Annotated in this window: 111 protein-coding genes, 1 other RNA gene and 1 pseudogene (2 of these 113 running past the window's edge); 46 read left to right on the top strand and 67 right to left on the bottom strand. The window is 56.9% G+C overall.

The window, feature by feature from the left end; translation table 11 throughout:
• From QMG15_RS02025 to rodA, 3 genes are all read right to left on the bottom strand, one after another.
• Positions 1–877: the 5' portion of a 3-deoxy-7-phosphoheptulonate synthase gene (locus QMG15_RS02025; protein WP_281789254.1), read on the bottom strand. Its footprint begins 233 nt before the window's first position; 877 of the gene's 1110 nt are visible here — the first part of the coding sequence; the start codon lies at positions 875–877; the stop codon falls past the left edge of the window.
• Positions 878–1115: 238 nt separating this feature from the next.
• Positions 1116–2576 carry a metalloprotease TldD gene (gene tldD, locus QMG15_RS02020; protein WP_281789253.1) on the bottom strand — a complete coding sequence of 487 codons (1461 nt, stop codon included), beginning with the start codon at positions 2574–2576 and terminating at the stop codon, positions 1116–1118.
• A 7-nt stretch (positions 2577–2583) separates the two neighbouring features.
• Complete coding sequence (gene rodA, locus QMG15_RS02015) at positions 2584–3738, bottom strand: rod shape-determining protein RodA (protein WP_281789252.1); 1155 nt, start codon at positions 3736–3738, stop codon at positions 2584–2586.
• Positions 3739–3794: 56 nt separating this feature from the next.
• On the opposite strand from rodA, the gene QMG15_RS02010 reads away from it, so the two are divergent.
• Genes QMG15_RS02010 through ruvC form a run of 5 tightly spaced genes read left to right on the top strand, consistent with a single transcriptional unit; the run spans position 3795 to position 8679 of the window.
• Positions 3795–4421, top strand: a complete 627-nt coding sequence (locus QMG15_RS02010) for a YqiA/YcfP family alpha/beta fold hydrolase (RefSeq protein ID WP_281789251.1) — start codon at positions 3795–3797, stop codon at positions 4419–4421.
• A gap of 24 nt (positions 4422–4445) precedes the next feature.
• Positions 4446–6512 carry an RNB domain-containing ribonuclease gene (locus QMG15_RS02005; protein ID WP_281789250.1) on the top strand — a complete coding sequence of 689 codons (2067 nt, stop codon included), beginning with the start codon at positions 4446–4448 and terminating at the stop codon, positions 6510–6512.
• Positions 6512–7384, top strand: coding sequence for a TonB family protein (locus QMG15_RS02000; RefSeq protein WP_281789249.1), 873 nt, complete (start codon positions 6512–6514; stop codon positions 7382–7384). Before QMG15_RS02005 ends, QMG15_RS02000 begins: the two co-directional genes overlap by 1 nt.
• 6 nt (positions 7385–7390) lie before the next feature.
• Complete coding sequence (gene mtgA / locus QMG15_RS01995; protein WP_281789248.1) at positions 7391–8125, top strand: monofunctional biosynthetic peptidoglycan transglycosylase; 735 nt, start codon at positions 7391–7393, stop codon at positions 8123–8125.
• A 5-nt stretch (positions 8126–8130) separates the two neighbouring features.
• Positions 8131–8679 (top strand): crossover junction endodeoxyribonuclease RuvC, encoded by a 549-nt coding sequence (ruvC, locus tag QMG15_RS01990; protein ID WP_281789247.1) that lies wholly within the window; start codon positions 8131–8133, stop codon positions 8677–8679.
• A gap of 11 nt (positions 8680–8690) precedes the next feature.
• On the opposite strand, the gene QMG15_RS01985 is transcribed toward ruvC, so the two are convergent.
• From QMG15_RS01985 to dapF, 23 genes are all read right to left on the bottom strand, one after another.
• A complete protein-coding gene (locus tag QMG15_RS01985) occupies positions 8691–10094 on the bottom strand; it encodes an ATP-binding protein (RefSeq protein WP_281789246.1) in 1404 nt (467 codons plus the stop codon).
• 42 nt (positions 10095–10136) lie between these two features.
• Positions 10137–11060, bottom strand: coding sequence for a UDP-3-O-acyl-N-acetylglucosamine deacetylase (lpxC, locus tag QMG15_RS01980; RefSeq protein WP_281789245.1), 924 nt, complete (start codon positions 11058–11060; stop codon positions 10137–10139).
• A gap of 19 nt (positions 11061–11079) precedes the next feature.
• Positions 11080–12342 (bottom strand): cell division protein FtsZ, encoded by a 1263-nt coding sequence (gene ftsZ, locus QMG15_RS01975; protein ID WP_108359761.1) that lies wholly within the window; start codon positions 12340–12342, stop codon positions 11080–11082.
• A 179-nt stretch (positions 12343–12521) separates the two neighbouring features.
• A complete protein-coding gene (gene ftsA, locus QMG15_RS01970; protein ID WP_108359762.1) occupies positions 12522–13751 on the bottom strand; it encodes a cell division protein FtsA in 1230 nt (409 codons plus the stop codon).
• A 38-nt stretch (positions 13752–13789) separates the two neighbouring features.
• Positions 13790–14611, bottom strand: coding sequence for a cell division protein FtsQ/DivIB (locus tag QMG15_RS01965; RefSeq protein WP_348773322.1), 822 nt, complete (start codon positions 14609–14611; stop codon positions 13790–13792).
• Complete coding sequence (locus tag QMG15_RS01960) at positions 14608–15579, bottom strand: D-alanine--D-alanine ligase (RefSeq protein ID WP_281789244.1); 972 nt, start codon at positions 15577–15579, stop codon at positions 14608–14610. Before QMG15_RS01960 ends, QMG15_RS01965 begins: the two co-directional genes overlap by 4 nt.
• A 15-nt stretch (positions 15580–15594) precedes the next feature.
• Entirely contained in the window at positions 15595–17004 is a 1410-nt protein-coding gene (gene murC, locus QMG15_RS01955; RefSeq protein WP_281789243.1) for a UDP-N-acetylmuramate--L-alanine ligase, read from the bottom strand.
• Positions 17004–18083, bottom strand: coding sequence for an undecaprenyldiphospho-muramoylpentapeptide beta-N-acetylglucosaminyltransferase (gene murG, locus QMG15_RS01950; RefSeq protein ID WP_281789242.1), 1080 nt, complete (start codon positions 18081–18083; stop codon positions 17004–17006). Before murG ends, murC begins: the two co-directional genes overlap by 1 nt.
• Positions 18080–19339 carry a putative lipid II flippase FtsW gene (gene ftsW, locus QMG15_RS01945; protein WP_281790059.1) on the bottom strand — a complete coding sequence of 420 codons (1260 nt, stop codon included), beginning with the start codon at positions 19337–19339 and terminating at the stop codon, positions 18080–18082. The genes murG and ftsW overlap by 4 nt, the downstream gene beginning before the upstream one ends.
• A gap of 32 nt (positions 19340–19371) precedes the next feature.
• A complete protein-coding gene (murD, locus tag QMG15_RS01940; protein WP_281789241.1) occupies positions 19372–21207 on the bottom strand; it encodes a UDP-N-acetylmuramoyl-L-alanine--D-glutamate ligase in 1836 nt (611 codons plus the stop codon).
• A gap of 4 nt (positions 21208–21211) precedes the next feature.
• On the bottom strand, positions 21212–22390 hold the full coding sequence (gene mraY, locus QMG15_RS01935) for a phospho-N-acetylmuramoyl-pentapeptide-transferase (protein WP_281789240.1): 1179 nt from the start codon (positions 22388–22390) through the stop codon (positions 21212–21214).
• Entirely contained in the window at positions 22381–23802 is a 1422-nt protein-coding gene (gene murF / locus QMG15_RS01930) for a UDP-N-acetylmuramoyl-tripeptide--D-alanyl-D-alanine ligase (protein WP_281789238.1), read from the bottom strand. Before murF ends, mraY begins: the two co-directional genes overlap by 10 nt.
• The gene (locus QMG15_RS01925; RefSeq protein WP_281789237.1) at positions 23795–25291 is read right to left on the bottom strand and encodes a UDP-N-acetylmuramoyl-L-alanyl-D-glutamate--2,6-diaminopimelate ligase; all 1497 of its coding nucleotides are present in this window, start codon (positions 25289–25291) and stop codon (positions 23795–23797) included. The genes murF and QMG15_RS01925 overlap by 8 nt, the downstream gene beginning before the upstream one ends.
• A complete protein-coding gene (locus QMG15_RS01920; RefSeq protein ID WP_281789236.1) occupies positions 25291–27030 on the bottom strand; it encodes a penicillin-binding protein 2 in 1740 nt (579 codons plus the stop codon). The genes QMG15_RS01925 and QMG15_RS01920 overlap by 1 nt, the downstream gene beginning before the upstream one ends.
• On the bottom strand, positions 27027–27317 hold the full coding sequence (ftsL, locus tag QMG15_RS01915; protein WP_108402280.1) for a cell division protein FtsL: 291 nt from the start codon (positions 27315–27317) through the stop codon (positions 27027–27029). Before ftsL ends, QMG15_RS01920 begins: the two co-directional genes overlap by 4 nt.
• Entirely contained in the window at positions 27314–28231 is a 918-nt protein-coding gene (gene rsmH / locus QMG15_RS01910; RefSeq protein ID WP_281789235.1) for a 16S rRNA (cytosine(1402)-N(4))-methyltransferase RsmH, read from the bottom strand. The genes ftsL and rsmH overlap by 4 nt, the downstream gene beginning before the upstream one ends.
• 9 nt (positions 28232–28240) lie before the next feature.
• The gene (mraZ, locus tag QMG15_RS01905) at positions 28241–28669 is read right to left on the bottom strand and encodes a division/cell wall cluster transcriptional repressor MraZ (RefSeq protein ID WP_108359773.1); all 429 of its coding nucleotides are present in this window, start codon (positions 28667–28669) and stop codon (positions 28241–28243) included.
• Between the two features lie 305 nt (positions 28670–28974).
• Positions 28975–29841 carry an RNA polymerase-binding protein DksA gene (gene dksA / locus QMG15_RS01900; protein ID WP_348773328.1) on the bottom strand — a complete coding sequence of 289 codons (867 nt, stop codon included), beginning with the start codon at positions 29839–29841 and terminating at the stop codon, positions 28975–28977.
• A gap of 504 nt (positions 29842–30345) precedes the next feature.
• Positions 30346–31455, bottom strand: a complete 1110-nt coding sequence (locus tag QMG15_RS01895) for a GTP-binding protein (protein ID WP_281789234.1) — start codon at positions 31453–31455, stop codon at positions 30346–30348.
• 31 nt (positions 31456–31486) lie between these two features.
• A complete protein-coding gene (locus QMG15_RS01890) occupies positions 31487–32710 on the bottom strand; it encodes a class I SAM-dependent methyltransferase (RefSeq protein ID WP_281789233.1) in 1224 nt (407 codons plus the stop codon).
• Between the two features lie 128 nt (positions 32711–32838).
• Positions 32839–33765 carry a tyrosine recombinase XerC gene (locus tag QMG15_RS01885; RefSeq protein ID WP_281789232.1) on the bottom strand — a complete coding sequence of 309 codons (927 nt, stop codon included), beginning with the start codon at positions 33763–33765 and terminating at the stop codon, positions 32839–32841.
• 6 nt (positions 33766–33771) lie between these two features.
• A complete protein-coding gene (locus tag QMG15_RS01880) occupies positions 33772–34476 on the bottom strand; it encodes a DUF484 family protein (RefSeq protein ID WP_281789231.1) in 705 nt (234 codons plus the stop codon).
• Positions 34473–35330 (bottom strand): diaminopimelate epimerase, encoded by an 858-nt coding sequence (gene dapF / locus QMG15_RS01875; RefSeq protein ID WP_281789230.1) that lies wholly within the window; start codon positions 35328–35330, stop codon positions 34473–34475. The genes QMG15_RS01880 and dapF overlap by 4 nt, the downstream gene beginning before the upstream one ends.
• Positions 35331–35457: 127 nt before the next feature.
• On the opposite strand from dapF, the gene QMG15_RS01870 reads away from it, so the two are divergent.
• Complete coding sequence (locus QMG15_RS01870) at positions 35458–36015, top strand: carboxymuconolactone decarboxylase family protein (protein WP_281789229.1); 558 nt, start codon at positions 35458–35460, stop codon at positions 36013–36015.
• A gap of 77 nt (positions 36016–36092) precedes the next feature.
• On the opposite strand, the gene QMG15_RS01865 is transcribed toward QMG15_RS01870, so the two are convergent.
• Positions 36093–37073, bottom strand: a complete 981-nt coding sequence (locus tag QMG15_RS01865) for a tripartite tricarboxylate transporter substrate binding protein (RefSeq protein WP_281789228.1) — start codon at positions 37071–37073, stop codon at positions 36093–36095.
• 128 nt (positions 37074–37201) lie between these two features.
• On the opposite strand from QMG15_RS01865, the gene QMG15_RS01860 reads away from it, so the two are divergent.
• Positions 37202–38866 carry an MBL fold metallo-hydrolase gene (locus tag QMG15_RS01860; RefSeq protein ID WP_281789227.1) on the top strand — a complete coding sequence of 555 codons (1665 nt, stop codon included), beginning with the start codon at positions 37202–37204 and terminating at the stop codon, positions 38864–38866.
• Between the two features lie 8 nt (positions 38867–38874).
• Here QMG15_RS01860 and QMG15_RS01855 read toward each other — a convergent pair whose 3' ends face one another.
• The gene (locus QMG15_RS01855; RefSeq protein ID WP_281789226.1) at positions 38875–40173 is read right to left on the bottom strand and encodes a phage integrase SAM-like domain-containing protein; all 1299 of its coding nucleotides are present in this window, start codon (positions 40171–40173) and stop codon (positions 38875–38877) included.
• A gap of 125 nt (positions 40174–40298) precedes the next feature.
• On the opposite strand from QMG15_RS01855, the gene QMG15_RS01850 reads away from it, so the two are divergent.
• Together QMG15_RS01850 and QMG15_RS01845 are read left to right on the top strand one after the other, a co-directional pair.
• A complete protein-coding gene (locus tag QMG15_RS01850; RefSeq protein WP_281789225.1) occupies positions 40299–41540 on the top strand; it encodes a porin in 1242 nt (413 codons plus the stop codon).
• A gap of 165 nt (positions 41541–41705) precedes the next feature.
• Positions 41706–42242 (top strand): hypothetical protein, encoded by a 537-nt coding sequence (locus tag QMG15_RS01845; protein ID WP_281789224.1) that lies wholly within the window; start codon positions 41706–41708, stop codon positions 42240–42242.
• Here QMG15_RS01845 and QMG15_RS01840 read toward each other — a convergent pair.
• Together QMG15_RS01840 and rnpB are read right to left on the bottom strand one after the other, a co-directional pair.
• Entirely contained in the window at positions 42239–42997 is a 759-nt protein-coding gene (locus tag QMG15_RS01840; RefSeq protein ID WP_281789223.1) for a fused MFS/spermidine synthase, read from the bottom strand. The two genes, QMG15_RS01845 and QMG15_RS01840, sit on opposite strands and share 4 nt — an antisense overlap.
• Positions 42998–43063: 66 nt before the next feature.
• An RNA gene (gene rnpB, locus QMG15_RS01835) (RNase P RNA component class A) lies at positions 43064–43414 on the bottom strand.
• Positions 43415–43485: 71 nt separating this feature from the next.
• On the opposite strand from rnpB, the gene QMG15_RS01830 reads away from it, so the two are divergent.
• Complete coding sequence (locus QMG15_RS01830; protein ID WP_281789222.1) at positions 43486–45309, top strand: FAD-dependent protein; 1824 nt, start codon at positions 43486–43488, stop codon at positions 45307–45309.
• On the top strand, positions 45306–46223 hold the full coding sequence (gene cysK, locus QMG15_RS01825; RefSeq protein WP_281789221.1) for a cysteine synthase A: 918 nt from the start codon (positions 45306–45308) through the stop codon (positions 46221–46223). Before QMG15_RS01830 ends, cysK begins: the two co-directional genes overlap by 4 nt.
• A gap of 62 nt (positions 46224–46285) precedes the next feature.
• Here the strand turns inward: cysK and QMG15_RS01820 are convergent, their stop codons facing one another.
• The 13 genes from QMG15_RS01820 to QMG15_RS01760 form a co-directional block, all read right to left on the bottom strand.
• Complete coding sequence (locus QMG15_RS01820; protein WP_281789220.1) at positions 46286–47440, bottom strand: hypothetical protein; 1155 nt, start codon at positions 47438–47440, stop codon at positions 46286–46288.
• A gap of 57 nt (positions 47441–47497) precedes the next feature.
• Positions 47498–48373 (bottom strand): protease HtpX, encoded by an 876-nt coding sequence (gene htpX / locus QMG15_RS01815; protein ID WP_281789219.1) that lies wholly within the window; start codon positions 48371–48373, stop codon positions 47498–47500.
• Positions 48374–48501: 128 nt separating this feature from the next.
• On the bottom strand, positions 48502–49482 hold the full coding sequence (locus tag QMG15_RS01810; RefSeq protein WP_348773321.1) for a DUF3025 domain-containing protein: 981 nt from the start codon (positions 49480–49482) through the stop codon (positions 48502–48504).
• Positions 49467–50498 carry a dihydroorotase gene (pyrC, locus tag QMG15_RS01805; protein ID WP_281789218.1) on the bottom strand — a complete coding sequence of 344 codons (1032 nt, stop codon included), beginning with the start codon at positions 50496–50498 and terminating at the stop codon, positions 49467–49469. The genes QMG15_RS01810 and pyrC overlap by 16 nt, the downstream gene beginning before the upstream one ends.
• A 439-nt stretch (positions 50499–50937) precedes the next feature.
• The gene (locus tag QMG15_RS01800; protein WP_281789217.1) at positions 50938–51675 is read right to left on the bottom strand and encodes an amino acid ABC transporter ATP-binding protein; all 738 of its coding nucleotides are present in this window, start codon (positions 51673–51675) and stop codon (positions 50938–50940) included.
• 44 nt (positions 51676–51719) lie between these two features.
• Positions 51720–52388: an amino acid ABC transporter permease gene (locus QMG15_RS01795; protein ID WP_199220219.1), complete on the bottom strand. Its 669-nt coding sequence runs from the start codon at positions 52386–52388 to the stop codon at positions 51720–51722.
• Positions 52389–52390: 2 nt separating this feature from the next.
• On the bottom strand, positions 52391–53125 hold the full coding sequence (locus QMG15_RS01790; RefSeq protein WP_281789216.1) for an amino acid ABC transporter permease: 735 nt from the start codon (positions 53123–53125) through the stop codon (positions 52391–52393).
• 29 nt (positions 53126–53154) lie between these two features.
• Positions 53155–54054, bottom strand: a complete 900-nt coding sequence (locus tag QMG15_RS01785; RefSeq protein WP_281789215.1) for an amino acid ABC transporter substrate-binding protein — start codon at positions 54052–54054, stop codon at positions 53155–53157.
• Positions 54055–54149: 95 nt separating this feature from the next.
• Positions 54150–54854 carry a class II aldolase/adducin family protein gene (locus QMG15_RS01780; protein ID WP_281789214.1) on the bottom strand — a complete coding sequence of 235 codons (705 nt, stop codon included), beginning with the start codon at positions 54852–54854 and terminating at the stop codon, positions 54150–54152.
• Positions 54855–54864: 10 nt separating this feature from the next.
• Positions 54865–55836, bottom strand: a complete 972-nt coding sequence (locus QMG15_RS01775; protein WP_281789213.1) for a tripartite tricarboxylate transporter substrate binding protein — start codon at positions 55834–55836, stop codon at positions 54865–54867.
• A gap of 21 nt (positions 55837–55857) precedes the next feature.
• Positions 55858–56850: a 4,5-dihydroxyphthalate decarboxylase gene (locus QMG15_RS01770; protein ID WP_108359800.1), complete on the bottom strand. Its 993-nt coding sequence runs from the start codon at positions 56848–56850 to the stop codon at positions 55858–55860.
• A gap of 3 nt (positions 56851–56853) precedes the next feature.
• Positions 56854–57846 carry a tripartite tricarboxylate transporter substrate binding protein gene (locus QMG15_RS01765; protein ID WP_281789212.1) on the bottom strand — a complete coding sequence of 331 codons (993 nt, stop codon included), beginning with the start codon at positions 57844–57846 and terminating at the stop codon, positions 56854–56856.
• A gap of 21 nt (positions 57847–57867) precedes the next feature.
• Entirely contained in the window at positions 57868–59133 is a 1266-nt protein-coding gene (locus QMG15_RS01760; RefSeq protein WP_281789211.1) for a Rieske 2Fe-2S domain-containing protein, read from the bottom strand.
• Between the two features lie 104 nt (positions 59134–59237).
• On the opposite strand from QMG15_RS01760, the gene QMG15_RS01755 reads away from it, so the two are divergent.
• The 8 genes from QMG15_RS01755 to QMG15_RS01720 are packed head-to-tail and all read left to right on the top strand — an operon-like array spanning position 59238 to position 66331.
• Positions 59238–60191 carry a PDR/VanB family oxidoreductase gene (locus tag QMG15_RS01755; RefSeq protein WP_281789210.1) on the top strand — a complete coding sequence of 318 codons (954 nt, stop codon included), beginning with the start codon at positions 59238–59240 and terminating at the stop codon, positions 60189–60191.
• Positions 60188–61381: a Gfo/Idh/MocA family oxidoreductase gene (locus tag QMG15_RS01750; RefSeq protein WP_281789209.1), complete on the top strand. Its 1194-nt coding sequence runs from the start codon at positions 60188–60190 to the stop codon at positions 61379–61381. Before QMG15_RS01755 ends, QMG15_RS01750 begins: the two co-directional genes overlap by 4 nt.
• Positions 61382–61870 (top strand): MarR family transcriptional regulator, encoded by a 489-nt coding sequence (locus QMG15_RS01745; RefSeq protein ID WP_281789208.1) that lies wholly within the window; start codon positions 61382–61384, stop codon positions 61868–61870. It abuts the gene before it with no gap.
• 49 nt (positions 61871–61919) lie between these two features.
• Positions 61920–62621 carry an ABC transporter ATP-binding protein gene (locus QMG15_RS01740; protein WP_281789207.1) on the top strand — a complete coding sequence of 234 codons (702 nt, stop codon included), beginning with the start codon at positions 61920–61922 and terminating at the stop codon, positions 62619–62621.
• A 4-nt stretch (positions 62622–62625) separates the two neighbouring features.
• A complete protein-coding gene (locus tag QMG15_RS01735; RefSeq protein WP_281789206.1) occupies positions 62626–63219 on the top strand; it encodes a CbiQ family ECF transporter T component in 594 nt (197 codons plus the stop codon).
• Positions 63220–63241: 22 nt separating this feature from the next.
• Entirely contained in the window at positions 63242–63802 is a 561-nt protein-coding gene (locus tag QMG15_RS01730) for a biotin transporter BioY (protein WP_108359793.1), read from the top strand.
• Positions 63771–65180: an AMP-binding protein gene (locus tag QMG15_RS01725; protein ID WP_281789205.1), complete on the top strand. Its 1410-nt coding sequence runs from the start codon at positions 63771–63773 to the stop codon at positions 65178–65180. Before QMG15_RS01730 ends, QMG15_RS01725 begins: the two co-directional genes overlap by 32 nt.
• On the top strand, positions 65159–66331 hold the full coding sequence (locus QMG15_RS01720) for a thiolase family protein (protein ID WP_281789204.1): 1173 nt from the start codon (positions 65159–65161) through the stop codon (positions 66329–66331). Before QMG15_RS01725 ends, QMG15_RS01720 begins: the two co-directional genes overlap by 22 nt.
• 14 nt (positions 66332–66345) lie before the next feature.
• On the opposite strand, the gene QMG15_RS01715 is transcribed toward QMG15_RS01720, so the two are convergent.
• The 5 genes from QMG15_RS01715 to QMG15_RS01695 form a co-directional block, all read right to left on the bottom strand.
• Positions 66346–67023, bottom strand: coding sequence for a nitroreductase (locus tag QMG15_RS01715; protein ID WP_281789203.1), 678 nt, complete (start codon positions 67021–67023; stop codon positions 66346–66348).
• Between the two features lie 85 nt (positions 67024–67108).
• A complete protein-coding gene (locus QMG15_RS01710; protein ID WP_281789202.1) occupies positions 67109–67696 on the bottom strand; it encodes an OmpW family outer membrane protein in 588 nt (195 codons plus the stop codon).
• Between the two features lie 203 nt (positions 67697–67899).
• On the bottom strand, positions 67900–69111 hold the full coding sequence (locus tag QMG15_RS01705; protein ID WP_281789201.1) for a hypothetical protein: 1212 nt from the start codon (positions 69109–69111) through the stop codon (positions 67900–67902).
• Between the two features lie 240 nt (positions 69112–69351).
• Positions 69352–70074: an OmpW family outer membrane protein gene (locus tag QMG15_RS01700; RefSeq protein WP_281789200.1), complete on the bottom strand. Its 723-nt coding sequence runs from the start codon at positions 70072–70074 to the stop codon at positions 69352–69354.
• A 103-nt stretch (positions 70075–70177) separates the two neighbouring features.
• Positions 70178–71557: a porin gene (locus QMG15_RS01695; protein ID WP_281789199.1), complete on the bottom strand. Its 1380-nt coding sequence runs from the start codon at positions 71555–71557 to the stop codon at positions 70178–70180.
• A gap of 73 nt (positions 71558–71630) precedes the next feature.
• Here QMG15_RS01695 and coq7 point away from each other — a divergent pair, with 73 nt between their 5' ends.
• Complete coding sequence (coq7, locus tag QMG15_RS01690; RefSeq protein WP_281789198.1) at positions 71631–72260, top strand: 2-polyprenyl-3-methyl-6-methoxy-1,4-benzoquinone monooxygenase; 630 nt, start codon at positions 71631–71633, stop codon at positions 72258–72260.
• Positions 72261–72269: 9 nt separating this feature from the next.
• On the opposite strand, the gene QMG15_RS01685 is transcribed toward coq7, so the two are convergent.
• From QMG15_RS01685 to QMG15_RS01675, 3 genes are all read right to left on the bottom strand, one after another.
• Positions 72270–72719 carry an OsmC family protein gene (locus tag QMG15_RS01685; RefSeq protein WP_281789197.1) on the bottom strand — a complete coding sequence of 150 codons (450 nt, stop codon included), beginning with the start codon at positions 72717–72719 and terminating at the stop codon, positions 72270–72272.
• Between the two features lie 147 nt (positions 72720–72866).
• Positions 72867–73190, bottom strand: a complete 324-nt coding sequence (locus QMG15_RS01680) for a helix-turn-helix transcriptional regulator (protein ID WP_281789196.1) — start codon at positions 73188–73190, stop codon at positions 72867–72869.
• The gene (locus tag QMG15_RS01675; RefSeq protein ID WP_281789195.1) at positions 73183–73467 is read right to left on the bottom strand and encodes a type II toxin-antitoxin system RelE/ParE family toxin; all 285 of its coding nucleotides are present in this window, start codon (positions 73465–73467) and stop codon (positions 73183–73185) included. The genes QMG15_RS01680 and QMG15_RS01675 overlap by 8 nt, the downstream gene beginning before the upstream one ends.
• A gap of 170 nt (positions 73468–73637) precedes the next feature.
• Here QMG15_RS01675 and ilvA point away from each other — a divergent pair, with 170 nt between their 5' ends.
• A complete protein-coding gene (gene ilvA / locus QMG15_RS01670) occupies positions 73638–75215 on the top strand; it encodes a threonine ammonia-lyase, biosynthetic (RefSeq protein ID WP_281789193.1) in 1578 nt (525 codons plus the stop codon).
• A gap of 44 nt (positions 75216–75259) precedes the next feature.
• Here ilvA and QMG15_RS01665 read toward each other — a convergent pair whose 3' ends face one another.
• Complete coding sequence (locus tag QMG15_RS01665) at positions 75260–75745, bottom strand: type II secretion system protein N (protein ID WP_281789192.1); 486 nt, start codon at positions 75743–75745, stop codon at positions 75260–75262.
• A 3-nt stretch (positions 75746–75748) separates the two neighbouring features.
• Here QMG15_RS01665 and gspG point away from each other — a divergent pair, with 3 nt between their 5' ends.
• Genes gspG through QMG15_RS01600 form a run of 13 tightly spaced genes read left to right on the top strand, consistent with a single transcriptional unit; the run spans position 75749 to position 88851 of the window.
• A complete protein-coding gene (gspG, locus tag QMG15_RS01660; protein ID WP_281789190.1) occupies positions 75749–76189 on the top strand; it encodes a type II secretion system major pseudopilin GspG in 441 nt (146 codons plus the stop codon).
• 19 nt (positions 76190–76208) lie between these two features.
• Positions 76209–76640 (top strand): prepilin-type N-terminal cleavage/methylation domain-containing protein, encoded by a 432-nt coding sequence (locus QMG15_RS01655; protein ID WP_281789189.1) that lies wholly within the window; start codon positions 76209–76211, stop codon positions 76638–76640.
• A complete protein-coding gene (gene gspI / locus QMG15_RS01650) occupies positions 76637–77017 on the top strand; it encodes a type II secretion system minor pseudopilin GspI (RefSeq protein WP_281789188.1) in 381 nt (126 codons plus the stop codon). The genes QMG15_RS01655 and gspI overlap by 4 nt, the downstream gene beginning before the upstream one ends.
• On the top strand, positions 77017–77715 hold the full coding sequence (locus QMG15_RS01645) for a prepilin-type N-terminal cleavage/methylation domain-containing protein (protein WP_281789187.1): 699 nt from the start codon (positions 77017–77019) through the stop codon (positions 77713–77715). Before gspI ends, QMG15_RS01645 begins: the two co-directional genes overlap by 1 nt.
• Positions 77712–78668 (top strand): type II secretion system minor pseudopilin GspK, encoded by a 957-nt coding sequence (gene gspK / locus QMG15_RS01640; protein WP_281789186.1) that lies wholly within the window; start codon positions 77712–77714, stop codon positions 78666–78668. Before QMG15_RS01645 ends, gspK begins: the two co-directional genes overlap by 4 nt.
• A gap of 8 nt (positions 78669–78676) precedes the next feature.
• Positions 78677–79873 carry a type II secretion system protein GspL gene (gene gspL / locus QMG15_RS01635; RefSeq protein WP_281789185.1) on the top strand — a complete coding sequence of 399 codons (1197 nt, stop codon included), beginning with the start codon at positions 78677–78679 and terminating at the stop codon, positions 79871–79873.
• Positions 79870–80376 (top strand): type II secretion system protein GspM, encoded by a 507-nt coding sequence (gene gspM / locus QMG15_RS01630; protein WP_281789184.1) that lies wholly within the window; start codon positions 79870–79872, stop codon positions 80374–80376. The genes gspL and gspM overlap by 4 nt, the downstream gene beginning before the upstream one ends.
• Positions 80377–80411: 35 nt before the next feature.
• The gene (gspN, locus tag QMG15_RS01625) at positions 80412–81227 is read left to right on the top strand and encodes a type II secretion system protein N (RefSeq protein WP_281789183.1); all 816 of its coding nucleotides are present in this window, start codon (positions 80412–80414) and stop codon (positions 81225–81227) included.
• 7 nt (positions 81228–81234) lie between these two features.
• On the top strand, positions 81235–83439 hold the full coding sequence (gspD, locus tag QMG15_RS01620; protein WP_281789182.1) for a type II secretion system secretin GspD: 2205 nt from the start codon (positions 81235–81237) through the stop codon (positions 83437–83439).
• A gap of 2 nt (positions 83440–83441) precedes the next feature.
• The gene (locus QMG15_RS01615; RefSeq protein WP_281789181.1) at positions 83442–84830 is read left to right on the top strand and encodes an ATPase, T2SS/T4P/T4SS family; all 1389 of its coding nucleotides are present in this window, start codon (positions 83442–83444) and stop codon (positions 84828–84830) included.
• Positions 84831–84870: 40 nt separating this feature from the next.
• Complete coding sequence (gspF, locus tag QMG15_RS01610) at positions 84871–86085, top strand: type II secretion system inner membrane protein GspF (protein WP_281789180.1); 1215 nt, start codon at positions 84871–84873, stop codon at positions 86083–86085.
• Between the two features lie 3 nt (positions 86086–86088).
• Complete coding sequence (locus QMG15_RS01605; RefSeq protein ID WP_281789179.1) at positions 86089–86997, top strand: 5'-nucleotidase; 909 nt, start codon at positions 86089–86091, stop codon at positions 86995–86997.
• Positions 86998–87003: 6 nt separating this feature from the next.
• Positions 87004–88851 (top strand): ABC transporter ATP-binding protein/permease, encoded by a 1848-nt coding sequence (locus QMG15_RS01600; RefSeq protein ID WP_281789178.1) that lies wholly within the window; start codon positions 87004–87006, stop codon positions 88849–88851.
• A 3-nt stretch (positions 88852–88854) separates the two neighbouring features.
• Here the strand turns inward: QMG15_RS01600 and queC are convergent, their stop codons facing one another.
• Both queC and QMG15_RS01590 read right to left on the bottom strand, forming a co-directional pair.
• Positions 88855–89568: a 7-cyano-7-deazaguanine synthase QueC gene (gene queC, locus QMG15_RS01595; RefSeq protein ID WP_281790056.1), complete on the bottom strand. Its 714-nt coding sequence runs from the start codon at positions 89566–89568 to the stop codon at positions 88855–88857.
• A 28-nt stretch (positions 89569–89596) separates the two neighbouring features.
• On the bottom strand, positions 89597–90172 hold the full coding sequence (locus QMG15_RS01590) for a TIGR00645 family protein (protein WP_108359829.1): 576 nt from the start codon (positions 90170–90172) through the stop codon (positions 89597–89599).
• Between the two features lie 57 nt (positions 90173–90229).
• Here QMG15_RS01590 and QMG15_RS01585 point away from each other — a divergent pair, with 57 nt between their 5' ends.
• Positions 90230–90790, top strand: coding sequence for a YggT family protein (locus QMG15_RS01585; RefSeq protein ID WP_281789177.1), 561 nt, complete (start codon positions 90230–90232; stop codon positions 90788–90790).
• 1 nt (position 90791) lies between these two features.
• Positions 90792–91355 carry a lipocalin family protein gene (locus tag QMG15_RS01580; RefSeq protein ID WP_281789176.1) on the top strand — a complete coding sequence of 188 codons (564 nt, stop codon included), beginning with the start codon at positions 90792–90794 and terminating at the stop codon, positions 91353–91355.
• A 13-nt stretch (positions 91356–91368) separates the two neighbouring features.
• Here QMG15_RS01580 and QMG15_RS01575 read toward each other — a convergent pair whose 3' ends face one another.
• The 6 genes and pseudogenes from QMG15_RS01575 to glmS all read right to left on the bottom strand — a co-directional run bounded on the left by QMG15_RS01575 (position 91369) and on the right by glmS (position 96886).
• Positions 91369–92262 carry a DMT family transporter gene (locus QMG15_RS01575; RefSeq protein WP_281789175.1) on the bottom strand — a complete coding sequence of 298 codons (894 nt, stop codon included), beginning with the start codon at positions 92260–92262 and terminating at the stop codon, positions 91369–91371.
• 25 nt (positions 92263–92287) lie between these two features.
• The gene (locus QMG15_RS01570; RefSeq protein ID WP_281789174.1) at positions 92288–92515 is read right to left on the bottom strand and encodes an HNH endonuclease signature motif containing protein; all 228 of its coding nucleotides are present in this window, start codon (positions 92513–92515) and stop codon (positions 92288–92290) included.
• A gap of 10 nt (positions 92516–92525) precedes the next feature.
• Positions 92526–93803, bottom strand: a pseudogene (locus QMG15_RS01565) (malic enzyme-like NAD(P)-binding protein); the annotation flags it as partial.
• 357 nt (positions 93804–94160) lie between these two features.
• Entirely contained in the window at positions 94161–94532 is a 372-nt protein-coding gene (locus QMG15_RS01560; RefSeq protein WP_281789173.1) for a hypothetical protein, read from the bottom strand.
• A 28-nt stretch (positions 94533–94560) separates the two neighbouring features.
• Positions 94561–94932: an SET domain-containing protein-lysine N-methyltransferase gene (locus QMG15_RS01555; RefSeq protein WP_281790055.1), complete on the bottom strand. Its 372-nt coding sequence runs from the start codon at positions 94930–94932 to the stop codon at positions 94561–94563.
• A 61-nt stretch (positions 94933–94993) separates the two neighbouring features.
• Positions 94994–96886 (bottom strand): glutamine--fructose-6-phosphate transaminase (isomerizing), encoded by a 1893-nt coding sequence (glmS, locus tag QMG15_RS01550; RefSeq protein WP_281789172.1) that lies wholly within the window; start codon positions 96884–96886, stop codon positions 94994–94996.
• Between the two features lie 135 nt (positions 96887–97021).
• On the opposite strand from glmS, the gene QMG15_RS01545 reads away from it, so the two are divergent.
• On the top strand, positions 97022–97513 hold the full coding sequence (locus QMG15_RS01545; RefSeq protein ID WP_281789171.1) for an Lrp/AsnC family transcriptional regulator: 492 nt from the start codon (positions 97022–97024) through the stop codon (positions 97511–97513).
• Between the two features lie 78 nt (positions 97514–97591).
• Here QMG15_RS01545 and glmU read toward each other — a convergent pair whose 3' ends face one another.
• Positions 97592–98989, bottom strand: a complete 1398-nt coding sequence (glmU, locus tag QMG15_RS01540) for a bifunctional UDP-N-acetylglucosamine diphosphorylase/glucosamine-1-phosphate N-acetyltransferase GlmU (protein WP_281790054.1) — start codon at positions 98987–98989, stop codon at positions 97592–97594.
• Here glmU and QMG15_RS01535 point away from each other — a divergent pair.
• Positions 98988–99887 carry a DUF6279 family lipoprotein gene (locus tag QMG15_RS01535; protein ID WP_281789170.1) on the top strand — a complete coding sequence of 300 codons (900 nt, stop codon included), beginning with the start codon at positions 98988–98990 and terminating at the stop codon, positions 99885–99887. The genes glmU and QMG15_RS01535 overlap by 2 nt on opposite strands.
• Positions 99888–99909: 22 nt before the next feature.
• Here QMG15_RS01535 and QMG15_RS01530 read toward each other — a convergent pair whose 3' ends face one another.
• Positions 99910–100485 carry a 5-formyltetrahydrofolate cyclo-ligase gene (locus tag QMG15_RS01530; protein WP_281789169.1) on the bottom strand — a complete coding sequence of 192 codons (576 nt, stop codon included), beginning with the start codon at positions 100483–100485 and terminating at the stop codon, positions 99910–99912.
• A gap of 13 nt (positions 100486–100498) precedes the next feature.
• On the opposite strand from QMG15_RS01530, the gene QMG15_RS01525 reads away from it, so the two are divergent.
• Complete coding sequence (locus tag QMG15_RS01525) at positions 100499–102541, top strand: lytic transglycosylase domain-containing protein (RefSeq protein WP_281789168.1); 2043 nt, start codon at positions 100499–100501, stop codon at positions 102539–102541.
• Positions 102542–102614: 73 nt separating this feature from the next.
• On the opposite strand, the gene QMG15_RS01520 is transcribed toward QMG15_RS01525, so the two are convergent.
• Positions 102615–103124 (bottom strand): outer membrane beta-barrel protein, encoded by a 510-nt coding sequence (locus QMG15_RS01520; RefSeq protein WP_281789167.1) that lies wholly within the window; start codon positions 103122–103124, stop codon positions 102615–102617.
• Between the two features lie 265 nt (positions 103125–103389).
• Between QMG15_RS01520 and QMG15_RS01515 the strand changes: the two genes are divergently transcribed.
• Positions 103390–103773, top strand: a complete 384-nt coding sequence (locus QMG15_RS01515) for a hypothetical protein (protein ID WP_281789166.1) — start codon at positions 103390–103392, stop codon at positions 103771–103773.
• Between the two features lie 42 nt (positions 103774–103815).
• Here the strand turns inward: QMG15_RS01515 and QMG15_RS01510 are convergent, their stop codons facing one another.
• Complete coding sequence (locus QMG15_RS01510; protein WP_281789165.1) at positions 103816–104598, bottom strand: DUF2145 domain-containing protein; 783 nt, start codon at positions 104596–104598, stop codon at positions 103816–103818.
• Positions 104599–104853: 255 nt separating this feature from the next.
• Here QMG15_RS01510 and groES point away from each other — a divergent pair, with 255 nt between their 5' ends.
• Both groES and groL read left to right on the top strand, forming a co-directional pair.
• Complete coding sequence (gene groES / locus QMG15_RS01505) at positions 104854–105141, top strand: co-chaperone GroES (protein WP_281789164.1); 288 nt, start codon at positions 104854–104856, stop codon at positions 105139–105141.
• A 34-nt stretch (positions 105142–105175) separates the two neighbouring features.
• Positions 105176–106828, top strand: coding sequence for a chaperonin GroEL (groL, locus tag QMG15_RS01500; RefSeq protein WP_281789163.1), 1653 nt, complete (start codon positions 105176–105178; stop codon positions 106826–106828).
• Positions 106829–107010: 182 nt separating this feature from the next.
• On the opposite strand, the gene tal is transcribed toward groL, so the two are convergent.
• The gene (gene tal, locus QMG15_RS01495) at positions 107011–107952 is read right to left on the bottom strand and encodes a transaldolase (protein WP_281789162.1); all 942 of its coding nucleotides are present in this window, start codon (positions 107950–107952) and stop codon (positions 107011–107013) included.
• Positions 107953–108019: 67 nt separating this feature from the next.
• On the opposite strand from tal, the gene QMG15_RS01490 reads away from it, so the two are divergent.
• On the top strand, positions 108020–109276 hold the full coding sequence (locus QMG15_RS01490; protein ID WP_281789161.1) for a glycosyltransferase family 9 protein: 1257 nt from the start codon (positions 108020–108022) through the stop codon (positions 109274–109276).
• Positions 109277–111583 (top strand): GtrA family protein, encoded by a 2307-nt coding sequence (locus tag QMG15_RS01485; protein ID WP_281789160.1) that lies wholly within the window; start codon positions 109277–109279, stop codon positions 111581–111583.
• Here QMG15_RS01485 and QMG15_RS01480 read toward each other — a convergent pair.
• Complete coding sequence (locus QMG15_RS01480; RefSeq protein ID WP_281789159.1) at positions 111580–112203, bottom strand: hypothetical protein; 624 nt, start codon at positions 112201–112203, stop codon at positions 111580–111582. The two genes, QMG15_RS01485 and QMG15_RS01480, sit on opposite strands and share 4 nt — an antisense overlap.
• The gene (locus QMG15_RS01475) at positions 112200–113405 is read right to left on the bottom strand and encodes a sialidase family protein (RefSeq protein WP_281789158.1); all 1206 of its coding nucleotides are present in this window, start codon (positions 113403–113405) and stop codon (positions 112200–112202) included. The genes QMG15_RS01480 and QMG15_RS01475 overlap by 4 nt, the downstream gene beginning before the upstream one ends.
• 48 nt (positions 113406–113453) lie before the next feature.
• Here QMG15_RS01475 and QMG15_RS01470 point away from each other — a divergent pair, with 48 nt between their 5' ends.
• Both QMG15_RS01470 and QMG15_RS01465 read left to right on the top strand, forming a co-directional pair.
• Entirely contained in the window at positions 113454–114368 is a 915-nt protein-coding gene (locus tag QMG15_RS01470; RefSeq protein ID WP_281789157.1) for a complex I NDUFA9 subunit family protein, read from the top strand.
• Positions 114368–115343, top strand: the 5' portion of a protein-coding gene (locus QMG15_RS01465; RefSeq protein WP_281789156.1) for a multifunctional CCA addition/repair protein. Its footprint extends 251 nt past the window's final position; 976 of the gene's 1227 nt are visible here — the first part of the coding sequence; it begins with the start codon at positions 114368–114370; its stop codon lies beyond the right edge, outside the window. Before QMG15_RS01470 ends, QMG15_RS01465 begins: the two co-directional genes overlap by 1 nt.

Below are 115343 nucleotides of genomic sequence, written 5' to 3'. Positions count from 1 at the left end.
CCAACTGACGCTCATGCTGCTTGCTGCTGTTGGCATGGCTGCAATCCACCATCAAGGACGCTGGCAACTTGGCTTTGGCCAACTCTTCACAAGCGGCGGTCACACTGGCTGCGTCGTAGTTGGGCGTTTTGCCGCCGCGCAGAATGACGTGACAGTCTTTGTTGCCCTTGGTTTGCACAATCGCCACTTGGCCGTTTTTGTGGACTGACAAGAAGTGGTGTGCGCCCGCTGCCGCTTGAATCGCATCGGTGGCAATTTTGATGTTGCCATCGGTGCCGTTCTTGAAACCAATGGGTGCAGAAATACCCGAGGCCAATTCGCGGTGCACTTGACTCTCGGTCGTGCGCGCACCAATCGCGCCCCACGAAATCAAGTCGCCAATGTATTGCGGGCTGATCGCATCCAAAAACTCGCTGCCCGCAGGCAAGCCGAGGCGGTTGATTTCAATCAGCAACTGACGTGCAATGCGCAAGCCTTCGTCAATGCGGTAGCTCTCGTCCAAGTACGGGTCATTGATCAAACCCTTCCAACCCACGGTCGTGCGTGGTTTTTCGAAATACACGCGCATCACGATTTCCAAGGTGTCGGCGTACTTTTCGCGCAGCGGTTGCAAGCGGCGTGCGTAGTCAATCGCGGCAGCAGGGTCGTGGATAGAGCATGGGCCAATCACCACCAGCAGGCGGTCATCTGTGCCGTGCATGATGTTGTGAATGGTTTTGCGGGTCTTGGTGATCAGCTTCTCCACGGGCGTGCCCTGAATGGGAAAGAAGCGAATCAAATGTTCGGGAGGAGGCAGCACGGTGATGTCCTTGATACGTTGATCGTCGGTTTGACTGGTGTTTTCAACGTGGCTTGGATAACTGGTGTTCGTTTTCATGGTCTCGTCCTGAAGTTTGAAAAAAGTGATTTATGAATTTGGCAAAAAAAAACCGCCGGGGGTCCGGCGGTTGGTTTGGGAGTTCAGAGCGTTTGGGCTACGTTCAGATCTCTCGACCGCCGTGGGGGCGTGAGATAAAAAAGTAAGCAAAATAAAAACGGGCTGAACTCATGGATTGAAATGTAGCACAGAGATTCTGGCAGTTTGCTGACAAGTCGCTAGGGTTTACGCGAGACGCTTAGGCTGTTCCACCTACCGTCAAACCATCAATGCGCAAAGTCGGTTGCCCCACACCCACAGGCACGCTTTGGCCTTCTTTGCCGCACGTGCCCACACCTGGGTCGAGCTTCATGTCGTTGCCAATCAAGCTCACGCGCGTCAATGCATCGGGGCCGTTGCCCACCAAGGTCGCGCCTTTGACGGGGTATTGAATCTTGCCGTTTTCCACCCAAAACGCTTGGCTGGTCGAGAACACAAATTTGCCCGAGGTGATGTCCACTTGGCCACCGCCGAAGTTCACGGCGTACAAGCCTTTCTTCAAGCTGGCCACAATTTCTTCTGGTGATTTGTCGCCACCCAACATATAGGTGTTGGTCATGCGCGGCATAGGCACATGGGCGTAGCTTTCGCGGCGGCCATTGCCCGTGGGCTTGACGCCCATCAAGCGGGCATTCATGCCATCTTGGATGTAGCCCTTCAAGATGCCGTCCTCAATCAACACATTGCGCTGGCTGGGGTTGCCTTCATCGTCCACATTGAGTGAGCCACGACGGTCAGGAATGGTGCCGTCATCCAACACGGTCACGCCTTTGGCGGCCACGCGTTGGCCAATGCGGCCGCTGAATGCGCTTGAGCCTTTGCGGTTGAAGTCACCTTCCAAACCGTGGCCAATGGCTTCGTGCAACAAGATGCCGGGCCAACCTGGGCCCAACACCACGCTCATCTCGCCCGCAGGGGCTGGGCGTGCATCGAGGTTGGTGAGTGCAAGTTGCACGGCTTCGTCCACATAGCTTTGTGCCAGTGCATCGTCAAAATGGTCCAAGCCAAAGCGGCCACCGCCACCAGCGGAGCCCACTTCGCGGCGGCCGTTTTGTTCGGCAATCACGGTCACGCTCAGGCGCACAAGCGGGCGCACATCAGCGGCCAAGGTGCCATCGGCACGCACCACCATCACCACGTCGTATTCGCTGGCCAAACCGGCCATGACTTGAATGATGCGTGGGTCTTTGGCGCGGGCCATTTGTTCGACACGGCCCAGTAGCTCTACTTTTTCAGTGCTGTTGAGCGAAGAGATGGGGTCCAAGCCGCCATACAAAGAACGGCTAGACGCCACTTTGCGCGTGGGCACTTTGACACGGCCACCTTTGGCCGCTGCGCCAATGGTGCGCACCGTGCGTGCGGCGTCCATCAAGGAGGCTTTGGAAATATCGTCGGAATACGCGAAGGCCGTTTTTTCACCGCTCACCGCACGAACGCCGACACCTTGGTCGATGCTGAAGGAACCGGTTTTGACAATGCCCTCTTCCAAACTCCAGCCTTCGGCGCGGGTGTATTGAAAGTACAAATCGGCTTCGTCAACTTTGTGCGCTTTGATTTCGGCCAGTGTTTTGGCCAAGTCGGTTTCGTCCAAACCGAAAGGCTCTAACAACAGTTGACGGGCAATGGCCAATCGCTCAAGGGTGGGTTCGCGTGAAATCATGCGGGAATTATGACTGCACCAACTGTTTGGCCTTGGCCACCGACATCAATATCCCTAAGCCCAACCCCAGCGTCACCATGGCGGTGCCGCCGTAGCTGATGAAGGGCAATGGCACGCCCACCACAGGCAGCAGGCCGCTGACCATGCCCATGTTCACAAACGCATAGATAAAGAGACTCAAGGTCACGCTACCGGCCAACAAACGGGCAAATAAGGTGGGGCCTTCCACCGCAATGGCCAAGCCGCGCAGAATCAAAAAGATGAAAGCAGCGATCAGCATCAAGTTGCCGATCAAACCAAACTCTTCACCGAAGGCCGCAAACACAAAGTCAGTGGTGCGCTCAGGGATGAAGTCCAAATGGGTTTGTGTGCCTTGCATGAAGCCCTTGCCCCAAAAGCCACCCGAGCCAATGGCAATCATGCCTTGGATGATGTGAAAGCCTTTGCCCAAGGGGTCTCGCGACGGGTCTAGCAAGGTACAAATGCGTTGTTGCTGGTAGTCATGCAAGATGGGCCAACGGAAACCATCGGCGCACAAGGTGGGTTCAAAAAACACCACCAAGCCCACACCCACCACCCCCATGAGGATGGGCGGCACGATCAGCCACCAGCTCAAGCCTGCAAAGAAAATCACGGCCATGCCAGCAGACAGCACCAAAATGGCAGTTCCCAAATCAGGCTGACGCACGATCAGGGCCACAGGCACGATCAGCAGCAATCCCGCCACCAAAAAGTCGAGTGGGCGCAACTGGCCTTCGCGTTTTTGAAACCACCAGGCCAGCATCAGCGGCATGGCAATTTTCATGATCTCGCTGGGCTGAATGACCACGCCCACATTGAGCCAGCGGCGTGCGCCCTTTTTGGTCAAGCCAAACAGCGCCACCGCCACCAGCAGCGCCACGCCCACGGTGTAGAGCGGCACGGCAAAGGCCATCAAGCGCTGCGGCGGAATTTGGGCCACCACAAACATGATGAAACCGGCAATCAGCATGTTGCGGCCATGGTCAAAAAAGCGCGCACCGTTGGCAAAACCTGACGAATACATGGTCAACAAACCCGCACACGCCAACAAGAAAATGCCAAACGCCAAGGGACCATCAAATCCTTTGAGCAAAGGCATCAGGCGCTGAAATGGGCTGGGTTTGTGGATGACGGTGGACATGACCGCGATTATCCCCTGTCACAGCCGATGGCCTGCGGGCACTGCTAGCATTTGGCATGACCTTGCAAAACATCCCACGCGACATCTCACAGCCCACCACGCATGTGTTGTATTTGCACGGGTTTCGCTCCTCGCCGCGGTCCACCAAAGCTCAGCAAATGGCGAAAGTCATGGCCGCGCAGTACCCGCACATCACCTGGTGGTGCCCGCAGCTGCCGCCGTCCCCCCAAGCGGCAGTGGCCTTGATCCATCAAGGCACAGCCGACTGGCCCGCACACAGCATGGCGGTGATGGGGTCGTCACTGGGCGGGTTCTACGCCACATGGGTGGCCGCTCAACGCAGTTGCAAAGCGGTGTTGCTCAACCCTGCCATTGACCCCGCCCGCGATTTGGCGACATACATCGGCGAACAAACCGCGTGGCACGACCCAGCGGAACGCTTTTACTTTGCACCCGAGTTTGTAGACGAATTGCGCGCCCTAGAAGTCGGCCCCCTGCCCCACCCCGAGCGCGTTTGGGCCCTCATTGCCAAAGGCGACGAAGTGCTGGATTGGCGCGAAATGACAGCCCGTTACCCAGGCTCGCAGCAAGTGGTCATGGAAGGCGGCGACCACGCCATCAGCGACTTCGAAAGCTACCTGCCGCAAGTGCTGGCATTTCTAGATTTACAGCCGGGCGTTTAAGCCGGGCATGGGACAATTGCGCCCATGTACGCATTGTTTGAAGAAGCTGGAAAATTCCAGACGGGTCGCATCCTTTCCGAAGCCGAGAGCTCGGCCCAAATCGAGCTGGAATCCGGCAAACGGGTCAAGGTCAAGGCCGCCCATTTACTGCTCAAGTTTGAGAAGCCCTCGCCCGCCGACCTGATGCGCGACGCACAGGCTTTGAGCGCCACCATTGAGCTCGACCTCGCGTGGGAATTCGCCCCCGAAGACGAGTTTGGTTTTGCCGACCTCGCCCGCGAATACTTCAGCGCACAAGCCACCCTGACCGAACAAGCCGCTGCGCTGCTTCGCCTGTTTGAGGCGCCGCATTACTTTCGCCGCGCCGGCAAAGGCCGCTTCAAGAAGGCCTCTGCCGAAGTGATTGCCCAAGCCTTGGCAGGCATCGAAAAGAAAAAACAAATCCAAGCGCAAATTGAAAGCTGGGCGGCCGAGTTGGGCCAAGGCGCTTGCCCCGCGCCCATTCAAACCCAGCTCTACAAAATCTTGTTCAGGCCCGACAAAAATGCGCCTGAATACAAAGCCGTGGTCGAAGCCGCGCGCGCCACACAAACAGCGCCATTGGCTTTGCTGCAAAAAGCAGGCGCCATCACATCGGCTTACCAATTCCATTGGCAACGCTTTTTGTTTGACAACTTCCCCAAGGGCACCAACTTCCCTGCGCTGCAAGCACCCAGCATTGCCGACGAATTGCCGCTGGCCAACGTGCAGGCGTATTCGATTGACGACTCGCACACCACCGAGATTGACGATGCCTTGTCTGTGCAAGGCTTGGGCACTGGCACGGTCACACTCGGCATTCACATCGCCGCACCTGCGCTGGCTTTGAAGCCGGGCGATGCGATTGACCAACTGGGCCGCAACCGCTTGTCCACCGTGTACATGCCGGGCTACAAAATCACCATGTTGCCCGACGACGTGGTGCAAACCTACACCTTGCAAGAAGGCCGCGACTGCCCCGCCGTGTCGCTGTACGCCACGTTCGACGAGGCCACGCTGGCCTTGCAAAACACTGAAACACGCGTGGAGCGTGTGCCGATTGCTGCCAACTTGCGCCACGACCAGCTCGATGCCATCGTCACCGAAGCTTGGTTGAATGACGCCAGCTTCACGCACGTTGCAGGCACCGTCGAGCCTGCCATGCCACGCACGGAACTGGCTTTTCTGTTCCGCTTGGCGCAGCACCTCAAAGCCCAACGTGAAGTGGTGCGCGGCAAGCCCGAAAACTTCAACCGCCCTGACTACAACTTCCGCCTCGTTGGCAACAACGGCGCAACGCCCACAGGCGACGAGCAAGTGCAAATCAGCATCCGCCAGCGCGGCGCACCGCTCGACTTGATGGTGGCCGAGGCCATGATTTTGGCCAACAGCACCTGGGGCAATTGGATGGCCGAGCTGGGCGTGCCCGGCATCTACCGCAGCCAAGCCAGCTTGTTGCCCGGCGTCAAAGTACGCATGGGCACCAAGGCGTTGCCACACGCTGGCATTGGCGTGCCCAGCTACGCGTGGAGCACCTCGCCCCTGCGCCGCTACACAGACCTCGTCAACCAATGGCAAATCATTGCGTGCGCCAAACATGGCAGCACCGCCGCTTTGGCTGCGCCCTTCAAACCCAAAGACGCGGAACTGTTCTCCATCATCTCCGCGTTTGATGGCGCGTACGGCGCCTACAACGCCTACCAAAACGGCATGGAACGTTTCTGGACGCTGCAGTATTTGAAGCAAAACAACATCACCGAACTCAGAGCCACCGTGTTCAAAGCCTTCCCTGGCCAACCACCCATGGCGCGTGCCGATGACCTGCCCTTGGTCTTGCCCGTGTTTGGCGGCGGCGATTTGCCACGCGGCGCACACGTGCAACTGCGCTTGAGCGAGATTGACGACATCAGCCTCGACATCAGCGGCCACCTGCTGCACCTGCTGGAAGCAGATGCACCATCGAGTGCCGAAGAAGCAGAGATGACGGACGACGAAGACGACAGCGCCGCAGGCCCCATCGCCTTGGCGATGGATGTGAACGAGGCACCCACATCGGAGGTCAATGCAGCGTGATGCTCTCGCGTTTTTCTTGGACCCGATGGACCACGCTGCAAAAAGCGCTGTTCATTTCGTTCGCGTTCCATGGTGCGTTGTTGACGCTGCGCATTGCGGCACCTGAGCGTTTTGACCGCTTGTTCAGCGACACACCGCTGGACGTGATTTTGGTCAACACCCGCGCCAAAGCCGATGCGCCCGACAAGGCTCAAGCCTTGGCGCAAACCCAGCTGGCCGGCGGTGGCGAACTCAAGAGTGGCCGAGCCGCATCCCCCTTGCCCACCGCGGCCAACACGTCTGTGGGCGACATGACCGAGTCCATGCAGCGCCAAGTCGCCGCCATGCGCAAAGAACAATCGCTGCTGTTGGCACAAGTGAAAAACTTGCTCGCCCAACTGCCGCCGCCTCAGCCGCAAAAATCAAAAGCAGAGCAAGACGCGGTTGAGCAAAAGCGTCGCCAACTGCTCAAACTCTTGGCCGAGATTGAAGAACGCATCAACCAAGACAACGCGCGCCCACGCAAACACTATGTGAGCCCCGCCACCAAACAAGTGGCCTACGCGCTGTATTACGACGGCCTGCGCCGCAAGATTGAAGACCGTGGCACGCGCTACTTCCCTGCCACCAACAGCGGGCAAAAGCTCTATGGCGAATTGACCATGATCATCACCGTCAACACCGATGGCCGCGTGCTCGCCACCGAAGTGGTGCAGGGCTCGGGGCAAGCCAACTTGGACCGCCGCGCACAGGCCATTGCCACCGCGGCTGGCCCGTTCGGTGAATTCACCGAAGAGATGCGCCGCCAAGCTGACCAACTGGCGGTGGTTTCGCGCTTCATCTTCAGCCGTGACAACACGCTGCAAACCCGTGGTGGCGAAACTGCCAAGTAAACCGATATGAACACCCCACGCTTTCGCCCATGGCTGCGCTGGTTGCTACTGGTGCTGGTGGCTTGGCTGGGCCTGCAAGTGTTCTTTTTGGCACGCATTGCGGTGATGGCCCGGGTCGCCCCCGAATCTACCGCCTTCGAACGCTCAGAAGCTTGGCGCATTGCCACCTCGAAAGACCGACTGCGTTGGCGACAAGACTGGGTGCCGTACGCGCAAATTTCCAACAACCTCAAGCGTGCCGTGATCGCGTCTGAAGACGACATCTTTGCGCAACACGATGGTGTGCAGTGGGACGCGATTGAAAAAGCGTGGGCCAAAAACGCCAAAGCCGAGCTGCAAGCCAGCCGCAAAGCACAAGGCAAAGCAGCGCCCAAAGTGGTGGGTGGCTCGACCATCACACAGCAACTGGCAAAGAACTTGTTTCTCTCAGGCGAACGCACCTTCATTCGCAAAGGCCAAGAGTTTGTTTTGACCGTCATGCTTGAAGCCGTGCTGGGTAAGAAACGCATCTTGGAGATTTACCTCAACCACGTGGAATGGGGTGAAGGCATCTTTGGGGCAGAGGCTGCCGCGCAACACTACTTTCAAAAACCGGCCTCACAGCTCACGACCTGGGAAGCGGGGCGTTTGGCGGTGATGCTGCCCCGCCCCAAGCATTACCAAAAATTTCCCCAGTCCGAGTATTTGGCAGGACGTACTGAAATTATTTTGTCCCGCATGGGCGGCGCACAGCTGCCTTAACGCCCATGCGAATCCTTGGCATTGACCCCGGCCTTCGCACCACTGGTTTTGGCGTGGTGGAGAAGCACGGCAGCCAACTGCTCTACGTGGCGAGCGGCACCATCAAAACCAACAAAGAAGCACAAGGCAATTTGGCTGAGCGTTTGAAAGTTTTGTTCGATGGCATTCATGAAGTGGTGGCACGTTACAAACCTGACACATCGGCTGTCGAGATTGTGTTTGTCAACGTCAACCCACAAGCCACCCTGCTGCTGGGTCAAGCGCGTGGCGCTTGCATCACGGCGCTGGCCACGTGCAACTTGCCTGTGGCCGAGTACACAGCGTTACAAATGAAACAAGCTGTGGCAGGTCACGGCCTGGCCAAGAAAGAACAAGTGCAAGAGATGGTGAAGCGCTTGCTCAATCTACCTGGCTTGCCCGGACCAGATGCTGCCGATGCCTTGGGCATAGCCATCACACATGCGCATGCGGGCCATTCAATGGCGAAGCTGGCCGCCGCCACTGATTTACAACGCACCACCAGCAGCATGTACAAAGCGGGTCGCAGCCGCTGAACGCCAAGGCGTCAGCGTTTGGCAGCAGGCAAACTCAACTCCACGATGGCACCGCCATCGACCGCGTTAGAAATGGTCAAGCTCCCGCTGTGCATTTCTGCAATCGCACTCGAAATTGAAAACCCCACACCCAAGCCACCGTCTTTGGACGTGACAAAAGGTTGCCCCACCAAGCTCTTCAAATCTGCAGGCACGCCAGGCCCCGTGTCACGCACACGCAGCACCACACGGTCTTCCATGTGCTCCAAAGAAACGAAGATGATCTTTTGCGCGCTCGACTCCATGGCCTGCATCGCATTGCGGTACACATTCAACACAATTTGAGACAGCTGAACGCGGTCACCATGTACCTCACATTCAGCAGGGTCTAAGTCAAACTCAAAACGAACTTTTTGCTTGCGTATTTCGTAGGCCAACAAATGCGCCACGTCTTGCAACAAGGGTTTGAAGTTCACATACACATACTCGGTTTGTGCGGGTCGAATGAAGTTGCGAATCCGCTCCACCAACTTCACCGTTCGATGGGTGCTGTTCTCGATTTCTTCAATCGACTCCAAAATTTCTGCGGCGTTTGAGTCCCCCGCTGCGACGCTGGTTTTGATGGCTTGTGCATCCATCAAGATCGCCGTCAAAGGTTGGCTCAGCTCATGTGCAAATGAGGCAGACATGGTGCCCAAGGTTCGCTGGCGTTCCAGTTGCGCAATTTGCTCACCCAATCTGGCGCTCTCTTCTTGCCGCGCACGCGCTGCGGTTGCCTTCATTGCAACCTGGGTCGAACGCTCCAAAAACATGCCCACAAAAGCAAAGTTTCCCAAAATTGAAATCAACAAGCCTGTGACCACCGTCAAGACGCTGTCCACGCCACTGGCCACAACATCGGGTTCGGTCAACCCTAACAGCACCAGTTTCGTGCGGACAAGCATGGTGATTGCCGTCACGGCGTACACCACGGACAACCAGCGGGCGCTTTGAAGTCGATCCACCACGGCAATGCGCCAAGACAAATAAGAAATGTAGGCAAAGAGTGCCGTGAAGATCAAAGTTGACCAAGAAAAACGCAAGATGGCGTCATGCAAGACGACCCGGAAAAATTCAAACCCGGCCACGCCAACCAAGATCAGAAGTGCGGCGCGATACAAACCCAAATTTTGATTGAGCGCACGACGCAAAGCCAACGCTTGAATCAACACGCCACTCCACATCAAGCCATTGGCCAAGGTATAGGTAAGCCAAGCAGGTAAATGCGCGCGCAAACCCACCAAGGTCAAAGCCACGCCAAAAAGCACACCGCCTGAACACCACAAAGCCAAAGCCCTGGACGGTTGGTTGAACAGCAATGCCCAAACCGTCAACGGCAAGATCAGGTAAAGAACGCCCAGAATGAGATAGACCGTGGGGATGTGATACACCGTCATCTCAAGTTCTCCGTCGCCTCGTCGGCGATGTATGAAAGCGGCTTACCAAGCTGGCGCGAGTTGCGCCAAACCCGGAGGCGCTTTGCGTGCGTCGTCAAAGGTCACGATGTCATAGGCATCAGGCTGGCTGAGCAGTTCGCGCAAGAGCTTGTTGTTCATGGCGTGGCCCGAGCGAAACGCCACATACGAAGCCAGCAAGGGTTTGCCAATCAAAAACAAATCGCCCATGGCGTCGAGGATTTTGTGTTTCACAAACTCGTCGTCGTAGCGCAGACCATCGCTGTTCAGGACTTTGTAATCGTCCATCACGATGGCGTTGTCTAAGCCGCCACCCAAAGCCAAACCATTGGCACGCATCATCTCAACGTCACGTGTGAAACCGAAGGTACGGGCACGTGCAATGTCGCGGGTGTACACATCGGTGTCCATGTCGAACACCACGCTTTGGCCGGTCGAGTCCACCGCTGGGTGATGGAAATCAATTTCAAAGCTGAGTTTGTAGCCATGATGCGGATCGAGTCTCGCCCACTTCACGTTGGCACCCTCACCTTCACGCACTTCTACCGTCTTCAACACACGGATGAAACGCTTGGGCGCGTTTTGCTCCACGATGCCCGCGCTTTGTAGCAAGAACACAAACGACGAAGCAGAGCCATCCAAAATCGGCACTTCTTCTGCCGTGATGTCGATGTACAGGTTGTCAATGCCAAGCCCTGCACAAGCCGACATCAAATGCTCAACAGTAAACACCTTCGCCCCACCATTGGAAATGGTCGAAGCCAAGCGCGTATCCGTCACAGCCGTGGCTGTGATCGGAATATCGACGGGCTGCGGCAAGTCCACCCGACGGAACACGATGCCCGTGTCGGGTTGCGCCGGGCGCAGTGTCAGCTCCACGCGTTGACCGCTGTGAAGACCAACACCCACCGCTTTGGTGAGGGATTGAAGGGTTCTTTGTTTAAGCACGCTTTGATTTTAATGAATCTCAGTCCGCTTGCTTGCGCAAGAAGGCTGGGATTTCGTAGTCGTCCATGCCACCCGATGACAAGGCATCGACCTTGGCGGCAGCCGAGGTGCGGTTGCCACGCCACACGGCGGGAGAGTTCATGGCGTCGTAGTTGGGTTGTGCAGCCACCGAGCCCACGCCCAAGCCAGCAGCCAAACCGGCCAAGCCAGATGAGGCCGCAGCCAATACACCTGCAGGAGATGCGTTGTTGGCTTGTGTGGTAGGAAAGCCCACGCCGTCTGTACCGGTGCGCAAGACTTGCAACTGAGGTGCAGCGCGGCGGCTGCCGGCCAAACCTGTGGCCACCACAGTGACGCGAATTTGGTCGCCCAAGCTTTCGTCGTAAGCCGTGCCGTAAATCACGTGTGCATCTGGTGAAGCGAACTTGCGGATGGTGTTCATGGCTTCGCGCGACTCAGACAACTTCAAGCCGCCCTTGGCTGCGGTGATCAACACCAACACGCCCTTGGCACCAGACATGTCCACGCCTTCGAGCAATGGGCAAGCCACGGCTTGTTCAGCGGCGATGCGTGCACGGTCTGGACCGTTGGCTGCAGCGGTGCCCATCATGGCTTTGCCGGTTTCACTCATCACGGTGCGCACGTCTTCAAAGTCGACGTTCACCAAGGCTTCGACGTTGATGATCTCGGCAATACCGCCGACTGAGTTTTTCAACACGTCGTTGGCAAATGCGAAGGCTTCGTCTTGGCTGGCGTCTTCGCCCAACACGTCCATCAGCTTTTCGTTCAACACCACGATGAGTGAGTCGACGTTGGCTTCGAGTTCGGCCAAACCGGTTTCGGCATTGTTCATGCGACGGCTGCCTTCGAATTCGAAAGGCTTGGTCACCACGCCGACGGTCAAGATGCCCATCTCGCGCGCCACACGTGCCACCACAGGTGCAGCACCTGTGCCTGTACCGCCGCCCATACCGGCGGTGACGAACAACATGTTGGTGCCTTCCAGCGCCAAACGGATGTCATCAATCGCGGCTTCAGCAGCTTCACGGCCGCGGTCTGGCTTGCTGCCCGCGCCCAGGCCGGTGGAGCCGAGTTGAATCACTTTGTGCGCATTGCTCACGCGCAGGGCTTGTGCGTCGGTGTTCGCGGTGACGAACTCAACGCCTTGAACGCCAGAGCTGATCATGTGTTCGACCGCGTTACCGCCGCCGCCACCCACGCCAATGACTTTAATTTGGGTGCCTGAGTTGAATGCTTCAACTTCGATCATTTCGATGCTCATGATGTTTCTCCTAATCTAAAAATTTGCAGTTGCCTAGTGTTTGTGTTTTGCTTTTGGTTCATGGCGCTCCTTCTACGAGGGTGGCGCGGTGGCAGCGCAGGGTCGCCATCGTCGACCCGAGCGCTGTCGCTGCGGCGGGCTGCCGCGCGCGAGGTAAAGCAAGGTGTGAGGAATCATGGTTAGAAGTTCCCCACAAACCAATCTTTGAGACGGTCCATCAACGAATTGACCGACCCACTCTTTTGTGAAACTTTGAAGCCACGTTGGCGGTCCACACCGGCCTCGGCCAGCAAGCCCATCACCGTGGCGGCACGTGGCTGCGCCACCATGTCAGCCAAGGCGCTGTTGTAGTGCGGCACACCGCGACGCACAGGCTTCAAGAAAATATCTTCGCCCAGCTCAACCATGCCCGGCATCACCGCGCTGCCACCTGTGAGCACAATGCCCGACGACAACACTTCTTCATAGCCTGAGTCACGAATGACTTGTTGCACCAATGAGAAGATTTCTTCCACGCGCGGCTCAATCACACCGGCCAAGGCTTGACGGCTCAACATGCGTGGCGTGCGATCGCCCAGGCCTGGCACTTCCACTTGCACGTCTGGGTCAGCCAACAGTTGTTTGGCGTAGCCCGATTCAATCTTGATTTCTTCTGCGTCTTTGGTGGGCGTGCGCAATGCCATCGCGATGTCGCTGGTGATCAAGTCGCCTGCGATGGGGATGACTGCGGTGTGACGAATCGCACCGTTGGTGAAGATGGCGACGTCTGTGGTGCCTGCACCAATGTCGACCAAAGCCACGCCGAGTTCACGCTCGTCGTCGGTCAACACCGACATGCTCGAAGCCAAAGGGTTGAGCATCAAACGGTCCACATCCAAGCCGCAACGACGCACGCACTTGATGATGTTTTCTGCCGCGCTTTGTGCGCCCGTGACGATGTGCACTTTGGCTTCCAAGCGGATGCCGCTCATGCCAATGGGTTCGCGCACGTCTTGGCCGTCAATCACAAACTCTTGCGGCTGCACCAACAACAAACGTTGGTCGGTTGAGATGTTGATGGCTTTGGCGGTTTCCACCACACGGGCCACATCGGCTGCCGTGACTTCTTTGTCTTTCACCGCCACCATGCCGGTGGAGTTGATGCCGCGAATGTGGCTGCCAGTGATGCCGGTGTACACGCGTGTGATCTTGCAGTCTGCCATCAGCTCGGCTTCTTTCAAGGCTTGCTGAATGCTTTGCACGGTGGCGTCGATGTTGACCACCACGCCACGCTTCAACCCATTGCTGGGCGCCACACCGAGGCCTGCGAGCTTGAGCTCACCATCGGGCAACACTTCGGCCACGACCACCATGACCTTGGCTGTGCCAATGTCTAAGCCGACCACCAAATCTTTGTACTCTTTTGCCATAACAGCCTCGTTCTTTCTCTTCTTCTCTTCTGTGCTCGTTAGCGCTTGGCGGGCACGTCTTGCGTGCTCACCCCGCGCACCCGAAGCGCATAACCGTTGTCGTGTCGCAAATCTGCAGACTCAATCGCCGACACTTTGCGACCTAGCTTTTGTGTCACCTGTGCCAGTGTTTGCGTGACGCGTTGCACACGCGCCATCACGTCGTTCACATTGCCGCGTCCCAACTCAATCACCGCGCCATGTGCCAACTTGGCCCGCCAGCTCCCGCGATCGGTCAGCGCCAAGCTGTCTACAACCAAGCTCAATTCTTTGAATGCCGGTTGCAGCGCCAAATACATCGCCAGCACCTGCTGCGACTGGCTGTCTGGTCCGCTCAAACGTGGCATCTTGTCGTCGTCCAAATCGCCGACGTTGGCTTCAAACACTTCGCCGTAGCTGTTCACCATGCGCGGCTCGCCGTCGTCGCCCCAATAAGCCACGGGCTTGTGCTCTTGCAAGGTCACACGCAAGCGGTTGGGGAATTCGCGCTGCACCGAAGCCAAGCGCACCCAAGGCACGCTCTCAAATGCACTGCGCACGCGGCCCAAATCAGCCGTGAAAAAATTGCCGGTGAACTTGGTCACCACATTGGCGCGCAAGGTCACTTCGTTGTTGTGCTCAACATCGCCCTTCACGGTGATGCCTCTGAGCGCAAACGCTGGCAACTGCACCAAGGCCCACACACCGCCCGCCAGCGCACCCACGACCAACCCCACAAACATGAGCGAAGCCGCCATGTGCATGAGCTTGACATCAAGCGGCACCGCCACCGAGGCATTCACCTCGGGACGGGGTCGCATGTGGGTGTAACGCGTGGTCATACGGTGGCTTTGCCTCCGGGATGGTCCAGCGTGGCGCTTTCGAGCAGCGTCAGGCACAGGTCTTCGTAGCTGATGCCCGCTGCACGTGCAGACATGGGCACCAAGGAATGGCTGGTCATGCCGGGCGATGTGTTCATCTCCAGCAAAAATGGTTTGCGGTCAGACGCGCGCAGCATGATGTCGGCGCGGCCCCAGCCACGGCAACCCAAGGCGCGGTATGCCGCCACGACCAAGCGCTGCACTTCGCGCTCTTCGGCTTCGGGTAAACCGCTTGGGCAGTGGTATTTCACGTCGTCGGTGAAGTACTTGTTGTTGTAGTCATACGCGCCATCGGGGGCGGCGATGCGCACCACAGGCAAGGCACGTGCATTTGGTCCGTTGCCCAAGATGGGGCACGTCAGCTCTTCGCCGGTGATGAATTCTTCGCACAACAAATCTGGGTCGTATTGGGTGGCCAACTCAGCCGCAGCTTGGATGTCGCTCGCTTGCGTGACCTTGCTCATGCCAATCGATGAACCTTCACGTGGCGGTTTGACAATCAAAGGTAAGCCGAGCTTGGCAGGAATCGCTTGGATGTTGTCTGCGGTTTGGTCTTCGGGGGACAACCACACATAGCCGGGTGTCGACAAACCCACCGCACTCCACACGCGCTTGGTCATCACTTTGTCCATGGCCATGGCGGAGGCCATCACGCCAGAACCTGTGTACGGAATGCCCAACAATTCCAACGCGCCTTGCACTGTGCCGTCTTCACCGTAGCGGCCATGCAAAGCGATGAAGGCGTGCGTGAAGCCTTCGCGTTTGAGTTCGTCCAAGCTGCGCTCGGCGGGGTCAAATGCGGTGGCGTTGACGCCCTTGCTTTGCAACGCCTTGAGCACACCGCTGCCCGACATGATGGACACATCACGCTCAGCAGACAGGCCGCCCATGAGGACAGCAACTTTGGCAGTTTGAATATGGAAGGTCATGCTTTTAAATACTTTTCAGCTCTTACGTTGTTGCACCAGCTCCAGCACTTTGGCTGGCACTTGGCCAATCGACCCTGCGCCCATGCACATCACCACATCGCCGGCTTGAGCGTTGTCGGCAATGACTTGGGCCATTTTTTGAATGTCATCTACGAACACCAAGGCTTCGTGGCCAGCCACGCGCATGGCACGTGACAGTGCACGGCCATCGGCCGCAGCAATCGGTGTTTCGCCTGCGGCGTAAATCTCGGACAACCACAACACATCGGCGCGGCCCATGACTTCGACGAAGTCTTCAAAGCAATCACGCGTGCGGGTGTAGCGATGCGGCTGAAATGCCAACACCAAACGACGACCAGGAAACGCACCACGTGCCGCAGCCAAAGTGGCTGCCAATTCCACAGGGTGATGCCCATAGTCTTCGATGAGGGTGAACTCGCCACCGTTCTTCGCAGCCACTTCGCCGTGGCGTTGGAAACGACGGCCCACACCTTTGAATTCGGCCAAGGCTTTTTGCAGCGCCTCATCGGGCACGTTCAACTCCACCGCAATCGCAATCGCAGCCAAGGCGTTGAGCACGTTGTGTTCACCGGCCAAGTTGAGGGTGATGTCGAGGTCGGGCAAGGTCACACCGTTGCGACGCTGCACGGTGAAGCACATGCGACCGTTGTCAGCGCGCACATTCACTGCACGCACTTGCGCTTCTTCGTTGAAGCCATAGCTGGTGATGGGGCGTGACACCTCGGGCAAGATGCTGCGCACGGCGGCATCGTCGGTACACAAAATTGCCGCGCCATAGAACGGCATGCGGTGCAAGAACTCGATGAACGCGGCCTTCAACTTGTTGAAGTCATGGCCATAGGTGTCCATGTGGTCGGCGTCGATGTTGGTCACCACGGCCATCACGGGCAAGAGGTTCAAGAACGAGGCATCTGACTCGTCGGCTTCCACCACGATGTAGTCACCCGAGCCCAGCTTGGCATTGGCGCCTGCGCTGTTGAGCTTGCCGCCAATCACAAAGGTGGGGTCCATGCCGGCTTCGGCCAACACACTGGCCACCAAACTGGTGGTGGTGGTTTTGCCGTGGGTACCTGCGATGGCCACACCCGTTTTGAGACGCATCAATTCGGCCAACATCACAGCGCGTGGCACCACAGGAATCAACTTCGCGTGAGCGGCCACCACTTCGGGGTTGTCGGCATGCACGGCGGTGGACGTGACCACGGCATCTGCACCGGCAATGTTTTTGGCGTCGTGACCCACATGGGTTTGAATGCCCAAGCTTTGCAAGCGCTTCAAAGCCACGCTATCAGACAAGTCAGAGCCAGAAATAACGTAGCCCAAGTTCAACAGCACTTCAGCAATGCCGCTCATGCCTGCACCGCCGATGCCGACGAAATGGATGTGACGAATGGCGTGTTTCATTATTTTTTTCCTTTCGCTGCGAGCTGCTCGCAAGCGGCCACAACTTGAGCAACCGCTTCAACTTGACGCACGGCATAGGCCTTTTCGGCACAAGCCAATAAAGTGCGGCGCGTCATGAATTGCAAACGGTCAGCCAAGTCTTGGGCTTTCAATTCGTGTTGAGGCATCAACCAACCGCCGCCTGCGTCGACGACGAAGCGCGCGTTGGTGGTTTGGTGGTCGTCCACCGCATGGGGGAACGGCACATAAATGGCAGCGGCGCCCACGGCAGCCAGCTCGGTGACGGTGCTGGCACCAGCACGGGCAATCACCACATCTGCGTCGGCAAACGCTTGTGCGGTGTCGTCGATGAACGGGGTCAACTCGGCTTGCACACGCGCTTCTTCGTACGCTGCACGCAAGGCATCAATTTGTTTGGCGCCACTTTGGTGGGTGACGATGGGGCGTTGGTCATGGGGAATCTTGGCCAAGGCTTGGGGCACCACGGTGTTGAGCGCTTGCGCACCCAAACTGCCACCCACCACCAACACACGCAACGGACCTGTGCGGTCGGCAAAGCGTTGTGCGGGTTCAGGTTGGTTCACAAAACCATCGCGCATGGGGTTGCCCACCCACTCGGCTTTTGGCAACACGTTGGGGAAGGCACTGAACACACGGTCCGCCACACCACTCAACACTTTGTTGGCCATGCCTGCCACTGAGTTTTGTTCGTGCAAGACCAAAGGCTTGCCGCACAAGACAGCCATCATGCCGGCGGGGAAGGTGATGTAGCCACCCAAGCCCACCACCACATCGGGCTTGACGCGACGCACCACACACAAGCTTTGCCAGAAGGCACGCAACAACTTGAAAGGCAGCAGCGCGAAGGTTTTGACACCTTTGCCACGCACGCCACCAAAGGCCACGGTCTCATACGCGAAGCCACGTGGTGGTACCAGTTGGCTTTCCATGCTCGGCGAAGGTGCGCCCAACCAATGCACGTTCCAGCCTTGGGCGCGCAACTGCTCAGCCACAGCCAAGCCTGGGAAGATGTGGCCGCCTGTGCCGCCCGCCATGATGAGTGCGGTGCGTTGGGTCATAGTCGCCCCCCGTGCATCACAACGCGGTTTTCAAAGTCAACACGCAGCACCACCGCAATGGCAATCAGGTTCAACAAAATCGCAGAACCGCCGTAGCTCATGAGTGGCAGGGTCAAGCCCTTGGTCGGCAGTGCGCCTAAGTTCACGCCCATGTTGATGAAGGACTGAAAGCCCATCCAAATGCCCACGCCTTGCGCGACCAAACCGGCAAACACACGGTCCATGGCAATGGCTTGACGGCCGATGTACATGATGCGACGTGTCAGCCACATGAACAAACCAATCACCGCCACCACGCCCACAAAGCCAAACTCTTCGCCAATCACGGCCAGTAAAAAGTCGGTGTGCGCTTCGGGCAACCAGTGCAGTTTTTCCACGCTGCCGCCCAAACCCACGCCAAAAATTTCACCGCGACCAATCGCAATCAGGGAGTGCGACAACTGGTAGCCCTTGCCCAGCGCATGCTCCATGCTCCAGGGATCGAGGTAAGCAAAAATTCGTTCACGTCGCCATTCAGAAGACGCAATGATCAGGCCGAACACGCCAATCAAGGCGGCGGCAATCAAGAAGAACATGCGGGCATTCACGCCGCCTAAAAACAAAATGCCCATGGCAATCACAGCAATCACCATGAAGGCGCCCATGTCTGGCTCGGACAACAAAAGCAAGCCCACCACGGTCACCGCCACACCCATGGGCGTCACGGCAGCAAAGAAGTTTTCTTTCACGTCCATCTTGCGCACCATGTAGTTGGCGGCGTACAGCAGCACGCCCCACTTGGCCAACTCAGACGGCTGAAAGTTCATGAAACCCAAGCCAATCCAGCGACGTGCGCCATTGACCGACTTGCCAATGAAGGGGATCAACACCGCGATCAGCAACACGATGGACGCAATGAACACCCAAGGTGCAATGCGCTCCCAAGTGTTCAACGGAATTTGGAACGCTAACAAAGCAGCGACAAACGCCACGAACAATGACAAGGTATGGCGAATCAAGAAGTGCGTTTGGGAATAACCAGCGCCCATGCGTGGGTTATCAGGAATCGCAATGGAAGCGGAATACACCATCACCAAACCAAACATCATGAGCGCAAATGTGACCCACACCAAAGGCTGGTCAAAACCTTTCACATGCACAGGCGATGCGGCTGTGCGTGTGAATTCGGTGCCGTGCACGCGCACGGGCAAAGCATCCATACCGGCCTCAGGCTCGGCGCCCAACAGGCGGCCAAAGCCCTGCTTCATGCGCTGCATGAAAGAGACTTTGATGGCGGCGGTCATGTCGCTCACACCGTGCCTCCTGCTTCTTCCACCAAGTGGTTCACCGCGCTCACAAACACCTCCGCGCGGTGCGCGTAGTTGCGGAACATGTCCATGCTTGCGCACGCGGGGGACAACAGCACCGCGTCACCCGAGTGGGCTTGCTCGCTGCAAAGCTTGACGGCTTCTTCTAGGGTCGCGGCATCTAGCAAGGTGACGCCACTGTGCTGCAACACCTCGCGCAAAATAGGCGCATCACGGCCAATCAACACCACTGCACGTGCATAGCGTGAGACAGGCTCACTCAAAGGCGCAAAGTCTTGCCCCTTGCCATCACCACCCAAGATGACCACCAAGCGGCGGTCCACACCGAGGCCATGCAAAGCAGCCACGGTGGCACCGACGTTGGTGCCTTTGCTGTCGTCGAAATACTCCACACCGTTCAACACGGTGACGGCTTCCACGCGGTGGGGTTCGCCTTGGTATTCGCGCAAACCAAACAACATGGGGGCCAAATCACCACCGGCGCAACCAGCCAGCGCTAAGGCAGCCAATGCATTCAAGGCGTTGTGACGGCCACGGATGCGCAGCGCATCAGCAGGCATCAAGCGTTGGATGTGAATTTCTTCTTCGTCGTCTTTGCGACGCTTGCGCGTCTCGTCGGCTTCTAGCGCACGCACCAACCAGGTCATGCCATTGACGGTTTCAATGCCGTAGTCCCCAGGACGTTGTGGCAAGTCGCCACCAAAGGTGATGTGCGCGCGAACTTGCGGTTTTTGCAACTTGACGCGAATTGGCTCTGGCAGCATGGCCATCACACCTGCGTCTTCGCGGTTGAGCACCAGCACGCCTTGTTTGCCAAAGATGCGGGCCTTGGCGGCGGCATAGCCGTCCATGCTGCCGTGCCAATCGAGGTGATCTTGTGTGAGGTTGAGCACGGTGGCCGCTGTTGGCTCGAAGTTGTCCACGCCTTCCAACTGAAAGCTCGACAACTCCAACACCCACACTTGCGGCAGATACGGGTGGTCTGCGGGGGGTGGTGGGGGTGGCACCAACGGTGGCAAGTCCACTTCGAAGGGCTCGTCATCCACGGGAGCTTCTGCTGTTGCGTCTGTTGGCTGCTCGGCTTCTGTGCCGGTCAATGCCATTTGCGAAGCGGCATCGCTGTCAGCTGCCGCCTCTTGCGCCAACGCTTCTTCGGCTTCGAGTGCCATTTGGGCGGCTTGAGCGGCTGCGGCTTTTTCTTTGGCTTCGGCCTCTGCACGCGCTTGTTCAGCCACAGCTTCGTCTGCGGCAAGTGCTGCTGCTTCTTGCGCGGCAATCACGTCAGCCGCCGCTTGTTCTTCGGTGGCTTTGTCCAATGTGTGCGACAAGGTGTCAAGCAAGGTAGGGCCAATGTTGCCGGCCACGGCCACGCGCTTGCCAGCTCGTTCCAACAACTGCCCCGTCAACGATGTGACGGTGGTTTTGCCATTGGTACCGGTGATGGCCAACACCTTGGGGTGATAGGCCATGCTGGTTTGCAAATCGCTGAGTGCTTGTGCAAACAAGGTCAACTCGGTGCCCACCCACAAACCGGCGGCCACAGCGGCGTTCCACACAGGGGCCACAGACTCGGGGCTCAGACCTGGGCTCTTGAACACCGCGCGTACATCTTGGCCTTCGACCAAGCTGGCTTCAAACGCGCCATGCACAAAGGTCACTTGCGGCAACTCAGCGCGCAACGCTGCCAAATGCGGTGGCTCGGCACGCGTGTCCACGACTTGCACTTGCGCGCCATTGCGAACGCACCAACGCGCCATCGCCAGACCGGAATCACCCAAGCCCAGAATCAGCACCGATTGGTTGTGGAGTTGCTGCATCGTCTTATCTCAACTTCAAGGTAGACAGACCCACCAAGCACAGCAGCATGGTGATGATCCAAAAACGCACGACGACTTGGGTTTCTTTCCAGCCGCTCTTTTCAAAGTGGTGATGCAAAGGCGCCATCTTCAAAATGCGACGGCCTTCGCCATATTTCTTCTTGGTGTATTTGAAGTACGTCACTTGCAGCATGACCGACAAGGCCTCGACCACGAAGATGCCGCCCATGATGGCCAGCACAATTTCTTGACGCACGATCACCGCAATCGTGCCCAGCGCACCACCCAAAGCGAGCGCACCCACGTCACCCATGAACACTTGGGCTGGGTGTGTGTTGAACCACAAGAACGCCAAACCCGCGCCCGCCATGGCGGCACAGAAAATCATCAACTCGCCCGAGCCAGGGATGTAGGGGAACAACAAGTATTTGGAATACACAGAGCTGCCGGTGACGTAGGCAAACACGCCCAAGGCCGAGCCCACCAGTACCACAGGCATGATGGCCAAGCCATCCAAACCGTCAGTCAAATTCACCGCGTTGCTAGAGCCAACGATGACCAAGTAGGTCATGATGACGAAACCAAACACGCCCAATGGATAGGTCACTTCTTTGAAGAAAGGCAGCATCAGGCCAGCCTTAGGAGGCAAATTCACATCAAAGCCCGACTTCACCCATGAGTAGAACAACTCCATCACACGGAAGTTACTGCTCTCGGAAATGCTGAACACCAAATACAAAGCGGCCACCAAACCGATGATGGATTGCCACATGTATTTTTCGCGTGAACGCATGCCTTCTGGGTCTTTGTTGACGACCTTGCGCCAATCGTCCACCCAGCCAATGGCGCCGAAACCAAAAGTGACGATCATCACGATCCACACAAAGCGGTTGGACAAATCAGCCCACAGCAAGGTGGACACTGCGATGCCGATCAAGATCAACACACCACCCATGGTGGGCGTGCCGCTCTTGGCCAAATGCGATTGCATGGCGTATTCGCGGATGGGTTGACCAATCTTCAAAGCGGCCAAACGACGAATCACGGCGGGACCGGCAATCAAGCCAATCAACAACGCTGTCAACGCAGCCATCACCGCACGGAACGTGAGGTACTGAAACACGCGGAAGAAACCAAATTCTGGCGAGAGGGTTTGCAGCCATTGGGCCAGGGTTAGCAGCATGGCGTCGTTTCCTTTTTGTTGTGGTCGTGACAGGCGTTGATCGCATCGATCACACGCTCCATCTTCATGAACCGTGAGCCTTTGACCAACACGCTGCCGAGTTGTGGCAACAGTTGCATCACGCGTTGGTTCAACGCGTCGATGTCGCTCAGGTGCTGGGCATTGGCACCACAGGCCTTGGCCGTGTGTGCCGCCAAGTCACCCAAGCACAGCACGTGGTCAATGCCCATCTGTGCGGCATGCAAGCCCACTTCTTGGTGGAACTCAGGGCCTTGTGTGCCCACTTCGCCCATGTCGCCCAACACCAGCAAACGCGGCGCGGGTAACTCGGCCAGCACGTCGATGGCGGCGCGCACGGAATCGGGGTTGGCGTTGTAGGTGTCGTCCACCACCGTGATGTCGCGGCCTTGGCACTGAATGCCAAAGGCGCGTGAGCGGCCTTTGACAGGCTCGAAACTGTGGAGGCCTTGTGCAATCACATCGAGCGACACACCTGCCGCCAAAGCACACGCAGTGGCTGCCAACGCATTGCCCACGTTGTGACGGCCTGCGATGTGCAGCTGTGTGCGCAACACGCCAGCGGGCGTTTGTGCCTCCACGGCCCAGTGGTCGTTCAACCAATCGGCTTTGAGCAACTGCACTTCGGCGTTGTCAGCTGTGTTGGCGCTCATTGAGAAACGCATGCAAGCACGGTTACCTGCCAAGCTTTGCCACAAGGCGCTGTAGGCGTCATGCGCGGGGAAAACGGCTACGCCGTGTGCAGGCAAGGCTTTGATGGCTTCGCCGTTTTCTTGTGCCACGGCTTCTACCGTGGCCATGAACTCTTGGTGCTCGCGCTGGGCGTTGTTCACCAACGCCACGGTGGCTTGTGTCATGTCGGCCAAACCTGCGATTTCGCCGGGATGGTTCATGCCCAACTCCACCACCGCAGCGCGGTGATGTGCGCGCAGGCGCAGCAGGGTTTGCGGCACACCTATGTCGTTGTTCAAATTACCTTGCGTGGCCAAAGCGCCGTCACCCAAACCTGCACGCAAGATGCTGGCAATCATTTGTGTGACGGTGGTTTTGCCGTTGCTGCCCGTGACGGCAATGACGGGCAAGTTGAATTGACTGCGCCAGCCTTTGGCCAGTTGACCCAAAGCAACGCGTGTATCTGGAACTTCAACACCTGCCAATTTGGCAGCGTCTAAACCGTGGTGCGCCAAAGCGGCGGTAGCACCACTGGTTGCCACTTGGGGCAAAAAGTCATTCGCGTCAAGGCGCTCGCCCTTCAAGGCGACAAACAAGTCACCGGCTTGGCAGGTGCGGCTGTCGGTATTAACGCGTTCAATGGTCAAACCCGCATCGCCGTGCAACTGCGCGGAGGTCAGCCACTGGCTGATTTGTTTCAGGCTGAGGTTCATGTCAGACATGCGCGCCCCTCTGCGCCAAGGCATCACGTGCGTGCTGCACATCGCTGAACGGGTATTTGACGCCTGCGATTTCTTGGTAATCCTCGTGACCTTTGCCCGCCACTAACACCACATCTTGGGCGCGTGCGCGCTGCACCGTTTGTGCAATGGCTTGCGCGCGGTCAGCAACCACGATGGTCTTGGCAGCGTTCTGCAAGCCTGCCAACATGTGATTCAAAATTGTTTGCGGGTCTTCGCTGCGCGGGTTGTCGCTGGTCAGCACCACGTGCTGTGCATGTTGCTCTGCCGCAGCCGCCATCAAGGGGCGCTTGGCGGCATCGCGGTCGCCGCCGCAACCCAACACACAGGTGAGTTCGCCGCCGCGCGATTGAGCCAATGGCAACAAGGCTTGCACCGCTTGCGCCACCGCATCAGGCGTGTGCGCATAGTCAATCACCACCAACGGCTCACCAGCTTCACCGACGGTCTGCATACGCCCCGGCACAGCGGGCAACACGCGGCACGCTTGCACGGCGTCAGTCAAGCTGTATCCCAAAGCGCGCAGGCAGGCGATCACGCCCAACACATTACTCACGTTGTAGAGGCCCACCAGTTGGGTTTCCAACGCATAAGCCTCTTCGCCTTCAAGTACTTCAAAGCACAAGCCTCTTGCGCCGTGCTGAATGTGACGCGCCACGATGTGTTGCACACCTGACGTTGCATTAGCGATGCAAGACACTGTCCACACACGCACATCGCCACGCGCTTGCAGTTGTGCGGCCAAGGCTGCACCTTGTGCATCGTCGATATTCACCACTGCAGCTTGCAAACCCGCCCAGCTAAACAAAGCCAGCTTGGCTTGCCAGTAGCTGGCCATGTCGCCGTGGTAATCCAAATGGTCTTGCGTGAAATTGGTGAACATGGCCACGCGCACTTGCGTGCCGTCCAAACGATGCTCAGCCAAACCAATCGATGAGGCCTCAATGGCGCAAGCCTTCACACCCGCATCGGCCATGTCGCGCAAACGCGCTTGCAACAACACGGGGTCGGGCGTGGTCATGCCGGTCACTTCAAGGTGACCCACTTCACCCACACCCAAAGTGCCCACCATGGCGCAGCGTTTACCTGCGTTTTGCAGCGCATGCGCCAGCCACCACGCGGTGGATGTTTTGCCATTGGTGCCCGTGATGGCCACCACGTCCAGCGCTTGGCTGGGTTGTTCGTAATACGCGGCAGCGATGAGACCGCTCGCCGCTTTGAGACCGTCGTAAGTGGCGATGGCTTCGCTGTCACCCCAAGAAAAGGCTTCAGCCCCCGAATGCTCGACCACACAAGCGGTGGCGCCTTGCTTCACAGCAGAAGCCACAAACTGACGGCCATCCGTCACACCACCGGGCCAGGCGATGAAGCCATCACCTGCACCCACACGGCGGCTGTCAGTGTGCAACACACCACGCACCTGGGTGTGCAACCACTGTGCGGCGTCTTGGGGGCTATGCAGTCGTTTCATCAAAACGACTCCTTCTCAACCTTGGTCACCACTTGGGGCTTGACCGCCATGTCGGGCTGCACGCCCATCATGCGCAAGGTTTGTTGCACGGTTTGGCTGAACACGGGTGCTGCCACATCGCCACCGAAGTAAGCGCCATTGGTGGGCTCGTCCACCATCACAGCCACCACGATGCGTGGGTTGTCGATGGGCGCGATGCCCACGAAGAAGCCACGGTATTTTTTGCTGGCGTAGCCCTTGCCTTCCACCTTGTGCGCGGTGCCGGTTTTGCCACCGACGGAATAGCCCATGGTTTGCGCCTTGGGCGCTGTGCCACCTTGAATGGTCACCATGTGCAACATGTTGCGAATGGCGGCGGCGTTCTGCGACGAAAACACCCGCGCACCACTGACTTGCGCTTGGTTGGTTTTCACCAAACTCATGGGCACCATTTCGCCATCGTGCGCAAACACGGTGTACGCCTGTGCCAGCTGAAACAAACTGGTGGACAGGCCATAGCCATAACTCATCGTGGCTTGCTCAATCGGACGCCATGTTTTGTAAGCGCGCACTTTGCCGGCCACTGCACCAGGAAAAGGCACTTGAGGTTTTTGTCCCAAGCCCATTTGCGTGAACACTTCCCACATATCGTGGGGCTGCATTTGCATGGCGATCTTCACCGTGCCCACGTTGCTGGATTTTTGAATCACTTCATTCACGCTCAACACACCGTGTGGGTGTGCATCGGTGATGGTGGCCGTGCCCATTTGCAATTTGCCGGGCGCGGTTTGAATCAAGGTCTCGGGCTTGACAATGCCCTTTTCCAAAGCCAAACCCACCACGAGGGGTTTCATGGTGGATCCGGGTTCAAACGTGTCGGTGAGGGCTCGGTTGCGCAGTTGCGCACCACTCAAGCTACCTCGTTTCCCCGGCGAGTAACTGGGGTAGTTGACCAAAGCCAACACCTCGCCCGTCTTGATATCGAGCACCACCACACTGCCAGCAACGGCCTTGTTGTTGACCACCGACTCTTTGATTTTTTCGTAAGCAAAGTACTGCACCTTGCTGTCAATGCTCAGTTGCAAATCTTGACCATCGACGGGCGGCACCATTTCGCCAATGTCTTCCACCACACGACCCAAGCGGTCTTTGATGACGCGACGCGAGCCGGCTTTGCCACCCAAGTCTTTGTTGAAGGTCAGCTCGACGCCTTCCTGACCCAAGTTCTCAACGTTGGTGAAGCCCACCACATGCGCCACCGACTCACCCTCGGGGTAAATGCGCTTGTACTCTTTGCGGTCGTACACGCCTTTGATCTTGAGTGCGGCAATGTCTTTGGCCACCGACTCATCGACTTGGCGCTTGAGCCACACAAAGGTTTTGTCCTCGTCTTGGAGCTTTTTATCGAGATCAGTCGCACTCATGCCCAGCAACTTAGCCAAGGCTTTGAGCTTGGCGGGGTCACGTTCGATGTCTTCTGGGTTGGCCCAAATGCTGGGCACAGGCACGCTGGACGCCAAGATGTTGCCGTGACGGTCCAAGATGCGACCGCGGTTGGCTGGCAAATCCAAAGTACGCACAAAACGCACCGTGCCTTGGCGTTTGAAGAAGGCGTTGTCAATCACTTGCACATACGCAGCGCGCGCCACCAAGCCTAAGAAGCCCGCGGCAATGACAGCCACGATGAACTGGCTACGCCAGATGGGCGTCTTACTGGCGAGCAAGGGGCTAGAGGTGTATTGCACGCTGCGGCTGCTCATGGGCGAACCTCCGCAGAAGCGGCACCTTGAACGGTGGCGTATTGCGTGATGGCGGGCGTGATGGTGCGCATGTGCAGTTGCTCACGCGCCAATTTTTCAACACGCAGTGGCGTGGCTTGCGCACGGCGCTCCACATCCAAGCGGTCGTTTTCAGTTTCTAAATTGCGGGCCAAGCTAGTGGCTCGGTCAATCTCGGTGGTGAGTGAACGTGACTCGTATTGCGTGCGCACCAAATACAGCGCGCTCGCCATCACGGCAATCATCAGCAAGAAGCTCACGCGACTCATGCGCCAGCTCCTAAGCGCTCAGCCACGCGCATGATGGCACTGCGTGAGCGGGGGTTACCCTCCACCTCGGCGGCGCTGGGCTTGACGCGATCAATCGCTTTGAAGTCCATCACTTTGGGAGCTGCAAACGGCGCACGGCGGTCATACACCTCACGCGAGTGTTGCGTGATGAACTGCTTGACGATGCGGTCTTCCAAAGAATGGAAACTGATCACAGCCAATCGACCTCCGGGGCGCAGCACTTGCAACGAAGCGCTTAACGCTTGTTGCAACTCCTCAAGCTCGGCATTGATGAAAATCCGAAAAGCCTGAAATGTGCGCGTTGCAGGGTCCTTGCCCGGCTCGCGGGTTTTGACCGTGTCAGCCACGAGCTTGGCCAGTTCAGAGGTGGATGTAGGCACGCCCCGTTCTTGTCGGCGAGCATCAATCGCCTTTGCAATCTGTAAAGCAAACCGTTCTTCGCCATATTCACGTATCACCTCCGCGATGTGTTGGACTTCCGCCTCGGCCAGCCACTCGGACACGCTTTGGCCACGTGTGGTGTCCATGCGCATGTCCAAAGGACCGTCGTTTCGAAAAGAGAAACCGCGTGCTGGGTTGTCGATCTGGGGTGAGCTCACCCCCAAATCCATCAGCACGCCGTCGATCGAGCCCGCGTCCAACTCGCCCAAGTGCGTGAAGCCTTGGTGACGAATCGAGAAACGCGGGTCTTGAATTTGTTCGGCCGCTGCAATTGCATCGAGGTCTTTGTCGAATGCAATCAAACGGCCCTTGGGCGAAAGCTTGGACAAGATGAGACGGGAATGCCCGCCACGACCAAAGGTCGCGTCCACATATGTACCGTCCGGCTTGATGTCGAGGGCGTCGACAGCTTCGCTGAGTAGGACGGTGGTGTGCAGCCATGGCGTATCCACCGTCATCCTTTAAAAAGAAAATTCCTTGAACACATCGGGCATGTCGCCCTGCATGGCTTGGGCTTCTTGCGCCTCGTAGGTCGCCTTGTCCCAAAGTTCAAAGTGGTTACCCATGCCAAGCAGCATGGTGTCTTTGCTGATACCCGCTGCGGTGCGCAGCTCGGGCGAGATGAGGACACGGCCTGTGCCATCCATCTCCACATCCATCGCGTTGCCCAAGAAGATGCGTTTCCACCATTGCGCGCTCATCGGCAGCGCGGCAATGCGTTCACGGAACTTTTCCCACTCGGGACGCGGGAAGACCATCAAACAGCCGTGGGGGTGACGTGTGATGGTGAGCTGCCCAGCCGCAGTCGCGCTCAAGACGTCGCGATGCCTGGTTGGCACCGACAGACGGCCTTTGGCGTCGAGACTCAGCGATGAAGCACCCTGAAACACGTTGGCGACCCTTTTTCCACAAACAAATCAACAAAACAACAGCGGCAAAAGCACCAAAGGCACTTTTCACCACTTAATTGCACTTATTTGCACTGTAGCAGGAAAACGAGTTCTGAACGCCTAAATTTGGGATTTTTTCAATGAAATCAACAACTTACGGCGATTTTAACATCCACACCAAGGGTTAAAAATCGTTATAAATGAAGCACTTAGCAAGGGCACTAAAAGTGGGTTATGAAGAGAAAAAGGCATAAAAAAAGCAGGCTAGGTAGCCTGCTTTTTGATGATTTTTGGCGTTTAGACCATCAATCTCCGAACATACGCTGCTTGATTTCGCGACGTTCTTGCGCTTCCAGCGACAAACTGGCAGTAGGACGGGCCAACAAACGGCCCACACCGATGGCTTCACCGGTCTCGTCGCAGTAGCCGTAGTCACCGCTGTCGATGCGTTGGATGGATTGCTCAATCTTCTTGAGCAACTTGCGTTCACGGTCGCGTGTGCGCAATTCCAAGGCGTGTTCTTCTTCAATCGTGGCGCGATCAGCAGGATCAGGCACGACCACGGTGTCTTCACGCAGATGTTCGGTGGTTTCGCTGGCATTGCTCAGCACTTCGTTTTTCAACTGAACGAGCTTGAGGCGGAAAAATGCCATTTGAGTGTCATTCATGTACTCGCTGTCGGGCATGGCGATAATTTCGGCATCAGTCAGTTGGTCGGCCGTTTTGGTCTTCCAGTTATTAGCGAGCTTGGCGTCTTTTTTAGGTATCACAGGAACAATGGTTGGAGCAGAGGGTGCCGTCATCGGCATAAAGCTGTTCTTGGCTGCGTTGGACGCAACCACTTGAGCTGGCGGGGGTGGAACCAAAGCTGCCATCTTGGCAGCTCTGGAGTTTTTCTTGTGCACCACAGGGGTGTAGCCAGGAATGATGGGCGTCACGTGCACGATGGGTGCAGGCGCGGCCACCACTTTGACTTTGGGTTCTTTGGCAGGCTTGGCCGCTTTGACCACAGCCGCTTTGGCGGGTGCGGGCTTTGCAGCAGGCGCCTTCTTGACAGGTACAGCCTTGACGACTGGTTTAGCCACTGCTTTGGTTACAGCTTTAGGAGCCGGCTTTGGCGCAGCCTTGGTTGCAACTTTGACAGCGGGTTTAGCCGCCGCCTTTTTAGCCACAGGTTTGGCGGCGACTTTGACCGTTTTTGCCGGCGCTTTGGTGGTCTTGGCAGGCGCCTTCACCACTTTGGCAGGTGCTTTTTTAGCCACAGCTTTTTTAACAGGTGCAGCAGCCTTCTTAGCGACCACCTTTTTAGGCACAGCCTTAGGAGCGGTTGGCTTTTTAGCAGGCACCTTTTTGGCGACCACCTTCTTCGCGGCCGCTTTCACTGGTGCAGCCTTCTTAGCCACGGGCTTAGCCGCTGGCTTGGCAGACTTTGCGGGGGTCTTCACCGCCACAGGTTTTTTCACAACTTTCTTCGCAACCGCTTTGGGCGTTGCCGCTGTTTTAGCCGCTTTTTTAGCGGGAACAGGCTTCTTAGAAGCGGTTTTCTTGGATTTAGCGTTCACTGTGGGTCTCCTGGCTGCCCCAGACGGCACGGGTGTGCTGGCAGGGTCTGGCGCGCGGGATTGTAGCCACAAACCCCAAGGCTTTATCAAATTAGCAAAAACTAACAAAATTCATTAAACCAATGATTGGTCAAGGCCTTGAATCAAGATGTCTTTGGGCAGATCAATACCGATGAACACCATCTTGCTGACGCGCTCTTCGCCTTCGGCCCAATCAGGGCCCAAATCGCTGCCCATCAACTGGTGCACACCTTGGAAGATCACCTTCTTTTCGGTGCCCTTCATATTCAGCACGCCTTTGTAGCGCAGCATCTTGGGGCCATAGATGTTGACGATGGCCCCAAGGAAGTCTTCCAACTTGGCGGGGTCGAACTGACGCTTGGACTTGTAGACAAAGCTCTTCACGTCATCGTCATGGTGGTGATGATGGCCGTGGTTGCAGTGCTCGTCGTGCACATGGTCATGGTCGCAATGCGCGTGGTCATGGCCGTGACCGTGGTCGTGTGCATGGTCGTGCTTGTGGGAAGGATGGTCGCAGTGCTCGCCATCGTGGTGGTGGTGGTGGTCGTCGTCCGACAAGAAGTCAGGATCGATGTCGAGCTTGGCGTTCAGGTTGAAGCCGCGCAGGTCAAACACCTCAGCCAACGACACCTCACCAAAGTGCACCACTTTTTGTGGGGCACGTGGGTTCATGTGCTTCAGACGGTGTTGCAAGGCATCCAGTTCAGCAGGTGACACGAGGTCAGCCTTGCTGATGAAGATTTGATCGGCAAAGCCCACTTGGCGGCGCGCTTCTTGGCGGTCGTTCAGCTGCTGAGCGGCGTGTTTGGCGTCGACCAAAGTCAAGATGGAGTCGAGCAAGAAGCTTTCGGCAATCTCGTCGTCCATGAAAAAGGTTTGTGCCACGGGGCCGGGGTCGGCCAAGCCGGTGGTTTCAATCACCACGCGGTCAAAGTCGAGCAAGCCTTTGCGCTTTTTGGCGGCCAACAGTTGCAGCGTGGTGCGCAAATCTTCGCGGATCGAGCAGCACACGCAGCCGTTGTTCATCTGAATGATTTGCTCGTTGGTGTCAGACACCAAGATTTCGTTGTCGATGTTTTCTTCGCCAAACTCGTTTTCGATGATGGCGATTTTTTGGCCGTGGGCCTCAGTCAGCACGCGCTTGAGCAAGGTGGTTTTGCCCGAGCCCAAAAAGCCGGTCAGGATGGTGGCGGGGATCAACATAGAAGAGAAGCCTTATTTCTGAACGTTTCAATCAACTCGATATTGTGGCCGACTTGGGTTTTTCAACCAGCTCAGCGGCTTTAACAACCACCAAACCCTTGAGGTATTCGCCCTCGGGGAAGGTCAGCGTCATCGGATGGTCGGGCGCACCTTGCATGCGTTCGCTGATGTAGCCATCGCACGGCGCATCGATGCCTGCGGAGGCAATGATTTTGTGGAACAAGTCCGCGCTGATGCCGCCCGAACAGCTGTAGGTGAACAGCACGCCGCCCGGCTCTAGCAGCTTGAACGCCAAGCGGTTGATGTCTTTGTAAGCGCGCGCCGCGCGGTCGGCATGGGCAGCAGACGGTGCGAACTTCGGGGGATCAAGCACGATGGCGTCAAACGTACGGCCTTCTTGAATGAATTGGCGCAAGGACGCGTTCACATCGGCATCCATCATCGTGGTGCGTGCGGCGTCAAAGCCGTTCAGTGCCACGTTGGCTTTGGCCAATTCAATCGCGGGGCCAGATGAGTCAATCGACGTCACATGCGCCGCACCGCCTGCCAAAGCGGCCACGGTAAAGCCGCCTGTGTAGCAATAGCAATTGAGCACGCGCTGAAACTGCAAACGCTTGGCGTAATCGGCAAACTTCTTGCGGCTGTCGCGTTGGTCCAAATAAAACCCGGTCTTGTGCCCCTCGGCCACGTCGAGCGACAGCTGCCAATCGTGCTCGCGCAGCACCAAGCCCGTAGCGCCCTCGCCGCGCAGCCAACCCGTCACCTCGGGCAAGCCTTCGAGCTTGCGCACGTTGGAGTCTGAGCGTTCGTAGAGTTTGGTGAGGCCTGTTTGCGCCAGCAACTCGTCGGCAATCACGCTCTTCCAGCGCTCGGTACCGCACGATAAAAACGAGGCCACCAAGATGTCGTCGTAGCGGTCCACGATGAGACCAGGTAAACCATCGGACTCGCCATGGATCAGACGCACACCGTTGCTTTGAATGTCAAACCGGCTGCGCGCTGCAATGGCACGGGCGATAGAGGCTTTGAAGAACGACGCGTCAATGCGCTGGCCTTCGTCAAAACTCCAAATGCGCGCACGAATTTTGGATTCGGGGCTGAACGAGGCCCAGCCGAGGAACTTGCCATCGTTGGCTTCGACCCGCACGGTTTCACCCGCGTCACCGCTGCCTTTGGCAATGGCGCTGTCAAAAATCCACGGGTGGCGGCGCAAGGCAGAACGCTCTTTGCCTTCTCTTAGCTTGATTGTTTTCATTGACTCGATTGTCGTTTGAGTCGTTGGTGGTTTGCGGCTGGCTTGTCTGTTTATTTCTTTGGCGTTCGTTGCGTTTATGAGTCAACTGCCCCACCCCTGACTTGGGCCGAAGCAGCAACAAAGAAGCGTTACTTCTTCCGAGCCCGAGGATGCGCAGAGTCATACGCCTGCGCCAAATGCTGAAAGTCCAACCGCGTGTACACCTGCGTGGTCGTGATGTTGGCGTGTCCCAGCAGCTCTTGCACCCCGCGCAAATCTTGGCTCGACTGCAACACATGACTGGCGAACGAGTGGCGCAGCATGTGTGGGTGCACGGGCGTGGACAAACCCGCTTTCAAGCTGCGCTGACGCAAGCGCTGCCACACGGCTTGCGCGGTCAGGCGTGCGCCGTTGCGACCAATGAACATCGCGGTTTGTTCGGCAGTGGCGGGTGTGAGGCCTTGGTCGCGCACCGCGACCCACGCTTGCATGGCCTCTAGCGCTTTACCACCCACGGGCACGCTGCGGCGCTTGCTGCCTTTGCCAAGCACGTGGGCTTCGCCGCCTTCAAAGTCAATCCAGCCTTTGGCTTGTGCGCCGGCTTGCACGTCCAGGCCCACCAGCTCGCCCACACGCAGGCCGCAGCCGTACAGCAGCTCCACCAGCGCGGCGTCGCGACACTCTAGCCACGGATCGGTGGCGTCGGGGGCGGCGTGGTATTCGGCCAGTTGCACGGCATCGTCCACGCTCAGGGCTTTGGGCAAGGGCTTTGGGGCTTTGGGGGCGCGCACGTCTTGCACGGGGTTGTTGCTGACCAAGCCTTGACGACCCAGCCACACATAAAAACCGCGCCAACCTGAGAGGATGAGCGCAATGCCGCGCCCACTGCGGCCACCGCTGTGCATCTGCGCCACCCAGCGGCGGATGTGCGTGCTCTGCACCGCGTCTAGCGCCACGTTGGCTTGGGCGGCGTAATCGGCGAGTTTTTCTAGATCTAGGGTGTAGAGCGTGACCGTGCGCTCGGCCAAGCGCTTTTCAAAGCGAACGTGGTCGAGGTAGCGGGCGACCAAGTCCATGTGTGCTTATCGCAGGTGCGACAGCGCCGCGCTGGCCAAGTCACCCATGCGTTCGATGATGGTGGTTCCCATGCCTTCGTAGTAGCGCTGTGGGTCGGGCGAGGCCAAGACCAACAAACCAATCACCGGTTGCTCGGCAGCGGTTTGTGGCGTGTCTTCGGGGCGTGTGGCGCGCAGGGCAATGAAGGCCACCGACTGCGCAGCAGCGGGGTCAGCCAGCCACTGCACGGCGTCGAAGTTGTTGTTGATGCCCACGTAGGGCTTCGTCAATGAAGCGGCGAAGTCTTTGATGGGGTCGATCACGCTTTGCGCAAAAGGCTCAATTTTGAAGTCCTCGCGCACATCCCACACCTTGATGGCCACTTGCGGCACCATGAAGTCGTGTTGGATATGGTCGGCGATGGTGTGTGGCAAATCGCGCGCGTTGTTGGTCATCAACAAGGTTTTGACCCAGCGCTGCATGCGCTCAATCAGCACCTCGTTTTCTGTGCCGTGGCGCATCATGTCCATCATGCGCAGCTCGAGGGCGCGAATCTTCTCGCGCATCATTTCGGCTTGGCGCTCTTGCAAGCTCACCGCGCGGTGGCTGTGTGGGCTGGTCAGCTTGACGGCTGAGAGCAGCTCGGCATGGCGTTCAAAAAAATCAGGCGTGTTCACCAAAAAATTGGCGATGTCGTCTTCGGTGATGGGGTTCATGGCTGAGTTCGTCATAGGGTGTCCGGAATGGTAATTTCGCCGTTGAAAACGGTGGTGGCTGGGCCGGTCATGCGCACAGATGTGTCGCCGCCCTGCCATTCGATGGTGAGTGTGCCGCCGTGGGTTTGCACGGTCACGCGTGGATCCAGCAAGCCCCAGCGAATGCCGGTGACCACCGCCGCGCAAGCGCCGGTGCCACACGCCAAGGTTTCGCCCGCACCGCGCTCGAACACACGCAAGCGCACGGCGTTGCGGCTGAGCACTTGCATGAAGCCTGCGTTCACGCGCTTAGGAAAAGCGGCATGGTTTTCAATCAAGGGGCCTTGCGCCAGCACGGGGGCGGTGTCCACATCGGCCACCACTTGCACGGCGTGCGGGTTACCCATGGAGACCACGCCCACCTTCACGGTGTCGCCGTTGCTCAGGGCCAGTTGCCACGTGGTGTCGTTCACGGCCGTGGCGTGTGCGGCAGCAAACGGCACTTGGGGCAAGTCAAACACGGGCGCGCCCATGTCGACCGTCACTTGGCCGTCTGGCATTTCTTGCAGCGTGATGACACCGCCGTGCACTTTGACGCGCACCGTGGTTTTGTCGGTCAGTCCTTGTTCGCGCACAAAGCGCACGAAGCAGCGCGAGCCGTTGCCGCACTGTTCCACCTCACCGCCATCGGCGTTGTGGATGACGTATTCAAAGTCCACGTCAGGCTGCGGCGCGGGGCGCACGGTCAAGATTTGATCTGCGCCTACGCCAAAGTGGCGGTCGGCCAGAAAACGGTAGTGGGCGGGCGTGAGGTTCAAACGCTGGGTGGTCTCGTCCAAGACCACGAAGTCATTGCCTGCGCCCTGCATTTTGGTAAAGCGAATTCGCATGGGGTGATTATCGGGCACGCCGAGCGTGTGCATGCAGGCACTGCCAATGGATGTCGCTGAGTGGTCAGGCTTTTCACGCGCTTGCGTTTATGCTCGCAGCCTCTTTTCAAACAAACACCTGACTCACATGCGCATTCCTGCCTGGACCCCTGAACAAAAACACCAACCGCAAGATTTGGTGGACGCCATCCTCGCCCGTCGCGGCGGTGAACTGATGAACCTTGACCGCGCTTTGCTTTGGAGCGAGCCTGTGGCCCGCGGCTGGAATGTGTATTTGAAAAACGTGCGCACCGGCCTATCCACCAGCCGCAAGCTGTGCGAACTGGGCATTTGCACCGTGGCTTTGTTGACCGGCGCCAAGTACGAGTACCACCACCATGCGCCCGACTTCCTCACTGCAGGCGGCACACAAGACCAGCTAGACGCTTTGAACCGCGTGGTGCAAGGCGATCCACGTCAACCCGTGACCGATGCCGCGTTGGGCGACGTTGAGCGCTTGGTGGTTCAATACGCTGCGCAAATGACGCGCGATGTCAAAGTCGAAGACGGCCTGTTTGCAGCCTTGCAAGCGCGTTTCACCACCACAGAGCTGGTCGAACTCACCACGGCCATTGCCACCTACAACATGGTGGCTCGCTTCTTGGTGGCTTTGCAAATCACGCCTGATGGCGAAGCACCACGCTAAGCACGGCGACGTTCAACTGCCACAACAAAAAAGCCACCCAACGGGTGGCTTTTTTGTGGGTAAACACATTTGAGAAATTAATCTGCCTTGATGTTGTTGTCCTTCACGACCTTGGACCAGATGTTCATTTGCTTGTCAATGAACGTGCTGGCTTGCACCACGCTACCGCCCATGATGTCGATGCCTTGCGCATCCAGCTTCTTGGCCACTTCAGGGTTTTTCAACACTTTGTTGAGTTCTTCGTTCATGCGTTTGACGATGTCTGGTGGCGTCTTTGCAGAGGCCAAGACAGCCCACCATGCCGGCGCTTCAAACCCGGGATAACCGTTTTCGGCGATGGTTGGCACGTTGGGCAGGTCAGCCGCGCGCTTGGTGGTGGTCACGGCTAAAGGGCGCATGCGACCACTGTCAATGTGGGGTTTGGTCACAAACACCGAACCAACCGACAAAGGCACGTGGCCCGCGACGGCATCACTCATCATGGGGCCGCCGCCTTTGTAAGGCACATGCGTCCATTCCACATGGGCGTCCTTACCCAACAAGGCCATGGCCAAATGGCCCAAGCTGCCGTTGCCAATCGAGCCGAAGCTCACGTTCTTTTTAGCTTTCGCCGCGGCAATGACATCGGCGAAAGTTTTGTATTCGGAATTCACGTGGGTCGCCAGCACCATGGGCGAAGTGCCCACCAACACCAAGGGAACCAAATCTTTCTTGCTGTCAAACGGCATGCTGGGGTTCAGGCTGGGGTTCACGCCGTGTGTGTCAAACACCACGGCAAAGGTGTAACCGTCGGCCGGCGCTTGCACCACGGCCGCTGTGCCAATGACGCCCGAGGCACCGCCACGGTTTTCCACAATCACGGTCTGGCCCAACTGCTGTTGCAACGGCTGCGCAATGATGCGGGCCACTTGGTCCACAGAGCCACCGGGTGGGAACACCGCCACCAACTTGATCGGTTGCTTGCTTGGCCATGCTTGCGCAACGGCCAGCTGCGGCACGCTGAGGGCGGCCAAAGTCAGGGCCAAGCCCAGCGCGGTTTTGAAAGTGCGTCGTTGCATCCAGAAGTCTCCTAAACAATTTGTCTAAGTCAAATTGTTGATGCAAGCGAGCCTCAAATTCATGCGGCTTTTACGCAAGGGTAAACACTCATAAACCCCCATTTCTTAGGCTTCTTCATAATGTGCCCATGGTCCGCTCTACCCAACTCCTTCACCCTCATCAAGAACCCGCGCGCATCTTGCCTGCCGCCACCGTGCTGTTGCTGCGCGATGGCCCACAAGGCTTAGAAGTGCTGATGACCCGCCGCTCCATGACCGCCAGCTTTGCACCCGGTGCCTATGTGTTTCCGGGCGGGGGCATTGACGCCGCAGATGCGCTGGCTCACCCGCACGCCAAACGCCGCGCCACGCAAAGCGACTTGCACCTGACCCAAGCCATCGCGGCCATCCGCGAAAGCTTTGAAGAACTGGGCATTTTGCTGGCCCGCCACGCCAACGGGAAAATGGCCAACGCCGCAGACATTGCCGCGCTGGACCGTCATGCAGCCCAAGGCGAATTTGCGCAGCAATGCGCCACACACGGATTGACACTGGCCGCCGACGAGGTGTTTGTGTTGGCCCACTGGATCACCGACCGCGACCTGCCTCGCCGTTTTGATGTGCCCTTTCTCGTGGCGCGCATGCCCGATGCACAAACGCCCGTCGCTGACGAAAAAGAACAATTCGAACCCGTGTGGGTACGCCCTGCCGATGCTTTGACTCGCCACGCTGAAGGCAACTTTTTCATCATCTACCCCACCATCCGCACGCTAGAGCGTCTGCAAAGCTACGTCACGGTGGACAGCGTGTTGGCCGATTGCGCCAGCGAACAACCTTGGTTCACCAGCTGCCCACGCGCCGGCTGGTTGGGCGGCAAAGAAGCCCGCTACATGGAGCACGAAGCGCCCTTTGGCGAACTCGCCCTCACCTGCCCCGACGGGCAAATGCTGCACCACCTCGATTGGGTGACCGACCAAACCGTGCTGCTGCTGAAAAACGTGCAACGCCTCACCGCCCCCAACCCCGGCGTGATGACCGGTCCGGGCACCAACAGCTATTTGGTGGGTGACCCCGACACGGGCTACGCCGCCATCGACCCCGGCCCCGCTGACACCGAACACATAGACCGTTTGTGGCGCGCTGCGGGCGGCAACATTCGCTACATCGTGTGCACCCACTCGCACCCTGACCACTCACCCGGTGCGGCCCCGCTTCAAGCCTTGTGCGAACAGCACGGCCACAAGCCCCCTATCTTGGGACTCGCCTCACAGCCCACCGCACGCGCACACAGCGCCTTCACCCCTGACCGCGAGCTGGATGATGGTGAGTGTTTGGTGTTGCAAGGCTCAACCGTCACGCACACACTGCGAGTCATCCACACCCCTGGCCACGCAGCCAACCACCTGTGCTTGGTGCTGGAAGAAGATGGCTTGTTGTTCAGTGGCGACCATGTGCTCAACGGCAGCACCACCGTCATCGACCCGCCCGACGGCAACATGCACGACTACTTGAACTCACTCGACAAACTGTTGGCCGCGTGTGAACAAGACCGCATCGACTTCGTCCTGCCCGCCCACGGGTATGTGTTGGGCAATCTGTGGGATGAGCCGCATGATGCGCGTGCGTGCATCACGCACCTCAAAGCGCATCGCCTCAAACGCGAAGCCAAGATTTTGAGGGTCATGCAACAACACCCCGAAGGCAGCATGGACGATTGGGTCAAGCTGGCCTACGACGATGTGCCACCACGCTTGTGGCCTGTGGCCATGCGTTCGTTGTTGGCGCATGTGGAGCGTATTCGGTCCTTAGGCTGAAGTCACGATCAGCGCTTGCCATGCAGCAAAGCGATGTTCATCTCTGCTGACAACGTGCTGGCATAAAACTTCTCGATCATCTCGACCGATGTGCGCGCGTTTCTAGCCAAAGTTAACAAATCAATGTTGCCGCCATAAATCAACCGAAACGTGATGGCCGTATGCCGCAAACTGTAAAGTGTTCGTTCCGTGCCATGGGGACCTTGCTTGAGATCTAACTCTCTCAAAATCCAATTGAACAACCAGCCGATGATGTCAAGCATCAACCGTCGGTTTCGTTCCTCTGGAAAGAACACATAGTCATCGGGTAGGCCAAACCCCTGCTCTTTTTGTTGCTGCAAAACTCGTTCGTAAATACCCACCGCAGAAGGCAAGCTAACCATCGGCGCTTTGTGCCGCTTAACTTCAGGCAGTGTCAGTCGCAAATAATTGAAACTGCCTTTCACCACCTCAACATGTTTATTTTTGAGTTGTCGAATATCACCGGGTCTGACAAATGTATAGACCATGAAACGAATCAGGGCGTTCATGGACTCGGGCATTTGCTGGTATTTCTTTTTGATCCAAGGACGCTTGCCATCACCCCAATTCGTAAACGCTACACCTCGAAGCGTCTTCGCCCTCCTCAAGATAGCGCGGTATTCGGTCACCGTGAACGCGCCACGCGAATTGGGTGGTGATTTGATCTTTGGAAACAGCGGATGTTTATCGATCAACTCTTTACGCAGCAACAAGCGCAACAGCTTTCGCATCAACGCGATGTAGCCAACAATTGTTGGTGGCGCCAGCTTTTTCTCAGTTAAAAAACTAACGAATGCCTCCATCGTTTCGGTCTTGATTTGCCTCAACGTGCAAGTCTTTAAAAAATCAAACACCAACCCTTCCAAACGACCTTTGGTCATCAAAAATGACCCCAGCGTGATCTCATCTCGGCACAAACGCTCTTGCTCCGTCGCCAACACCTCTTGAATCAAATCATGCAAAAGCCGCTGATTTTCTATGTAGGCTGACATCTCATCCAACACTGGCAGAACGCCTCGTTCATTCACAACACCACGCATTTTTAGATCCGCATAAAAATGCTGCGCTAACAACTCAGCCTCTCGCTTCTCTGTCGTTTTCAAACTTTTAACAATGTACTTGCCGTGGTTGAACAAACGCACCTGCCAATACTTACTTCCCGCGATTCGAAAAATCTTGAGTTTTTCGGGCAACCCTTGCACCTGCGAAAAACTCTGCTTGATGGGCGAATTGCGTGCCTTCGGAATAAAAAAATAATCTTCGTTGGCTGGGGTTTGGGTGAGCATTTTTGATTTTTCAAAACAAGGATGAAGGGTGTACGTAGTTCGTAACTCTGGAAAGTTATGAACACGCAAATCCTAGGAAAAATCATTAACCCTGACAGAGACTTAATTCATCAGATGGCTTAGCAGTGGCAATAACCCTCGTTGCTATCGCAGCACTCGCAGCCTTCGGCGCACAAGCTCAATCTTCTGTGTCTTTAACCGGCAACATCGACCTCGGCTACGCCGTGACAACTGAAAAAGGCAGCAGCACTGCTGTTAACACTAACGAAGTTGCAGCTGATGCAACTACACGTAAGCAATCACGTCCATTGGGTAACGGCGCTGAAGGCTGGACTTCTAGCCAAGTCGTGATGACTATCAATGAAGACATCGGTGGCGGCGTGAAAGCTGGCTACGTGTTGGACATGAACCTGAGCTCATGGGGCGCTGGTGCTGATTCTGCAAACCAAGGTTTGGGTACACAACGCCAATCCTTCTTGTCTTTGTCTGACGCCAAGCTGGGCGAAGTACGTGCTGGCTATCAATACACACTGCAAGACCAAATCCAAGGTGGTGTCGGTCGTGCAACACCTACTGGTAACGTCGGTGGCCGTATCCAAAACTTCTCATTCAACACAGACCCTAACCGTGCAGCTTTGGCCAGCGGTAAAGTCAACCGCGAAGGTTACGAAGTTATTTCTGCTGGTAACGTTACCCGCGCAAACGCATTCCAATACGCTTCACCCGTGTTCAGCGGTTTCCAAGGTATGGTGCAATACGCAACAGTCGCTGATGACAAAACATCAACTACCGCCAATGCTGGTGGCAAGGCTGATGGCAAGTTGACTGCTGTTGCAGCGAAGTACAGCCAAGGCCCTTTGAACTTGGGTTTGGCTTATCAAGAATTGGTGTCTGATGCAGCTACCTACGGCACTGCAGCAACTAAAGATCTGAAAGTTACAACAAAAGACACGACTTTTGCTGCTAACTACGATTTCCAAGTTGCCAAAGTCTTCTTGAACACTTTCACACGCAAATCTGATGTTGCTGCTGGTACAGGAATGAACGGCACGATTGATACCAGCGCATGGGGCTTGTTCAAGAACAATGGTTCCCTCAAGCGCACAGGTACTGACTTGGGCGTGAGCGCTCCATTCGGTAAAACCACCGTATTCGCTGCGTACGGTTCAGGTAAGTACACCATCGACACAGACAATACAGGTTCTGGCGATGCAAAAATCAAAGGCCGTTTGTTGGGTGCTACTTATGACTTCAGCAAGCGTACTTCTTTGAATGCTTACTATGCATTCACAAAAGCAACTTACGAAGGTCAAGTTAACGAAGCTTCTAAAAAGAACGTTGGTTTCGGTTTGCGTCACCAGTTCTAATCCCCCCACTGGCTTAGCCAGTTAAGGATTTAAAGTCTAAAACCCCATCGCTCGCAAGAGCGGTGGGGTTTTTCATTGCGAACTCTCAAATGACATCTACGTCATACAAAACGGGAATGACACAGACGTCACGCACCTATCGTGGCGCTCTGGCTATCGTGGCGCATGCACGTGATCAACCAGAGAAATTGCCAGCCTTGCACTGCCTGTTGCGAAGGATGGCTGGATATTGAAGCGCCACCGGCCCACGCCGATTTAGGTCAAGCCTGTACACATTGCACCCGCCAAGGTTGCAGCATTTACGATGCGCGCCCCCAAGACCCTTGCCAAAGTTTCCATTGCGCTTGGCGCCAAGAGGGCACGCTGCTGCCACACAACATGCGCCCTGATTTATCAGGTGCCATCGTGATGTTGGATCAACTGGAGTGGCAAGGCGAAGACGTCATCGTGGCCGTGGCCACAGGCACGCGGATTCCAGCGCGTACATTCCATTGGCTCTGCAGCTTGGCAAAAGTCACGGCCCGTGAATTGGTTGCCGTGGAGTACAAAAAAGATGCCCAGGGGTTCAATGGTGAGTTCAATTTGCGCACAACCGGCACCGAGGATTTCAGAAAAGTCATGGTGACGTACTTTGCTCAAAAAGGGTTTGCCAGCACCGATCTTTCGCGGGAACGTCGCATTCTGGAAATGGTGGCGCTCTAAGTCTGCGCAGGCGCTTGCGTCGCTAAAAACACCCGCGCCACGCTGGGCGAGAATTGCGCCCACGCCTCATCGCTCATGTGCGCAGGCTTGTGTTTGCTGTAAGTGATTTTTGTGTCTTTAGAAAAATCGTGCATCGCAAACACCACGCAGTTGGTCGTGCCGGGTGCGTTGACCACCCACAGCGCCCCATCAAAGGCAGACTCCATGCGGTCTACATACACATCACGGTACGCGCTGAATCGGTGCAAGTTGGCCACCGCCACACCGCCTGAAGTCAACACGCGTCGGCAATCTGAATAAAACTGCGGCGAACACAGCTGCTCGGGCATGCCTTGTGGATCAAAGCCATCGACCATCACCACATCAAAGCTTTGCTCGGTCTGCGCCATGAAGTCTGCTGCATCCATTTGCAGCACTTGAAAGCGTACGTCGTCATCGGGAATGCAAAAGCTTTGGCGCAGCGCAATGACGTGTGGGTTGATCTCGACCACGGTGATGTGCGTGTGGGGCAAATGCTTGTAACAAAACTTGGCGAGTGAACCACCGCCCAAGCCCACCATCAAGATGCGTTTGGGTTGCGGCTGAAACAGCAGCACGCCCATCATCAAACGCGTGTACTCAAACTGCAGCTCATCGGGCCGTGCCACGCTCATGCGGCTTTGAATGTCGATGTCTGAAAACACCATCGACTTACTCAGAGCCGTTTCATGCACGATGGGTTTTTCAAAATCGTCGTCGGGCGTTGGGTGTGGCATCTCGTTCTTTCAAAGTGAGATGCACGTCAGCCCAAGCGAACGAGAGAAATCTCGGGGGAAATAAAAGTGTGAAGCTCGCCGATACGCCGGATTCTGTGCACGCGGGTTGCCCCACGCGTGACCGTCATTAATCTGGGCCGAGGGTCGCCCACTCGGCTCGGTGCTACCTACCCGCCAACCATTCCTGCGGACCACAAGATCAAGGAACGCGGCGAACCGCGCCCTCGGGGCTGGCCTACTTGGTATTGCTGCGCGTAGAGATTGCCCGTTTCACCCGAACTAAATCGGCTCGTCTCTGTTGCTCTGATCCTCACCTCACGGTGGAGAGGTGTTACCTCTTACGCTGTCCTTCGCAGTCCGGACGTTCCTCCAGTGCCTGGTTTCCCAGATTGCACCAGCGACGGCCTAGCGAGCTTCACACCCTGATTATCGACGGATAATTTGCAATTCCATTCATAACTTGCCCGATCACCACGGGCCACACGCTTGTGATTCGACTCTCAGAACTCAAACTCCCGCTGTCTGCCCTGCCTGTAGAAGAACGCCGCGCTGCCGATGCGCCCGCCGAAACCGAGGCAGACCGCCAGCTTCCACCTCACCCTCTCGATGCGTTGCGCACCTTGGCCGCTGAAGCCTTGGGTGTGGCGACAGACGCCATCGCCACGCTGGAGGTGTTCAAACGCAGCTTTGACGCCCGTAAACAAAACTTGCTGGTGGTCTACATCGTGGACATCACCTTGGTTGATCCGTCGCAAGAGGCTGCACTGCTGGCGAAGTACGCAAAAAACTCACACATTCAACCCACGCCCGACATGACGTGGCATGCGCCCGCCCACGCACCAGGTGATTGGGGCAAAAACCAAGGCGAACGCCCCGTGGTGGTGGGCTTTGGGCCGTGCGGAATTTTTGCGGCGCTGGTGTTGGCGCAAATGGGTTTCAAGCCCATCGTGATTGAGCGCGGCACCACCGTGCGTCAACGCACCAAAGACACTTGGGGCCTGTGGCGTAAAAAGATTTTGAACGTCGAGAGCAACGTGCAGTTTGGCGAAGGTGGTGCAGGCACGTTTTCGGACGGCAAGCTGTACAGCCAAATCAAAGACCCGCGCCACCTGGGCCGCAAGGTGATGAACGAGTTTGTGCGCTTTGGTGCACCCGAAGAAATTTTGTTCACCGCGCACCCGCACATCGGCACGTTCAAGCTGGTGAAGGTGGTGGAAGGGCTGCGCGAAGAAATCATTCGCCTCGGTGGCGAGGTGCGCTTTGAGCAACGCGTGGTGGATATCGAGTACGAAGACACCGCGAGCCATGCGTCCAGAGCCATCCGAGCGCTGCGCATTCACAACCACGCCACGGGCGAGACCTACACCCTACCCACCCACCACGTGGTGATGGCGCTGGGCCACAGTTCGCGCGACACGTTCACCATGCTGCATCGCCATGCGGTGGCGATGGAGGCCAAACCGTTTTCAGTGGGTGTGCGCATTGAGCACCCGCAAGGCGTGATTGACCGCGCACGTTGGGGCCAACACGCGGGCCACCCGCTGCTGGGCGCAGCCGACTACAAGCTGGTGCACCACGCTGAAAACGGCCGTGCCGTGTATAGCTTTTGCATGTGCCCCGGCGGCACCGTGGTGGCCGCCACCAGCGAAGCAGGCCGTGTGGTGACCAACGGCATGAGCCAATACTCACGCGCCGAACGCAACGCCAACGCCGGCATCGTGGTGAGCATTGACCCCAGCGATTACCCCACAGACCCCGCCGCCTTTGAAGCCGAGTTGGGCCAAGAGCTGGGCAACGCCGTGCGCCACACCACACACGATGCGCCCGGTGGCTACCACCCGCTCGCAGGCTTGGTGCTGCAACGCCAACTCGAAGCCCACGCCTACACACTGGGCGGCAGTACCTACGAAGCGCCCGCTCAACTGGTGGGCGACTTTGTGGCCGACCGTGCCTCCACCGCCTTGGGCAGTGTGGCGCCGTCTTATAAACCCGGCGTGAAGATGGTCAGCCTCAACAGCGCGCTGCCCGACTACGCCATCACCGCCATGCGCGAAGCGCTGCCGGTGTTCGGTAAAAAAATCAAAGGCTTTGACATGCACGACGCAGTGATGACAGGTGTGGAAACACGCACCTCATCGCCCCTGCGCATCGCACGCGAAGACGACAGCTTGCAAAGCCCCAACCTAGCAGGTCTTTACCCCGCAGGCGAAGGTGCGGGTTATGCGGGCGGCATTTTGTCGGCGGGCGTGGATGGCATTAAAGTCGGCGAAGCCGTCGCACGACACATCATTTCTTCTAGGAGCAACCCATGAAAGCCAACAGCGTTTTAGACACCATCGGTAACACGCCACACATTCGTATCAACCATTTGTTTGGCAACACGCATCAGGTGTGGGTCAAGTCCGAGCGCACCAACCCCGGTGGCTCCATCAAAGACCGCATCGCTTTGGCGATGGTGGAAGCAGCAGAAAAGTCGGGCGCGCTCAAAGCAGGCGGCACCATCATCGAGCCCACCTCGGGCAACACAGGCGTGGGCTTGGCCATGGTGGCCGCTGTGAAAGGCTACAAACTCATCTTGGTCATGCCTGACAGCATGAGCATCGAACGCCGCCGCTTGATGCTGGCCTACGGCGCCACGTTTGATTTGACACCCCGCGAAAAAGGCATGAAGGGCGCCATCGCCCGCGCCGAAGAACTGGCAGCACAAACACCTGGCGCATGGATTCCACAACAGTTTGAAAACCCCGCCAACATCGACGTGCACACTCGCACCACCGCGCAAGAAATCATCGCGGACTTCCCCGAAGGCGTAGACGTGCTCATCACCGGCGTGGGCACGGGCGGCCATTTAACAGGCGCGGCCAAAGTGCTCAAAGCCAAATGGCCTCGCCTGAAGGTGTATGCGGTGGAACCCACGGCCTCGCCCGTCATTTCAGGCGGCGCCCCCGCACCCCACCCGATCCAAGGCATTGGCGCGGGCTTCATTCCTAAAAACCTGGACACCACGTTGCTCGATGGCGTGATTCAAGTCGAAGCCGATGCCGCCCGCGAAATGGGCCGCCGCAGTGCGGCAGAAGAAGGTTTGTTGGTCGGCATTTCGTCGGGTGCGACGCTGGCTGCGATTGCGCAGAAGCTGCCAGAGATTGCTGCGGGCGCCACCGTGCTGGGCTTTAACTACGACACGGGCGAGCGTTACTTGTCGGTGGAAGGTTACTTGCCGGTCTAACCCATCAAGTGCTCATTAGGACCAACAAAAAGGCTCGCAAATGCGAGCCTTTTTTCAATATTTCAGCGGTAGAGCAACCGGTCTAAATCCGTCAGCTCAGCCCGCGCTTCCTTGGCCAGCTGCGCTTGTTCTTTGAGCCAGCGCTTCAACTCAGCTTCGTTTTGAATGCGGCGCAAGTCGCGCTCCAGCATGTCCACCTCATGCTCTTTGTCACGCAACTGAATGGCGAGTGCGCGTGCCAAGCTCTCGGCACTGATGTGGTCGAGTTCGTTCACGCCAAGATAGTGGCGAATTTCAAACTGGGCTTGGGCTTCGTCTTCTTCCAATGCTTCCACTTGCTCTTTGAGCAGCAGGCACATGGCGTTGAGTTTGTCATCGGCGATGCGGCTCAACGCTGCGCTGTCGATCTGTGCAATCTGCAATTGCAGCTTGAGCAGTTCCGACAAGTTTTTGCGGTCATACGCCGCGTTGACTTCGCTCATCAGCGCGGTCTTACGCAAGCGCTCGGCCTCATCGGGTTCGCGGTCGGGGTGCAAGGCGCTGGCGAGTTGGCGATACACGGTGCGTAGCGCGGTGTTGGCATCCATCTTTTGTTGCGCGTCTTTGAGCTGGCGAGCGGCTGGTTTTTTCTTGGCCTTCTTGGCTTGGCGTTTGTCTTCTAAACGCTGTTGCTGTTCGCGGTATTGGCGTAAACCGGCTTCAAACACGGCCTCTGCGGTGTGCAAATCGTCCGCGCCGTGCAAGGGCTTGCCAAACAAATCTTCAAACACGGCTTTGGCATGTTCGGCACCTGCAAGCGCCTCTTCGGCCAAGGCTTGGGCGTCTTCTTCGCTGTGGTGTTGGTTGAACACGGCTTGCACTTGGCCGTCGTTTTTGTGCTCTAGCGCTTCGCATAGCGCAAGAATGATTTGCGTGGCACTGCGTCGGTGAGTGGCGGTCAGTTCGGCACTGTGCAAGCGGCCATCTAAAAACAGCAACAGGTTTTTACGCGCGGCGTCTTCTTGGCTTTTCAAAGCGCTCATGGCGGTCAAGTGACTGCTGCGGTGCTGCGTGGACAACGCCTCTAAATTCGCAATCGAATCAGACAACTGCGAGACACGCGCCAGCAAGGTGTTGAAACGTTTTTGCGCAGGCGTGAGTTCAGCGGCAGGCTGAATGGCAACGGTCGCCACAGCTTGCGCTGGGGCGACCGTCCAAGGTGACGCGGGTTGATTCACAGAAAAAACTTCATCTCAACAATACCGTTTCATGCCTGAGCACCGTGGCCTACGCCATCAACGCGGCGCGTTTTGCAAGGCAGCAATGCGCTCTTCCAACGGCGGATGCGAGGCAAACAGCTTGCCCAAACCACCGGTGATGCCCATCGCGGCCACGCTGGGTGGCAAGTTGCCGGCTTGCATGCTGTTCAAACGGGCCAAGGCGTTGATCATGGGTTGCTTGTTGCCCAAGAGCTGCGCCGAGCCTTCGTCCGCACGGAATTCGCGGTGACGGCTGAACCACGCCACGATCATGCTGGCCACAAAGCCCAGCACGATGTCCAGCACGAAGCTGGTGATGTAGTAGCCCATGCCGGGGCCGGTGGATTCGTCGTCTTTGCTGCGCAGCATGTTGTCGACAAAGTAGCCGATGACGCGGCTCAAGAACACCACAAAGGTGTTGAGCACGCCTTGGATGAGCGTGAGCGTGACCATGTCGCCGTTCGCGACGTGGGCAATCTCGTGGCCCAGCACGGCTTCAATTTCTTCTTTGGTCATGCCTTGCAGCAAACCGGTAGACACCGCCACCAAGGCTGAGTTTTTAAAGGCACCGGTGGCAAAGGCATTGGGCTCACCTTCGTAGATGGCCACTTCGGGCATGGCGATGCCAGCACGCTCAGACAAGCGTTGCACCACGCTGACCAACCAAGCTTCGTCTTGGTTGCAGGGTTGGTTGATGACGTGCGCGCCCGTGCTCCACTTGGCCATGGGCTTGCTCATCAAGAGCGAAATGATGGCACCGCCAAAACCCATAATGAGCGAGAAGCCCAGCAAGGCCGACAAGTTCAAGCCGTTGGACGTGAGGTAGCGGTTGACGCCGAGCAAACTGGCGACGACCCCCAGCACCACCATGACGGCGAGGTTGGTGAGGACGAACAGAAGAATGCGTTTCATGGTTTCCTTTTCAGCGGGGAATGAAAAAGTCCGCTGTTTCAAATGGTAGGGGCGAATGCGGCAGATTCAATGGAAGTGGATGAAAAATCCACACAGAAATTAGGCAAAGAGAGTGGGCGTTTTGGCAGCTACTTCGCCAGAAGTTTCATCTGCGGCGCAACCACCTCTCGCTTAGGGCGAAAGACGTTCACGTCTTCGTAATAAGCGCGATCTTGGTTGGCAGGCCACCAGCCTGGCACGCCCAAAACTGGCAGAGGCTCGTAGGGTTTGGTGGCGAGTTTGGCGGGCTGCAAGTCTTGCACCAGCCACGCATCCAGCGCAGCTTCATCGTGCGGGTTGACGTGGCTGTCCACACGATACACATGACCGGTGATGGACTTGTAGGGCGTGACGAGTTTCTCCAGCAAGGCGTGGCCGAAAAGCACGAGGTGTACCTGCTGCCATTGCTCACGCAAGTCCACAAACAGCCTCAGCCAATCGCGCGCTTGCAAGGCAGCCCATACGTCGTCGGGCGCGTGCATGAGCACCACGTTTTCATCGAACAGCGTGAGCGCATCGCGCACGGGACCGCGCGTGGCGCGAATGCCTTGGGTGTCGATCTCTGTGGCTTGCAGCTGATTCAAGCGGCGTTTGGCCAGCGGGAAGCGGTGCCAACACAGGCCGTTGAAGAAGTCATGCAGGCCATCGCGTGTGGGGACTTGCGCGGTTTTGAAAATGAAGTCTTCGTAGGCTTGACCTTCGGGCAAGGCTGATTGGGGGACGAACTTCACCTCGTTGGCATCGCCAAGTGCAAGGCCAGCACTGTTCGTGCTCACGCTCGCTTTGCTCGCAATATCACCCGAACCAGCGCTGACCTCACACTTGGCTGTATTCGATATCGCGTTGAGTGCTTCGGCCACGTTTTGCTGTTGTAGCGCTCGGTGTGCTATGGGCTCACCGAGTTCACGCCAAGGCGCGAACCACGGTTGAGACCAATCAATGCTTGCCAAAACATCACCACCAAACACGGCTGGCTGGCTCGCGTCAGCAGCTGCATTGCTGCAACGGGCCGTGTTGGGTGTGCGCGTTGCGGCTGAGGGGTTTGCGGGTTTCTTTAAACCACGCGCCAAGGCAAGGCCTCGCCAGAGCGCAAAGGTTTCAAATCAGCTTCGCCAAACGCAAAGCTCTCGGGCGGCGTCCAGCTTTCTTTACGCAGCGTGAGCGTGCCAGTGTTGCGTGGCAAACCGTAAAAGTCTGCGCCGTGGAAGCTGGCAAAGCCTTCGAGTTTGTCGAGCGCGCCCGCGTTGTCAAACGCTTCAGCGTACATGGGCATGGCCGCGTGGGCGGTGTAGCAACCGGCACAACCTGTGGCGTGTTCTTTGAGCTGAGCAGGGTGTGGCGCGCTGTCGGTGCCCAAGAAGAATTTGGGTGAGCCACTGGTGGCCGCTTTCACCAAAGCTTGGCGATGTGTCTCGCGCTTCAACACGGGCAAGCAGTAATAGTGTGGGCGAATGCCGCCGGTGAAGATGGCGTTGCGGTTGTACAGCAAGTGGTGCGCGGTGATGGTGGCGCCGGTGTACTTGTCGCTTGCGGCCACGTATTGCGCAGCTTCGGCGGTGGTGATGTGCTCGAACACGATTTTGAGTTCGGGAAAGTCTTTGCGCAGCGGAATGAGCTGGGTGTCGATGAACACGGCTTCGCGGTCAAACAAGTCGATGTCGGGGCTGGTGACTTCACCGTGCACCAACAACAACATGCCCGCCTTTTGCATGGCTTCGAGTGTTTTGTAGGTCTTGCGCATGTCCGTCACACCGGCATCGCTGTTGGTGGTGGCGCCTGCGGGGTAGAGCTTGGCGGCGACCACGCCTGCATCTTTGGCGCGGGCGATTTCGTCGGCGGGCAAGTTGTCGGTGAGGTAGAGCGTCATCAGAGGCTCGAAGCTGACACCTTGCGGCACAGCGGCCAAGATGCGCTGTTTGTACTCAAGCGCTTGCGCTGCCGTGGTGACGGGAGGCTTGAGGTTGGGCATGATGATGGCGCGGCCAAATTCGGCGGCGGTGTGGGGCACCACGGTGTTGAGTGCAGCGCCATCGCGCACGTGCAGGTGCCAGTCATCGGGTTTTGTGATGGTGATTTGTTGCGTCATGTCCTGATTGTCGCTTTTTTGTTTCTGGGCTCGCTGTGGGCAGAGGGCATGGGCAGGTTCCTCATGCTGGGGTACCAGAAATCGTCACCTGCCCATGCCCTCTACCCACAGACTGCGGCTTACAAAAGCTTGGTTTGGACTGTTGGTGCACACAAGTTGCCTCGACGATGACTGCCCTTGCGGTCCTACGCAATAAGCCAACGTAAAAACAATCGCCTGAAATGTTTCAACCAACACCAGTTGGGCGGCTTGGGTACGGCGGCTGACGATTTCTGGTACTCCAGCATGAGGAAGCCGCCGTGCCCAAGCCGCGCAACCCTCTCCGGCGTGAAAGCTTCACGAACACAAATAACAAGGCAAACAAAAAGGCGCCCCATAAAGAGACGCCTTTCGAACACAGACAAAGCCGAGTTAATTAGGATCTGACCCCAATTAGGTATCAGTGCGCCAAGATTTTGTTCAAGAACTCTTTGGTCCGTGGTTGACGGTTTTCTGGGTGGTTGAAGAACTCATCCTTCGAACAATCTTCCAACACCTTGCCGCCCACATCCATGAAGATCACGCGGCTGCCGACTTTGCGTGCAAAGCCCATTTCGTGGGTCACGCACATCATAGTCATGCCTTCGTTGGCTAGGTCCACCATCACGTCCAACACCTCGCCCACCATCTCGGGGTCAAGAGCAGAGGTGGGTTCATCAAACAACATCACGATCGGATCCATGCTCAAAGCACGGGCAATCGCCACGCGTTGTTGTTGACCTCCTGAGAGCTGGCCTGGGAACTTGTCTTTGTGCGCCATCAGGCCCACGCGCTCCAAGTATTTCAAACCGTGTGCGCGGGCTTCTTCTTCGCTGCGACCCAAGACCTTTTGCTGCGCAATGGTCAGGTTCTCGGTCACCGACAAATGGGGAAACAGCTCAAAGTGCTGGAACACCATGCCCACGCGGCTGCGCAGTTTGGGCAGGTTGGTGTCTTTGCCATGCACGGCGATGCCGTCTACAAAAATCTCGCCTTCTTGGAAAGGTTCCAAGGCATTGATGGTTTTGATGAGGGTGGATTTGCCCGAGCCTGAGGGGCCGCAAACCACCACCACCTCACCTTTTTTAATACTGGTGGAACAGTTGTTCAGTACCTGAACGGGGCCGTACCACTTGGAAACATTTTTTAATTCAATCACGATGAACTCCAGCTCGAATATTGAACGCGCATTCTTCGCGACGCTTAACGAATGATGGCAATGCGCGCTTGCAAGCGACGCACGAGGGCCGAGAGGCCAAAACAAATCACGAAGTACACCAAGGCGGCCAAGATGTACACCTCTTCCACGCGGCCATAAATCTTGCCTGCGGTGACGAAGCCCTTGAGCAAGTCATACGCACCGATGGCGTAGACCAGCGAGGTGTCTTGGAACAAGATGATGGTTTGCGTGAGCAACACAGGAATCATGTTGCGAAAGGCTTGCGGCAAAACAATCAGGCGCATGTTCTGGCTGTAGCTCATGCCCAAGGCTTGACCGGCCATCACCTGACCACGCGGAATGGACTGAATGCCCGCACGCATGATTTCGCTGAAGTACGCCGCTTCAAAAGCCACAAAGGTGATCGTGGCGGACAGCTCAGCCCCGATGGAACGGCCAATCAAAAACGGAATCAGCAAGAAGAACCACAGAATCACCATCACCAAGGGGATGGAGCGCATGCCGTTCACGTAGATGACAGCTGGCAGTTCCAGCACTTTGTTGCCCGACAAGCGCATGAGCGCGAGGATGGTGCCAAACACAATGCCGCCCACGGTGGCGATGATGGTCAGCTCAATGCTGAACAACATGCCCTTCAACACAAACTTATTGAAGATGTCCCATTCGACAAAAGAAAAATCGAGTGCGCTCATGCTCAGTGCCCCCCGCCGACATTCCCTGCAACCACAAGGCCAGGGATTTGCATGCGGCGCTCAACAAAGGCCATCACACGGTTCACAGCAAAGGCTGACACGGTGTACAGCGCCGTCACGGCCAAGTACACCTCAATGCCGCGCGAGGTTTCTTCTTGCACTTGCATGGCGTACATGGTGAGTTCGGCAATCGACACCGCAAAGGCCACCGATGAGTTTTTGAGTAAGTTCATCGACTCGCTGGTGAGCGGCGGCCAAATGGTGCGAAACGCAATGGGCAACAGCACATAGCGGTAGGTCTGCCAAGTGGTAAAGCCCATGGCCATGGCTGCATAGCGCTGGCCGCGTGGCATGGCTTGAATACCAGCGCGCAGCATCTCGGCCACGCGTGAGGACGTGAAGAAGCCTAGGCCCAACACCACCAACACAAACCCCGGCACTTGTTGCATGGCCGGAAAAATCTTGGGCAACACAAAGTACCAAAGAAAAATTTGGACCAACACGGGGATGTTGCGAAACAGCTCCACCCACGCGTTGGCGAATCTTGCTAACCAAACATTCAAACGCGTGTCTTGTGGCAAGGTGCGCAAGATGCCCATCAGGCACCCCGACGCAATAGCCACCACCCAAGCGCTGCCCGCTACAGAAAGCGTCCAGCCCCAGGCGTCAAACATCCACTCGAGGTAGGTTCGTCCCCCACCGTCGTCCTGAAGAAAAACCTGCCAATCGAGTGTCATGTACTTGCGCTTCTACGAATTATTTGAAATTACTTCTTGGCGTAGGCTTCGACAGGCTTGTCGTTCAAGTTTTTCCAAGCATCCTTGTTGGCATCGCTGGCAGGCATGCCGAGCTTGATGTTCTTTGGAGGAATCGCTTGTGTGAACCACTTGTCGTACAGCTTGGCGAGTTCGCCAGACTTGGCCAAACCGGCAATGGTGTCGTCAGCCAATTTCTTGAAAGCTGGGTCGTCCTTGCGGAACATGATGGCAATGGGTTCAACGTTCAACACTTCACCCACGATTTTGAAATCGGCTGGGGCTTTGGAGTTGGCGATGTTGCCAGCCAAAATTTGGCCGTCCATCACGAACGCATCAGCGCGGCCAGATTCGAGCAACAAGAAGCTGTCTGCGTGGTCTTTGCCGAACACTTCTTTGAAGTCAACGCCAGTCGCGCGCTCGTTCTTACGCAACAGTTGCACAGAGGTGGTACCGGTGGTGGTGGCCACGTTCTTGCCGTTCAACTGAGCGATCGAAGTGATGCCAGAGTTGGCGCGCACTGCGATGCGCACTTCTTCCACGTAGGTGGTGAATGCGAACGCCACTTGCTTTTGGCGAGCTTCGTTGTTGGTGGTCGAACCGCACTCGATGTCCACGGTGCCGTTCTCAACCAAAGGAATACGGTTTTGTGAAGTCACGGGCGTGTACTTCACTTCGAGTTTTTTGCCAGCTGCCTTTTCGACGTTGGCGATGATGCGTTGGCAAATCTCAACGTGGTAGCCCACATACTTGCCATCACCCAAGGTGTAAGACAACGCGCCTGAAGAGTCACGCACGCCCATGGTGATGGATCCTGCGGCTTTGACTTTGGCGAGGGTGTCATTGGCTTGCGCGAATGCGGTGCCAGCCAACAGGGCGGCAACAGCCAGGGTAACGAACTGCTTTTTCATGTGAAGCTCCAATTGAAGTAATGAATTTGAACTTTACATTCTAGAGACAGTTACCCTCGGGAAAGCCCTAGGCAAAAATACGTAGGGTTAAATTGCTAGCCCCTTTTTAGTGCGTTGCGTTTCCACATTTCCCAGGGACGGTCGAGGTGCAAATCATTCATGTCCGACGTGGCTTTCGCTTCAGCTTCTGTGAGGAAATTGATCTCACCCAAACGCGATGCTTCGCTTTGCAAACGCGCATTGCTCTCGGTATAGATGGCACGAAACACGGCCTGTTTGATGGCGTTACCCACCGTCACGCTGCCGTGCCCCCGCATGAGCGCCACATTCGATTGACCCAAGGCAGCGGCCAGGGATTCGCCCAGGGCTTGGTTGCTGATCAACAAATCTGTGCTCTCACCCGCGCTGTGGCGAATGTCGTACACAGGCGTCACCGCGCCCAAGAAACCACTCATGTGACAAATTGGGCGCAGCCGCGCACCTGTGACACCAAATGGAATCACAGCTGGCGAGTGGCTGTGCACGACAGACATCACATCAGGGCGGGCTTTGTAGATGGCGCTGTGAATGAAGCGCTCGACATAGGTGCGGCGACCTTGCGGGTCGTGCACGTTGCCGTCTAAATCAACTTCCACAATGTCTTGCGCTTCGACCAAAGCCGGTGCCATGCTGCGCGCAATGAAGAAGCGCTCGGGGTTATTGGGGTGACGCACGCTGATGTGGCCAAAGCCATCCAGCACGCCTTCGTTGACCAGGATGTGGTTGGCCAGCGCCAAGTCTTCTAAGAGTTGTGTTGTCATGGTGTTTTCGTTATTCGGCTTTGATGCCGGCATAGGCGGCGACGCGTGCCCAGCGCACCAATTCGGAGCGCATGAAGTCTGTGCCGCTTTCGGAGGAGGTGAAGAAAGGCTCAAAACCCAGCTTCTCAAACTTGGCTTTCATCTCGGGCGTGTTGCCGACTTGCACAAATGCCGCGTTGAGTTTTTTGACAATGGCTGGCGGTGTGCCTGCAGGGGCATACACCGCAAACCAGTTGGCCAAGTCCACGCCTTTGTAGCCTGACTCAGCCAACGAAGGCACGTTAGGCAAGTTGGGGTTGCGCTGCGAAGCAGCCATGGCCAACGCGCGGATGCGCCCTTGTTGGATATAGGGCAACGCGTTTTGCACAGGGCTGAACATGTAAGCCAGCTGACCACCCACCAAATCTGTCATCGCTTGGGATTGCCCTTTGTAGGGGATGTGATTGGTTTTGGTGCCAGCGAGTTGGTTGAAGAACTCCGCATGCAAGTGCTGTGGGCTACTCATGCCTGCCGTGCCGTAATTCAATTCGCCAGGATTGGCTTTGGCCAAGTCCACAAATTCGCGCAAGTTGTTCGCCTTGACCGAAGGGTGCACCACCAGCACCGATCCCGTTTGCCCGACCAAGGTGACGGTTTGCAAGTCTTTCAGCAAGTCATAAGGCAGCTTGCGATACACCGCCACATTGGTGGCAATGGTGCCCGGCGAAAGCAGCAAGGTGTAGCCATCGGGTTTGGCTTTGGTCACAGCTTCCACGCCGATGTTGCCGCCAGCGCCTAAGCGGTTTTCAATCACCACCGACTGCCCCAGTAGCTCACCGACTTTTTGCCCCAAGGTACGCGCCAACAAATCCGTGCCGCCCCCTGCGGCGACGGGCACGATGATTTGAATGGGTTTGTTTGGGTAGCTTTGCGCGAAACTGTTACCTAGCGAGCAAGCCAAACCCAACGCAACAGCAGCCATCCATTGAAAACACTTCTTCATGCTGACTCCTTATGAAAGAACTTAAATCTTGAACGCTTCAAGCGACTCGGGTGCAAACAACTCCGCCACATCCAACTGACGAGGCGACAAACCTTGTTCGTGGTGATAGCGGGTAAAGGTCTCCAAGGTTTTTCGGTTCTTCTCAAGACCGTAAGACCACCAGTCGTCACCAAATTCGCGTCGGGCATCTTCCACATGTGCCGTTAACCAAGGCAGCATCGCCTTGAGTGCAGCCGTTTCGTACAAGTCGTCATACGTGCGGCGCTGCGCTTCAATGAAAGCCTTGGTCAACGATTGTGCAATCCAACGGTTTGCTTCATACACCTCACGGCGAATCACCACCGTGTGCATGATCGGAAAAATGCCTGTTTCACGGTAATAAGCACGCTCGACATCGACATAGTTCTCAAACAAACGCTTGACCTTGCCATCGCCTTTGAGAAATGAAGATGGCATGCGCGCGGTGTAGAGCGCATCCAATTCACCATCGTGCAACATCTTTGACAAGGTTTGCGTGGGACCGATGGGGTTGACTTGAATATTCGGCGGCAACTGCAGCTTCATCTTTTCGATACGTCCCGACTCTTCTTCACCGCCAAATAAATAAGGCTGCGCGTCCACTGGCACACCGTAATGATCAGACAAGATGCCACGAATCCACACCGGCGCTGTCATTTGGTATTCGGGGCTAGCAATGCGTTTGCCAATCAAATCTTTCGGCTCATGGATGCCGCTGTTGGCATTCACATAAATGCAGGAGTGACGAAAGAAGCGGGATGGGAAAATAGGCAACGCGACAAACGGACGCTCGGGTTTGGACAGCGTGACGCAATAAGACGACAACGACATTTCTGCCACATCAAACTCTTGGAACCGAGCCATGCGAAAGAAGGTTTCTTCCACAGGCAAATTCAAATAGTTCAAGTCAATGCCATCGACAGGCACCGTGCCATCCATCAAGGCACGGGTGCGGTCGTAGTTCCAACACGCAAAGCTCAGTTTCAATCGACTCACACATTACTCCTGTTGTTTGATGCCTGCGGCATGGACGGCTTTGCCAAGGCGCTCGTTTTCGTCTGCAATAGCACGCGCATAGTCAGCTGCGCTACCGCCAATAGCCTCAATGCCAGCATTGCTCAAGATTTGAATGGTTTCGGGTTGCTTAGCGACAAACGCCATTTCAGCACTGATGCGGTCCATCGCTGCCTGTGGTGTTCCCGTGGAGGCCAACACACCGACAATAGGCGCGAAGTCAAAACCAGGAATCACTTCGGCAATGGTGGGGACGTTAGGTTCTTGAGCCGACCGCTTGCCTGAGTTACTGCCAACCAAGCGCACTTGACCCGACTTCACAAAGCCAGACAGGGATGGCAAGGCAGAAAACAACATGTCGACTTGACCACCAATCAACGCAGGTACGGATTGGCCAGTACCTTTGAATGGAATGTGTGTGATGTCCAGCGACAAAGCAGCTTTCATCGCTTCCATGCTCAGATGGTGCGTGCTGCCAATGCCAGAAGACCCATAAGTCAATGTGCCGGGCTTGGCTTTTGCTAACGCAATCAATTCACGCAAATTGTTGGCCGGTGTTTTGGGGTGAACGGCCAAATACAAAGGTGCTCGCGCGGCCAAAGAAACGGGAACAAAGTCACGCTTGTAGTCGTAGCTGATGGTCTTGTAGAGCGATGGATTGATAGAGAACATCGAACCATCAGTCACTAAAAAGGTGTAGCCATCCTTCGGCGATGTCGCCATGGCTTGTGCGGCCACGACACCATTCGCTCCAGGCTTGTTGTCAACGACAACGGGTTGACCTAAGCGGTCACCTAGGCGTTGCGCATAAATACGTGCCACGGTGTCAGGCAAACCACCTGCCGAGTACGGCACGATGAATTTGATGGATCGGGTTGGATACGTCTGTGCGAATGCAGCAGATCCAATACTCGCAGTCACCGCGGCCAACGCAACAGATTGCAATGCATGGCGACGAAAAATATTTTTTAAACTCATGGTTTGTCTCCTGATTTTTAACTAAACGGGTTTTGCAACGTGCTCGCGCCAATCCACGTCTTTAGGTACAACGGCTTGATACGAACACATCGTGCTTGGAATACGAAGCGGGCCAACCCCAATAGGAGGTTCGCCTTTCATGAAGCTTTGAACGGCCTCCAACATTTGTCGGCGAAATTCCACAATGGCTAAATCACTAGCGCCCAAACGGTCATGGGTACGGTCTGCAATGGGTCCCATCGTCACCCACATCGCCATGTCTTGATTAGGAATACCTGGAATGCCAGTGAAGTTGCCGGCCTTCATCGCTTGACGGTCTTGCATGAAGTCGTTCGCAACAGTGCGTACAGGCTTGAACTGCGCATCCACATCGACCCCTACTTGCGCGGACAAAAATTGGCGCCAAGTGGCTGTTTCAGGCGTGCTGGCGGGGTCACCCCAAGCAATGAAATGAAACGCTGTATGTGTATCGTCAATGGCCGTATTGATGTTGGCGACGTTGTACAAATTATTGGGAGGGATCAACGCCGACGCAGGCGCGACAAACACGGTCGAGCGTACATACTCATGCGTTGCCGCGTTATGGATTGGACGACGAATCGCTGCATACCGAAAACCATAGGCATCACGCTGAGTTTGCATGCGCGGCGCTTTATCCGTGGATGGGCGAAGCCAGTTTTTGTCTGTTGCTTTTGCACCATCCACGCGGGCAGGCACCATGTCCGAAGAGTGCAAGCTAGAGCTATGCGCCGAGTCAATTTGACCTTCCAAAATTTGTGCCCAGTTGCACGGAATGATGATTTTGGCAATCGACACACGAACATCTTCTGTTGGCGCCCAAGGTGGTGGCGTGAATTCAGTCATCGCGTCTGCGGGGCCCATGTAGGCCCACACAAAACCGCCCCATTCTTTGGTCGGGTAAGCGGTGTGCTTAACCTTATTGGCCATACCGCTGGCCACTGGCTCTGAACTCATCTCTGTGACGTTACCTGCCACGTCCATCTTCCAGCCGTGATACAGGCAACGCAATCCACAGTTTTCATTACGGCCATAAACCAAGGATGCGCGGCGATGCGGGCAATATTCGTCCATCACCCCCACACGTCCCTCGGTGTCACGAAACACCACCAAGTCCTCACCCAACACGCGGGCACGAATCGGTTTTCCATCAGGCTCACTGACTTCTTCCAGCAGACAAATGGCTTGCCAATGACGACGCATCAGCTGCCCCATGGGCGCCTTGCCTTCCACGCGGCACAACAGATCGTTTTCTTCCGGCGTCAACATAAATTTCCTTTTTGAGCTTGCAAAAATATAGTTAGATGACTAAGATTATTTGAATTCTTGATCTATGTCAACTCAACCTCTGTCACACAAAGCACAACCTGTATATGAGCGAACCCTTCACCTTCCTGCGTGTCACACGCAAACAATCAATTGCCACAGATATCACGTTGTTCGAGCTTGCGCACCCTGAAGGGCAAGAGCTGCCTGCATTCACAGCAGGCGCGCATATCACCGTACAGACCCCAATTGGGATGCGTCGGAGCTATTCGTTGTGCGGAGATCCAGAGCAAACTACGACATGGCAAATCGCTGTCAAACGAGATGCAAAAGGACGAGGAGGCTCACAAAGCATGGTGGACAACGTGCAGGCAGGTGACTTACTCCCAACCTTGCCGTGGGCCAACCTGTTTGAACTCAATGAAACTGCAGCGTCATACATCTTTGTGGCAGGTGGCATTGGTATCACACCCATCTTGTCGATGATGCGTCGCTTGCTCAGTCAGGGCCGTACCGATTTCAAGCTGTATTACTGCACGCGTGATGCCGCTGGCACAGCCTTTATGGATGAACTCCATGCACCTGAGCTGGCGGGAAAAGTCAAAGTTCACCACGACCATGGCGACCCTGCGAAAGCACTGGATCTGTGGCCTGTGTTTGAGCGACCCAGCAATGCGCATGTGTATTGCTGTGGTCCACAGGGACTGATGGACAGCGTGCGTGACATGACGGGACATTGGCCCAGTGAGCGTATCCACTTTGAGAGTTTTGGCGTGGCACAAACTGGTTTTGCTGAAAACAAAATCTTTGACGTGGTGCTACAAAAGTCAGGCACACGCATGACAGTACCTACCGAACAAAGTATTCTGGAGGTCTTGCGCGCATGTGGCCATGTCGTCTCCAGCTCTTGCGAAAGTGGTACGTGCGGTTCGTGCCGCACAGGGCTGATCGCAGGAGAAGCTGAGCACCGTGACATGGTCCTCAGACCTGACGAGCACACACATCAAATCATGGTTTGCGTTTCGCGTGCCAAATCTACAGAACTGGTGCTTGACTTATGACTTCATCGAAGCTTCGCCTCGGTGTCGCAGGTTTAGGTCGAGCGTTCACGTTGATGCTCCCAACGTTGGCCAACGACACTCGCATTCAGTTGGTGGCTGCCACAGATCCACAGCCCTTCGCCTGTGCACAGTTTGAACGTGACTTTGGTATCGCGTGTGACCCTAACTTTGAGGCTTTATGCGCCAACCCTAAAGTACAAGCCATTTACATCGCTACGCCACATCAACTGCATGCTGCGCAAGTAGAAATGGCGGCAGCGCATGGCAAACACGTCATGGTAGAAAAACCCATGGCACTCACCTTGGATGAATGCACGCGCATGATTGAAGCTACCGCACGCGCTGGTGTCGTCTTGATGGTGGGGCACAGCCATAGTTTCAACGCGCCAATCCTCAAAGCGCACCAACTCATTCAAAGTGGCGCATTTGGTCGTGTGCGAATGATCCATGCTTTAAATTACACCGATTTTCTATACCGACCTCGCCGACCAGAAGAGCTAGATACGCGAGCAGGTGGGGGCGTGATATTTAGCCAAGCAGCCCATCAAATTGACATCGTGCGCCTCCTTGGTGGAGGCTGCGTCAACAGCGTGATGGCGCACACGGGTGCATGGGATGCAGCGCGCCCCACGGAAGGTGCTTACAGCGCATTGCTCGGGTTTGAAGGCGGGGCATTTGCCAGTATGAGTTACAACGGCTATGGCCACTTTGACAGTGATCGCTGGATGGATGGCATTGGAGAATTAGGCCAAACCAAAAATTGGGCCGAGCATGGCATCGCTCGGAAACGTTTGATGAATGCAAGTACCGCTTCCGACGAAGCCACGCTGAAGGCATCACGAAACTATGGCGCTGCACAATGGTCGGGCAGTCTCGCGCTACCACCAAACGCACAGCACCAACATTTTGGTCCAATCATCGTCAGCTGTGACCATGCCGATTTGCGACCTACACCGCAAGGGGTGTGGATCGATGGCAACTTCGACGTCAAGCTCGACGCCTTAGAACCTCCCACCCTGCCACGCAGCGAAGTGATCGACGAGCTTTACAACGCCATTGTTGACAGCAAACCTGTACTGCATAGCGGCATCTGGGCACGTGCCACTACGGCTGTTAGTTTGGCGATTTTGGATTCAGCAGAAAGTGGTCAAATTCAAATTCCGACTCACCAAGTGCCACCGGCGTGTTGAATGAAGAAAAAAAAATTTGATGAAACGCGCAATATTTTGCGCCACTGGCAAGAAGATGTCCCCAACGACCGCCTTGCACATTTGGTACGTGATGCAGGACGCGCCTACACACGGGCCTTGCAGTTGCGCCTAGCCAAACACGGCGTACCGTTTGGGCACTGGACGTTTTTGCGAATTTTGTGGGAAACCGATGGGTTAACCCAGCGCGAACTCAGCGATCGCGCTGGTGTGATGGAGCCAACCACATTCGCTGCAATGAAAACCATGGAGGCCTTGGGTTACATCGAACGCCGTCAATTACCAGACAACCGAAAAAATATGTATGTGCATCTAACCTCAGCAGGGCGCGCTCTCAAGAAAAAATTAGTACCTCTTGCTGAGGAGACCAATCAGGTCAGCATTCAAGGCCTTAGTACGTCAGATATTCAAACCACACGCCGTGTGTTATTCGCTATTTTGAGTAATCTGGCACAAGACGAGTCGAATTAAACGATTGACGCGCTCGTCGATAATTAATGCCGTACATCTGTTTTTGAATATGCAGACAAATTCTGTCATTCCAATTTTTTCCAAATCCCAAGACCTCCACCTTGACGAAATCACTTTGATTCGAGGTGGTGTAGCCGTCTTCAAAGCATTGTCACTGCACCTCAAAGAATCACGCATTGGTTTGATCGGCGACAACGGTGCTGGCAAAAGCAGTTTGTTTCGCCTCATTTGTGGCTTAGACACGCCGCAAGCTGGGCGCGTCACGTTGCCAAATGGCCCCAACACGGTGGGCATGATGTTTCAAAACCCAGACGAGCAAATCATTTTTCCCACGGTGGAAGAAGAGTTGGCATTGAGCCTGCATCACCTCAAACTGTCACGCCATAACGCACAAACGCGTGTGCGTGATTGGCTGGCTGCACGCCACTTGGCGCACTGGGCGCCACGCGCGATCGGAAGCCTCAGCCAAGGCCAGCGCCAGCATGTGTGTTGGTTGGCGTTGATGATTGCCTCGCACAACACCCTCTTGTTAGACGAGCCCTTCTCAAGCCTCGACTTACCAGGCCAAGCCTTGTTGCGTCGTGACATTGCACAAGCCAAAGAGCAAATCATTGTGTCGACGCATGTGCTCGATCATGTGCGGCACTTTGAACGCGTCATTTGGTTAGACCAAGGCAAGGTGCGATTGGATGGCTTGGGCGCTGACGTCTGTGCGGCTTACGAAGCCGATGTCGCGTTGCGAACGGCCTAAGTTCATGAAAAGCCTTTACAGCGAACAACGCACATGGCTACACGGTGTGCCCGCTTCGGTGAAGTTGGTATTTTTGGCTGTGCTGGGCACCGGCTTGTTTTTCACAGGCCAGTTGCTCACACTGGGTGCAAGTGCGCTGGTGTGTGTGGCCATCTTCGTCTCGTTGGGGCGTATCACCGCCAGCGCCAAGCCTTTGCTGATGGGGCTCGTGATTGCCAGCGTGTTGATTGCGGTGTTTCATCTGACCATGCGTCACCCCACCTTGGCTGCCGTGACGGTGCTGCGCTTGGTCAGCACCACCCTGATGGGCATCGCCCTCACACTGACCACGCGTTACAGCGATTTGCTGCATGTGTTTGAACGTGTCTTGTCACCGCTGAAGATTTTCGGCATCGCGTCAGAGCAACTGGCTTTGCAACTGGCTTTGATGCTGCGATTTACCGAACATTTTTTCATTCTCTGGCGCCGCTTGGATGATGCACATCGCATGCGTACGGGCAAGGCTGGGGGTTTTAAAATATTGGCTCCTCTCACCATTCAAATGCTGGTGGCTGCCCGCCGTGTGGCGGACACCTTGCACGTTCGCCTTCGTCGCTGAAGCGACGGCCACGATTTTTCTTATGCACACATCTTCACTCTCTATCGCCTTGGTCTCCTTGTTTGCGGCACTCATTGCTGTCTTCGGCCTGATTCCCAAAATTGACTTGCCTTTGGGCGTGCCCATCACGCTGCAAACCTTAGGCGTGATGCTGGCGGGTTGCATGCTAGGCCCCAAGCGTGCATTGCAAGCCTTGTTGTTGTTCTTGGCAGCGGTTGCGTTGGGCTTGCCGTTGCTGTCGGGTGGCAGAGGTGGTTTGGGCGTGTTCTTTTCACCTGCCAGCGGTTACCTCGTGGGCTGGCCTGTCGGCGCTTTTGTGGCGGGTTGGGTCATGGCGGTGCTGCCTAAGCATTCGCCGCGCAGCTCTGCCATCAGTGCTTTCATCGCCTCTGCCGTGGGCGGTTTGTTGGTGGTGCATGTGTTTGGTGTTGTGGGCTTGGTCAACATTGCCAACCTGTCGTGGGAGCAAGCCATCATGGGCACCTTGGTATTCGTGCCCGGTGACTTGATCAAATGCGCGTTGTGCGCCACCGTGGTCCACACCGTGGCGCGTGGCTTGCCTGATTGGCGCTTTGGTGGCTGACCTCTTGGTTCATGCGCCACTGGCGCGTTGGGCTCAAACCCGCGCACATGTGGTGGCCATGGATGATGGGCAGACCTCGCTCACCTTTGCGCAGCTCTACGCACAGGTTCAACAGCAAGCCCATGAACTGCAGCGCAGCCATGCGCCAGCCACTGTCTTTGTTGACGACCAGCTCACCACCATGGCGCAAATGGTGTCTTTCTTGGCCATCATCACCAGCGGGCGCTGTGCGGCGGTCAGCGACCCCGATTGGCCAAGTGCGGTGCGCCAAAACGTACAACAAACTTTCTCAAGCGACCCCGCCACGCCACCAGAGCCTACGCCAACAAGCCCGTTCTACATTGGGTTTACCTCTGGCAGCACGGGTATTCCCAAAGGGTTTCGGCGCCACCACCAATCGTGGACCGAAAGCTTGCAAGTCTGCATCGACACCTTTGGCGAAGCTGCCGCCAGCTGTGTGCTGGCACCTGGGCGGTTTTCTCACTCGCTGTTTTTGTTCGGCATGATGCTGGGCTTGTGGAGTGGCGCCGGTGTGGTGGTGCAAGAACGCTTCTCTGCCGCCCGCATGATGGACACCTTGAAACAAGGCCGCACCCCCTGCTTGGTGGCAGTGCCAAGCCAGCTGCTGCTCATGCTCGAATTAGCGGCACGCCGCGCCATTGCCCCCATGCAAGACGTGCGCTTGATCTTGATCAGCGGTGCGCGTTGGATGCGCGACCGCACCGCGCAGCTTCAAGCGCTTTTTCCTAAAGCGCGGATCGTTGAGTTTTATGGCGCCTCTGAAACCAGCTTCATGGCTTGGATGGATGCCGATGCCTCCGCGCCACCCAATGCGGTGGGCAAACCCTTTGCGAACGTCGAGATTGACGTTCGACACCCTGCGCCACCACTTGGCACAGGGCAAATTTTCGTGCGCAGCCCTATGCTGTTCATGGACTACGTGGGGCCGCAAACCGACCACACCGCTGCCGTGCGTGACGGCGATTGGCTGTCCGTACGCGACATGGGCTACTTTGACCCACATGGTTTCTTGTGTCTGGTGGGACGTGAAAACCGCATGCTCGTCACCCAGGGCAAGAACCTGTTTCCTGAAGAACTTGAAGCCGTACTCATGACGTGCCCAGGCATTGCTCAAGCTTCTGTGCATGGCGTGCCCGACCCCATCCGTGGGCAGCAAGTGGTCGCGGTGATACAAACCCATCCCACAGACATCCAGGTCACCACACAGCAGCTGTCAGCCGCATGTCGTGCGCAATTAGAAAGCTACAAAGTACCTAAACGATTTCTCATATGTGCAGACTGGCCCTTTACGGCCAGCGGTAAAACTGACCACCTCGCACTTGCAAAGGCATTGCCATGTCTACCCACGCTCCCTTGATCGCCGCATGGGCACGCAGTGCCGTGGTGGCGCGTGACGGCGCATTCAAAGCCCTGCACGCGCACGACATTGCCGCCCCCGTGGTGCAAGCTTTGCTGCAACGTGCAGGTGTTGAGGCATCCCAGGTCAATGCGGTGGTGGTGGGCAATGCCTTAGGCGCAGGCGGAAATCCAGCGCGCATGTTGGCGCTTCATGCGGGCTTGCCAGAGGCGTGCGCCGCACTCACGGTGGACACCCAGTGTTGTGCCGGTTTAGATGCCATCGCCCTAGGCGTGGCCATGATCGCCTCGGGGCAGGCAGAGGTGGTGGTGGCAGGTGGCGTTGAAGCGTGGAGCCGCTCTCCCATCCGCATGCACCGTCCCTTGCACACAGACGAAGCAGCCGTGGCTTATGAACGCCCTGCCTTCGTGCCTCATCCAGACAAAGACCCAGACATGCTGCTGTCTGCCGCCCGCTATGCCGCACAAAATGGCTACACACGGGCACAACAAGAAGCCTACGCCCAGCAGAGCCATTCACGCGCGGTGATGGCTGAACCTCACATCGCACAAGAAATTGTGGCTGTCGCGGGTGTGGTGCATGACAGCTACCCCAGACACATCGACAGCCACCGCGCCGCACGCATGCCGGTCGTGGCACGCACAGATGCCGTGGCCGAAGATGAGAGCCATGACGCATTCGCCCTTAGCACCCTGACCATTTCGGCACAAGCGGATGGCGCCGCTTTTGTGCTCCTGCTTAGCCCCAAAGCGGCTGCACATTTGAATCACCACGCGAAAGCCACTTGGGTGTCGAATGCATCCATTGGCGCTGCGCCCGAATTTCCGCTGCTGGCGGCAGAGCTTGCTGCGCTTGAAGCCCTGAAGCGCGCCAACTTTGCGCAGGCAAACGCAATGCGTTTCATCGAACTGCACGACGCTTTTGCTGTGCAAGGATTGAGTTTTACCGAACGCTTGGGCATCGCGCCCGAATGCTTGAACCCCATGGGCGGTGGGCTGGCCAGAGGCCACCCGATTGGGGCTTCAGCGGCGATTGCGCTGGTGCGTTTGCTGGCCAACCTTGAGCGTCACAACACCTCGGGGGCACACGGTCTTGCGGCCGTCGCTGGAGCTGGGGGCCTGGGGTCTGCAGCGGTGGTGCGCTGGCTATAAACGGATGAGGCGGATCAGCCCATCACCTTGAAATACTCATCCAGGTCGCAACGCGTGGTTTGCGTTTGGTTCACAGGCGCCTCTGGATCGGCGTAGCCCAAAGCCAAGCCACACACAATGTGCGACGAATCATCCAGCGCCAAGTGTTTGCGAATCAACCCCGGGTACGACGCCAAGGCGCCAATGGCACACGTTGACAAACCCTTGGCATGCGCAGCCAACATCAAGCCATACAGCGTCATGCCTAAGTCCATATAGCCGCCACTGCCAAAACCGTGTGGCATGGTGACGATCAAGGCCACGGGCGCATCGAAGAAACGGAAATTTTTCTCAAACTGGACATCACGCCCCGTGCGGTCATCACGCGCCACACCCAATGCACCATACAAAGCCTGTGCAGCCGCCACTTGTCGGCGGCGCAACGTCATGGGCATGGGGTTGGGGAAGTAGTCGTAATCCTCTTTCTCCTGTTCGCCAGCTCGCCAAGACGCCACCAACTCAGCACACAGCTGCGCCCTGACACTGCCCTGCACGGCAATGAACACCCCTGGTTGCAAATTGGCACCACTGGGTGCCAAACGAGCCAGCCTCATCACGTCGTGCAACAGATCGTCCGAAACGGGGGTGGAAAGATAGCCGCGCACCGAGCGACGCGCTTGGGCCAGGGGAGAGAAAAGATCAGGAGAGTTCACATCAAAAATTATCGACGCAATTCACATGGGCATTAAAAAACCCCATCACGCTTGCGCGTGATGGGGTTGGGTCAATACGGGCTGCTTAGAAGCGGTAGCCGATGCCCACACCGACCAGCACTGGGTCGAGCTTCAAAGTGCCTTTGCTCACATTGTTCACATAGACCTCCGATTGAATATTGACCTTCTTTACATCGAAGTTCAGTGAAACTTGTTTTGTCAATGGCACGTCAACACCTGCTTGCAATGCATAACCAAAACTGCTGTTCTCCAATGTGGCGGCGCCATTTAAAACATTTGTCTTAGAGATTTTTGTGTAGTTCAATCCAGCACCGACATAAGGCTTGAAACCATTGAAGTTGGTGAAATGGTATTGAACAGTCAATGTGGGTGGCAAATGCTTAAATGTCCCGCTATCAGCTCCGGCGATGGATACTGTTTGTTGCTGAGGAATAGTTAGCACCAATTCTGCAGCGACGTTTTTGTTGAAGAAGTAGCTCACATCCAACTCGGGGATGGTTTTGTCATTGACGCTCAAATCTAAACCTGTCGCGTCATGGTTTGCCATGCTCAACTTAACAGCACGTGCACGAACCAACCATGGGCTTTCTTGTGCGGCCACTTGACCAGCAACCAACATACCAACAGCGGCGGCGATGAGAATTTTTTTCATGATGCTTTCCTTAGCGTAACTCGGGTCTATTCCCGTGCTGTCAATTTCATCGCAAATTGGGAAAGCATCTATTGATACGGATCAACCATACCCATTCGGATTATTGATTTACATCAAGAGTTCCATACGTACAAAACCCCACGACTCTTGCGAGAAGTGGGGTTTAAACTTTAAAAGCTTCAACTGGGTAGATAGCAAGAAAATCAGAAGCGATAGCCTACACGAATGACGTAATCTGTGTACGTGTCCAACCAGCTAACAATCCACTTTCTCACATCGTGCGCTTCTTGCCACTTTGCGATAGCAGCTTTGGCGCTCATGCCTTTGCTAAAACCCTCGACACCTTTTAATGCGCCACTGCCAATTTGGTAGAGGTCGGTCACAGCATTTTCAAAAATCTTAGTTTTTGGTTTGGCAATGGTGACTGCGCCACCAACCATGTTGCCGTTTTCGTCCAAATAGTCAATTGGGCTCAGTATCAGTTCGTCACGTTGTGGCGAGTAAATCAAACGTCTTTTTGCAGAAATCTTTTTGTAGCTTGCTTCGGCATCGTGGTAAGTACTGGGCTCCACCAATGCCTTGTCCATGTGCCGCGCTGCTTTTTGCGACAAGCACTGCGTTTTAATCGTTTCCAAAATGCAACGTGTGCTGTTGTCCAAGGCCCCATACTGTTGCCTGTATGCAGTCACCAATGCGGTGTTCAGTTGCTTGTCATTTTTTGTTAGCTCAATTATTTCGTAGCTGTCATTCACTTTTCTCGCGGCAATCACCACAAAATCGTCTGCTTGTGCATTTAGCTCTGGGGATATTTGTACCTTTTGCAGCTTGTTGCTGTGCGCGAAATATTCTTTAGCATCATCAACCAAAGCCTTTGTACGCATGTCATTTGATATTGATACATGTACCACCTCCATGTACCGTTTTTTTACGCTCTCAGTTGCTGCGTCATCTGCTTCGGGTTCAACCTCGTCTTCGTATGCGTTTAGTTCGCTGTTTGTTGGGTCATAAAGTCCAACCATGCCCCCACTGTTCTCAATAAATTGGGCTAATTTCTTTACGCCATCCTTGGCATACAGCGCAGGATTTTTTTGAAATTCTTTGTTCAGTGCGTTCAGCACACGGCTTTTACGAGCTGACACCGTATCACCCAGCATATTGCCGTAAAACTTAAGCAAGATGCCCCTGAAATTTATGCTGTCGGGAAGTGTTCTAAGTTTGCGGGTTGTTAATTTGGCATATTCGGCTTCCAAAAAGCCCTCAATGGTCGAAGCCTCGCGCCACCAAAAATACAGGCTTGCCATGTTTGTGTATTCGATGTCGTTAGCTTTGTTTTGCTGCTCCAACTCGTAGTTGCAGGATATTTGCAGGTTCTCAACACTTTTTGTGAGTTTTGCCAAAAGTTCGTCAGCTTGCATAAATTCACCTCTTTTTAATAAAACTCACATTTGTGAGATATTTTAGAGGACGACCAGCGCCAGACACTTGCGAAAACCTGCGACAACGCTGCCGAACGTACTGAGCAATAGCAACACTGCTGACGCAAGTGACAAGCGCACGACGAGCGTTTTCGTACAGACAAATAAAACCCCCACCGTGTTGCCACGATGGGGGTTTAAGACTTTAAATCCTCAACTGGCTAAAAGCCAGCGTGAAAATTAGAAGCGGTAGCCCATCTTCACTACATAGTCAGTGGTATTGAGTTTGACGGATCCTGTTGTTGTGCCATCTGTCCCAACAAAGGTCGCATCTGTTTTGATGGGTAAATATGCCACCGAAGCACTGATACTCCACTTATCGTCGATGTTGTAAATCACACCAGCGTTATACACAGGGGTCCAAGATGAGCTCAAGTTGGCAGAAGTACCGGCAAGCCCAAGCACTGCGGGATCGGCTCTGTTAATTGAAATATTGTGAAATGACACACGAGAGACACCTAAACCTACATACGGGCGCCAAGTATCTTGTGCTGCACCAAAGAAATACTTACCAACAATTGTTGGTGTCCAAACGTCGATCCTAGCTGCGCCAGGATGGCTTGTGCTTCCTGGAACATGAGGCGTTGTCAAATCTTGGGTCACTGTAGGTGGCAATCCCATGGTGAGTTCGGCGCCCACGTTATCCGTAAACATACGTAACCAACCGATAGCTACTGTAGTTTCGCTGCTGACATTAGCAGTGGTACCAGCAAGCAGCATTCCGTATGTTGCACCGCCGCCACCGGGAACCAGAGTCGTGTTGGTTAAAGGGCCTACAGAAGCGTCTGGGTTAATCGATGCCAAGCCAATGCTGATAATGTTGTCACCAGCTTTTTGTGCGAACGCACCTGATGCAGCAACCAATGCAGCACAAGCCAAAGCAATTTTTGAAATGGAAGTCATTTCAGTCTCCAATATGTTTTTTTAATAAAAAACCCCACCACTTTTGCAAGGGATGGGGCTTTAGATCTTTTAAATCCTAAGCTGACTTATGCCAGCAATGGGATTAGAAAGAGTGGACAACACCAACAGATGTTTGGTTACGCTTAGATTCGTCGCCGAATGTAGCGGTCACAGAACCGGCAGCAGTTTTGTACTGACCTGTATAACCGTAAGCATATGTGCGCTTGCTCAAAGCATAACGTGCACCCAATGTGTAGCCAGTCCACGCGCGGTCTTCACCTGCATTTGTGGCGACTGCAGCTTGGCTGTTAGTGCCACGCACAACTTGACCCAGCAATGTCACAGCACCCATAGGCGCTTGCAAGCCGAGGCTGTAAGCTTTCTTTTTACCTTCACCGGCTGCATTCACAGACAACTTATTGTCAACATTAACGGTGTAGTACTGCGCAAAAGCTTTCACTTTACCGAAGTCATATGTACCACCAGCAACTGTTGTGGTTGTCACAGAATCAGCAGCCGAAGCTTTGATTGGTGTTGCATAGACAGAAGAACCAGCGTTGATATCAGCGGCTGCGGCGAACTCAGCGCCAATGTTTGTTACTTTGTCTTGAGCCACACCCAAAGTCAATGGACCTTGTGCATAAGTCAAACCATAGTTGTAACCTGTGTCTTTTTGTGCCACTTTGTCAGCGGTGCTACCAGCAGACAAGTTGCTGTCTTTGTTGCGAGACACTTGTGCAGAAGCTGTGAATGCGCCCAATTTTTGAGTCACAGTCACGCCAGCACGGCGGTTTGTACCAGCTTCGTGAGCGATGGGGTTACCCACGCCGTTAGTGCTAGCGGCGTCAGTAGCCAAAGCCAGTGAACGCAAAGCAGTACCACCGTAGCCCAATTTCACAGTGGTGTTACCCATTTCGATAGCAGCCCACAGTTCGCGGTCACCGATCACGGTGTTGTCCAATGTGGTGGCGTTACCAGAGTTGGTGCCGCTGATGTTGGCTTCGTTGGCTTCAAAGCCAGAACGTGGGTTTGTGCCGATACCTTGCTCAACACGGAAGGAAGCCTTCAAGCCATTGCCCATGTCTTCAGTACCAGTCAGGCCCCAACGGCTAGAGTCGTTTGAGCTAAATGCAAATGCTTGCTTCTTGCCGTCAACAGCACCATTTGTGCGGTTTGTAATTTGGCTGTAACCGTAGTCCAACACACCATACAAAGACACAGAAGATTGTGCGAAAGCGCCAGTAGAAGCGGCGATTGCTGCGATAGCAACGAGGGTTTTTTTCATTTCAAGGTTCTCCAAGGTTTGAACAGGGGTTCTGAATTTTTCAGAACCAACCTCCGTTTTCGGGAAGTTGCACGTATTGAACCAGACGAGCGTGCAAAGGACTATGACAAGAGCCAAAAATAGGGATGTTTCGTTGCATTCATGCAACAAACAAAAGCCCACCCCCTCGCAAACCCTTGTGAAATGGTGAATCTTCAAAAAACGACAAACCTGATGGGCGGGCGCTTATCTGGCGCCTAAGGTCTCTTGGCTTACGTCTTAAACTTAGCGTATGGATGTTCTTCTTATTGCCGCTGACAGCGCCTTGCGCACCGTGTTTGCCAACCACCACGCCAACCGCCCTACCCCCATGTGGGCGGCCGAAGTACCCCCCCCCGCCCCACTGACCGACGCTGAAAAGCGCGAAGCGTCTGCGCTGATGCGCGTGAACCACGTGGGCGAGGTGTGCGCTCAAGCGCTGTACACCGCCCAAGCCTTGGCGACCAAGAACAACACCCTGCGCCAGCACCTCACGGCGGCATGCAACGAAGAAACCGACCATTTGGCTTGGGTCGAACACCGTCTACAAGAGTTGGGCGGGCGCACCAGCCTGCTGAACCCGCTTTGGTATGCAGGCGCGTTCGGCATTGGCTACGCCGCGGCCAAACTGGGCGGCGACCGCATGAGCCTAGGCTTTGTGGTGGAGACCGAGCGTCAAGTCGAAGCCCATTTAGAAAGCCACTTGGGCTTGCTGCCCGCCAATGACGGGCCCAGCCGTGCCATCGTGGCGCAAATGAAGGTGGACGAGGCCCAGCACGCCAAAGAGGCCATGGCTGCTGGCTCAGCAGAGCTGCCCGCACCTTTCAAAGCCATGATGCAAGTGGCCGCCAAGGTGATGACCACCGTGGCGCACCGCATCTAACCCTGTGTTTTAGGCTTCTACCAGCACAAAGCTGGTGGTGATGTCTGCGGTTTTGCCCAGCATGATGCTGGCCGAGCAGTATTTGTCGTGGCTCATGGCAATCGCACGTTCTACCGCGCTAGCAGGCACGCCTTGGCCTGTGACGGTGAAGTGCATATTGATTTTGGTGAACACCTTGGGGTCTTCGGTGGCGCGCTCGCTGCTGATCTTCACGCTGCAGCCTTGCACGTTGTGACGGCCACGCTTCAAGATGAGCACCACGTCATAGGCCGTGCAGCCGCCTGTGCCCGCCAACAAAAGCTCCATAGGGCGAGGGGCCAAGTTTTGGCCGCCGTTTTCGGGCTTGGCAGCATCAGGTGCGCCGTCCATGGCCACCACATGGCCGCTGCCTGTTTCTGCAATAAAGCCCATGCCTGAGCGGGTGCCAGAGTTGCCGGTCCAGCTGACGGTGCATTCCATGTTGTTCTCCAAAAAATCAGCTTGAGATTGTCATACAAATGTTGCGCCGCAACAAAATTTGCATACAATTCAGGCTTGTCTCCTCCACCCTCAAAAGTGGATTCATGCCCCGAGTTGCAAAACTCGGGGTTTTTTTTCGTCCGCGCATCAAACCATGCTGATCACCAAGCGTTTGCCACACGCCTGCGCGTAACGACGCAAGGTACTGAGCGAAGGCGCGTGATTGCGGCTACCCAAGCTAGATTCAATACGCGCCAGCACAGGTTGACTCACCCCCATGCGCTGGGCCACATCCGCTTGCGTTAAGCCTGCTTCTTTACGCGCCTTAAGTAGCTCAGCCAATGCAGCAAATTCGTCTTCTAACGCGTCGTATGCTTTTTGAAAAGCAGGATCAGCCGCACGTTTTTGTGCCGCTGTTTGCTTCGGATTGAAAGCAACAGGCTTAAATTGCGCTTGGGTTGCCTTAGTCATTCAACACCTCTTTCATTCGTTGTTTGGCCAGTCGAAGTTCTTTGATCGGGGTGGCTTGGGTCTTTTTCACAAAACCATGCAAGATGACCACGCGACGCCCCTTGATGCAGCAAAAGAACGCCCGACCAATGCCCTCAAGGCCACGCGCCCGAATTTCATACAAACCATCGTCCATGGCCCTTGTGTAGGGCATGCCCAGGTTAGGCCCACTGACCACCATTTGCTCAGCGATACGCACAAAACTGGCGTAAATGCCGACAGGCCATTTATCAATCAAGGCTTGCACCGAAGTTGCAAAGAACAAAAATTTCGTAATTCATATTTTATATCATGCATGCAATATTTAAAAATTGAGGGTTGGAACCGTGACTTTGAAACAAAGCCAATGCATTCGCATCTCGCACCACTCAGAGATTGCGTATCCACGGCTTAAGAGACAATCACCCCATGTCTACCCGCACTCCCAAAGCGCGCGCGCTACAGCCCGCTGATTACTTGAAGAAAATCTTGACCGCCCGTGTGTACGACGTGGCCGTTGAATCTGCGCTGGAGGTGGCCAAGAACCTCAGCCGTCGAATTCACAACACCGTGCTGTTGAAGCGCGAAGACCAGCAGCCCGTGCACAGCTTCAAACTGCGCGGCGCGTACAACAAGATGGCGCACCTCACGCCCGAACAGCTCAAGAAGGGCGTCATTTGCGCCTCTGCTGGCAACCACGCACAAGGCGTGGCGCTGGGTGCCAAGCGCCTAGGCACCAAAGCCATCATCGTCATGCCCACCACCACGCCCAGCGTGAAGATTGAAGCCGTCAAAGCCTTGGGCGGCGAGGTGGTGTTGGCGGGCGAGAGCTACTCCGACGCCTACCAACACGCGGCCATGCTGGAAAAGAAAAATGGCATGACCTTTGTGCACCCGTTTGACGACCCCGATGTCATCGCCGGCCAAGGCACGATTGCCATGGAAATGCTGCGCCAGCACCAAGGACCGCTTGACGCGGTGTTTGTGGCCATAGGCGGCGGCGGCCTGATTGCAGGCGTGGCCAACTACATCAAGGCCGTGCGCCCCGAGATCAAAGTCATTGGCGTGCAAATGGACGACTCCTCAGCCATGATGCAGTCGGTGGCCAAAGGCAAACGCGTCACGCTCAACGACGTGGGCTTGTTCTCCGACGGCACCGCCGTGAAGCTGGTGGGCGAAGAGACTTTCCGCGTGTCTAAAAACTTGGTCGACAGCTACATCACGGTGGACACCGACGCCGTGTGCGCCGCCATCAAAGACGTGTTTGTGGACACCCGCAGCATCGTCGAGCCCGCAGGCGCTTTGGCCGTGGCCGCCATCAAACAATACGTGGCCGAGCACAAGACCAAGGGCGAAACCTACGCTGCCATTTTGTGTGGCGCCAACATGAACTTCGACCGCTTGCGCTTTGTGGCCGAGCGTGCCGAAGTGGGTGAAGAACGCGAAGCCTTGTTTGCCGTGACCATCCCTGAGCAGCCCGGCAGCCTGCGCCGCTTTTGCGAGCTGATTGGCAAACTGCCCAGCTTTGGCGGCAGCAAATCGCCCCGCAATGTGACCGAGTTCAACTACCGCATGAGCGACCAAGCCAAGGCCCACGTTTTTGTGGGTTTGACCACGGGCGTGAAAGGCGAAAGCAGCAAGATGGCTGCGCACTTCACCAAGAGTGGGTTTGAAGCCATTGACCTCACGCACGACGAACTGGCCAAAGAGCACATCCGCCACATGGTGGGCGGCCACTCATCGCTCGCACACGAAGAACGCATCTTGCGTTTTGAATTCCCCGAGCGCCCCGGTGCATTGATGAAGTTTTTGCTGGCCATGCGCCCGGGCTGGAACATCAGCCTGTTCCACTACCGCAACCAAGGCGCGGACTACGGTCGCATCCTGATGGGTTTGCAAGTGCCCAAGACCGACAACAAAGCATTCGCTGCGTTTTTAGAAGGCTTGGGCTACCCGTATGTGGAAGAAACGTTGAACCCCGCGTACCGCTTGTTCTTGCAACGCTGAAGTGCGTTGACGCCAAAGCAAAAAGGGTAGCGCGCTACCCTTTTTTATTTCTTGGCTGGCAGTTCCAGCGCCAAGGTTTGCGGCCCGTCCATCGACGCGCCTAAATGCACACGACGGCCTTGGGCTGATTGCACAACCAAGCCCTCGGCCACCGCCGCACCCACACGGTAGGGCTTGGCCGGTTTGCCGTCCACCGCGATCAGGGCGGCACCGGCATCAGGCCCGCCAGCCATGACGCCGAGCAACTGAAAACGGCTGGCCAAACTTGGCGCAGCAGCAGCTTGCACCGGCGCAGCGCCTAGGCTGCGGGCAGCGGCAGACGTATCTACCCCAGGCAAAGTTTGTGTGACCGAAGTGGCGTTGCTTGGCGCAGCGCCCGTGGCCGACCAACGCAAGCCCCATGTCACCGCGCTGAACGCCACGGCACCCCACACCAGCAACGAAGCGGCGGGCAACACCACGCGCGACGACGTGCTGAAAACAGTGGCAAATGAAGGGCGGTAGCGAAGCATCAGCGGATTATGATTCATCCCATGCATACGCCTCAAACCACCCCAAAAACCAAACACCAACGCGGCTTCACGCTGATTGAATTGATGGTGGTGCTCGCCATCATTGGCGTGCTCGCTGCACTCGTGGTGCCCAACGTGCTCAACCGTGCGGACGACGCACGCGTGACCGCGGCCAAAACCGATGTGGGCAACCTCATGCAAGCCCTCAAGCTCTACCGCTTGGACAACCAAAACTACCCCACCGCCGAGCAAGGCCTGAACGCTTTGGTAGCCAAGCCCACCGCTGGCCCAACCCCACTCAACTGGAAGCCCTACATCGACAAGCTGCCCAACGACCCCTGGGGCCGCCCTTACCAATACATGAACCCCGGCGTGAAGGGTGAAGTGGATGTGCTGTCACTCGGCGCTGACGGCCAACCCGGCGGCGAAGGCAAAAACGCCGACCTCGGCAGCTGGCAGTAACGCGCGCGCCCAACCAGCCATGCAGCGCCAGCGCGGCCTGACCCTGTTGGAGCTGTTGGTGGTGCTGGCCATCATCGGCTTTGCCATGGCCGGCGTCAGCCTATCGCTGCGCGACAACAACCAAACCCAACTCGAGCGCGAAGCACAGCGCTTGGTCGCCGTACTAGAAGCAGCCCGCGCCCAATCGCGCACCAGCGGTGTGGCCTCGATTTGGCAAACCACACCTGAAGGTTTTGCCATTCGAAGCCCGCTGGCCGCACGCACCGAAACTTGGTTAAGTATTGGCACGCAAGCCGCGGTCAGCAACGCCAACTTGGTGGTGCTCGGACCTGAACCCATCCTTGCACCTGCACGCATCACGCTGAGCGTGACAGCCGCCAACAGCGCCCAACCTGCGCCCACGCTGAGCATTGGCACAGACGGCCTGCGGCCTTTCCAGGTGGTGCCATGAGTTCGTTGCACAAGACGCACAAAGCCACCGCATCAGGCTTCACCTTGATCGAGGTGTTGGTGGCGCTCGCCATCGTGTCCATCGCTTTGATGAGCGGGCTCAAAGTCAGCGGCGCACTCACGCGCAACGCACAACGCCAAGCCGATGTGCTGCTTGCGCAAATTTGTGCAGACAACGCCTTGAACCAACTTCGTCTCTCGCAGCAACTGCCTGGCGTGGGCGACTCACGCGTGCCTTGCCCGCAAGTCGAGCGCAACTTTGAAGTGGCGCTGACCGTGCGCACCACGCCCAACCCCGCGTTTCGCCGCGTCGATGCGCAAGTGTTTGACGCCGCCACGCCTGTGCTCAACATCACCACCGTGTTGGGGCGTTACTGATGCAAAGACAACGTGGCTTCACGCTGATTGAGCTGCTCATCGCCATCACGCTCATGGCGGTGCTGGCGGGGTTGAGCTGGCGTGGGCTTGACAGCCTGATGCGCAGCCGCGACATCACGCAAGCGCAAGTTGACAAAACCGCCGTGCTGCAAACCGTGCTGGCCCAATGGCAAGCCGACCTCAACGCCGTGCAGCCCTTGCCCAGCCTCAACGATGCGGGAGTGAACTGGGATGGCCGCACGCTGCGCCTCACCCGTCGCGCCACGGTTTGGCGTGCCGACGGTGCGGATGCTGGCCTGTGGGTGGTGGCATGGACACTGCGTAACAACCAATGGCTGCGTTGGCAATCGGCCCCTTTGCAAACACGCGCCGCCTTGCAACAAGCGTGGACACAAGCCGAGCGCTGGGGCCAAAACCCCAGCAGCGACGACGCCACGTTGGAAACTTTGCTGGTGCCACTCGACGCATGGCAGCTCACCTACTTCCGTGGCAACGCATGGACCAACCCGCTCTCAAGCGCTGGCAACACGGACGCAAACAGCAACGCCACCTTGACGACCAGCGGTACGCCCGCCCCCAGCCAAGGTGCGCTGCCAGACGCCATTCGCCTGCAAATTGACCTGCCCGCCAGCACCGGCGTGCGAGGCCGCCTCACCCTGGACTGGGTGCGACCCAACTTCAGCAACACCAAAACATGAAGCACGTCGCACACCGCCCCCCCAAACAACGCGGGGCCGCCCTGCTGGCCGCCATGCTTACTGTGGCGTTGGTGGCCACTTTTGCCGCAGGCGCGCTTTGGCAGCAATGGAAATCGAGCGAGGTCGAAGGCGCCGAGCGGCAACGCGCCCAAGCGCGCTGGCTGTTGACAGGGGCGCTGGATTGGGCGCGCGTCATCTTGCGCGAAGACGCGCGGGCGGGCGATGTCAATTTGCCCGCCGACCACTTGGCCGAACCTTGGGCTGTGCCGCTGCAAGAAGCGCGGCTGTCGAGTTTCTTAGCGGCCTTGCCAGACGGCACTGGCAACGCCCGAGATGACGACCCGCTCGCACAACACGTGTTGCTGTCAGGGCAAGTGAACGACTTGCAGGGCCGCCTCAACGTGGCCAATTTGCTGCAAGGCGATCAACTCGATGGCAACACCGTGCTCGCGTTTGAGCGCTTGTTTGACGCGCTCGGCATACCGCCCACTCAGCTCAGCCTGCTCACCCAGGGCTTGCTCGCGGCACAAAAACAAAGCAGCAGCGCACCGCTCATGCCGCAGCGCGTGGCACAACTCAGTTGGTTGGGCCTGTCGCCGCAAGCCTTGCAGACGCTCAGCCCGTACATCACCGTGCTGCCCACACGCACCCCCATCAACCTGAACACGGCCAGCGTGCAAGTGCTGTACGCCAGCGTGCCAGGCCTAGGCTTGGCTGATGCGCAACGCTTGGTGCAACAGCGCGAGCGCCAGCACTGGGCCACGATCGACGCGTTTCAAAAAGCCTTGGGGCGCCCCCTCAGCTTAGAGGGCACGCACAGCGTGAGCACCCGTTACTTTGAAGTGTTGGGCCGCCTGCGCATGCCACAAACCACCCTGCAAGAGCGCTCTTTGGTGCAGCGCGAGGGCCAAGATTTGAAAGTGCTTTGGCGCGAGTCTGGCTCTCTACAATGACCGTTCTCATGTTGATCATCGCGCTCCCCCACTCTGCCAATGCCGCTGCGACGGGCTATGCCCACGTTCATTCGGACGGGCACAGCGTGTTGCGCAGCGCCACGGGTGCGGCGGCCACACTGTCGGCCCACGCGGGCGAAGTGGTGGCCGTGGTGCCGCACAGCCGGTTGGCTTGGTTGCGTGTGCAGCTGCCGCCAGCCAGTCACGGCCCACGCTTGGCAAGCGTGTTGCACGGCTTGCTAGAAGACCGGTTGCTCGACGACCCGCAACAGCTGCACATCGTGCTTGACCCCCAAGCCACTGGCGTGACCCGCACAGGTGGTGAAACCTTGGTCGCGGTGTGCGACAAACAATGGTTGCGCGACGCCCTCAACCCACTGCAAGCCGCAGGCCTGACCATTCAACGCATCGTGCCTGAGCTTTCACCCAGCGACACGCCCGTGCTGCACGTGATGGGTGAACCCGAAGCTTCGCAAAGCGTGCTGTGCCACGCCCGTGGCGTGACGCTGCTGCCCCCCAACACCGCCCAGTGGCGCGCCTTTGCCGAACTGAACCAAGACGACTTACAGATTCAAGCCGAACCCGCCATGGTGGCGCGCGTGCAAAGCACGCTGCAACGCCAACCCACGCTGCAAAGTGCGGCACAACGTTGGGTCCAATCCAGCCAATCGGCTTGGGACTTGGCACAAGGCGAATGGGCACAAGGCCGCGCACAACGTACGCAACGCCAACTGCAAGCCGCATGGCAAACCTTGCTGCACGCACCGGCATGGAAGCCCGTGCGCTGGGGCATGGTGGCCTTGGTCGCCCTGCAAGTGCTGGGGCTCAATGCCTTGGCTTGGCGCGAGCGCAGTGCCTTGGCGACACAACAAGCCTCGTTGCAACACATTTTGACAACCACCTTCCCGTCCGTGACCTTGGTCATCAACGCGCCACTGCAAATGCAACGCGAGGTGGATGTGCTGCAACAAAAATCTGGCGCTGCCTCCAGCACCGACTTCGAGCCCATGCTCGCAGTCTTGGCGGGCGTGCTGCCTGCAGGACAAACCCCTTCGCAAATTCATTTCGCCAACCACGCACTGCGCGTGCAAGGTGTGACGCTGGACAGCAACGCCTCTGGCGTAGCAAGCCTCAAAGCCCAAGGCCTGAGCCTGCGTCAAGACGGCAACGACACGTGGGTGTTGCAGGCGGAGGGCTCGAAATGACATTACGTGCCCGCTGGCAAGCCTTGAGCCCGCGCGAGCAGCGCGGCGTGTCGGTGCTCGGCGTTCTAGTCGGCGTGTTGTTGTTTTGGTCGATCGCCATCGCACCCGCGCTTAACACCTTGCGCGACAGTGACAACCGCCGTGCCCAAATTGGTCAACAACAAGACCACATGTTGGCCCTGCAAGCACAGGCCAAAGCCTTGCAAACACGCACCCCACTGTCGCGCGACGAGGCGTTGCGCACATTGCAAGGCCTCACACCGAATGCGCAAATACAACTGAACGTGCAGGGCGACCGTGTGGCCGTGCAGCTCAAAGCGGTGCCCGCACCCACGCTGGCCAACTGGTTGGCACAAGTGCGCAGCCAAGCACAGGCCTTGCCTGTAGAAGCGCACTTGACGCGCAGCAACACAACAGGCACAGCGCCCGCAGCCACCTCGTCTGTGGTGGCCTGGGATGGCAGCCTGGTGTTGCGTTTGCCCACGCGCGGCACAGCGCCTTAACGCCAACGCAGTTCAAACTCACCTAGCCCGTCAAGATGCAGCGCCTCAACCCAGCCCCCCACCCAAGCGCCAGCACTCGCTGGGCATGGACAGGCGCGGGCTTGGGTCTGGCGTTGGCCCTCATCACCCAAGCACCGGCCCATTGGCTGACGCAGACGATCGAGCAAGCCAGTGGCCAACGCGTGCTGCTGCAAGACCCGCAAGGCACAGTGTGGAACGGCTCAGCGCAATGGGTGCTCAACGAAGGCCCGCTGAACCTAGCCAACACCACCGCACTGCCCACACGCGTGACATGGCAGCTGGGCCCTCACCTCGACTTTGCCAACCTGCGCTTGGCGCTTAGCGCCACCGTGGCATCGGCCTGCTGCACCCCGCAGCCGGTGCGCGTGGATGTCTCCCCTCTGTGGCGTGGCGTGCGTGTGCAGGTCAGCGACCACACCTCTCACTGGCCAGCCAATTGGCTGGTGGGCTTGGGCGCACCGTGGAACACCGTGCAACCCGAAGGTCAACTGCAACTGCAAACCAACCACTTGCAATGGACCCAACAAGCTGGCCTTGGCCAACTGCAAGGCCAAGCCGAGCTGCAGCTGCAAAAGCTGGCAACACGCTTGTCCACCTTGCGCCCCTTGGGCAGCTACCGCTTGCGTGTGCAAGGCGGCGACGCCATAGCGCTCACACTCGACACGCTCGAAGGCAGCCTGCTGTTGCAAGGCACGGGCCAACTACACAAGGGGCACCTGCGCTTCACCGGTGAGGCCTCGGCCGCACCAGATGCCGAAGCCGCGCTCTCTAATTTATTGAACATCCTTGGCCAACGCCAAGGGAGCAAATCGATTTTGAAAATGGGTTAACACGCGTATGGCTAAACAACACACTTTCTTTCAACCCTCAGCCTTGGCTCTTGCCTTGGGTTTGGGCCTTGCCCCGGCTTTGATTGGGCTGTCGCTCACGCAAGCAGCGCCTCCCGCCAAAAAGACCACCGCACAGCAGCAGCCCATCACGCTCAATTTTGTGAACGCCGAAATCGAGTCGGTCGCACGCACACTGGCCACACTGTCCAACCGCAATTTGGTGGTGGACCCGCGCGTCAAAGGCACGATCAACCTCAGCACCGAACTGCCCGTGTCACCCAACGAAGCGTGGAGCCAGTTTTTGGCGGCTTTGCGTTTGCAAGGCTTTGCCATGGTGGAGACCAAGGGCCTCTACAAAATCGTCCCCGAGGCGGATGCCAAGCTGCAAGGCGGCAATGTGCAAGAAATCGACAAAGTGGGCGGGGGCACGGGCAACGGCCAAATCGTCACGCACATCTTCAAGCTCAACTTTGAGCAAGCCAACAACTTGGTGCCCGTGTTGCGCCCGCTCATCAGCCCCAACAACACCATCAACGTCAACCCCGGCAACAACGCCATCATCATCACCGACTACGCCGACAACTTGCAGCGCATGGCCCGCATCATTGCCACGCTGGATGTGTCGAACGCCAGTGACGTGGAAGTGATTCAACTCAAACACGCCATCGCTGTAGACCTTGCCCCTCTGGTGCTGCGCCTGGTGGAATCGGGTAGCGCGGTGCCTCAAACCGCTGCCGCATCCGGCCAATCAGGGGCTGAATACAAAACCACGCTGCTGGCCGAGCCCCGCAGCAACGCCCTCATCTTGCGCGCGGCCAACCCCACACGCGTGGCGCTGGTGAAGTCACTCATCGCCAAACTCGACCAACCCAGCGGCACCAACGCCAGCGGCAACATCCATGTGGTGTATTTGAAAAACGCCGACGCGACCAAACTGGCCACCACCTTGCGTGCTGCGGTCAGCGGCCAAGCCACAGGCGTGACAGGCACCACTGGCGCAACAGTCGGAACACCTGCTGCCAACCCTTTGTCAGCCACGTCTGCACAGGCAACATCGGGCAGCACGTTGGGTGGCCCCACCGCATCCGTGGGCTCTGCCACCGGCGGTCAAATCCAAGCGGACACGGCCACCAACTCGCTCATCATCACCGCGCCCGAACCCCAATACCGCCAACTGCGCGCCGTGATTGACATGCTCGACCAACGTCGCGCACAAGTGATGGTGGAGAGTTTGATTGCCGAAGTGAATGCCGACAAGGCAGCACAAATGGGCATTCAGTGGCAAACCGCCACGGGTCAATCGGGTGGCAATATTGGCATCATTGGCACCAACTTCAACAACCCCATCAGCACCACCATTGGACAAGGCAACATCATCGGCGCATCGGGTGGTGCAGCTGCGCTCAACGCACTAGGTGGCGGCTTGAACATTGGAACTGCCCGACAAATCAACGGCACCTATGTGCTTGGCAGTTTGGCGACGTTCTTGCAACAAAACGGCGATGGCAATGTGTTGTCCACGCCCACCTTGCTGACACTGGACAACGAAGAAGCCAAAATTGTCGTGGGCCAAAACGTGCCGTTCGTCACAGGCCAGTACACCAACAACAACACCACCAATGGCTCGGTCAATCCGTTCCAAACGGTCGAACGCAAAGACGTGGGTTTGACACTGAAGGTCAAGCCACAAATCAGCGAAACCGGCACCGTCAAGCTCACCATCTTCCAAGAAGTCTCGAGCGTGGTGGCCAACTCCGTCGGGTCGTCTACAGGCCTCATCACCAACAAGCGCAGCATTGAATCGAATGTGTTGGTCGATGACGGCTCCATCATCGTGTTGGGTGGTTTGTTGTCTGACGAATACTCGGGTGGCGCAAGTCAAGTGCCCTTGTTTGGTGACATCCCCGTGATTGGCTGGTTGTTCAAAAGCGAAAGCCGCACACGCACCAAGAAAAACCTGATGGTGTTCTTGCGCCCCGTCGTCATGCGCGATGCCGCGTCATCCGATGCGCTCAGCAACAACCGTTACCAACAAATGATGGGCTTGCAACAAAACGCACAGCCCGGCTTCAACCCCATCTTGGGTTCGGGCAATTCGCCGATGCTGCCGCCAGCCCCTGTGCCTAAACCCAAAGAAGAACCGAAGGCTTCTTCCGACAGCAAATCGGACGTACCGCAATCAGCTGTGCCAGCCGTAACGCCAGCCCAATAAACATGCGCCGCCCGCTGCCCTACGCCTTTGCCCGCACCCACCAGCTGTTGCTGGAGGACGATGGCCACACGCTCACGCTGTGGCACAGCGACGCACCCGACCTGAGCGCGTGGAGCGAAGTCACACGCCGTCACGCCGTGCAGTCGTTTGAATACACCGACAAAGCCACGCTGGCCAAACGCATCAGCGAGGCCTATGCCCAAGCCGACAGCAACGCCGCCGCCGTGGTGAGCGAAGTCGAGAGTGACGCCGACCTGACCCGCATGATGCAAGAGCTGCCCGCCGTGGAAGACTTGCTCGAAGCCGCCGACGACGCGCCCATCATCCGCATGCTCAACGCCTTGCTGACGCAAGCCGCACGCGATGGCGCGAGCGACATTCACATCGAACCGTACGAACGCCACAGCAGTGTGCGCTTTCGCGTAGACGGCACGCTGCGCGAAGTGGTACAACCCAACCGCGCTTTGCACGCAGCCCTCATTTCACGCTTAAAAATCATGGCCGAGTTGGACATCGCCGAAAAACGTTTGCCTCAAGATGGCCGCATTTCTTTGCGCCTCGGCCAACGCGCGATTGACGTGCGGGTGTCCACCTTGCCCAGCGCACACGGCGAACGCGCCGTGCTGCGTTTGCTCGACAAGACTGAAAGCAAGCTCACGTTGCAAGCCGTGGGCATGGAAGGCGACACGCTGCGCCGTTTTGAAGCCTTGGTGCACCAACCGCACGGCATCATCTTGGTCACCGGCCCCACGGGCTCGGGCAAAACCACCACGCTGTACGCCGCGCTGCAAGGACTAGACGCCACGCGCAACAACATCATGACGGTGGAAGATCCGATTGAATACGAGCTGGCGGGCGTGGGCCAAACGCAGGTGAACGCCAAGATTGATTTGGACTTCGCTAAAGCCCTGCGCGCCATCCTGCGCCAAGACCCAGACATCATCATGATTGGTGAGATTCGCGATTACGAAACTGCGCAAATCGCCATCCAAGCCTCGCTCACCGGCCACTTGGTGCTGGCCACGCTGCACACCAACGACGCCGCCAGCGCCGTGACGCGTTTGACCGACATGGGCGTGGAGCCCTTCTTGCTCAGCTCCTCGCTATTGGGCGTGTTGGCCCAGCGCCTGTTGCGCAAAACCTGTACACACTGCGCGGGCAAGGGCTGTGATGTCTGCGGCCACAGCGGCTACCAAGGCCGCACCGGTATTTTTGAATTGCTCACCACCAACGACGACATCCGCGCCCTCATCCACAACCAAGCCAGCGAAGCGCAACTGCGCGACGCCGCTTTCCGCAACGGCATGACGCTGATGCGTGACGACGGCGAACGCTTGGTGCGCCACGGTATTTCCACCCGCGAAGAACTGATTCGCGTCACCCGCGACTAAGTCCCTGCGACTAAACCTCTGCGACCAAGCCCGATCCACCATGCCCGCCTATTCGTTTGAAGCCCTAGATGCCCAAGGCCAAACGCGCCGTGGCGTGTTGGAGGCCGACACCGCACGCACGGCACGCAGCCAATTGCGTGCGCAAGACTTGGTGCCACTCAAGGTGGAGCCCGTGCAGCGCACCAGCAGCGGTTTGAACACGGTGATTTGGGAAAGCAAGATTTTCAGCAGCACAGCGCTGGCCGTATGGACGCGCCAGCTCTCGGGCTTGGTGAATGCGGGCTTGCCACTCGAGCGTGCTTTGGCAGCCCTCAGCGATGAAGCCGAAACACCCCGCCAGCGCGACTTGGTCTCTGCCCTGCGCACCGAGGTGAATGCAGGCGCACCGTTTGCCAAAGCGCTCAGCCAACACCCGCGTGAGTTCAGCGCCATCTTCACTGCCGTGATTGGCGCGGGCGAACAAAGCGGCCATTTGGGTTTGGTACTCGAACGCTTGGCCGACGATTTGCAAGAGCAACAAAACTTGCGCGGCAAGTTGTTGGCCGCTGGCCTGTACCCCGCCATCGTGTGCGTGGTGGCTTTGGTCATCGTGCTGTTTTTGCTGGCCTATGTGGTGCCCCAAGTGGCGCAGGTATTTGGCAGCAACCAGCAGCAACTGCCCGCGCTCACCAGCTTCATGTTGGCCTTGAGCAGCTTTGTGCAGAATTTTTGGTTGTGGGGCTTGTTGCTGGTCGCAACCTTCACCGCAGGTGGGCACATCGCCTTGAAACAAGCCGATGTGCGTTTGCGTTTTGATGCGGCGTGGTTGCAACTGCCTTTAATTGGTCGCTTGGCCCGTGGCTACAACGCCGCACGTTTTGCCAGTACCTTGGCCATGCTCGCCACCGCAGGCGTGCCGATTTTGAAGGCCTTGCAAGCGGCAGCAGACACGCTGAGCAACACGGCCCTCAAACGCGACGCACAAGACGCACTGGTGCTGGTGCGCGAAGGCGCACCGCTTGCTTCGGCCTTGGCCCAGCACGCACGATTTCCGCGTTTGCTGGTGATGTTCTCGCGCTTGGGCGAACAAACCGGCACACTGCCCACCATGCTGCAACGCGCTGCTGCGCAACTGAGCGAAGAGGTGCAACGCCGCGCTTTGCAACTGGCGACGATTCTGGAACCCTTGCTCATCGTGGCAATGGGCGCGATGGTGATGCTGATTGTTTTAGCGGTCATGCTGCCCATCATTCAACTCAATCAATGGGTGAGGTAATTCATGGGTGTTTCTTTAGACGGTAAGTTAGTCGTCGCCATCTCTTCAAGAGCGTTGTTCGACTTCGAAGAAGAAAACCAAGTCTTCGAACAAGGCGACGACCGCGCCTACATGAACCTGCAGCTTGACCGCCTCGAAACCCCCGCCAAACCCGGCGTCGCGTTTTCGTTGGTGCAAAAGCTGTTGGCCTTCAACACGTCTGAGGCACAACGCGTGGAAGTGGTCATCCTCTCGCGCAACGACCCTGTCAGCGGCATGCGCGTGTTCCGCTCGGCGCAGCACTACGGCTTGCCGATTCAACGCGGCAGCTTCACACGCGGGCAATCGCCTTGGCGCTATTTGCGTCCGCTCAACGCCAACTTGTTTTTGTCCACGCATTTGTCTGACGTGCGCTCAGCCCTCGACGCAGGCGTGCCTGCCGCGCAGGTGTACCCGCACTCGGCTCACGCGTCAGAGGCCAACCCACACGAAGTGCGCATCGCCTTTGACGGTGATGCCGTGCTGTTCAGCGACGAAGCCGAGCGCGTGTTTCAAGCCCAAGGCTTAGATGCGTTTCAGCAGCACGAACAAACCAATGCCGCGCACCCCTTGCCCGCTGGCCCTTTCAAACCCTTGCTGGCCGCCCTGCAAGTGCTGCAGCAAGCGGGCACGCCGCACATGCGCATCCGCACCGCGCTGGTCACCGCGCGCAGCGCACCCGCGCACGAGCGCGCCATTCGCACGCTGATGAACTGGAACATTGAGGTGGACGAAGCCATGTTCTTGGGCGGCCTTGAAAAAGGCGAGTTCTTGCGCGAGTTTGAACCCGACTTTTTCTTTGACGACCAAACCGGCCACATCGAGTCAGCCGCCCGTCACGTGCCCGCAGGCCATGTGGCCAGTGGCGTGCGCAACAGCAACACCGAAGTTTGAAAACACATGAACGCATTTAGAAGCGTCGCCAACAACGTGGCGACGAATTGGCAAAAAAGCCGCTTACAGCTCAGCCGAGTTTGGGCTTTGTCACTGCCGTATTTCAAGTCGGAAGAAAAGTGGCGCGCCCGCTTGCTGCTGGCCGCCTGCGTGGGCTTGAACCTGGGCATGGTTTACATGATGGTCTTGCTCAACGACTGGAACCGCGTGTTCTACGACGCGCTGCAAAACCGCAATGCCGAGGTGTTTTGGAAGCAGCTCGGCGTGTTTGCCATGCTGGCCACGTGCTTCATCATCGTGGCGGTGTACCGCTTCTACCTCACGCAGTTACTCGAAATGCGTTGGCGCGCGTGGATGACACGCGACTACCTGCAACGTTGGCTCAAAGGCCATGTGTTCTACCAACTCGAACTGCAAAGCAAGAACGGCACAGACAACCCCGACCAACGGATTCAAGAGGACGTGCAGCAATTCACGGCTGACACGGTGGGCTTGTCGCTCGGTTTGCTCGACGCCACGGTCACGCTGCTGAGCTTTGTGGGCATCTTGTGGGGTCTTTCTGGCGGCTTTAGTTTTGAGGTGAGGGGCGAGACCTATAACCTGCCCGGCTTCATGGTGTGGATGGCGTTGGCTTATGCGCTGGCAGGCAGCTTGATAGGCCACTGGATTGGCCGCTCGATGGCATCGCTCAACTTTGCACAGCAACGTTTGGAAGCAGACTTTCGTCACCACCTGATGCGCGTGCGCGAGTACAGCGAGGCCATTGCGCTCGACCGTGGTGGCCGTGTGGAACGCCTGTCGCTGCAAGAGCGCTTCGCCCAAGTGCTGGACAACTTCATGCGCTTGTTGCGCGTGCAAAAGCGCTACACCTGGTTCAACTCGGGCTACGGCCAAGCGGCGGTGGTGTTCCCCATGTTGGTGGCCTCGCCGCGCTATTTCAGCGGCGCCATTCAGCTGGGTGAGTTGATGCAAATCTCTTCTGCGTTTGGCCAAGTGCAAGAGTCGCTCAGTTGGTTCATCAGCAACTACAGCCGCTTGGCATCATGGCAAGCCACCACCCTGCGTTTGACGAGTTTTCAAGACCAAATGCTGGCCATCCAGGTAGACGAGGTGGCAGAACCAGAAGCCGCACCGCTGTCGTTCACGGGTGCAACCGCCGTCACGCACACAGGCATCAACGCCTTGCACACCACCCCGCTCACTATTTCTTTACCCAATGGCGACGTGTTGTTGGCCGACACCTCGCTCAACGCAGCAGCAGGCGACACGGTGTTGATTCGCGGCCCATCGGGCTGTGGCAAGTCCACACTGCTGCGCGTGTTGGCTGGCATTTGGCCCTATGTCAGCTCGCCCACACATGACCGTCACGGCGAGCCGATCACCTATGGCCCCGTGGTGTTGCCCCAAGGCAGCGTATTCATGCCGCAACGCCCCTACTTCCCTGAAGGCACCTTGCGCCAAGCACTGGCCTATCCCGATATCGCCGAGCACTACACCGACGAAGCCTTGAAGAACGCCCTGTACGACGCCCTGCTGCCGCACTTGGCAGATGAGCTGGACGTGGCAGGCCACTGGACACAGCAGCTCTCAGGTGGCGAACAACAACGCTTGGCCTTGGCCCGTGTGCTGCTGAAGCGCCCACGCTGGGTGTTTGCCGACGAAGCCACCAGCGCCTTGGATGAAGCCGGTGAAAAAATGCTGTACGAAAAACTGCTCACCATGGTGCGCGAAGAAGGTGGCGGCTTGGTGTCTATCGCTCACCGCCCAAGCGTGGCCACGTATCACGACACGGTGTGGCAGTTTGTGCCCGCACCGGAAGGCAGCACAGCCAAGTTTGTGCTGGCCACGCCATAAAAATCACGCCTTCCAGCGCTCCCAGCCCTTGGCGCGCAGATCGCACGCAGGGCAGGTGCCGCAACCGTAGCCCCAATCGTGGCGGTGTGTGCGGTCGCCCATGTAGCAGGTGTGCGTGTGCTCCACGATGAGGTCAACCAACTGATCACCGCCATTGGCGTGTGCTTTTTGGCCCAGGTCATAGGCCAGCTGCCAGGTCTGTGCTTTGTCAATCCACATCAACGGTGTTTCGATCAACAAGCGGCGGTCCATGCCGAGTGACAAGGCAATTTGCATGGCCTTCATGGTGTCGTCACGGCAGTCGGGATAGCCGGAGAAATCGGTCTCGCACACACCGGTGACGATGACATCCAAATCACGGCGATAGGCCAATGCAGCCGCGAGCGTGAGGAACAGCAGGTTGCGGCCCGGCACAAAGGTGTTGGGCAAGCCAGACGCTTCCATCTTGAACGCCATGTCGCGTGTGAGCGAGGTTTCGCTCACCTGGCCCAATACGCCCAGGTCGAGCAAATGGTCTTCACCCAGCTTGTTCGCCCACTGAGGAAACTGCGCACGCACTTGGGCCAGCACTTGCAGTCGCGCTTCTAGCTCGACCAAATGGCGTTGGCGATAGTCAAACGCCAAGGTCTCCACCCGCTCGTATTGCGCCAGCGCATGAGCCAAGCAAGTGGTGGAGTCTTGACCGCCCGAGAACAAAACCAATGCGTTGCGGTGAATGGGGTGACGTGTTTGCATGGGCTTAGGTTCAGTGTGAAGGTGCTTGGGCGTGTGAAATTTTGTCGGTCAACGCAATGGCCAAAGCACTGAGCAAGAATGTGATGTGGATGATGGTTTGCCACATCAACACCTTCTCGTCGTAGTTGGCCGCATTGATGAAGGTCTTGAGCAAGTGGATGGATGAAATGCCAATGATGGCCATACCCAGCTTGACCTTCAAAATCGACGCGTTCACGTGACTGAGCCACTCAGGTTGATCGGGGTGATTTTCAAGGTACATGCGCGAGACAAAGGTTTCGTAGCCCCCCACAATGACCATGATGAGCAAGTTGGAGATCATCACCACATCGATCAAACCCAAAACCACCAGCATGGTGATGGACTCGCTCAGGTGCGTGACCGTCATGCCGTTCTTGTAACCAATGCTGGTCACCAAGGCATCCAGCGCGGCTTGGCTGCCAAACGCGGCTTCGATCAAATGCACCAGTTCCACCCAGAAATGGAACACATACACCGCTTGCGCAGCGATGAGGCCCAAATACAGAGGCAGCTGCAGCCAGCGGCTGGCAAAAATAAATCGGGGCAAGGCAGGGGTTTGCTTCATACTGAACAATCTCTCATTAAGGTTCAAATTTTGCCTGAGCCCACATAAACTCAAACCATGTTGTTACAAATTTTCTCTTTGATTCTGCACTTCGCCGTTGGCTTGGTGGCTGGCACGTGTCTGCTGCGCATGTACATGCATTTGCAGCGCATCAATTTGTCGTCCAGCGGCGGCAACCCATTGGCACCATTTGTGTTCACCATCACCAACTGGATCGTGCTGCCTGTGCGTCGCTTTGTGCCGGCCCTTGGCCGCTTAGACACGGCCAGCTTGGTCGCGGCCTATGCCGTGTTGCTGGCCAAGCACTCGCTGTTGTGGATCGTGGCAGGCGCGACCGCCCATTGGCTGACCTTGGTGACCCATGCGGGCTTTGAACTGCTCAGCGTCATTCTGTCTAGCCTGATGTGGATGGTCATTGGCTATGCGCTGATGTCATGGTTCAGCGCCGCCTCGGATGTGCGCTATTTCTTGGCCCAGTTGGTCGAGCCCCTGCTGCGCCCCATGCGTCGCATCCTGCCGCAAATGGGCGGCGTGGACTTGTCGCCCATCGCACTGATGCTGGTGATTCAAATCGCTGAGATCGTGCTGCACACCCTACAAGCGCAAGTCGTTTTCTAAGATGCTCCAATTTCGCTGGCTCGCTTTGTGTTTGTCATGTGTCGCACTCCACGCGGCGGCGCAATTGCAAGCCCCCTCGCCTGCGGCCTTGCCTCCCGTCACCACCATTGCCGCATTGGATGTGCCGCGTTACATGGGCACGTGGTACGAGATTGCCAAATTTCCCAACCGTTTTCAGCGCAAGTGCCTGGCCAACACGCGCGCGCACTATCTGGCGCAAACCGATGGCTCGGTGCAAGTGCTCAACAGCTGCACCACAGCAGATGGCAACACCATCGACGCATTGGGCTTGGCCAAACAAGTGGGTCCAGCCACGTCGCCCAAACTGCAAGTGCGTTTTGCCCCCGCATGGCTGAGCTGGTTGCCACAGGTGTGGGGTGACTATTGGGTGATTGACCTGGATGCCGAGTACCAACTGGCCGCTGTGAGCGATGCCAAACGCGAGTATCTGTGGGTGCTATCGCGCACGCCGCGCGTCCCTGCAAAGACCTATGACGGGCTGATCGAACGTTTGAAAGCGCAAGGCTTCGATGTGCAACAACTCGAGCTCACGCAACAGCCCTGAAGCGCCAGGATCTTCAAGACTGCGTTTTTTGGCGCAGCTCATAGACGGTCAGCAAACCGCCCGCGGTGCCACAAAGTGCAATCAAGCCAATGCCCATCATGGACAGATGATCGGGCACATGGTCAAACACCCACCAACCGCCCAGCATCGCAAAACCAATTTGCGCATACATGTACGGCATCAAAGTGCCTGCGGGTGAGCGTTCAAACGCCATGATGAGCAAGAAATGTCCCACGCACCCGGCAACGCCCATGAGCACCAACTCCAGCAACACCCGCGTGTCGCTGATGGGCACCCAAAACCAAAACAGCGGCACAGAGGTGAGTGCGGTACCCACCCATGTGGTGTAGAACTGCGTGGTCATGGCGTCTTCGGTGCGCGTCATCTTGCTGGTGAGCAACTGAAACGCCGCGTTCACGATGACCAAGGCCAGCGGAATGAGCAGCGGCCAACCAAACACATCGGTGCCAGGGCGCACGATGATGAGCGTGCCAACAAAGCCGCCACACACCAGCCACACACGTTGCGCCGACACATGCTCACCCAACAGGCGTGCCGCCAACAAGGTGACCAGCAAAGGCACGGTCATCACAATCGCGGTGAATTCGCCCACGGGCAAAAACCGCAAGCTCGAAAAAGCCAAACCCGTCACCACGGTCAACAACACACCGCGTGTGAGCTGCTGGCGTGGGTTGTTGGTTTTGAGTACGTCTAAGCCTTTGAGGGGCAACACCACCGCCGTGGTGAGCACGGCTTGGAAGAAGTAACGCGCCCAAATCGCCATCATCACAGGCACAACCGTGGTCACGCGCTTGGTGGTGGTGTCCAAAATGGCGAAGCACGCCATGGCAATAAGCAACAAACTGATGCCCAAAAGCGCGGGGTGTGATTTTCGATGAGACGTCATGCGGATGCCTCGAATGTAGCAAGAATTAAGCTTTGGCCTTGGCTTTGATGTGACGCTGGTTGTTGCAGCGGTCATGGCTGATGGCCAAATTTTCTTGGTGGCTGTTGCCGCCTTCGCTGAGTGGCTGAATGTGCTCTAGCGTGGCGTCGGCATGCGCCACGTGCTCCCCGCAGACCCAACACGGCACCACGCCATGCAATTGGCGCGCTACCGTTTTATAGATCTTGTCGCGGGTGAGCTTGAGCCGACTCAAGGCTTTACTTGATCCAAGCAGCCAAAGTTTTGGCGTACGCGTCAAAGTCTTTGATGGGGCGTTTGGCCACACCCGAGGCTTCAGCGGCACGTGCCACGGCAGGCGCGATGCGCTGGATGAGGCGTGTGTCGAATGGCTTAGGAATGATGTTGTCCACGCCAAACGTCAAATCCAAACCGGGATAAGCGGCTTGCACTTCGGCGGTCACTTCCAACTTGGCCAAGTCTGCGATTTCGCGCACACAAGCAATCTTCATCGCTTCGGTGATTTTGGTCGCGCCGCAATCCAAGGCACCACGGAAGATGTATGGGAAGCACAACACGTTGTTCACTTGGTTGGGGTAGTCAGAGCGACCTGTGGCAATGATGCAATCAGGGCGCACGGCTTTGGCCAACTCAGGGCGAATTTCTGGCTCGGGGTTGGCCAAGGCCAAGATGAGTGGCTTGTCGGCCATGGTTTTGACCATGTCTTGCGTCAACACGCCGGGGGCTGAGCAGCCCAAGAACACATCGGCACCGTTGACCGCATCGGCCAAGGTACGTGCATCTGTTTTTTGTGCAAAGCGGGCTTTGGATTCGTCGTAGCCACCGGGGCGGCCTTCATAAATCACGCCTTTGGAATCACACACAAAAATGTTCTCGGCCTTCACGCCCAAGCCCACAAACACGCCCAAACAAGCCAAGGCCGCTGCGCCTGCGCCAGACACCGCCACTTTGATTTGGGTGATGTCTTTGCCAGCCAACTCCAAGCCGTTCAACATGGCTGCCGCCGAGATGATGGCGGTGCCGTGTTGGTCGTCGTGAAACACGGGAATGCTCATGCGTTCGCTGAGCTTTTTCTCAATGTAGAAACACTCGGGGGCTTTGATGTCTTCGAGGTTGATGCCACCAAAGGTGGGCTCCATGGCCGCGATGATATCCACCAGTTTGTCAGCGTCGTGTTCGTCGAGTTCGATGTCAAACACGTCAATGCCTGAGAACTTTTTGAACAAGCAACCCTTGCCTTCCATCACGGGCTTACCGGCCAACGCGCCGATGTCACCCAAGCCCAATACGGCGGTGCCGTTGGTGATGACGCCCACCAAGTTGCCACGGCTGGTGTACTCATAAGAGAGCTGCGGGTCTTTTTCAATCTCCAAACAAGGGTACGCAACGCCAGGTGAATAGGCCAAGCTCAGGTCGTGCTGGTTGTCCAGCGGGTGAGTGGGCTCCACGCGAATCTTGCCCTTGGTGGGCGAGCGGTGGTAGTCAAGTGCGGCTGTGCGTAATTCTTGTTCTGCTGGGGTCATGAAGGAAAGCTCCGAATTATTTTAAAAATGGTGGCTATCCTACCCACTCTTTGTGCTTAAGCGACTGCATCGTGCTGCAGCATTGCCATCATTGATCTAATTCAATCAGGGTGTTGATGAGCTCATTCATTTGCCCCTCCAACTTGCGCACATGATGTTCATCCAAATGACTCTTGCTGTGCAGCAGTGCAATGTTTGCAGTCTCTAGCTGCGAGTACAACAATTTAATTGTGTTTAAAAGTTGGGTTTTTTGCTCACTCATTGCATTGGCCTCAATGAAAAGTTTTACGGATTTTCTAGCTAAGTCAGGTTAGATCCAATACGCTGGTTGGCGTACCCCTCCCATAACGCAAGCCTTCAGTTCAGTGCATTCAACAAATCCTGCGTGTCTCGAATGATTGGCTGCGCCAGCTGCAACAACAAATGACCATCCACCGCCTGTTGAGCCCACCGGTTGGAAGCCTCAAGCACGGGGTGCGTGTGCAAATAGTCAGGCACCTCAAAGCTTGGCGACTGTTGCTTGAACGCCAGCAACATGCTGAGATACCCCGAAAAATACAAGCTAAACATCAACGCATTGGCCGCTTCTTGCGTAATCTCACGGCGTCCCACCAACTGCAAGAACAACGCCTTGGCGGTTTCTATCGTCGGCAGTTCACCGGCACTCAGTTGAAACTCTTCATCCAAGGTCTTGCATGCCTTGTTCCATTGCGCTAGTGCGTCTGTCATCTGGTCAGTCATTTCAGTTCAATCGTATTCAAGCCAACATTGTGCCTTTGCACCTCTTGGCCCCACAGCGGCAGGTGTATTTGGCTTTGAGCGCGTCGGTCATGGGCTCATCGCTCACCAGCCCATAGTTGAACGTCAGCTCTTCGCCTCGCCACACTTGGCGACGCGTTTTGATGAAAATACGGCCTTTGATTTCTACGGGTTCGCAATTGGGGCGACACGAATGGTTGATCCAACGCGACGCATTGCCGCCGTACAAGCCGTCAATCACTCTCGCATCGTCGATGTGAAAGTAAAACGTGTGCTCGGGATTACTAGGGTCATGCGGATGGCGACGCTGCGCTTCAGCCATGGAAATAATTTCACCCACATACTCAATGACCGTTTCGCCCGCAGCCATCCCGCACAGGGCGAACACGCCTTTGCCGTGGACGCGAGATGAGAGGACTTCTATTCGAGGGTCACTCAACAGTTACGCTCTTAGCTAAATTTCGAGGTTTATCAACATCCGTACCCCGCGCACACGCCGTGTGATAGCTCAACAACTGCAACGGCACCACGTGCAAGATGGGCGAGAGCACGCCATAGTGCTCGGGCATGCGGATGACGTTCACGCCTTCGCTGCTTTCAATCTTGGTGTCGCCATCGGCCAGCACGTACAGCACGCCGCCACGGGCGCGCACTTCTTGCATGTTGCTCTTGAGCTTCTCTAGCAGCGTGTCGTTAGGGGCCACTGTCACCACGGGCATGGCGCTGGTGACCAAGGCCAAGGGGCCGTGCTTCAACTCGCCAGCGGCATAGGCCTCGGCGTGGATGTAGGTGATTTCTTTGAGCTTCAACGCGCCTTCCAGCGCGATGGGGTAATGCGTGCCACGGCCCAAGAACAAGGCGTTTTCTTTGCTGGCGAATTCTTGTGACCATGCGATGAGCTGAGGCTCCAGCGCCAGCACGGCTTGCAGTGCAGCGGGCAAGTGGCGCATGTCTTTGATGTGCTTGGCTTCTTCTTCGTCGCTCAAACGGCCTTTGGTTTGCGCCAAGGCCAAGGTGAGCAAGAACAAACCTGCCAGCTGCGTGGTGAAGGCTTTGGTCGATGCCACGCCAATCTCTGCGCCTGCGCGGGTGACGTAGGCCAACTTGCACTCGCGCACCATGGCGCTGGTGGACACGTTGCAAATGGTGAGAGTTTTGTCCATGCCCAAACCTTGCGCGTGGCGCAGCGCGGCCAAGGTGTCAGCCGTCTCGCCCGACTGGCTGATGGTGACCACCAAGCTGTTGGGATTGGGCACGGATTCGCGGTAGCGGTACTCGCTGGCAATTTCCACTTGGCAAGGAATTTTGGCAATCGCCTCAATCCAATATTTGGCTACGCAGCCGCTGTAATAGCTGGTGCCGCAGGCGAGGATGAGCACGTTGTCGATGGCTTTGAACACCGAGTACGCGCCGTCGCCAAACAACTCGGGCGTGATGCCCTCAATGCCTTCGAGCGTGTCGGCAATGGCGCGCGGCTGCTCGAAGATTTCTTTTTGCATGTAGTGGCGGTAAGGCCCCAACTCGGCTGCGCCGCTGTGCGCTTGCACGGTTTTGACTTCGCGTGTGACGGCTTTGTGGTGGCGGTCTTGCACCCAGTATTTGCCGATTTGAATGTCCACCACGTCGCCCTCTTCAAGGTACACGATTTGATCGGTCACCCCGGCCAAAGCCATGGCATCGCTGGCTAAGAAAGTTTCGCTGTGCTCTTTGCCCACGCCCAAAATGAGTGGCGAGCCAGCGCGTGCGCCAATGACGCGGTGCGGTTCGTCTTTGTGAAACACGGCAATCGCGTATGCGCCGTGCAACTGCACGATGGCGGCTTTGACCGCTTCAAACAGATCGCCGTTGTAGAGGCTGTCCACCAAGTGGGCAATGACCTCGGTGTCGGTTTGGCTCAAAAACTCGTAGCCCTTGGCTTGCAATGCAGCGCGCAGCTCGTCGTGGTTTTCGATGATGCCGTTGTGCACCAAGGCCACGCGGCCCACTTTGTTTGGCACATCGGCTGTGTACACACCCGCGCCAGCACCCGTGCCATGGCTGAAGTGCGGATGCGCGTTGTGCACCGCAGGCGCACCGTGCGTGGCCCAGCGTGTGTGCGCAATGCCAATGCCGCCTTCGATGTGGTCGGCCTTGACTTGATCCATCAGCTCAGACACGCGTGCCGTGCTGCGCGCACGCTGCAAGCCGCCCTGTTTGGCTCCCAAACTGGCCGAATGCACCGCCACGCCGCAAGAGTCATAGCCACGGTATTCCAGTCGCTGCAAACCTTGCACGAGGATGGGAACGATGTTGCGGGTAGAAACGGCGCCGACGATGCCACACATAAAGAGCACTCCTAAATTGGGTTGCCCGAATCGTAGGCGCCCTCAAAAGAAATTTCTTCTGTATTTTTTTAATTATTTGAACGAAAATTCCATCAATTACTTAATTTGGAATTTAATTTCAATTAAATCAAATTTATGAAACAAGAATTTCTAGACGAAACCGATTTGAAGCTGCTCGACGCCTTGCAGCGCGACGCCACGCTCAGCAATGTGGCCTTGGCCGAACGCTTCAAAATCTCGCCGCCCACCTGCCTGCGCCGCGTCAAACGGTTGACCGATGAGGGCTGGATTGAGCGCCAAGTGGCCGTGCTTAACGCCGACAAATTGGGCGCAGCCTTGGGCCACGGCCTGACCTCTTTGGTGGAAGTCACGCTAGACGCACAAGGTGCTGAGCATTTGGACGCGTTTGAGCAACGCGCCGTGGCAGACGACGCCGTGCAGCAATGTTGGCGCGTGTCGCCCGGGCCAGACTTTGTGCTGGTGGTGCAAGCCGCGGACATGCCCGACTACCTCGCCATCACGCAGCGCCTGTTGACGCAAGATGCGAACGTGCGCAACGTGAAAGCGTTTTTTGCGACCAAACGGGCGAAGTTCACCAGCACTTGGCCTGTGCTGCGCAAACCTTAAAACGCCACGCGCCCGTGTCACGAATGGCAAGCAAAACTGCGAGCCATAAAAAAGGCAGCCTAAGCTGCCTTTGTCGTTTTAAGCCTTCGCCTTTTTCTCAGGCCGCTTGTAGTTGGCAATGCTCACCTGCTTGCCACGCGCCACGCTCAACGCTCCGGGCTCGGTGCTCTTGGTGATCGTCGAGCCGCCGCCCACCGTGCCGCCTGCGCCGATGGTGACGGGGGCCACCAACACGCAGTTGCTGCCCACATGCACATCGGCTTCGATGACGGTGCGGTGCTTGTTGGCGCCGTCGTAGTTGGCCGTGATGCTGCCTGCGCCGTAATTGACGCGCTCGCCCACCGTGGCGTCGCCCAAGTAAGCCAAGTGGTTGGCTTTTGCGCCCTTGGCCATGGTGGAGTTCTTCACTTCCACAAAATTGCCAATGTGCACCTCAGCCGCCAGTTGCGCACCAGGGCGCAAGCGGGCGAAGGGGCCAATCAATGCGCCCTCGCCCACGGTCACGCCCAGCTTCTCGCCGTCGATGTGGGTGAAGGGGTGAATCACCGCGCCGGCTTCAATGGTGCAGTTGGCAATCACGCAGTTCGCGCCAATCTTCACGCCTTGGCCGAGCGACACGTGGCCTTGAAAGATGCAGTTCACATCAATCTCCACGTCTTGTGCGCAGGTCAATGTGCCGCGCACATCAAAGCGCGCGGGATCGATGATGCGCACGCCGTCGGCCATGAACGCTTGCGCCTGGCGCAGCTGAAACGTGCGCTCCAACTCGGCCAACTGTGTAGGGCTGTTGACGCCCGCGACTTGCGCCACGTCTTTGATTTTGTGAGCCACCACAGGCACCCCATCGGCCTCGGCAAACTTGACGACGTCAGTCAAATAAAACTCTTGTTGGGCGTTGTTGTTGTCCAAGCGTGCCAGCCAAGGCTTGAGCAACTTGGCGGGCACAGCCATGATGCCGCTGTACACCTCTTGGATGGCGCGCTGTTCATCATTAGCATCTTTGTGCTCGACGATGGCATGCACTTGGCCCGCAGGGTTACGCACGATGCGGCCGTAGCCTGTTGGATCAGCAAAGTCGATGGTGAGGAGCGCGAGTTGCTTGCCATCACACAGGTCGATCAATGCCTGCAAGGTGTCGGCTTGCGTCAAGGGCACATCACCAGAGAGCACCACCACCACGGCGTCATCAGTCAACAAGGGCACGGTTTGCTGCACTGCGTGGCCTGTGCCGAGCTGAGGCATTTGGCGGGCGAACTGCAGCTTGTCGTTGGGATTGGCCGACAGCAAAGCGGGTTCGACTTGGTCGGCCCCGTGTCCGGTGATGACGATGGTGTGGCGCGCCTTCAAGCTGCGCGCGGTGTCAATCACATGCTGCACCAAAGCCTTACCGGCGAGTCGGTGCAAAACCTTAGGCATACTGCTCTTCATTCGGGTGCCCTTGCCGGCAGCCATGATCACCACATCCAAAGCCTTCATGTCATTCATCCTTATCTTGCGCAGAATTATCCGCCATGCCTCTGTCTGGTTAGCGCTTGCCGCACTCGTGGGGTTGAGCGGTTGCAGCACCATCAAAGTGGTCTACAACAACAGCGATGACTTGGTTTACTGGTGGCTCGACAGCTACGCTGATTTACAAGACGGCCAAAAGCAACTCACGCGCGACGCGCTGACCGAGCTGCAGCGCTGGCATCGGCAACAGCAGTTGCCCGAATATGTGGCCTTGCTCAAGCGCATGCAAGCGATGGCGCTCAATGACATCACGCCTGCGCAAGTGTGTGCAGTAACAGAGGACATGAAGGGCAGTTTTATTCGCGTGCTGCGCCACATGGAGCCCGCATCAGCCCAACTCTCCAGTCAGCTCAACGCAGACCAACTGCGTAGCGTGCGCAAACGTTTTGACAAGACCAACAAAACTTGGAAAGAAGATTGGCTTGACCCCAATGCCGAAGATCGTCTGCGCTATCGCACCAAACAAGCGAGCAATCGCCTCGAAGATTTTTATGGTCGCTTGGAAAAATCACAGCGCGAAACACTGCAGCAATGGCTGAGCAGCTCTATCTTTGACCCAGCGTTCAGCTACGCCGAGCGTGAGCGCCGCCAAGCCGACACGCTGCAAACTTTGCAACGCATTGCACAAGAAGGCAACGCACCGAGCAAACAAGAACAAGCGCAAAGCTGGCTGCGAGGTTTGGTTGACCGAAGCTTCAACTCCCCCAATGAACGCTACCGCGCCTACAACCTTGAACTGTGGAATGAAAACTGTGCAGGCTTTGCCAAGCTGCACAACAGCACAACCCCCACGCAGCGCCAACGCATGCTGGAAGCCCTACGCGGCTACGAGCAAGACTTCAAAACGTTGATGGCGCAAAAATAAGCACCACAGCCCCAAGCGGGGTTTAGCTCATTGGCCAAACCACCCCGTTGTCATTGAGCAGGGCATCCAGGGGCATGTCATGTGGTTCAGGCATCAGGTCAGGCAAAAAGCCGTGGGTAAAGCCCAAGCCCGCTGTGAACGGCTTGGGTTGCAGAGTCGCCAACGTGCGGTCATAAAAGCCACCGCCATAGCCCAAACGAAAACCACCAGGGCCATAACCCACACAAGGCACAAACAACAAGGTGGGCACCACCACTTCAGTGTCTTTGGGTTTGGGAATGCCGTAGGCATCTTCTTCCATCGGGCAGCCGGGGTACCAGGCGTGAAAGGTCAGTGTTTTGTGCGCCTTGTCCACCACGGGCAAGCCGATGCGTCGGCGCTGTGGCTCGTCCAGCAACTCGCCGTCTTCTTTCCAGCGGTGCAGCACGGGCAGCGGGTCAAACTCGCCTTTGATGGGCCAGTAAGCACCGATCACCGTGTCAGGGCGATCAAACAGCCAAATGCGCATCACGCGTTGCAACATGTCGGCCCGAGCCAGCCGGTCGGGCAAGTTCAAACGCTCTTCAATGAGCTGCTGGCGCAAGGTTTTTTTGTCCACAGATAATCAGGGCATGAAGTTTCGAGTCATTGTGTCATTGTTTGCCAGCGTTTTCGTGACGTTGGCCACCGTTCAACCCAGCTTTGCGGCGCCTTCTGGCAGCAACGCACAGGCAGATGCCGTCATCACCGACATGGCTCAAGCCTTCAAGCGAGGCGACCGCAAACGCTTGACCGCGCTGCTGCCACAAGCGAAAGGCCATACGCTCGAACCTTGGGCAGCTTATTGGGAACTGAAAGCCCGTCTGGACGAAGCGTCGTCTCAGGAAGTCCGCGCCTTCTTCAACCGCTACCCCGCCACTTACCAAGAAGACCGTCTGCGCAACGACTGGCTGCTGCTTTTGGGGCAACGCCGTGACTGGACCACCCTCAGCGACGAGCACCCACACTACCGCATGCGTGATGACCGCGAACTGCGCTGCTATTTCTTGACCATTGAGCTGCTGGAAAAAGGCCCACAAGCCGGCGCGTCCATTGCTGATGAGGTGCGCAAAAACTGGATGGGCATGCGCGAAGCCGACGACGGCTGCACCCTGGCTGCGGACCGCTTGTTCTTCACCAAACAATTCACGGCCCTCGACATTTGGCGCAAAGCCCGCTTGATGGTGGAACACAACCGTCCCCGCACCGCGCGCAACGCCGTGCAAATCGTGGCCCCAGATGCCGCCAACGTGGTGCCCGATGCCATCAACAACGCTGAGAAATTCTTGGCCAAACACATTGCCGCGCCACAAAAGGTACGCCAAGAATTGGTGGTCATGGCGCTTGTCAAAATTGCCACGACTGACCCTGACAAAGCCGACAAGCTGATGCGCAACAAATGGCAGCCCTACCTCACCACGGAAGAACGTCACTGGGTGTGGGGCGTGATTGGCCGTCAATCCGCCATGCGCTTAGATGACGACGCTTTGACCCATTTCGCACGCGTGGCGCATGACAAAGACTTGAATGACGACATGCTGGGCTGGAAAGTGCGCGCTGCTTTGCGCGCTGGCAACACGCCCAAGTGGCCCGTGGTCGAAAACGCCATCAATGCCATGAGCGCCGATGCACGCAAAGACCCCACTTGGATTTACTGGCACGCACGTGCGCTTCTGGCACGCAAAAAAGTAACCCAGCCAATTCAACAAGAAGCCAATGCCATGCTCGAGGGCATTGCTGGTGTGCGCGGTTTTTACGAACAGCTCGCCCTCGAAGAGCTGGGCCGCAAAGTGACTGCACCTGCACGCCCACCGGCGCCCACTGCCGAAGAAATGGAAGTCGCTAAACGCAACCCATCGTTACAACGTGCGCTCTACGCCATTGGCATGGGCCTGCGCTCTGAAGGAGTGCGCGAGTGGAACTACGCCACCAACCTCGTCAACGCCGAGGGCAAAGCTGGCTTGATGAGCGACCGCGAGCTGCTGGCCGCTGCGCAACTCGCCTGCGACAACCAAGTGTGGGACCGCTGCATCAACACCAGCGAGCGCACGCGTCAGGTCATGGACTTTGAGCAACGCTTCCCCATGCCGCACAAAGACGCCGTGGTGGCACGCGCCAAAACCATCAACCTCGACCCTGCGTATGTGTACGGCCTGATTCGCCAAGAAAGCCGCTTCGTCACGGATGCCCGCTCGGGCGTGGGGGCCTCGGGCCTCATGCAAGTCATGCCCGCCACCGCCAAATGGACCGCTCGCAAAATTGGTTTGACCAGCTTCACACCAGACCAAATCACCGACCGTGACACCAACATCGCCATCGGCACCGGGTACTTGAAACTGGTGCTAGACAGCTTTGAGGGCTCCATGCCGTTGGCTGCCGGCGCGTACAACGCCGGCCCCAGCCGCTCACGCCGTTGGCGTGCGCCTAACGACGGCACAGGCCCTGTCCTGGAAGGCGCCATCTGGGCTGAAAACGTACCCTTCAATGAAACCCGCGACTACGTCAAAAAAGTGCTGTCCAACACCACCAACTACGCCGCACTCATCACGGGTCAGCCCCAATCCCTCAAGGCAAGATTGGGTCTAGTGGGGCCTCGTGATGCGACAGCGCCAGCAGAAAATTTAGAGTTGCCTTGACACTTTAAACTTTGCATCAGACATAAAAAAACGCCTTGCACTGCAAGGCGTTTTTATTGGGCGTTCGCTTAGATTAGAAGCGTGTGCCAACAGACAACGTGAAACCGCGTACAGATTCGCTGCCGCTTTTTGCATATTGCATGTAATCCACTTGACCGTAAATATCTTTAGTCAATTGTGTTTCGACACCAAAACCATAAGCCATACGCGTCATCAAGCCTTGTTCACCATTGCCGTTAGCACTCGTTGTAGCAGCGCCAACGCGAATGAAGCCATCCACATCTTTTGCAAGTGCCATTTTGGGCTTCACAAACACACCCAGAACGTCAGCAGATGTGCCATCTGCCTTCTTCAAGGTCAGTGCGGCCATGCCTTCGACTGACAACGTACGGTTAATTTCTTTACCCACGATGAAACGACCCAACTTAGGCGTATCGCTACCTTGGTCACCCTTGAGTCGCAAACCCAGCAAACCGGCTTCTGCATAGTAGTCAGTATGTGCTGGGGCTTTACCTTGGGCGCTAGCCACACCGGCCGTAGCCACCAAGACGAGAGAAGCCAACAAGCGGCTGATCGTTTTCATAAATATCCTTCAATTTCAATATTTGGCAATGCGCCAGAGTTCATAAAATTGCCTGTCACGAACAGGCAAGTAAATTAAATATGAGTTATTTATATTTACAAAAAGAAGTTTAAAACTATTTTTGTAATATTTTATTAACAAATGATAGGTAGATAGACATCGTTCCCCACGCAGATGCACATGATTTCCAGAGACTTGCAAGGATTTAGGGTTAACCCTATACTTCAACCTTACTTCAGTCTGACTGAGACATTTAAGGATTTCCATGACCACGTTCGTCAACATCAGCTACACCACCAGCCACCCCGGCGTCACCCGCTTTGAGCGCGCTTACGCATCAGCTAAAAACGTTGTTCAACGTCTCCAGCAAGAAAGCACTTACGCCGCGGTGTTGTTGATGTTTGGCGCCTTGAGCCTCATCGCTTCGATCTATGACATCGTTGACGCATCGCAAGAAGGCCAAGAGCTGGGCGCTTGGGTCGTGTTGTGGGCTGCCGTCTTGATGTGTTTGGTGGTTTTCGGCAAATACTGCAAACGTCAACTCGTGGCCTGGTTCAAAGCTGACCGCGAAGCCCGCATGTGGGACAGCGCCTTGACCGATTACCGAGTCATGGCTGACATTCGCTGCGCACAAAGCCGCAGCGAATAAAAAAAGCGCCCCTCAGGGCGCTTTTTTTATTGGGCTGATGCATCAGTCCGAATAGACCCTTTTGACCACCGCGCCCGTGTCGTACGTTTGTAGGTAGTCGGCAAGGCGCTCGAAAGTGGCGGTCACGGGCAGACCGCGGTGGTCCGACAGCGACACTTCCGCATCCAACATAGCCCCCAGCATGAGCTTGAATGCGTTCACATGCACAGGTTGCGCGACGAAATGGGCTTTTTCGTAGGCTTTGATCGCCTGAATGTCACTGGTTTGGTAGATCGCCGCATTCAGCACATCCAACACAAACTCCGTGCAGTTTTGCCGCCCCAGGGTGTAGGGGTTGGCAATGACCGAATAGTCGCGCTGATGCAACTGCTGGTAAGTCGGCGAGGCAATCACCTTGAGTAATTTGTCTTGCAACACGGGTGAAGGAATGATCAAGCCAGACTCCAGCGTGACCACGCCTTTGAAAAACTCAACAGGCACATCTTGCACAAGGGCGCTCACATCGGGGTGATCGTCGAGCTGGTACAAGTTTTGGATGGCATAGCCCACCGACTTCTCACCACGAACGGCAAACGCCACATGCGTGAAGTGCATGCCTTCTGGCAGCTCAGAAGCCGGCCGCCCCATCCTGGCAATGATGGCAACGCGCGCGCCCGTGTCAGCCAGCGTGCGCTCGACCTTTTGTGCAAACGCGCGAATTTGTTCGGGCTTGAAGTGCGCGACCTGGGACGGCGCTGAACTGCTGACGCTGAACCCTTGTGCCATGGCAGACACAGACAACAGCAATGCGCAGCAAATTGAAAGGGTGATGCGTGTGAATTTCATCCATGACCTCGTCGCAAAAGCATATCGGGCCTAGCGTACAAAGCAACAAATTCAACATGGTTAACTACAAATACTTCATCGACAACTCAAAACAACGCGTCTTATGCGCGGCTGACCTCTTGAAATTCATCAAGATGGCCTAAAATTAGCACTCAATGGCAGGGAGTGCTAACAGCGCCCCGCCAGTGGCTTAATCGGCGTCCAGCGTGTCTGGGCGCTTTGCTTTCAAACCCTTAGTTCCTATTTGGAGATGCAATGAAACTTCGTCCTCTCGGCGACCGCGTGATCGTTAAACGTATCGAAAGCGAAACCAAAACCGCCTCTGGCATCGTCATCCCTGATTCAGCTGCTGAAAAGCCTGATCAAGGTGAAGTTGTGGCCGTCGGCCCAGGCAAGACCAATGACAAAGGCGAGACCAAAGCTCTGACAGTGAAAGTCGGCGACCGCGTGTTGTTCGGCAAATACAGCGGCCAAACCGTCAAGGTGGCTGGCGACGAACTGTTGGTCATGAAAGAAGAAGACCTGTTCGCCGTTGTCGAATAAGTTCACGAATTCAGAAATTTAAGGAAATATCAAAATGGCAGCAAAAGACGTAATTTTCGGCGGCGAAGCCCGCGCACGCATGGTTGAAGGCGTGAACATTTTGGCCAACGCGGTCAAAGTGACTTTGGGCCCTAAGGGTCGTAACGTGGTGTTGGAGCGCTCGTTCGGCGCCCCTACCGTGACCAAAGACGGCGTGTCTGTGGCCAAGGAAATCGAACTCAAAGACAAGTTGCAAAACATGGGCGCTCAGATGGTCAAGGAAGTTGCTTCCAAGACGTCTGACAACGCTGGCGACGGTACGACTACCGCCACCGTGTTGGCTCAAGCCATCGTGCGCGAAGGCATGAAGTACGTTGCCGCTGGCATGAACCCCATGGACTTGAAGCGCGGCATCGACAAAGCTGTTGCAGCTTTGATCGAAGAGTTGAAGAAAGCCACCAAGGCCACCACAACCACCAAAGAAATCGCGCAAGTCGGTTCTATCTCTGCCAACAGCGACTACAGCATTGGTGAAATCATCGCCAACGCCATGGAAAAAGTGGGCAAAGAAGGCGTGATCACTGTGGAAGACGGCAAGTCTTTGAACAACGAACTCGACGTTGTGGAAGGCATGCAATTCGACCGCGGCTACCTGTCTCCTTACTTCATCAACAGCCCAGAGAAGCAAGCTGCTTTGTTGGACAACCCCTTCGTGTTGTTGTTCGACAAGAAGATCAGCAACATCCGCGACTTGTTGCCCACACTGGAAGCCGTTGCAAAAGCTGGCCGTCCTTTGTTGATCATTGCTGAAGAAGTTGAAGGCGAAGCCTTGGCAACTTTGGTGGTCAACACCATCCGTGGCATCTTGAAGGTTGTGGCTGTGAAGGCTCCAGGCTTTGGCGATCGTCGCAAAGCCATGTTGGAAGACATCGCTATCTTGACCGGCGGCAAAGTGATTGCCGAAGAAGTTGGCTTGACCCTCGAAAAAGTGACTTTGGCTGACCTTGGCCAAGCCAAGCGCATCGAAGTGGGCAAAGAAAACACCATCATCATCGACGGCGCTGGTGCAGCTGCTGACATCGAAGCCCGCGTCAAACAAGTGCGCGTGCAAATCGAAGAAGCGACTTCTGACTACGACCGCGAGAAGCTGCAAGAGCGCGTGGCCAAGTTGGCTGGCGGTGTTGCCGTGATCAAGGTTGGCGCTGCCACCGAAGTCGAAATGAAAGAAAAGAAAGCCCGCGTGGAAGACGCCCTGCACGCCACGCGCGCTGCTGTGGAAGAAGGCATCGTGGCTGGCGGCGGCGTGGCATTGCTGCGCGCACGTCAAACCGCTGGCACCATCAAAGGTGACAACGCTGACCAAGACGCCGGTATCAAACTGGTGTTGAAAGCCATCGAAGCCCCATTGCGCGAAATCGTTTACAACGCGGGTGGCGAACCATCTGTGGTGGTGAACGCTGTGTTGGCTGGCAAAGGCAACTACGGCTTCAACGCTGCCAACGACACCTACGGCGACATGATCGAAATGGGTATCTTGGACCCCACCAAAGTGACACGCACTGCTTTGCAAAACGCAGCGTCTGTGGCCTCTTTGATGTTGACCACTGAGTGCATGGTGTCAGAAGCTCCAAAAGACGAAGCCGGCGGCGGCATGCCTGACATGGGTGGCATGGGCGGTATGGGTGGTATGGGCGGCATGGGCATGTAATTGCTCCTTGCCTGAGGCGCCACACCGGCGTTGCAAGGGCTTGCCGTGGCGATGCCACTGTCTACGCCCTTGCGCCTTGGTTTGGCACCTCATGCTGCGTCGTGATGCATTTTTTGCAGACTGACAAACCCAATAAAAAAAGCCCCGCAACGCGGGGCTTTTTTTCGTCTGTACTCAGCGACTTAGTGCATCAATGCTTCAAGCTTCACCGCATCCACACAGAAAGCGCGAATGCCTTCAGCCAATTTCTCGGTGGCCATCGCGTCTTCGTTCATGGCGAAGCGGAACGAGGCTTCTGTGTGATGCACCTCTGGCAAGTCCAGTTGCATCGCAGCTGACGCGCTCAAAGCTTGCACCAACGGCTCATTGGATGCACCCAACTGCGCCAGCAACTCAGGCGCGATGGTCAACAAATCGCAGCCCGCCAAGGCCGTGATTTGGCCCACGTTGCGAAAGCTCGCACCCATCACCTCGGTCTTGATGCCGTGGCGTTTGTAGTGGTTGTAAATGGCGCGCACCGACTTCACGCCGGGGTCGTTGGCATTGGCGTTGTCGGCCTCGACCCACGCAGTTCCCGCCGACTTTTTGTACCAGTCGTAAATGCGGCCCACAAACGGGGAAATGAGTTGCACCTTGGCATCACCACACGCCACAGCTTGGGCGAATGAAAACAGCAGGGTCAGGTTGGTGCGAATGCCTTCGCGCTCCAACTCGGCAGCGGCTTGAATGCCCTCCCACGTGGACGCGATTTTGATGAGCACGCGCTCGCGCTTCACGCCTTGCGCTTCGTACAAAGCCATGATGCGTTTGGCACGGGCCACAGTCGCTGCCGTGTCAAAGCTCAAGCGAGCATCCACTTCGGTGGACACGCGGCCGGGAATGGTGGCCAAAATTTCGCAACCAAAGCGCACCAGCAAGCGGTCAATTTGCGCGTCCATGGGCTCGTTGCCGTGGGCGGCCACGGTGTCTTTGAGCAAAGGTAGGTATTCTGGTTTTTGCACCGCTTTCAAAATCAGCGATGGGTTGGTGGTGGCGTCTTGCGGTTGGAACTGAGCGAGTTGCTTGAAGTCGCCAGTGTCAGCCACGACGGTGGTGAATTGCTTGAGGGCGTCGAGTTGGTTCATAAACTGAATTATCAGGCGTATGAGCTGCGCCAAGGCACCGTTAGGGGAATGGGATAATTTCAGCACTATGAAAATTTCGACACAACGCGCAATCGATCGCTGGGTAGGCCAAGCGTTGTGCGCCCTGCTCTCTGGCTGGTCCAAACTCCTGGCGCTGCTGGCCCCCCATGCACGTCAGCATCGCAATGCCACGCCGCGAATTTTGGTGATTTTGTTGTCCGAAATGGGTTCGGTGGTGTTGGCCAAAGCCATGTTTGAAACCCTCAAAGCCAAGCACCCAGGTGCCGACCTGCATGTGTTGCAACTCAAGAAAAACCAAGGCGTGATGCGCTTGCTGGGCTTTGTGCCCGAAGCCAATTTGCACTCGCTGGACGACTCGTCACTCAGCACCTTGCTGCACGACCTGTGGCACACCACGCGCAACTTGCGCGCCTTGCAACTCGACGGCGTGATGGACTGTGAGCTGTTCTCGCGCATCAGCGCCTTGTTGAGCTACGCTTGCGGCGCCCGTGTGCGCGTGGGCTTCACGGCACACACACAAGAAGGCTTGTACCGCGGCAGCTTCATCAACGCGCCTGTGCCCTACAACACCTACCAACACATCAGCTTGCAGTTTGTCGGCTTGGCCAAGGTGATGGAAGCCGCTTTGCAGTGGACATCGGCTCAGTTGCACGACACCACCACACGCCCGCTCACCCGTTTTGTATTGCCAACCATTCAACACAGCCTGCCGCAGCTGCCGGTGGACGCGGCTGAGTTGCAAGGCTTTCAAGACCGTTTGAACGCCGACTTCGCCAGCTTCATGGGCAATTCCAAACGCGTGCTGTTGTACGTGAGCGGCGGCGCTTTGCCCATCCGCGCGTGGCCCGAAGACAGCTACATCGCACTGGCCAAAACGCTGATCGCCAACGGCTGTGCCGTGGGCGTGATTGGCCTGCCCGAAGACACCCCTCAAGCCCAACGCGTGCTGCACGCCGTCAACCACCCCCTGTGCATTGGCCTCACGGGCTACACGCGCAACCTGCGTGAGTTGCTGATGTTGTTTCACAACGCCGAGTTGTTGGTCACCAACGATGGCGGGCCTGGCCATTTCGCCAGCCTCACACCCATTGATGTGATTGCCTTCTTCGGCCCAGAAACGGGCCGCTTGTATGGCCCCATCAGCGAGCGTGCCACCGTGCTCGAATCGGGCATGGCCTGCTCGCCTTGCTTGACCGCCTATAACCACCGTGACAGCTTTTGTGACGGTGACAACCAGTGCCTCAAAGTCATCACCGTGGCTGAGGTCGAAAAACTGGTGTTGCACAAATTGCAGCTCATCTAAATGACCACACACACCTCCGCCGAGCCCAACACCTCCTTCGCGCAAACCTTATTGACGCGTTGGCGCTACATCAAATTTGGCTTGGTTGGGGCCAGCGGCACGGTGGTGAATTTGGCGGTGTTGTATGTGTGCCAAGAGTTTTTATTGGCGTCCATCACCTCGGGCGAGCAGCGCTTATATGCCTCGTTGGCCATCGCTATTTTTCTGGCTACGGTCAACAACTTTGCATGGAACCGTTTGTGGACATGGCGTGACCGCCACGCCGAGTTTCATGGCGGCATCGGCACGCAGTTTGTGCGTTACGGATTAGCCTCGTGGCTGGGCACCAGCGTGCAATACATCTTGACACTGTGGCTCGCCCAACATGTGCATTACTTGCTGGGCAACGTGCTGGCCATTGTGCTGGCCAGTGTCATCAACTACTTTGCCAACGACTGGTGGACCTTCAAAGGTAACCCACGCGAAGTGTCGGACGACGAACGCACCCAGCGCTACCAAAGCATCACGCTCGGCTTGTTGGTGCTGGCCGTGTTGGTTTATATGTTTGACCTGGGCGGTGAAAACATCCCGCGCAACGGCGACGAGTTGGTCTACACCCACATTGCGTTCAAAACTTGGCTGCAAGCGCACGCCACCGGCGCGTGGCTGCCACTCGCCTCTGAACTCGACCACATGCGCAACACCAAGCCCCCGCTGCTGTTTTGGCAAGCCATGGTCGTGCCGTGGCTGGGCCTTGAGTGGAAATTGCTGTGGCTGCGTACCCCCAGCTTGCTCTACACCGTGGCCAACACCGCCTTGGTGGTGTGGGCGGCACGTGCCTTGGCGACCGACTGGCTGCGCCACAAAACCGAACCAACCCCGTTCCCTAAAGTGCTCAACGCCAACACCTTGGGCTTGATGGCGGGCTTGATTTTCTTGGGCTGCTTCAGTACCTACCGCTACGGCCGCCCCTACCTGACCAGCGCGATTGAAACCTTCTGGATGAACCTGCCGTTTTGGTGGCTGCTGTGCCAAGTGCTGCGCGCGCGCAGCCAAGGCGGGCAAGGCGACAACTTCAAACCTTCGCTCAGCCTGTTTGCTGTGGCAGGCCTCAGCTGGGGCATGGTGGCTTTGTACAAATCGTTTGTGCTGATTGCCCCGCTGGCGGCCACGCTGTTCGTCAGTCTGTGCTGGCTCAACCACACGGCTTGGCGTGCATGGTTTTTGCGCGTGGCGCTGAGCACCGCATTTGCATTGGGCTTGTTTGCCTTGTGGTTTGTGGTCGACCCCGACCCCATGGGCGTGTGGCGCGAGTTTGTGGTGGGTGAGAACTGGGGCAAAGTCAGTGCTGGCGGCCCCAGCTATTTACGCACGGCCTTTGTCGGCGGCTTTAGCGTTTGGGTACAGGCTCTAGGCTTGTTGCAAAACGGCGCCATGCTTGGGCCACTCATCATGGGGGTGGCAATATGGGGCCTGTTCCAAATGCGCCCCGCTTGGCGCGCACGCTTGAGCGGCGTGGTGCAACCGCAAGCGGTGCTGTGGATCTATGTGTTATTGCTGAGCGTGTTCTTCATGGTGCCCAGCCAGCGTTCGGCACGTTACCTGATCCCCCTCATGCCCGTGATGAGCGTGTTGTGCGCCATCTGGCTGTGGCGCTTGCCGCAGTGGGCGCAGCGCACGGCCATGGGTTTGGGTACCGTGTTCAGTTTGCTGGGGCTGGGTTTCTTGGGCCTGTTCTTGTGGGCCGGTTGGCGCATTGACCTCTACCCACTGTGGGGACGCTTGGGTCTGTTGCTGATTCTGGCTTTGCAGGTGCTGGCCTTGCTGCGCTTGTTTGGCACCTTGTTCTCACGCGCAAGCGCGCCCACGTTGCAAGCCAGTTGGATTTGGCTGTTTGGCTTGGTTCTCAGCTTGTTCGCATGGTTTGGCATGCTCAGTGCGCCGTTGCACACAGCCGCCAACACCTACTCTGCCGAGGTGGTTGCCCAAGTGCAGAGCGCAAAGCTCGCGACGCCCAGCAACTTCAATGGTGACTTTGAGCGTTGGCGCTTTTTGATTCCCGGCTTGGGCAAGATCACGCCCTACATGGACCATGAGCCCAATGAAGACGCAGACATCGCCCAACGCCTGAAAAACTTTGATGCGGTGGTGGTACACCGCTACTGGAATGATGCGGCGCCAGATTGCGAAAAAGCCAATTGCCAAATTTTGGCGCAACGCATTGGACTGCGTGGCCGCCACCCTGCAGGTGAAATCAACCTCAAGAGTTTGCAAACACCAGAGCGTGTGATGTTTTGGCGTGAATACCTGTTGGTGAAAAAGCCTTAAACCGCACGTGACGCACGCCAAGTGCGCCACAGCTGCACATGCAAGGCCAGCCAAACAAAGGGGTCCAGCACAGCGTCCCACACGTTGCCAGTAGGCAGGCGCAGCAACACATAGACGGCCAGCACAACCACGACACTCAAGACCCAGCGTCGTGGCACCTCGGTCCACAGCAGTACAGCAGCAGCGGTGGCCAACACGCACCATAAGCCTGCCGCCTCAAACCCCAACGCGTACAGCTGCGGGTTAAAAAACGTGGGCCAATAATTCAAGGTGTCCAACACCAAAGCCCAGCCCAACAGCACGCCAAGCAGCGCCACGGGCAGGGGCGTAGTAACCACCGGCCCACGCAGCTGAAGCACATCTGCCCAACACCACAAAGCCCACGCCACCAGCACCAAGCTGGGCGTTTGAAATGCCAAGGCCAAATAGCCCGACAGCACATCCGTACGTGGCAACAGCATGACCACAGCCACCACAGCCGCAGGCCAGAGCGTGGGCTTGCAGGCATACGTCAAACGCAGCACCACGGCAGAGGCCACCAACGCCCAAGACAACTTCACCCACAAGGGCAAAAACACCGCTTGCGGCAGCACGGCGTGGGTCATGTCGGTCCAGCTCATGGTTGGCTCCTTGCGAGGCGGGGCGAACAATTGGAACGCAGCTGCTTGAAGGCAATGGCCTTGCGCATGTGGGTGTAGCTCAACCACACATCAGGCGGGAGGCCTTGAAGCGTCGATCCTTGCGCCACTTCAACCAACGTGGGGTATGAGTATTCGTCTGCTTTCACACCGTCAATCAAGGTGCGCGTGGTCCACGACAGCGGCTGATTGGCCGACATGCTGAGCAACAACACCTCACGGCCACGGCCCGCAGGGTTGTGCGCCAGCATCAAACCGCCCGACGACAGACGCAAAGCGGCAATAGATGCGCCAGGGTTTGACAACGACAAATTGCCCACGTCTTGCCAATGCGCGCCGGCATCCAAGGTTTCAGAATGGGCCACCATTTCGGTGGGGCTGTAGTCACGCATGAAGGCCGACCAATGCGTGGGCGAATGCGCCACAAACGTGGGCTGCAACACATCGCGGCGTTGGGTGATGCGGGTGATGCTTTGCATCTCCCCCTCAGGACTCAAACGCACGGCCACGCCGTACTTGATGCCAATTTCAAAATACAAAGGCAACACCGCACCGCCATCGCGCAAAGGCAGGGGCACCGTACGCACCAGCGTGCTGGTGTTGAACGCGGGCACCAGGGCCGTGAGCGGCAAGGTGCGCACCACCTTGAACTGCATGGGCGCCTGCTCGGTCAAATGCACCACGCGCGAGGCGGCCCAGCCACCCAAGCCCGTGGCCACCACAAACAAGTGCAAGCGGCCTCGTGCATCAGCCCAAGCCACGGGGTTGCCAATGCGGCGAATTTGAATGCCCAAGTCCTTGCCCACGGTGTGACGGTTCACCACCCACTGCGGCGCGTCCCAAGCCTGACGCGCTGGGTCAAAAGTAGACGACGCAATTTGCACATCGGCACCGCTCTCGCGGGTACCAGCAAACCAAAAAGCAGCCAATGCTTTTTGCGCGTGCAACGGGTGTGTTTCGGGAAACGCGACCAAACTGCTGGCATGTGCCGCAGGCACCCCTTCGGGCATCGGGAGAAGGCCTTCGCGCACCACACGGTAGTCGGCGCAGGCTTGAAGTTCGGTGGCGGCATGGGGAACCACCGCCACAGGCATCACACCGGATGGCGATGACACGCGCAAAGCGGCATCGCCCAAGGCCACAGCAAGCAGCAATACAAGGCCAAGGCGTGTGGGTGTCTTCATGCAAAAATTCTAACCACTCAGGTTTTTCATTCGCACTACAGTTCAAACATGCAACAAACCACAGTCAAGAAAATTTTGGTGCTGGGCGGCAGCGGCTTTGTGGGCCGTCATGTGTGCTCACGCCTGAGTCTGCAGCACCACCAAATCACCGTGCCAACGCGCCGCCTGCCTGCGCGTCACATCCAAATGATGCCGGGCGTCACCGTGGTGCAAGCCGATGTGCACGATGCCAAACAACTGCAAGCCTTGGTGCATGGCCATGATGTGGTCATCAACCTCATCGCCATCCTGCATGGCACAGAAGAAGAATTCACGCATGCCCATGTCACTTTGCCTACCAATTTGGCGCGCGCCTGTCATGCTGAAAACGTCACACGTCTGATTCACGTCAGCGCTTTGGGCGCAGATGTGCATGGACCGTCGATGTACCAACGCAGCAAAGCGCGCGGTGAATTGGCACTGTTGTCGGCCGCCGAAAAAGCGCCGTTGGGTTTGACGCTGCTGCGCCCCAGCGTCATCTTTGGCAAAGACGACCAGTTCATCAATCTGTTTGCCAAGCTGCAAAAAGTATTTCCAGTCATGCCACTGGCGGGCGCACACACACGCTTTCAGCCCGTGTGGGTGCATGACGTGGCGCAGGCCATCGTGCATTGTGTGAACACATCGAGCACCGAAGGCCAAGTGTTTGAGCTGTGCGGCCCCGACATCTTGACGCTGACCGAACTGGTGCAACTGGCTGGCCACTGGGTGGGCAAGCAACGCCCCGTCATCTCGCTGCCTTACGCCATGGGTTGGCTGCAAGCCCTGCTGATGGAGTTTGCGCCCGGCCCCACGCTGATGAGCCGCGACAACCTCGACTCGATGAAGGTCAACAACATCGCCAGCGGACATGCGCAAGGTTTGCATGCCTTGGGCATTGCGGAGCCCAAGTCGATCAAACGGTTGTTTGTGGCGGGTCATTGATGAAAACCTACCTGGTCGGCGGTGCCGTGCGCGATGCCCTGATGGGCCACGCGGGATCAGACCGCGACTGGGTGGTGGTGGGCGGCACGCCCGAGGCGCTGGTGGCGCAAGGCTACCAACCCGTGGGCCGCGACTTTCCGGTGTTCTTGCACCCCAACACGCACGAGGAATACGCCCTCGCCCGCACCGAACGCAAAACCGCACGCGGCTATCACGGCTTTGCCGTGCATGCATCACCCGACGTGACGCTAGAAGAAGACCTGGCCCGACGTGACCTGACCATCAACGCCATCGCCCAAGACGAACACGGCCAACGCACCGACCCCTACGGCGGCGAGCGCGACATCGCCGCCAAAGTGCTACGCCATGTGACCGACGCCTTCCGCGAAGACCCCGTGCGCATCCTGCGCCTGGCCCGCTTTGCCGCACGCTTCCCCGACTTCACCGTAGCTGCTGAAACCATGACGCTCATGCGCGACATGGTGAGTGACGGCGAAGTCGACGCCTTGGTCAGCGAGCGCGTGTGGCAAGAGCTGTCACGCGGCCTGATGGGCGCCAAACCGTCACGCATGTTGCAAGTGCTGCGCGAATGCGGCGCCTTGCAACGCCTGCTGCCCGAAGTCGACAAACTTTACGGCGTGCCGCAACGCGCCGAATACCACCCTGAAATTGACACCGGCATTCACCTTGAGATGGTGCTGGACGCTTCTGCCCGAATGAACACCTCGCTAGAGGTGCGCTTCGCCTGCCTGTGCCACGACCTCGGCAAAGGCACCACACCTGCTGACGTGCTGCCCCGCCATATCGGTCACGAACAACGCAGCGAAAAACTCACCCGTGCGCTGTGCACCCGTTGGCGTGTGCCCGTGGAATGCAAAGAACTGGCCGAGCTGGTGGCGCGTGAACACGGCAACATCCATCAAAGCTTGGGCTTTGGTGCAGAGGCGGTATTGCGCTTGCTGGTGCGTTGCGATG

The organism is Limnohabitans sp. INBF002 (assembly GCF_027924905.1).
Taxonomy (GTDB): domain Bacteria; phylum Pseudomonadota; class Gammaproteobacteria; order Burkholderiales; family Burkholderiaceae_C; genus Limnohabitans.
This window is presented reverse-complemented; position numbering and strand designations above follow the sequence as displayed.

Bases quoted from the DNA above. Each gene is read 5' to 3' on its own strand.
- tldD (WP_281789253.1), bottom strand. From the start codon at position 2,576: ATGATTTCACGCGAACCCACCCTTGAGCGATTGGCCATTGCCCGTCAA.
- rodA (WP_281789252.1), bottom strand. From the start codon at position 3,738: ATGTCCACCGTCATCCACAAACCCAGCCCATTTCAGCGCCTGATGCCT.
- QMG15_RS02010 (WP_281789251.1), top strand. From the start codon at position 3,795: ATGACCTTGCAAAACATCCCACGCGACATCTCACAGCCCACCACGCAT.
- QMG15_RS02005 (WP_281789250.1), top strand. From the start codon at position 4,446: ATGTACGCATTGTTTGAAGAAGCTGGAAAATTCCAGACGGGTCGCATC.
- QMG15_RS02000 (WP_281789249.1), top strand. From the start codon at position 6,512: ATGCTCTCGCGTTTTTCTTGGACCCGATGGACCACGCTGCAAAAAGCG.
- mtgA (WP_281789248.1), top strand. From the start codon at position 7,391: ATGAACACCCCACGCTTTCGCCCATGGCTGCGCTGGTTGCTACTGGTG.
- ruvC (WP_281789247.1), top strand. From the start codon at position 8,131: ATGCGAATCCTTGGCATTGACCCCGGCCTTCGCACCACTGGTTTTGGC.
- QMG15_RS01985 (WP_281789246.1), bottom strand. From the start codon at position 10,094: ATGACGGTGTATCACATCCCCACGGTCTATCTCATTCTGGGCGTTCTT.
- ftsZ (WP_108359761.1), bottom strand. From the start codon at position 12,342: ATGAGCATCGAAATGATCGAAGTTGAAGCATTCAACTCAGGCACCCAA.
- ftsA (WP_108359762.1), bottom strand. From the start codon at position 13,751: ATGGCAAAAGAGTACAAAGATTTGGTGGTCGGCTTAGACATTGGCACA.
- QMG15_RS01965 (WP_348773322.1), bottom strand. From the start codon at position 14,611: ATGACCACGCGTTACACCCACATGCGACCCCGTCCCGAGGTGAATGCC.
- QMG15_RS01960 (WP_281789244.1), bottom strand. From the start codon at position 15,579: ATGACCTTCCATATTCAAACTGCCAAAGTTGCTGTCCTCATGGGCGGC.
- murC (WP_281789243.1), bottom strand. From the start codon at position 17,004: ATGAAACACGCCATTCGTCACATCCATTTCGTCGGCATCGGCGGTGCA.
- murG (WP_281789242.1), bottom strand. From the start codon at position 18,083: ATGACCCAACGCACCGCACTCATCATGGCGGGCGGCACAGGCGGCCAC.
- ftsW (WP_281790059.1), bottom strand. From the start codon at position 19,339: ATGCAGCGCATGAAGCAGGGCTTTGGCCGCCTGTTGGGCGCCGAGCCT.
- murD (WP_281789241.1), bottom strand. From the start codon at position 21,207: ATGCAGCAACTCCACAACCAATCGGTGCTGATTCTGGGCTTGGGTGAT.
- mraY (WP_281789240.1), bottom strand. From the start codon at position 22,390: ATGCTGCTAACCCTGGCCCAATGGCTGCAAACCCTCTCGCCAGAATTT.
- murF (WP_281789238.1), bottom strand. From the start codon at position 23,802: ATGTCTGACATGAACCTCAGCCTGAAACAAATCAGCCAGTGGCTGACC.
- QMG15_RS01925 (WP_281789237.1), bottom strand. From the start codon at position 25,291: ATGAAACGACTGCATAGCCCCCAAGACGCCGCACAGTGGTTGCACACC.
- QMG15_RS01920 (WP_281789236.1), bottom strand. From the start codon at position 27,030: ATGAGCAGCCGCAGCGTGCAATACACCTCTAGCCCCTTGCTCGCCAGT.
- ftsL (WP_108402280.1), bottom strand. From the start codon at position 27,317: ATGAGTCGCGTGAGCTTCTTGCTGATGATTGCCGTGATGGCGAGCGCG.
- QMG15_RS01895 (WP_281789234.1), bottom strand. From the start codon at position 31,455: ATGTTGATCCCCGCCACCATCCTGACCGGCTTTTTGGGCTCGGGCAAA.
- QMG15_RS01890 (WP_281789233.1), bottom strand. From the start codon at position 32,710: ATGAAAACAATCAAGCTAAGAGAAGGCAAAGAGCGTTCTGCCTTGCGC.
- QMG15_RS01885 (WP_281789232.1), bottom strand. From the start codon at position 33,765: ATGGACTTGGTCGCCCGCTACCTCGACCACGTTCGCTTTGAAAAGCGC.
- QMG15_RS01880 (WP_281789231.1), bottom strand. From the start codon at position 34,476: ATGACGAACTCAGCCATGAACCCCATCACCGAAGACGACATCGCCAAT.
- dapF (WP_281789230.1), bottom strand. From the start codon at position 35,330: ATGCGAATTCGCTTTACCAAAATGCAGGGCGCAGGCAATGACTTCGTG.
- QMG15_RS01870 (WP_281789229.1), top strand. From the start codon at position 35,458: ATGCGCATTCCTGCCTGGACCCCTGAACAAAAACACCAACCGCAAGAT.
- QMG15_RS01865 (WP_281789228.1), bottom strand. From the start codon at position 37,073: ATGCAACGACGCACTTTCAAAACCGCGCTGGGCTTGGCCCTGACTTTG.
- QMG15_RS01860 (WP_281789227.1), top strand. From the start codon at position 37,202: ATGGTCCGCTCTACCCAACTCCTTCACCCTCATCAAGAACCCGCGCGC.
- QMG15_RS01855 (WP_281789226.1), bottom strand. From the start codon at position 40,173: ATGCTCACCCAAACCCCAGCCAACGAAGATTATTTTTTTATTCCGAAG.
- QMG15_RS01845 (WP_281789224.1), top strand. From the start codon at position 41,706: ATGCACGTGATCAACCAGAGAAATTGCCAGCCTTGCACTGCCTGTTGC.
- QMG15_RS01840 (WP_281789223.1), bottom strand. From the start codon at position 42,997: ATGCCACACCCAACGCCCGACGACGATTTTGAAAAACCCATCGTGCAT.
- cysK (WP_281789221.1), top strand. From the start codon at position 45,306: ATGAAAGCCAACAGCGTTTTAGACACCATCGGTAACACGCCACACATT.
- htpX (WP_281789219.1), bottom strand. From the start codon at position 48,373: ATGAAACGCATTCTTCTGTTCGTCCTCACCAACCTCGCCGTCATGGTG.
- pyrC (WP_281789218.1), bottom strand. From the start codon at position 50,498: ATGACGCAACAAATCACCATCACAAAACCCGATGACTGGCACCTGCAC.
- QMG15_RS01795 (WP_199220219.1), bottom strand. From the start codon at position 52,388: ATGAGCGCACTCGATTTTTCTTTTGTCGAATGGGACATCTTCAATAAG.
- QMG15_RS01790 (WP_281789216.1), bottom strand. From the start codon at position 53,125: ATGACACTCGATTGGCAGGTTTTTCTTCAGGACGACGGTGGGGGACGA.
- QMG15_RS01785 (WP_281789215.1), bottom strand. From the start codon at position 54,054: ATGAAAAAGCAGTTCGTTACCCTGGCTGTTGCCGCCCTGTTGGCTGGC.
- QMG15_RS01780 (WP_281789214.1), bottom strand. From the start codon at position 54,854: ATGACAACACAACTCTTAGAAGACTTGGCGCTGGCCAACCACATCCTG.
- QMG15_RS01775 (WP_281789213.1), bottom strand. From the start codon at position 55,836: ATGAAGAAGTGTTTTCAATGGATGGCTGCTGTTGCGTTGGGTTTGGCT.
- QMG15_RS01765 (WP_281789212.1), bottom strand. From the start codon at position 57,846: ATGAGTTTAAAAAATATTTTTCGTCGCCATGCATTGCAATCTGTTGCG.
- QMG15_RS01760 (WP_281789211.1), bottom strand. From the start codon at position 59,133: ATGTTGACGCCGGAAGAAAACGATCTGTTGTGCCGCGTGGAAGGCAAG.
- QMG15_RS01755 (WP_281789210.1), top strand. From the start codon at position 59,238: ATGAGCGAACCCTTCACCTTCCTGCGTGTCACACGCAAACAATCAATT.
- QMG15_RS01750 (WP_281789209.1), top strand. From the start codon at position 60,188: ATGACTTCATCGAAGCTTCGCCTCGGTGTCGCAGGTTTAGGTCGAGCG.
- QMG15_RS01745 (WP_281789208.1), top strand. From the start codon at position 61,382: ATGAAGAAAAAAAAATTTGATGAAACGCGCAATATTTTGCGCCACTGG.
- QMG15_RS01740 (WP_281789207.1), top strand. From the start codon at position 61,920: ATGCAGACAAATTCTGTCATTCCAATTTTTTCCAAATCCCAAGACCTC.
- QMG15_RS01735 (WP_281789206.1), top strand. From the start codon at position 62,626: ATGAAAAGCCTTTACAGCGAACAACGCACATGGCTACACGGTGTGCCC.
- QMG15_RS01730 (WP_108359793.1), top strand. From the start codon at position 63,242: ATGCACACATCTTCACTCTCTATCGCCTTGGTCTCCTTGTTTGCGGCA.
- QMG15_RS01720 (WP_281789204.1), top strand. From the start codon at position 65,159: ATGTCTACCCACGCTCCCTTGATCGCCGCATGGGCACGCAGTGCCGTG.
- QMG15_RS01710 (WP_281789202.1), bottom strand. From the start codon at position 67,696: ATGAAAAAAATTCTCATCGCCGCCGCTGTTGGTATGTTGGTTGCTGGT.
- QMG15_RS01705 (WP_281789201.1), bottom strand. From the start codon at position 69,111: ATGCAAGCTGACGAACTTTTGGCAAAACTCACAAAAAGTGTTGAGAAC.
- QMG15_RS01700 (WP_281789200.1), bottom strand. From the start codon at position 70,074: ATGACTTCCATTTCAAAAATTGCTTTGGCTTGTGCTGCATTGGTTGCT.
- coq7 (WP_281789198.1), top strand. From the start codon at position 71,631: ATGGATGTTCTTCTTATTGCCGCTGACAGCGCCTTGCGCACCGTGTTT.
- QMG15_RS01685 (WP_281789197.1), bottom strand. From the start codon at position 72,719: ATGGAATGCACCGTCAGCTGGACCGGCAACTCTGGCACCCGCTCAGGC.
- QMG15_RS01680 (WP_281789196.1), bottom strand. From the start codon at position 73,190: ATGACTAAGGCAACCCAAGCGCAATTTAAGCCTGTTGCTTTCAATCCG.
- ilvA (WP_281789193.1), top strand. From the start codon at position 73,638: ATGTCTACCCGCACTCCCAAAGCGCGCGCGCTACAGCCCGCTGATTAC.
- QMG15_RS01665 (WP_281789192.1), bottom strand. From the start codon at position 75,745: ATGAATCATAATCCGCTGATGCTTCGCTACCGCCCTTCATTTGCCACT.
- gspG (WP_281789190.1), top strand. From the start codon at position 75,749: ATGCATACGCCTCAAACCACCCCAAAAACCAAACACCAACGCGGCTTC.
- QMG15_RS01655 (WP_281789189.1), top strand. From the start codon at position 76,209: ATGCAGCGCCAGCGCGGCCTGACCCTGTTGGAGCTGTTGGTGGTGCTG.
- gspI (WP_281789188.1), top strand. From the start codon at position 76,637: ATGAGTTCGTTGCACAAGACGCACAAAGCCACCGCATCAGGCTTCACC.
- QMG15_RS01645 (WP_281789187.1), top strand. From the start codon at position 77,017: ATGCAAAGACAACGTGGCTTCACGCTGATTGAGCTGCTCATCGCCATC.
- gspK (WP_281789186.1), top strand. From the start codon at position 77,712: ATGAAGCACGTCGCACACCGCCCCCCCAAACAACGCGGGGCCGCCCTG.
- gspL (WP_281789185.1), top strand. From the start codon at position 78,677: ATGTTGATCATCGCGCTCCCCCACTCTGCCAATGCCGCTGCGACGGGC.
- gspM (WP_281789184.1), top strand. From the start codon at position 79,870: ATGACATTACGTGCCCGCTGGCAAGCCTTGAGCCCGCGCGAGCAGCGC.
- gspN (WP_281789183.1), top strand. From the start codon at position 80,412: ATGCAGCGCCTCAACCCAGCCCCCCACCCAAGCGCCAGCACTCGCTGG.
- gspD (WP_281789182.1), top strand. From the start codon at position 81,235: ATGGCTAAACAACACACTTTCTTTCAACCCTCAGCCTTGGCTCTTGCC.
- QMG15_RS01615 (WP_281789181.1), top strand. From the start codon at position 83,442: ATGCGCCGCCCGCTGCCCTACGCCTTTGCCCGCACCCACCAGCTGTTG.
- gspF (WP_281789180.1), top strand. From the start codon at position 84,871: ATGCCCGCCTATTCGTTTGAAGCCCTAGATGCCCAAGGCCAAACGCGC.
- QMG15_RS01605 (WP_281789179.1), top strand. From the start codon at position 86,089: ATGGGTGTTTCTTTAGACGGTAAGTTAGTCGTCGCCATCTCTTCAAGA.
- QMG15_RS01600 (WP_281789178.1), top strand. From the start codon at position 87,004: ATGAACGCATTTAGAAGCGTCGCCAACAACGTGGCGACGAATTGGCAA.
- QMG15_RS01590 (WP_108359829.1), bottom strand. From the start codon at position 90,172: ATGAAGCAAACCCCTGCCTTGCCCCGATTTATTTTTGCCAGCCGCTGG.
- QMG15_RS01585 (WP_281789177.1), top strand. From the start codon at position 90,230: ATGTTGTTACAAATTTTCTCTTTGATTCTGCACTTCGCCGTTGGCTTG.
- QMG15_RS01580 (WP_281789176.1), top strand. From the start codon at position 90,792: ATGCTCCAATTTCGCTGGCTCGCTTTGTGTTTGTCATGTGTCGCACTC.
- QMG15_RS01575 (WP_281789175.1), bottom strand. From the start codon at position 92,262: ATGACGTCTCATCGAAAATCACACCCCGCGCTTTTGGGCATCAGTTTG.
- QMG15_RS01560 (WP_281789173.1), bottom strand. From the start codon at position 94,532: ATGACAGACGCACTAGCGCAATGGAACAAGGCATGCAAGACCTTGGAT.
- QMG15_RS01555 (WP_281790055.1), bottom strand. From the start codon at position 94,932: ATGGCTGCGGGCGAAACGGTCATTGAGTATGTGGGTGAAATTATTTCC.
- glmS (WP_281789172.1), bottom strand. From the start codon at position 96,886: ATGTGTGGCATCGTCGGCGCCGTTTCTACCCGCAACATCGTTCCCATC.
- QMG15_RS01545 (WP_281789171.1), top strand. From the start codon at position 97,022: ATGAAACAAGAATTTCTAGACGAAACCGATTTGAAGCTGCTCGACGCC.
- QMG15_RS01535 (WP_281789170.1), top strand. From the start codon at position 98,988: ATGTCATTCATCCTTATCTTGCGCAGAATTATCCGCCATGCCTCTGTC.
- glmU (WP_281790054.1), bottom strand. From the start codon at position 98,989: ATGAAGGCTTTGGATGTGGTGATCATGGCTGCCGGCAAGGGCACCCGA.
- QMG15_RS01525 (WP_281789168.1), top strand. From the start codon at position 100,499: ATGAAGTTTCGAGTCATTGTGTCATTGTTTGCCAGCGTTTTCGTGACG.
- QMG15_RS01520 (WP_281789167.1), bottom strand. From the start codon at position 103,124: ATGAAAACGATCAGCCGCTTGTTGGCTTCTCTCGTCTTGGTGGCTACG.
- QMG15_RS01515 (WP_281789166.1), top strand. From the start codon at position 103,390: ATGACCACGTTCGTCAACATCAGCTACACCACCAGCCACCCCGGCGTC.
- QMG15_RS01510 (WP_281789165.1), bottom strand. From the start codon at position 104,598: ATGAAATTCACACGCATCACCCTTTCAATTTGCTGCGCATTGCTGTTG.
- groES (WP_281789164.1), top strand. From the start codon at position 104,854: ATGAAACTTCGTCCTCTCGGCGACCGCGTGATCGTTAAACGTATCGAA.
- groL (WP_281789163.1), top strand. From the start codon at position 105,176: ATGGCAGCAAAAGACGTAATTTTCGGCGGCGAAGCCCGCGCACGCATG.
- tal (WP_281789162.1), bottom strand. From the start codon at position 107,952: ATGAACCAACTCGACGCCCTCAAGCAATTCACCACCGTCGTGGCTGAC.
- QMG15_RS01490 (WP_281789161.1), top strand. From the start codon at position 108,020: ATGAAAATTTCGACACAACGCGCAATCGATCGCTGGGTAGGCCAAGCG.
- QMG15_RS01485 (WP_281789160.1), top strand. From the start codon at position 109,277: ATGACCACACACACCTCCGCCGAGCCCAACACCTCCTTCGCGCAAACC.
- QMG15_RS01480 (WP_281789159.1), bottom strand. From the start codon at position 112,203: ATGAGCTGGACCGACATGACCCACGCCGTGCTGCCGCAAGCGGTGTTT.
- QMG15_RS01475 (WP_281789158.1), bottom strand. From the start codon at position 113,405: ATGAAGACACCCACACGCCTTGGCCTTGTATTGCTGCTTGCTGTGGCC.
- QMG15_RS01470 (WP_281789157.1), top strand. From the start codon at position 113,454: ATGCAACAAACCACAGTCAAGAAAATTTTGGTGCTGGGCGGCAGCGGC.